This window comes from Thalassospira australica, assembly GCF_000763295.1.
GTDB classification, from domain to species: Bacteria; Pseudomonadota; Alphaproteobacteria; order Rhodospirillales; family Thalassospiraceae; genus Thalassospira; species Thalassospira australica.
Genome location: NZ_JRJE01000009.1, coordinates 173,014 through 288,356 on the forward strand (window position 1 = coordinate 173,014; position 115,343 = coordinate 288,356).

The 115,343-nt window shown below is 53.4% G+C and carries 94 protein-coding genes and 1 other RNA gene (1 of these 95 running past the window's edge); 50 read left to right on the forward strand and 45 right to left on the reverse strand.

Annotation, left to right across the window (positions count from 1 at the left end):
- Positions 1-78: 78 nt before the first annotated feature.
- The 7 genes from JF44_RS0108350 to JF44_RS0108380 form a co-directional block, all read right to left on the reverse strand.
- Positions 79-603 (reverse strand): RNA polymerase sigma factor, encoded by a 525-nt coding sequence (locus JF44_RS0108350; protein WP_033068612.1) that lies wholly within the window; start codon positions 601-603, stop codon positions 79-81.
- A 200-nt stretch (positions 604-803) separates the two neighbouring features.
- A complete protein-coding gene (gene queF / locus JF44_RS0108355) occupies positions 804-1,271 on the reverse strand; it encodes a preQ(1) synthase (protein ID WP_033068502.1) in 468 nt (155 codons plus the stop codon).
- A gap of 11 nt (positions 1,272-1,282) precedes the next feature.
- Positions 1,283-2,425 (reverse strand): tRNA guanosine(34) transglycosylase Tgt, encoded by a 1,143-nt coding sequence (tgt, locus tag JF44_RS0108360; protein ID WP_033068503.1) that lies wholly within the window; start codon positions 2,423-2,425, stop codon positions 1,283-1,285.
- A gap of 6 nt (positions 2,426-2,431) precedes the next feature.
- Positions 2,432-3,487, reverse strand: coding sequence for a tRNA preQ1(34) S-adenosylmethionine ribosyltransferase-isomerase QueA (gene queA / locus JF44_RS0108365; RefSeq protein WP_033068504.1), 1,056 nt, complete (start codon positions 3,485-3,487; stop codon positions 2,432-2,434).
- 91 nt (positions 3,488-3,578) lie between these two features.
- Positions 3,579-4,124, reverse strand: coding sequence for a VUT family protein (locus JF44_RS0108370; RefSeq protein WP_033068613.1), 546 nt, complete (start codon positions 4,122-4,124; stop codon positions 3,579-3,581).
- Between the two features lie 234 nt (positions 4,125-4,358).
- A complete protein-coding gene (locus JF44_RS0108375) occupies positions 4,359-5,837 on the reverse strand; it encodes an inorganic phosphate transporter (protein WP_156111632.1) in 1,479 nt (492 codons plus the stop codon).
- 244 nt (positions 5,838-6,081) lie between these two features.
- Entirely contained in the window at positions 6,082-9,645 is a 3,564-nt protein-coding gene (locus JF44_RS0108380) for an AsmA family protein (RefSeq protein ID WP_033068506.1), read from the reverse strand.
- Between the two features lie 472 nt (positions 9,646-10,117).
- Here JF44_RS0108380 and JF44_RS0108385 point away from each other — a divergent pair, with 472 nt between their 5' ends.
- Both JF44_RS0108385 and JF44_RS0108390 read left to right on the forward strand, forming a co-directional pair.
- Positions 10,118-10,954, forward strand: coding sequence for a DUF2189 domain-containing protein (locus tag JF44_RS0108385; RefSeq protein ID WP_033068507.1), 837 nt, complete (start codon positions 10,118-10,120; stop codon positions 10,952-10,954).
- A 261-nt stretch (positions 10,955-11,215) separates the two neighbouring features.
- Positions 11,216-12,301 carry a lipid A deacylase LpxR family protein gene (locus tag JF44_RS0108390; RefSeq protein ID WP_033068508.1) on the forward strand — a complete coding sequence of 362 codons (1,086 nt, stop codon included), beginning with the start codon at positions 11,216-11,218 and terminating at the stop codon, positions 12,299-12,301.
- Between the two features lie 60 nt (positions 12,302-12,361).
- Here the strand turns inward: JF44_RS0108390 and JF44_RS0108395 are convergent, their stop codons facing one another.
- Together JF44_RS0108395 and JF44_RS0108400 are read right to left on the reverse strand one after the other, a co-directional pair.
- A complete protein-coding gene (locus JF44_RS0108395) occupies positions 12,362-13,765 on the reverse strand; it encodes an FAD-linked oxidase C-terminal domain-containing protein (RefSeq protein WP_033068509.1) in 1,404 nt (467 codons plus the stop codon).
- 226 nt (positions 13,766-13,991) lie between these two features.
- On the reverse strand, positions 13,992-14,699 hold the full coding sequence (locus JF44_RS0108400; protein WP_033068510.1) for a TIGR00266 family protein: 708 nt from the start codon (positions 14,697-14,699) through the stop codon (positions 13,992-13,994).
- A 310-nt stretch (positions 14,700-15,009) separates the two neighbouring features.
- Between JF44_RS0108400 and JF44_RS0108405 the strand changes: the two genes are divergently transcribed.
- The 4 genes from JF44_RS0108405 (at position 15,010) to JF44_RS0108420 (ending at position 17,841) form a co-directional block, all read left to right on the forward strand.
- Positions 15,010-16,011, forward strand: a complete 1,002-nt coding sequence (locus JF44_RS0108405) for a sensor domain-containing diguanylate cyclase (protein ID WP_033068511.1) — start codon at positions 15,010-15,012, stop codon at positions 16,009-16,011.
- A gap of 154 nt (positions 16,012-16,165) precedes the next feature.
- Complete coding sequence (locus JF44_RS0108410; protein ID WP_033068614.1) at positions 16,166-16,642, forward strand: GNAT family N-acetyltransferase; 477 nt, start codon at positions 16,166-16,168, stop codon at positions 16,640-16,642.
- A gap of 224 nt (positions 16,643-16,866) precedes the next feature.
- Positions 16,867-17,124, forward strand: a complete 258-nt coding sequence (locus JF44_RS0108415; protein WP_033068512.1) for a YjhX family toxin — start codon at positions 16,867-16,869, stop codon at positions 17,122-17,124.
- A gap of 120 nt (positions 17,125-17,244) precedes the next feature.
- Positions 17,245-17,841, forward strand: a complete 597-nt coding sequence (locus tag JF44_RS0108420; RefSeq protein WP_033068513.1) for a hypothetical protein — start codon at positions 17,245-17,247, stop codon at positions 17,839-17,841.
- 21 nt (positions 17,842-17,862) lie between these two features.
- Here JF44_RS0108420 and JF44_RS0108425 read toward each other — a convergent pair whose 3' ends face one another.
- The 10 genes from JF44_RS0108425 to JF44_RS0108470 all read right to left on the reverse strand — a co-directional run bounded on the left by JF44_RS0108425 (position 17,863) and on the right by JF44_RS0108470 (position 32,359).
- Complete coding sequence (locus JF44_RS0108425) at positions 17,863-18,063, reverse strand: hypothetical protein (RefSeq protein WP_033068514.1); 201 nt, start codon at positions 18,061-18,063, stop codon at positions 17,863-17,865.
- 62 nt (positions 18,064-18,125) lie between these two features.
- Complete coding sequence (locus JF44_RS0108430; protein ID WP_033068515.1) at positions 18,126-18,479, reverse strand: VOC family protein; 354 nt, start codon at positions 18,477-18,479, stop codon at positions 18,126-18,128.
- 14 nt (positions 18,480-18,493) lie between these two features.
- Positions 18,494-20,170 carry an FMN-binding glutamate synthase family protein gene (locus tag JF44_RS0108435; RefSeq protein WP_033068516.1) on the reverse strand — a complete coding sequence of 559 codons (1,677 nt, stop codon included), beginning with the start codon at positions 20,168-20,170 and terminating at the stop codon, positions 18,494-18,496.
- 327 nt (positions 20,171-20,497) lie between these two features.
- Positions 20,498-24,139, reverse strand: a complete 3,642-nt coding sequence (locus JF44_RS0108440; protein WP_033068517.1) for a hydantoinase B/oxoprolinase family protein — start codon at positions 24,137-24,139, stop codon at positions 20,498-20,500.
- A 69-nt stretch (positions 24,140-24,208) separates the two neighbouring features.
- Positions 24,209-25,510, reverse strand: a complete 1,302-nt coding sequence (locus JF44_RS0108445) for a TRAP transporter large permease (protein ID WP_033068518.1) — start codon at positions 25,508-25,510, stop codon at positions 24,209-24,211.
- Between the two features lie 9 nt (positions 25,511-25,519).
- The gene (locus JF44_RS0108450) at positions 25,520-26,032 is read right to left on the reverse strand and encodes a TRAP transporter small permease (RefSeq protein ID WP_033068519.1); all 513 of its coding nucleotides are present in this window, start codon (positions 26,030-26,032) and stop codon (positions 25,520-25,522) included.
- Positions 26,033-26,173: 141 nt separating this feature from the next.
- Positions 26,174-27,148, reverse strand: a complete 975-nt coding sequence (locus JF44_RS0108455; protein WP_033068520.1) for a TRAP transporter substrate-binding protein — start codon at positions 27,146-27,148, stop codon at positions 26,174-26,176.
- Positions 27,149-27,417: 269 nt separating this feature from the next.
- The gene (locus JF44_RS0108460) at positions 27,418-27,927 is read right to left on the reverse strand and encodes a winged helix DNA-binding protein (RefSeq protein ID WP_033068521.1); all 510 of its coding nucleotides are present in this window, start codon (positions 27,925-27,927) and stop codon (positions 27,418-27,420) included.
- Positions 27,928-28,066: 139 nt separating this feature from the next.
- Positions 28,067-30,028 carry a methyl-accepting chemotaxis protein gene (locus JF44_RS0108465; RefSeq protein ID WP_081944372.1) on the reverse strand — a complete coding sequence of 654 codons (1,962 nt, stop codon included), beginning with the start codon at positions 30,026-30,028 and terminating at the stop codon, positions 28,067-28,069.
- 333 nt (positions 30,029-30,361) lie between these two features.
- Complete coding sequence (locus tag JF44_RS0108470; protein ID WP_081944373.1) at positions 30,362-32,359, reverse strand: methyl-accepting chemotaxis protein; 1,998 nt, start codon at positions 32,357-32,359, stop codon at positions 30,362-30,364.
- Positions 32,360-32,615: 256 nt separating this feature from the next.
- Here JF44_RS0108470 and JF44_RS0108475 point away from each other — a divergent pair, with 256 nt between their 5' ends.
- The 5 genes from JF44_RS0108475 (at position 32,616) to rnpB (ending at position 37,618) form a co-directional block, all read left to right on the forward strand.
- Positions 32,616-33,353, forward strand: a complete 738-nt coding sequence (locus JF44_RS0108475) for a TerB family tellurite resistance protein (protein ID WP_033068524.1) — start codon at positions 32,616-32,618, stop codon at positions 33,351-33,353.
- A gap of 136 nt (positions 33,354-33,489) precedes the next feature.
- Positions 33,490-35,313, forward strand: coding sequence for an ATP-binding cassette domain-containing protein (locus JF44_RS0108480; RefSeq protein WP_033068615.1), 1,824 nt, complete (start codon positions 33,490-33,492; stop codon positions 35,311-35,313).
- Between the two features lie 241 nt (positions 35,314-35,554).
- Positions 35,555-36,406 (forward strand): DMT family transporter, encoded by an 852-nt coding sequence (locus JF44_RS0108485; protein ID WP_272945638.1) that lies wholly within the window; start codon positions 35,555-35,557, stop codon positions 36,404-36,406.
- Positions 36,407-36,423: 17 nt separating this feature from the next.
- Positions 36,424-37,155 carry an N-acetylmuramoyl-L-alanine amidase gene (locus tag JF44_RS0108490; RefSeq protein ID WP_033068526.1) on the forward strand — a complete coding sequence of 244 codons (732 nt, stop codon included), beginning with the start codon at positions 36,424-36,426 and terminating at the stop codon, positions 37,153-37,155.
- 67 nt (positions 37,156-37,222) lie between these two features.
- Positions 37,223-37,618: RNase P RNA component class A (gene rnpB, locus JF44_RS19910), an RNA gene on the forward strand.
- 56 nt (positions 37,619-37,674) lie between these two features.
- On the opposite strand, the gene JF44_RS0108495 is transcribed toward rnpB, so the two are convergent.
- The 4 genes from JF44_RS0108495 to JF44_RS0108510 form a co-directional block, all read right to left on the reverse strand.
- Positions 37,675-38,295 carry a pyridoxamine 5'-phosphate oxidase family protein gene (locus JF44_RS0108495; protein ID WP_033068527.1) on the reverse strand — a complete coding sequence of 207 codons (621 nt, stop codon included), beginning with the start codon at positions 38,293-38,295 and terminating at the stop codon, positions 37,675-37,677.
- A 67-nt stretch (positions 38,296-38,362) separates the two neighbouring features.
- Positions 38,363-38,911: a cysteine hydrolase family protein gene (locus tag JF44_RS0108500; RefSeq protein WP_033068528.1), complete on the reverse strand. Its 549-nt coding sequence runs from the start codon at positions 38,909-38,911 to the stop codon at positions 38,363-38,365.
- Positions 38,912-39,025: 114 nt separating this feature from the next.
- A complete protein-coding gene (gene corA / locus JF44_RS0108505) occupies positions 39,026-40,072 on the reverse strand; it encodes a magnesium/cobalt transporter CorA (RefSeq protein WP_033068529.1) in 1,047 nt (348 codons plus the stop codon).
- Between the two features lie 96 nt (positions 40,073-40,168).
- Positions 40,169-40,939 carry an EF-hand domain-containing protein gene (locus JF44_RS0108510; protein WP_238318402.1) on the reverse strand — a complete coding sequence of 257 codons (771 nt, stop codon included), beginning with the start codon at positions 40,937-40,939 and terminating at the stop codon, positions 40,169-40,171.
- 551 nt (positions 40,940-41,490) lie between these two features.
- On the opposite strand from JF44_RS0108510, the gene JF44_RS0108520 reads away from it, so the two are divergent.
- From JF44_RS0108520 to JF44_RS0108625, 21 genes are all read left to right on the forward strand, one after another.
- Entirely contained in the window at positions 41,491-41,994 is a 504-nt protein-coding gene (locus tag JF44_RS0108520) for a division/cell wall cluster transcriptional repressor MraZ (RefSeq protein WP_033068617.1), read from the forward strand.
- The gene (gene rsmH / locus JF44_RS0108525; protein ID WP_052065607.1) at positions 41,991-42,977 is read left to right on the forward strand and encodes a 16S rRNA (cytosine(1402)-N(4))-methyltransferase RsmH; all 987 of its coding nucleotides are present in this window, start codon (positions 41,991-41,993) and stop codon (positions 42,975-42,977) included. Before JF44_RS0108520 ends, rsmH begins: the two co-directional genes overlap by 4 nt.
- A complete protein-coding gene (gene ftsL / locus JF44_RS0108530; RefSeq protein ID WP_033068531.1) occupies positions 42,974-43,405 on the forward strand; it encodes a cell division protein FtsL in 432 nt (143 codons plus the stop codon). The genes rsmH and ftsL overlap by 4 nt, the downstream gene beginning before the upstream one ends.
- Positions 43,402-45,120, forward strand: a complete 1,719-nt coding sequence (locus JF44_RS0108535; RefSeq protein WP_033068532.1) for a peptidoglycan D,D-transpeptidase FtsI family protein — start codon at positions 43,402-43,404, stop codon at positions 45,118-45,120. Before ftsL ends, JF44_RS0108535 begins: the two co-directional genes overlap by 4 nt.
- Positions 45,107-46,567, forward strand: coding sequence for a UDP-N-acetylmuramoyl-L-alanyl-D-glutamate--2,6-diaminopimelate ligase (locus tag JF44_RS0108540; RefSeq protein ID WP_033068533.1), 1,461 nt, complete (start codon positions 45,107-45,109; stop codon positions 46,565-46,567). The genes JF44_RS0108535 and JF44_RS0108540 overlap by 14 nt, the downstream gene beginning before the upstream one ends.
- 59 nt (positions 46,568-46,626) lie before the next feature.
- A complete protein-coding gene (locus JF44_RS0108545) occupies positions 46,627-48,069 on the forward strand; it encodes a UDP-N-acetylmuramoyl-tripeptide--D-alanyl-D-alanine ligase (protein ID WP_033068534.1) in 1,443 nt (480 codons plus the stop codon).
- Between the two features lie 30 nt (positions 48,070-48,099).
- Entirely contained in the window at positions 48,100-49,188 is a 1,089-nt protein-coding gene (gene mraY, locus JF44_RS0108550) for a phospho-N-acetylmuramoyl-pentapeptide-transferase (RefSeq protein ID WP_033068535.1), read from the forward strand.
- A gap of 10 nt (positions 49,189-49,198) precedes the next feature.
- Positions 49,199-50,611 carry a UDP-N-acetylmuramoyl-L-alanine--D-glutamate ligase gene (gene murD / locus JF44_RS0108555; RefSeq protein WP_033068536.1) on the forward strand — a complete coding sequence of 471 codons (1,413 nt, stop codon included), beginning with the start codon at positions 49,199-49,201 and terminating at the stop codon, positions 50,609-50,611.
- Positions 50,608-51,747, forward strand: a complete 1,140-nt coding sequence (ftsW, locus tag JF44_RS0108560; RefSeq protein WP_033068537.1) for a putative lipid II flippase FtsW — start codon at positions 50,608-50,610, stop codon at positions 51,745-51,747. Before murD ends, ftsW begins: the two co-directional genes overlap by 4 nt.
- Positions 51,748-51,901: 154 nt before the next feature.
- Complete coding sequence (murG, locus tag JF44_RS0108565; protein ID WP_052065635.1) at positions 51,902-53,101, forward strand: undecaprenyldiphospho-muramoylpentapeptide beta-N-acetylglucosaminyltransferase; 1,200 nt, start codon at positions 51,902-51,904, stop codon at positions 53,099-53,101.
- Positions 53,098-54,507 (forward strand): UDP-N-acetylmuramate--L-alanine ligase, encoded by a 1,410-nt coding sequence (murC, locus tag JF44_RS0108570; protein WP_033068538.1) that lies wholly within the window; start codon positions 53,098-53,100, stop codon positions 54,505-54,507. The genes murG and murC overlap by 4 nt, the downstream gene beginning before the upstream one ends.
- Before the next feature lie 7 nt (positions 54,508-54,514).
- Positions 54,515-55,459 (forward strand): UDP-N-acetylmuramate dehydrogenase, encoded by a 945-nt coding sequence (murB, locus tag JF44_RS0108575; RefSeq protein ID WP_033068539.1) that lies wholly within the window; start codon positions 54,515-54,517, stop codon positions 55,457-55,459.
- Positions 55,456-56,370, forward strand: coding sequence for a D-alanine--D-alanine ligase (locus JF44_RS0108580; protein ID WP_033068540.1), 915 nt, complete (start codon positions 55,456-55,458; stop codon positions 56,368-56,370). The genes murB and JF44_RS0108580 overlap by 4 nt, the downstream gene beginning before the upstream one ends.
- Positions 56,358-57,221, forward strand: coding sequence for a cell division protein FtsQ/DivIB (locus JF44_RS0108585; RefSeq protein WP_052065610.1), 864 nt, complete (start codon positions 56,358-56,360; stop codon positions 57,219-57,221). Before JF44_RS0108580 ends, JF44_RS0108585 begins: the two co-directional genes overlap by 13 nt.
- Positions 57,222-57,444: 223 nt before the next feature.
- Positions 57,445-58,695, forward strand: a complete 1,251-nt coding sequence (ftsA, locus tag JF44_RS0108595) for a cell division protein FtsA (RefSeq protein ID WP_033068542.1) — start codon at positions 57,445-57,447, stop codon at positions 58,693-58,695.
- Positions 58,696-58,882: 187 nt separating this feature from the next.
- Positions 58,883-60,538, forward strand: a complete 1,656-nt coding sequence (gene ftsZ / locus JF44_RS0108600; protein WP_033068543.1) for a cell division protein FtsZ — start codon at positions 58,883-58,885, stop codon at positions 60,536-60,538.
- 321 nt (positions 60,539-60,859) lie between these two features.
- On the forward strand, positions 60,860-61,828 hold the full coding sequence (gene lpxC, locus JF44_RS0108605) for a UDP-3-O-acyl-N-acetylglucosamine deacetylase (RefSeq protein WP_033068544.1): 969 nt from the start codon (positions 60,860-60,862) through the stop codon (positions 61,826-61,828).
- Positions 61,829-62,096: 268 nt separating this feature from the next.
- Entirely contained in the window at positions 62,097-62,876 is a 780-nt protein-coding gene (locus JF44_RS0108610) for an outer membrane protein assembly factor BamD (RefSeq protein ID WP_052065612.1), read from the forward strand.
- 256 nt (positions 62,877-63,132) lie between these two features.
- Positions 63,133-64,794 carry a DNA repair protein RecN gene (gene recN, locus JF44_RS0108615; protein ID WP_033068545.1) on the forward strand — a complete coding sequence of 554 codons (1,662 nt, stop codon included), beginning with the start codon at positions 63,133-63,135 and terminating at the stop codon, positions 64,792-64,794.
- Positions 64,795-64,853: 59 nt separating this feature from the next.
- Positions 64,854-66,953 (forward strand): NAD-dependent DNA ligase LigA, encoded by a 2,100-nt coding sequence (gene ligA / locus JF44_RS0108620; RefSeq protein WP_033068546.1) that lies wholly within the window; start codon positions 64,854-64,856, stop codon positions 66,951-66,953.
- 27 nt (positions 66,954-66,980) lie between these two features.
- Positions 66,981-67,373 (forward strand): hypothetical protein, encoded by a 393-nt coding sequence (locus JF44_RS0108625; protein WP_033068547.1) that lies wholly within the window; start codon positions 66,981-66,983, stop codon positions 67,371-67,373.
- Between the two features lie 62 nt (positions 67,374-67,435).
- Here the strand turns inward: JF44_RS0108625 and JF44_RS0108630 are convergent, their stop codons facing one another.
- A complete protein-coding gene (locus JF44_RS0108630) occupies positions 67,436-68,650 on the reverse strand; it encodes an EAL domain-containing protein (RefSeq protein ID WP_033068548.1) in 1,215 nt (404 codons plus the stop codon).
- Between the two features lie 362 nt (positions 68,651-69,012).
- Here JF44_RS0108630 and JF44_RS0108635 point away from each other — a divergent pair, with 362 nt between their 5' ends.
- Positions 69,013-69,582: a thermonuclease family protein gene (locus JF44_RS0108635; protein ID WP_052065614.1), complete on the forward strand. Its 570-nt coding sequence runs from the start codon at positions 69,013-69,015 to the stop codon at positions 69,580-69,582.
- Positions 69,583-69,603: 21 nt separating this feature from the next.
- Here JF44_RS0108635 and JF44_RS0108640 read toward each other — a convergent pair whose 3' ends face one another.
- Positions 69,604-70,593 carry a DMT family transporter gene (locus JF44_RS0108640; RefSeq protein ID WP_052065615.1) on the reverse strand — a complete coding sequence of 330 codons (990 nt, stop codon included), beginning with the start codon at positions 70,591-70,593 and terminating at the stop codon, positions 69,604-69,606.
- 140 nt (positions 70,594-70,733) lie between these two features.
- Between JF44_RS0108640 and JF44_RS0108645 the strand changes: the two genes are divergently transcribed.
- Positions 70,734-71,639: a LysR family transcriptional regulator gene (locus JF44_RS0108645; protein WP_033068549.1), complete on the forward strand. Its 906-nt coding sequence runs from the start codon at positions 70,734-70,736 to the stop codon at positions 71,637-71,639.
- 73 nt (positions 71,640-71,712) lie between these two features.
- Here JF44_RS0108645 and mgrA read toward each other — a convergent pair whose 3' ends face one another.
- Complete coding sequence (gene mgrA / locus JF44_RS0108650) at positions 71,713-72,765, reverse strand: L-glyceraldehyde 3-phosphate reductase (RefSeq protein ID WP_033068550.1); 1,053 nt, start codon at positions 72,763-72,765, stop codon at positions 71,713-71,715.
- A gap of 164 nt (positions 72,766-72,929) precedes the next feature.
- Positions 72,930-74,954, reverse strand: coding sequence for an aminopeptidase P family protein (locus tag JF44_RS0108655; protein WP_081944376.1), 2,025 nt, complete (start codon positions 74,952-74,954; stop codon positions 72,930-72,932).
- 250 nt (positions 74,955-75,204) lie between these two features.
- On the opposite strand from JF44_RS0108655, the gene JF44_RS20310 reads away from it, so the two are divergent.
- The gene (locus JF44_RS20310; RefSeq protein WP_156111633.1) at positions 75,205-75,396 is read left to right on the forward strand and encodes a hypothetical protein; all 192 of its coding nucleotides are present in this window, start codon (positions 75,205-75,207) and stop codon (positions 75,394-75,396) included.
- Positions 75,397-75,603: 207 nt separating this feature from the next.
- Complete coding sequence (locus JF44_RS0108665) at positions 75,604-76,341, forward strand: SDR family oxidoreductase (RefSeq protein WP_033068552.1); 738 nt, start codon at positions 75,604-75,606, stop codon at positions 76,339-76,341.
- Positions 76,342-76,461: 120 nt separating this feature from the next.
- On the opposite strand, the gene JF44_RS0108670 is transcribed toward JF44_RS0108665, so the two are convergent.
- The gene (locus tag JF44_RS0108670; protein ID WP_033068553.1) at positions 76,462-77,343 is read right to left on the reverse strand and encodes a 50S ribosomal protein L11 methyltransferase; all 882 of its coding nucleotides are present in this window, start codon (positions 77,341-77,343) and stop codon (positions 76,462-76,464) included.
- 74 nt (positions 77,344-77,417) lie between these two features.
- On the reverse strand, positions 77,418-79,772 hold the full coding sequence (locus JF44_RS0108675) for an ATP-dependent helicase (protein ID WP_033068554.1): 2,355 nt from the start codon (positions 79,770-79,772) through the stop codon (positions 77,418-77,420).
- 184 nt (positions 79,773-79,956) lie between these two features.
- Here JF44_RS0108675 and JF44_RS0108680 point away from each other — a divergent pair, with 184 nt between their 5' ends.
- Positions 79,957-80,682, forward strand: a complete 726-nt coding sequence (locus JF44_RS0108680) for an EF-hand domain-containing protein (protein WP_033068555.1) — start codon at positions 79,957-79,959, stop codon at positions 80,680-80,682.
- A gap of 2 nt (positions 80,683-80,684) precedes the next feature.
- Here JF44_RS0108680 and wecB read toward each other — a convergent pair whose 3' ends face one another.
- Together wecB and JF44_RS0108690 are read right to left on the reverse strand one after the other, a co-directional pair.
- The gene (gene wecB, locus JF44_RS0108685; protein ID WP_033068556.1) at positions 80,685-81,773 is read right to left on the reverse strand and encodes a non-hydrolyzing UDP-N-acetylglucosamine 2-epimerase; all 1,089 of its coding nucleotides are present in this window, start codon (positions 81,771-81,773) and stop codon (positions 80,685-80,687) included.
- Between the two features lie 115 nt (positions 81,774-81,888).
- Complete coding sequence (locus JF44_RS0108690) at positions 81,889-83,682, reverse strand: chloride channel protein (protein ID WP_033068557.1); 1,794 nt, start codon at positions 83,680-83,682, stop codon at positions 81,889-81,891.
- 291 nt (positions 83,683-83,973) lie between these two features.
- On the opposite strand from JF44_RS0108690, the gene JF44_RS0108695 reads away from it, so the two are divergent.
- Positions 83,974-85,218 carry a multidrug effflux MFS transporter gene (locus JF44_RS0108695; RefSeq protein WP_033068558.1) on the forward strand — a complete coding sequence of 415 codons (1,245 nt, stop codon included), beginning with the start codon at positions 83,974-83,976 and terminating at the stop codon, positions 85,216-85,218.
- Between the two features lie 75 nt (positions 85,219-85,293).
- Here JF44_RS0108695 and metH read toward each other — a convergent pair whose 3' ends face one another.
- The 4 genes from metH to JF44_RS0108715 form a co-directional block, all read right to left on the reverse strand.
- Positions 85,294-87,945 (reverse strand): methionine synthase, encoded by a 2,652-nt coding sequence (gene metH / locus JF44_RS0108700; RefSeq protein WP_033068559.1) that lies wholly within the window; start codon positions 87,943-87,945, stop codon positions 85,294-85,296.
- A gap of 38 nt (positions 87,946-87,983) precedes the next feature.
- A complete protein-coding gene (locus JF44_RS0108705; RefSeq protein ID WP_033068625.1) occupies positions 87,984-89,048 on the reverse strand; it encodes a homocysteine S-methyltransferase family protein in 1,065 nt (354 codons plus the stop codon).
- 54 nt (positions 89,049-89,102) lie between these two features.
- Positions 89,103-89,996 carry a methylenetetrahydrofolate reductase gene (gene metF / locus JF44_RS0108710; RefSeq protein WP_202901492.1) on the reverse strand — a complete coding sequence of 298 codons (894 nt, stop codon included), beginning with the start codon at positions 89,994-89,996 and terminating at the stop codon, positions 89,103-89,105.
- 68 nt (positions 89,997-90,064) lie between these two features.
- On the reverse strand, positions 90,065-91,042 hold the full coding sequence (locus JF44_RS0108715) for an ArsR/SmtB family transcription factor (RefSeq protein WP_033068560.1): 978 nt from the start codon (positions 91,040-91,042) through the stop codon (positions 90,065-90,067).
- A gap of 386 nt (positions 91,043-91,428) precedes the next feature.
- Between JF44_RS0108715 and JF44_RS0108725 the strand changes: the two genes are divergently transcribed.
- Together JF44_RS0108725 and JF44_RS0108730 are read left to right on the forward strand one after the other, a co-directional pair.
- Positions 91,429-92,127 carry an MlaA family lipoprotein gene (locus JF44_RS0108725; protein ID WP_238318403.1) on the forward strand — a complete coding sequence of 233 codons (699 nt, stop codon included), beginning with the start codon at positions 91,429-91,431 and terminating at the stop codon, positions 92,125-92,127.
- A gap of 9 nt (positions 92,128-92,136) precedes the next feature.
- A complete protein-coding gene (locus JF44_RS0108730) occupies positions 92,137-92,775 on the forward strand; it encodes an MlaC/ttg2D family ABC transporter substrate-binding protein (protein WP_033068562.1) in 639 nt (212 codons plus the stop codon).
- A 137-nt stretch (positions 92,776-92,912) separates the two neighbouring features.
- Here the strand turns inward: JF44_RS0108730 and ettA are convergent, their stop codons facing one another.
- Entirely contained in the window at positions 92,913-94,592 is a 1,680-nt protein-coding gene (gene ettA, locus JF44_RS0108735) for an energy-dependent translational throttle protein EttA (RefSeq protein ID WP_033068563.1), read from the reverse strand.
- Positions 94,593-94,985: 393 nt separating this feature from the next.
- Here ettA and modA point away from each other — a divergent pair, with 393 nt between their 5' ends.
- From modA to modC, 3 genes are read left to right on the forward strand one after another with little or no spacing between them, the layout of a single operon-like run.
- Positions 94,986-95,807: a molybdate ABC transporter substrate-binding protein gene (modA, locus tag JF44_RS0108740; RefSeq protein WP_033068564.1), complete on the forward strand. Its 822-nt coding sequence runs from the start codon at positions 94,986-94,988 to the stop codon at positions 95,805-95,807.
- The gene (modB, locus tag JF44_RS0108745; RefSeq protein WP_081944379.1) at positions 95,804-96,496 is read left to right on the forward strand and encodes a molybdate ABC transporter permease subunit; all 693 of its coding nucleotides are present in this window, start codon (positions 95,804-95,806) and stop codon (positions 96,494-96,496) included. The genes modA and modB overlap by 4 nt, the downstream gene beginning before the upstream one ends.
- On the forward strand, positions 96,493-97,623 hold the full coding sequence (modC, locus tag JF44_RS0108750; protein WP_033068565.1) for a molybdenum ABC transporter ATP-binding protein: 1,131 nt from the start codon (positions 96,493-96,495) through the stop codon (positions 97,621-97,623). The genes modB and modC overlap by 4 nt, the downstream gene beginning before the upstream one ends.
- Positions 97,624-97,774: 151 nt before the next feature.
- Here the strand turns inward: modC and JF44_RS0108755 are convergent, their stop codons facing one another.
- From JF44_RS0108755 to JF44_RS0108770, 4 genes are read right to left on the reverse strand one after another with little or no spacing between them, the layout of a single operon-like run.
- The gene (locus JF44_RS0108755) at positions 97,775-98,326 is read right to left on the reverse strand and encodes a sarcosine oxidase subunit gamma (RefSeq protein ID WP_033068566.1); all 552 of its coding nucleotides are present in this window, start codon (positions 98,324-98,326) and stop codon (positions 97,775-97,777) included.
- Positions 98,327-98,341: 15 nt separating this feature from the next.
- Positions 98,342-101,335, reverse strand: coding sequence for a sarcosine oxidase subunit alpha (locus JF44_RS0108760; RefSeq protein WP_033068567.1), 2,994 nt, complete (start codon positions 101,333-101,335; stop codon positions 98,342-98,344).
- A complete protein-coding gene (locus JF44_RS0108765) occupies positions 101,332-101,634 on the reverse strand; it encodes a sarcosine oxidase subunit delta (protein ID WP_033068568.1) in 303 nt (100 codons plus the stop codon). Before JF44_RS0108765 ends, JF44_RS0108760 begins: the two co-directional genes overlap by 4 nt.
- 11 nt (positions 101,635-101,645) lie before the next feature.
- Positions 101,646-102,899, reverse strand: a complete 1,254-nt coding sequence (locus tag JF44_RS0108770; RefSeq protein WP_033068569.1) for a sarcosine oxidase subunit beta family protein — start codon at positions 102,897-102,899, stop codon at positions 101,646-101,648.
- A gap of 97 nt (positions 102,900-102,996) precedes the next feature.
- Between JF44_RS0108770 and JF44_RS0108775 the strand changes: the two genes are divergently transcribed.
- The gene (locus JF44_RS0108775) at positions 102,997-104,016 is read left to right on the forward strand and encodes a GlxA family transcriptional regulator (protein ID WP_052065617.1); all 1,020 of its coding nucleotides are present in this window, start codon (positions 102,997-102,999) and stop codon (positions 104,014-104,016) included.
- Here JF44_RS0108775 and JF44_RS0108780 read toward each other — a convergent pair whose 3' ends face one another.
- The gene (locus tag JF44_RS0108780) at positions 104,017-106,053 is read right to left on the reverse strand and encodes an NADH:flavin oxidoreductase (protein ID WP_033068571.1); all 2,037 of its coding nucleotides are present in this window, start codon (positions 106,051-106,053) and stop codon (positions 104,017-104,019) included.
- Between the two features lie 146 nt (positions 106,054-106,199).
- On the opposite strand from JF44_RS0108780, the gene JF44_RS0108785 reads away from it, so the two are divergent.
- Positions 106,200-106,841 carry a TetR/AcrR family transcriptional regulator gene (locus JF44_RS0108785; RefSeq protein ID WP_033068572.1) on the forward strand — a complete coding sequence of 214 codons (642 nt, stop codon included), beginning with the start codon at positions 106,200-106,202 and terminating at the stop codon, positions 106,839-106,841.
- Between the two features lie 178 nt (positions 106,842-107,019).
- On the forward strand, positions 107,020-108,225 hold the full coding sequence (locus JF44_RS0108790; protein ID WP_033068629.1) for a diaminopropionate ammonia-lyase: 1,206 nt from the start codon (positions 107,020-107,022) through the stop codon (positions 108,223-108,225).
- Here JF44_RS0108790 and JF44_RS0108795 read toward each other — a convergent pair.
- Positions 108,222-108,692, reverse strand: a complete 471-nt coding sequence (locus JF44_RS0108795) for an Lrp/AsnC family transcriptional regulator (RefSeq protein ID WP_033068573.1) — start codon at positions 108,690-108,692, stop codon at positions 108,222-108,224. The genes JF44_RS0108790 and JF44_RS0108795 overlap by 4 nt on opposite strands.
- A gap of 245 nt (positions 108,693-108,937) precedes the next feature.
- On the opposite strand from JF44_RS0108795, the gene JF44_RS0108800 reads away from it, so the two are divergent.
- From JF44_RS0108800 to JF44_RS0108815, 4 genes are all read left to right on the forward strand, one after another.
- A complete protein-coding gene (locus tag JF44_RS0108800) occupies positions 108,938-109,732 on the forward strand; it encodes a maleate cis-trans isomerase family protein (protein ID WP_052065619.1) in 795 nt (264 codons plus the stop codon).
- Positions 109,733-110,893, forward strand: coding sequence for a M20 aminoacylase family protein (locus tag JF44_RS0108805; protein WP_033068574.1), 1,161 nt, complete (start codon positions 109,733-109,735; stop codon positions 110,891-110,893).
- A gap of 27 nt (positions 110,894-110,920) precedes the next feature.
- Positions 110,921-112,114 (forward strand): M24 family metallopeptidase, encoded by a 1,194-nt coding sequence (locus JF44_RS0108810; protein ID WP_033068575.1) that lies wholly within the window; start codon positions 110,921-110,923, stop codon positions 112,112-112,114.
- Between the two features lie 232 nt (positions 112,115-112,346).
- Positions 112,347-113,078 (forward strand): FadR/GntR family transcriptional regulator, encoded by a 732-nt coding sequence (locus JF44_RS0108815; protein WP_052065620.1) that lies wholly within the window; start codon positions 112,347-112,349, stop codon positions 113,076-113,078.
- A gap of 33 nt (positions 113,079-113,111) precedes the next feature.
- Here the strand turns inward: JF44_RS0108815 and JF44_RS0108820 are convergent, their stop codons facing one another.
- The 3 genes from JF44_RS0108820 to JF44_RS0108830 form a co-directional block, all read right to left on the reverse strand.
- Positions 113,112-113,471, reverse strand: coding sequence for a cupin domain-containing protein (locus JF44_RS0108820; RefSeq protein ID WP_033068576.1), 360 nt, complete (start codon positions 113,469-113,471; stop codon positions 113,112-113,114).
- A 189-nt stretch (positions 113,472-113,660) separates the two neighbouring features.
- A complete protein-coding gene (locus JF44_RS0108825) occupies positions 113,661-114,560 on the reverse strand; it encodes a sugar kinase (protein WP_202901494.1) in 900 nt (299 codons plus the stop codon).
- A 75-nt stretch (positions 114,561-114,635) separates the two neighbouring features.
- Positions 114,636-115,343: the 3' portion of an SDR family NAD(P)-dependent oxidoreductase gene (locus tag JF44_RS0108830; RefSeq protein WP_033068633.1), read on the reverse strand. Its footprint extends 54 nt past the window's final position; only the last 708 of its 762 coding nucleotides appear in the window; its start codon lies off the right edge, out of view; its stop codon occupies positions 114,636-114,638.

Here is a 115,343-nt window from a genome sequence, read left to right on the forward strand (position 1 = left end):
CCTGTGTCGTTCCCGATAAACGACGTTCCCTACTTATGAGACGAACCAGTCGGGCAAATAATGCCAGTTTTTTTGACATTATTTTTCGCCCCCCGTCAAAAGCGCGCTACGACAATGCTTTAAGGCGCGGCCGATATACTTGGCAACCATGCTACTCGAAACGCCAAGCTTTTGAGAAATTTCAGCATGAGAAAGCCCATCAACCCGAAACAACAAAAGGGCAGCACGCGGTTTATCAGGCAATTCAGCCAGCGCCCGATCAAGCAACACGATCTGTTCGCGCGACAGATAAATGTTTTCCGGTCCCGGTTTCGGATCACTGATGTCAGCAACACCTTCGTCGGTTTCATGATGGGCGAATTTGCGACGATCACTTCGGATTTGATCAATCGCAAGGTTCCCGGCCACCCGATAAATATATGCCCTTGGATTTTCGATCTGGTCTTCGGTTTCCGGGGTTTTGGCCAGCCGCAAATACGTGTCCTGAACAACATCTGCCGCACGTTCGGAATCACCATTTAGCTTCCGGGTTAAAAACCGCAGAAGCTGTTCATAGTTTTCCTGAAAACTTGCCATAAGAATTGATGCGCCTTGACGCGCCATCGGCATTTCCAACCAAACCAAACACATAGCACCGACAGCCCCGCTACCGATCCCCTTCCATTAACAGGAATGCCTGACAATAACAATGCGAATAATTATCACTTGCCCTGTATGTGAAATGCCCAGTTGCCAAAAGAAAAGGCTGCCTGCGTTACAGACAGCCTTTTAAGAGTTGCATCAACTGCGCCTGGGATCAGGCTCTAACCACGCCCGCGATATGGTGCGACACCCTGTTCGGGGATCCAGACCCCCTCTGGCGCAGTGCCGGTCTGATAAAACACATCAATCGGTATGCCGCCACGCGGATACCAGTACCCACCAATGCGCAGCCATTTCGGATCAAGCGTCTCGACAATGCGTTTGGCAACCTTGATCGTGCAGTCTTCATGGAAAGACCCGTGATTGCGAAACGAGGTCAGGAAAAGCTTCAACGACTTGCTTTCCACCAGCCAGTCACCCGGCACATAGTCAATCACTAGATGGGCAAAATCCGGCTGTCCGGTCATCGGGCAAAGCGATGTAAATTCCGGTGCGACAAACCGCACACAATAATCGGTTCCGGCCTGCGGATTTTCGACACGCTCAAGAACCGCTTCATCCGGAGATGCCGGTTGTGCCGTGTCACTGCCCAGCATGGTCAGATTGTCGTAAATGGTCTGATCGGCCATAATCAGTTTCCTTAATCTTCGATGATCGGCACGGGATCAATATCCCCGCCTTCCTGTCCGGCATGAAAATCACGCGCGAAGGCCTCCATACGGCCTTCGGAAATGGCGCCCCGCATATCGCGCATCAAATCCTGATAATAGGCAAGATTATGCCAGGTCAGTAGCATTGCACCGAGCATTTCACCCGATTTGATCAGGTGATGCAGATAGGCACGCGAATATTTTGTACATGCCGGGCATCCGCACTGATTATCCAGCGGACGATCATCATCACGATGACGACCATTTTTTAAATTCAAGGTCCCATGATGGGTAAAGGCCTGTGCATTACGGCCCGACCGGGTTGGCAAAACGCAATCAAACTGGTCAATCCCACGCATCACAGCACCGACAAGGTCAGAGGGCTTACCAACCCCCATCAGATAGCGCGGCTTGTTGGCAGGCAACATATCAACACAGAAATCAAGTGTTTCAAACATGATCTGCTGGCCTTCGCCAACCGCAAGCCCGCCAACCGAATGTCCGGGAAGATCAAGTTCAGCCAGCTTTTCGGAACTTTCACGGCGCAGGTGTTCAAACGTGCTGCCTTGCTGAATACCATAAAGCGCATAGCCCTCCCGTTCGACAAACGCATCCTTGGAACGCTTTGCCCACCGCATGGACATGCGCATGCTTTCGGCGGCCCGCTGTTCGGTCGCAGGAAACGGCGTGCACTCATCAAACGCCATGGTAATGGTCGACCCCAGCAGATGTTGAATTTCCATCGACCGTTCCGGTGTCAGGTTGAACTTGCGGCCATCAATATGGCTTTTGAAGGTCACGCCATCTTCGGTGATCTTGCGAAGCTTTGCCAGCGACATCACCTGATACCCGCCACTGTCAGTCAGGATCGGTTTGTCCCAGTTCATGAATTTATGCAGACCACCAAGACGGGCGATACGTTCAGCACCCGGACGCAGCATCAGATGATACGTGTTACCCAGCAATATCTGCGCCCCCGTGTCGGCGACGTTTTCAGGCAACATGCCCTTTACCGTCGCAGCGGTCCCCACCGGCATAAAGGTTGGCGTATCAATCACGCCATGGGCTGTGTGAATGCGCCCCAAACGGGCCTTGCCATCTTGGGCAAGCAGTTCATAGCGAAATTCGGTCATGTCAGATTATGTCCGTGCATCAATTTTGTTGGCGCATTCAAGCAGGCTGCAATCGCCATAGGAATAAAAACGATATTCGTTGTCGATCGCGTGACCATAGGCGGCCTTCATCCGTTCAAACCCGGCAAAGGCCGAAACCAGCATAAACAGTGTCGAACGCGGCAAGTGGAAGTTCGTCAGCAACATATCCACTGCGCGAAACTTGTAACCCGGCGTGATGAAGATATCGGTTTCTGCCTCGAACGGTTCAACCACTCCATCTTCACGCGCTGCACTTTCAAGCAAACGCAGCGATGTCGTGCCAACAGCGACCACGCGCCCGCCCTTGTCACGGGTTTCGTTGATCAGATCAGCGATTTCCTTGCTGATAGATCCCCATTCGGCGTGCATTTTGTGGTCTTCGGTGTCATCGACCTTGACTGGCAGGAACGTGCCCGCGCCAACATGTAGCGTGATCGTGCGGCGATTGATCCCGCGTGCATCCAGATTGGCAAGAAGCTCCGGGGTGAAATGCAGTCCTGCTGTCGGGGCCGCGACCGCGCCGTCCTTTTGCGCAAAGATGGTCTGATAATCGGACTTGTCCTGATCATCACCGCCCGCTTCGCGTCGGATATAGGGCGGCAGTGGCATGACGCCGTACTTTTCAAGTGCAGCAATCAGGTCTGCACCGGATTTGTTAAAGCGCAGGGTCACCTCGCCGCCGTCCTTCTTATCAAGAACCTCGGCTTCGAATTCTTCGTTGACCTTGAAGATTTCCCCGATACGCAATTTCTTGGCCGGTTTGGCAAAGGCCACCCATGTGCCAAGGCCTTCCTGTTTATGCAGGGTGACCTCAACCTTGGCCTCACCGCGCTTGCCAAACAGGCGGGCCGGGATCACACGCGTATCATTGGAAATCAGCAAATCACCTGGACGCAGAATATCGGGCAATTCACGCACGATGCGATCATGGAGCTCGTTGGCAACGGACAGATCAAGCATACGCGCCGCGTCACGCGGGTTGGCCGGATGTTCGGCAATGCGTTCACGCGGCAATTCAAAATCGAACAGATCGACTTTCATGGATCGGGTCTATTCCGGGTCAATTAAAAAACAAATGAAGGGGCGTCTTATGCGCCCCTTCGTCATAAATCACAAGTCGGCGCGCGGCATATCAGCTCTGTGCCGGTTCCGCATTCAGACGCGGGGTAATTACCGTCATCAACAGACGGAACGGCGCAAGACAGGTCAGTGCCATGATGACCTTTGCGGCAAAATCACCCATCGCCCACGTATCCCACGGCAAACCGGTACCAACAAAGGCAATGGAGAAGAACAATGCAGTATCAACAGCCGACCCGATCCCCGATGACACAAGTGGCGCTTTCCACCAGGTCGCCTGACGCAGTTTGTCGAAAATCGTGACATCAAGCATCTGGGCAATCAGAAATGCCGAACCCGATGCGATGGCAATACGCGTATCGGCAACGATCAGCGACAAAACAACCGCCAGCGCAAAACCCGCCAGCACCACAACGCGTGCTGCCGCTGCACCACGGGCACGGTTGGTCAAGTCGGTCACAAGAAATGCTACCGGATAGGTAAAGGCCCCATAAGTCAGCCAGTCTGCCAGAACACCCGGAAGCGGATACTCAACCAGAATGTTTGATGCAACGACGGTCGCCGCCATGGCGAGAATGCCGAAAATGATCGCTTTCATCTTCTTGTCCTTCAACAAGGGGAACCCACGCATAACAAATCTCGCGGCCCACCTTGACTGGGCGACGATTCCGACCGGGTTCTGTTCAACTTTGGTTGCCGGGTGTCTAAGCCCAAGCGACATGACGGTCAAGGAAAAACGGCGACCAGGAAAACCCTGATCGCCGCTGCAGATCGCTGCAAGCCGCCCCGGGGAAAATGGGGCGCCGTGCCGCGAAACTATATTCTTTTGCGATTACAGCATGATACCGCGAATGGTGAAGAACAGAAGCGCACCAAGAAATGCACCTGCAGGCACTGTCACCACCCACGCCGTTGCAATCGTTACCGCATAGCGACGGCGCACAAGAAGGCGCTTGCGCAGTTTGCGTTCTGCTTTTTCGGCTTCGTTTGAGTCGATCTGACGCAGCGCTTCGATATGGGCATTCGCCTGATCGTCGGCAGGCTGATCAACCAGCATCGGCGGAGCAGCAACATTGCGACGACGGTGCGACAGGCTTTCGCGCAGGAAACCAACCCCAAACACTGCCCCCACCGCGATGTGGGTCGAACTGACCGGCAGACCAAGGGCCGATGCAATGATCACGGTAATTGCGGCCGACAATGCCACGGTATAGGCACGGATCGGATCAAGTTTGGTGATCTTTGACCCGACGGTCTTGATCAGTTTCGGACCAAACAGGATCAAGCCCGCCGAAATACCCAGCGCACCAATCACCAAGACCCAGATCGGGATCGGCGCAGAGGTTACAATCTGACCGCTATCAATGCCTGAAACAATGGCGGCCAGCGGACCAATCGCATTGGCGACGTCGTTCGAGCCATGCGCAAACGACAAAAGCGCTGCCGAAATCACCAGCGGAACGCGGAACAGAGATGCAATTTCCTTACGACGCCCCGACATGGTGGCAGATGCCTTAATGACCGCCTTGCGCATCGGAACAAGCGTCAGGAAGAAGGCAGCAACACCAATCGCCATCACGACCGAAATGTCGGCTTTCCAAACCTTCTTGACCCCCTTCATCATCAGGTAGACCGAAAAGACAGACACCATCAGGGCCACCAGAACCGGCACCCATTTGCGTGCGGCAGAGATACGGTCTTCCTGATACAGCACCCGGAATTTAATAAATGCAAGGAACGCGGCGGCAATCAATCCACCCAGCACCGGGGAAATCACCCAACTTGCGGCAATAGTGCCCATGGTTGGCCAGTTAACCGCACCAATGCCAACGGCCGCCATACCGGCCCCCATCACTCCACCAACGATGGAGTGGGTCGTTGACACCGGCGCGCCAAACCATGTCGCAAGATTAAGCCACAGGGCCGCTGCCAGAAGCGCTGCCATCATCGCCCAGACAAATGTCTGGGCATCTGGCATGGCCGTTGGGTCAATGATGCCCTTTTTGATGGTTCCGACAACGTCGCCACCGGCGATAATCGCACCCGCAGCTTCACAGATGGCGGCAATTAAAATCGCGCCAGTCATGGTCAACGCCCGTGACCCCACTGCCGGGCCCACGTTGTTTGCAACGTCGTTCGCACCGATATTCAGCGCCATGTAACCACCGATCACTGCAGCAGCGATCAGGAAGCCACTTTGCGGCAAGCCCCCCAAGTGGAAGGCGACGAATGCACTGCAGGCCAGCAGGAACACAAGAGCAAGGCCAAGCTTTGCACTGATCGAGGCGGTTTCACCCAACCCCGCATCCATGCGCTTCTGCCACCTGAGATCTTTATCCAGAGCAGTTTTTTTAACCGACATGATCAACCGTTACCACCAAAGGGAATCGACGCGCGGATCATGTCGAAGCCCGAGCGCTTTGTTAAGGTTTTTTTGCGTTTATGTGACAGTGATTACCCAATGCCCTGATCATAAAGAAAAAACGGCCCCACACAGTGGAGCCGTTTTGTCAGATCAGCCGGTATAAAACCTTAGGATCAAAACCTAATGCACGTTACCGACCAAATTGGTTCAAAAGACCTTTTAGTACGCCTTTGGCCGCATCTTCTGGCGAACCACTCGAAGACCCGTCACTGGATCCGCTTCCGCCAAGTGCCTTGTCGAGGATGTTATCAAGAATCTTGACTGCAACCTTATCCATCCGGCCCGTGATCACTGGATCATTAATCTTGCCTTTGGCAAAGACACTAAAGGGTGGCAGCTCTTCGATCTTTTCGGAAAAATCAAAATCGGCCTGCGTATCCATCACCCAGCGCGGCAGATCAAGGGTTGCGTCTGCATCTGCCGTACCAACACGTGAAACGGCTTCGACACGGGTGGTCTTGGCAATTCCATTGGTCACGTCCATGTCAGCCTCAAGCGACTGAAGCAGATCATTGTTGCCAACCCCTTCAACCACCATCGCCTGCGGTCCTTGGCGCAGCAGCGCCTGAATGTTCAAGCTCGGGTCAACAGACCGGTTGCTTGCGTTGCTAAAGCGAACCTCGCTTAACGCCAGGTTCGCCGTACCGTTCAAAGCCGAAACCAACCGACGGGATGTATTGCCCGCAGCCGTCACATCGAAATCAAGCGTCGCCCCACCAAGGATCGTGTCATTGGCAACCTTGATCGGCGTCAGTTTTTCAATCCGTGCTTCATCAAGACTTCCCTTAAGGGCAAGTTGCGGCACATCGCTGTTGCGTGCGTCAAACGTACCGTTGATGCCAAGATCACCGTCCCCAAGAAGGCCAGTAAGGTTCGAGATCGTCAGAAGACCATCAACCAGTGTCGCCTTGAGATCGGGCGACACAAGGCTGTAGGCATCAAAATCAAGCTGATCAAGTGCAATGGCGATATCGGCATCAATGGATCGCAGGGCCGACACATCAATCACCGTATCATCCCACGGCGTTCCGTCGCGGGCATCAACACGTGCAGCCTGGATCGTTTTTGGCAGATTAAACGCCGCCTTTCTTGGCCCGCTACCATTGTTGGGCATCAGGCTGGCGCGCTCCGATGCCGGTAGGAACGGATCGACGGTTAAATTACCGCCCGAAAACGAAATCGACACCTTGGGCTGTGACTGTGAGCCATCAAAATCAACGGAACCTGCGGTTTCAAACGCTCCAACCACAAGCTTCAAACCATTCACGGCAACATTTTGCGCATTCCCCTGCACATCGCCTGAAACGGCCAAACGGCCAAGATTTCCAGATGGCGTATAGGTCGGAGCAAGAAGTTCCAATGCCCGGTTCAAACTGGATGCCTGCAGGGCAAGTTTGCCATTAAGGCCCGGATTGGCGCCCAGCATTTCAGAAACCACACCATCAAGGGCAAGCTGCAAAACCGGGTTGGAAACATCCAGATCCACGCTCGGCCCGGTAACCGGCCCATTCAGGCCCAAGTTTGCCTGAACACTTTTATAGTTGCCTGCCGGTGCTGGCAGGGTAATGCCCGTCAGCTTCGCCAACGGCTGCAGTGTTTTGGCTGTTACACGCACAGCCAACCCGTCAAATGCCGGGACATCCGCCGCACCGTTAAAGACACCTTTGGCACTGGCGGCAAGACCCGCCGCATCTGCAATCGCAAAGTTGTTCAGTGTGATATTGGCACCATTAATGCTGCCATCAATGGCAATGCCGCGTACGGCCACGCCCGATGAAATGACTTCATCTGCCGCCAGACGGTAGTTTGCAGCCAAACCGTCAAGCGGTGCCAAGGCATCCTTGATCACCTTGACCATATCTTGACCTACCGCCTGCTTGCCGCCATCGCCAGACGATGCATCACCAGTGGAGGAAGATGAAGATGCGTTATCCTCAGCAGACGTCGTCGTAACCGTAACATCCGCACCCGGTGTTGCCGCGATATACTGATCAAGATTGATCTTATCAAGTTTCAGACCAATACCCAGTGCCGGCAGACCAGCGCCACTCAGGTTCGCGACCACGGCACCACGAATGGCAGTGTCATCAAAACGCAGATCAAGGTCGGAAATATTCAATTGTTCCGGCGTTCCCTTAATCCCACCTGTCAGCGAAAACCGGCGCAGACGATCCGCCCGGATGCCATCGATATCCACACCAAGCCAGCGAACGACCGCGCGAATGTTTTCTGACGCAACTTCATAGCTAAGCGCGGCACTAAGCTCAGGTTTATCACCCGAAATACTACCAAAGATCGCAACGTCTGTACCACCTGGCAAGCCTGCCGATACTTCGTTAAGTGTGACCTTGCTGTTGGAAATCGCCGCATTCACCCGCGCATTATGTACCGGCGTCTGGTTATAGATCAGTGTTTCGACTTCAAAATCGATCGATGCTGTCAAATCGGCCGGGATGACTGGTGCATCTGCGGATGCACTTTTCTTGACCGAGCTTTGCGACGGAATTGACTGAGCTTGACTTTGATCTTCGCTCGAAGCGGCAGCGCCATCTTCAGCACCGTTGGCCGAACTTGGTGCGGCTGTTTCGCCCATATCTGCCAGAACCAGAATGCTATCAAGGTCCAGCTGGTTAAAGCGAAGCGCAACATCCGCACTCAGACTGGGTTCCTGATCAATGGCGATGGCACCTGAACCACGTGTCTCGCCAAACCGGATCGAAAGATCGTTCAGGGTAACCGATTTGGCATTCGCTGTAATATGACCGCCCAAATCAAGCGGATTGGCTGCAATATCGGGAATATCAGCATTGTCACCGGCAATGCGCAGAGCTGCTTCACGCAGGTCCTCGAATTCGCCATCAATCTCGCCGTCAAATCCCGGATTGTCGGTAGAAAGATCAACACGCCCCGCAACGGTTAAACCACCGTCAACTTCATCAATGCCGAGTTTCACACTGATCGGGAACGGTGACGTTTGACTGATCTGCCCGACATTAAAGCCAAATGTCATCGGGATCCCGCGATAAAAAACATACCCTTCGCCTTCCATCGGGCCATTCAAGGTTGTCGCCGACACACCCAGGGTCAGGCCTTCGATCCGTTCTTCGGATCCCGGCGTGCGATAGATGATGGTCGCATTTTCGATTTCGAGACGGTCAACCTGAATGGTGTCTGCGATATCGCTGCCACCACTTTCCTGTGTCTCGGTCCCTTCGCCTTCTGGAGCTGTCGCCTCGGACGTTGTGTCTTGCGCCGAACCCGGCGTGCTGATCGTACCGGCATCCGGGCCGGAACGTGCCGCCTGATTAGGATCAAACACCAGATTGTTGCGGCCATCTTCAAAAGTCTCTATGGCAATGACCGGGTCAACCAGATTGACTTCCTTGACCTGAACATTCCCCGTCAGAAGCGGCATCAAGGCCACAGAAACATGGACCTCACCGATTGAGACCATATCTGCGTCCTGCGCACCTGCAACGTTGCCCAAGCGGACATCCGACATGGAAAGCGACGGCGACGGGATCAGCGACATCGACAAGTCCCCCCGAAGCGCCAGTTCCCGTCCGGTGGCGTCACGCACCGCCTGACTGATTTGTGCCTTGTAACCATTCCAGTCAATCAACGACGGAATAATCAGCAGCGCGGCAATAAGAACCACGAAAAGTGCACCGATTGCGGCAAGGATTTTTTTCAACAGTCAGGCTCCGTATTTCACGGGGTCATCCTGCCAAAAGGCAGGGCCCCACAAAGATTTGATTTTATGGTCGAAAGCATAAGGCTCGTGGTGGCTCTCGCAATAGAAAATAGCCAAAGATTGTAGCAAATTTCAGGCGAGGCCCCCTTGCCTTTCTGTGTCGGAATTCTGCGCACGGCTACAAATGATAAACCTAGGGTCAGGACCTAATGTGTGTTGATGCCAGCTGTGGATCAACCATCTCCTTGAATTCCCCATTGTTTTGAAGACCTAAAAACAATGCCGGAAGGCACAGAAAGTAAACCCGGAAAATGCCTCTGCGGCCACCATACCATCAGAATAATTGGTTTAAAATCAATTAGATGATGGAAAACAGTTCCTATAATGATACATTTTGCAGAACAATAAATTCAATCCTGACTTTCATTCCAACCGAATGACATTGTGCGCAATCGCGACAGGGAGGATTAAAATGAACGACACCACAATTGAAACGCCGGACAACACTGTCGAACCCGGTCAGAATGGTATCGTCATACGCACGATTACAACCGACCAATCCGGGGCTTGGCTTCAAGCCGGGTGGCGCGATTTCAAACGCACTCCTGCCATTGGCCTTGCCTATGGGGCGTTTTGCGTGCTGGCAGGCTGGTTGATGGTGCTTAGTATTTTCCGCACCGGACAACCTTATCTGACCTTGCCGCTTGCCGCGGGTTTCATGTTGCTGGCCCCACTGATTGCGGTTGGCCTTTATGAAACCAGCCGCCGTCTTGAGATGGGGGAAAATGTAACCCTGTGGCACAGCCTGAACGGTTTTCGACGCAATCCGGGCCAAATTGGCGCAATTGGTGTTGTTCTGATGCTGTTCTTCCTTGCATGGACGCGCATTGCAATGTTGCTGTTTGCGCTGTTTTACAACGGCACGGTACCATCGCTTGATGTGTTGGTCTGGGAAACATTCTTTTCGCGAGATGCGATTACCTTTCTGATCACCGGCAGCATCATCGGCGGCGGATTGGCGGTGATTGTGTTTGCAATATCGGTGGTATCCATCCCCCTACTTGTTGATCGCGACGTAGATGTAATTACTGCTGTGATCATAAGTGTTTCAGCATTCCGCAAAAACTGGAAGGTCCTGATAGGCTGGGCAGCCGTGATCGCCATCCTGTCAGCCTGCGGCATGGTGCCTGCCTTGTTTGGGCTTGCGATTACCACGCCACTTTTGGGTTATTCCAGTTGGCATGCCTATCGCGAGATCATTGACGTCAGTCAGGCGGATGTCGCAAGACTGCGCCGTCAGGTTCCCTGATCCATCATATAATATGAATTTTTAAAGAACGCTGCCCTTTCCGGGCGGCGTTCTTGTCTTTTCCCGTTATTCTCATCGCCACCGGGAACAAATGGTGAAATCCGGAGTTTTATCTGTGGCGCGGTTCACCTGCACCAACAGTAAAACCGATGTTTTGTCGCCTCCCTACAATGATTTCTGGTAAGCCTGCCACAAATTGTCCAAAATCTGCCGTCAACAGGGATTATCCCTGCAACCATTTGTCGACACGAGAAAACATAAATGCAGAACGCCCGTGCCTTTCGCCATGCTGTTGCAATTTCCACGTCACTGTTTGCCATTATGGCTGGCATGCATGAAGCCCGTGCGCAAACCAACACCGCGAGCGGACCGCAATCCACCAGAACGCCCGATGACAAATGGGGCGTTTCGCTGTCTGTCGAGAACGACCTGTTCACACCAACCAACAGCGACCAACATTATACCAACGGCGTGCGACTTGCCTTTATCTCGCCCGAAGATGACGCCCCGGCAACCTTTCTGAATGTTGCCAGACAGATCCCGTTTTTTGCATCAGAGGGCCGCATTCGCACCAGCTATTCGCTTGGCCAGACAATGTATACGCCCGACGACATCACCATTGCCGAAAACCAGCCCGACGATCGCCCATGGGCCGGTATTTTGGCAGGTACCGCCGGGCTTTTATCCGATACAGGGTTGCAAAATGATGGCGACGGGAACTATTCGCGGATTGATACGCTTGAATTAACCCTTGGCGTTATCGGACCGGCATCACTTGCCGACCAGACCCAGTCTTTTGTTCACAAACAGATCAACAGCCCCCACCCGGAAGGCTGGGACAATCAGATCAAGAATGAACCGATTATTGGGCTGACCTATGAACGAAAATACCGTGGCTGGTTTGAAGCAGACCTTCTGGGTGTGGAATTTGATGCCACCCCGCATGGGGCTGTTACCCTTGGCAACGCCTTCACCAATGCAGAACTTGGTACGATGTTTCGCATGGGCCTTGATCTGCCTGCGGATTACGGCCCGCCGCGCATCCGCCCCAGCCTGCCCGGATCGGATTTCTTTGTCCCCGATACCAAGGGATTCCCGCTAAGCGGCTATGTATTCGCCGGGTTTGCCGGGCGCTACGTGGCACGTGATATCACCCTTGATGGCAATACTTTCGCTGATAGTGCATCCGTCGACAAGGAACCATGGGTTGGCGACCTTCAGATCGGCCTTGCCATGATTATTGGCCAGGCGCGCCTGACCTACACCCATGTCTATCGCACCCCGGAATTTACCGGGCAAAGCGGTGCGGACCAGTTCGGGTCACTGTCGCTTTCTTTCCGGTTCTGACATAAAAACGGGGCCCTCGGGCCCCGTTTTTCAATGCTTCATTCAAATAGTATGATGATATCAAAGACCGGGAATAAGCTTTCCGGGATTCATCAGACCTTTGGGATCAATCGCTGCTTTAAGCGCGCGCATTACTGCGATCGTATCTTCGCCGTGCTCGGCCACCATGAAGTCAAGCTTGCCATAGCCAATGCCATGTTCACCCGTGCAGGTTCCGCCAAGTTTCAGGGCACGTTCAACCATCCGGTCATGAAGACGCTTTGCTTCTGCCATTTGTTCGGGATCATCGGGTTCAAGCAGGATCAATGTATGGAAATTGCCATCCCCGACATGACCGACAATGGTGCAGGTCAGCGGGCTGGCATCGCAATCAGCCCGGGTTTCAGAAATGGCTTCAGCCAGCTTTGAAATCGGTACACATACATCGGTCGGCATCCCGGCCTTGCCCGGTTCAAGCTGAAGCGAGGCGTAATATGCCTTGTGGCGCGCGGCCCAAAGTTTATTGCGGTCTTCCTGACGGGTTGCCCACTGGAATTCCTCGGCGCCAAATTCTTCGGCGACCGATTGCACGAACTCTGCCTGTTCCTTTACCCCGGCTTCGGTGCCGTGGAATTCAAAGAATAGGGTCGGGGCTTCTTTATGATCGGTCTTGGAGTAATTGTTGATTGCCCGTATCTGCAATTCATCAAGAAACTCGATGCGTGCCACCGGGATACCAGCCTGAATTGTCAGGATCACAGTATCGACCGCGGCATCAACCGACGGGAAGACACAGACCGCAGCAGACATCGCTTCGGGGATGCCATAAAGCTTCAACCCGATTTCCGTAATCACGCCAAGTGTGCCTTCAGACCCGACAAACAGGCGGGTCAGATCATAACCTGCCGAAGATTTACGTGCCCGATTGGCGGTTTTGATGATTTTACCGTCCGGAGTCACGACCGTCAGGCTCAGGACATTTTCACGCATGGTACCATAACGCACCGCATTCGTGCCTGATGCACGGGTTGCGGTCATGCCACCGATGGAGGCATTGGCACCGGGATCAATCGGGAAAAACAAACCGGTATCGCGCAGATGCTCATTGAGCTGTTCACGGGTCACACCGGCCTGAACGCGACAATCAAGGTCCTCGTTATTGACTTCAAGGATCTGGTTCATCTGCGATACATCGATGCAGATACCACCGCGCAGAGCAGCAACGTGCCCTTCAAGCGAAGACCCCGTGCCAAAAGGCACGATTGGCACATCATGGGCGGCACACAGCTTGACCACCTCGGCCACTTCCTCGGTCGAGTTTGCAAATACGACCGCATCGGGCGGCGATGCTTCATGCCAGCTTTCATCCTTGCCATGCTGTTCAAGCACGGATGCTGCCGTTGAAAGACGATCGCCAAGCATCTCCCTCAAGGCGTTGATCAAACTTTCCGGGGTTTCGATACGTTCATACTCACGAACTGACATGATTTTACTCTTTCGGCCTGTGTGGTCCTGGTGGCGTTTGTCCGACTGCGATTTGGCTTTGGGGCGCTGGCAACGGACAGAAATTTGGCAGACACCCTACGCCGTGATGCCCACAATTGGTATTACCTTTTGCCCCAATTCGGCAAAAAATTATCATTGCCCGCATTGGCTGAGGATAGCACGCCCTATCTGAAACGGCTCTATCCTCAGCATTCCTGGGGTGTGATCAGCCCTTGTTGCGATCTTGTGGCAGGGCAGCGGCAATGCGATCCGCAAGGCGCGAGAACGGCAAGCTTTGCAGCCAGACGGTGCCCGGCCCTTCCAGGGTCGTGACAAACAATCCTTCGCCGCCAAACAGTGCATTGGTAAATCCGCCGACAAATTTGATCGAATAGTCAATCGATGGCGTCATCGCCACCAACCCGCCGGTATCAACACGTAGTGTCTCGCCGGCTTGCAAATCCTTGCGAATGATCGTGCCCCCCGCATGCATGAAGGCCATGCCATCACCACTAAGGCGCTGCAGGATAAACCCTTCGCCGCCAAACAGACCGGCACCGATTTTTTTGGAAAAGGCGATGTCGATATCAATGCCCGATGCCGCACACAGGAACGCATCCTTCTGACAAATGATTTCGCCGCCATGTTCGGCAAGGTTCAATGGCACAACCTTGCCCGGATAGGGGGCAGCAAAGCCGACATGCGCCTTGCCCGACCCTTCATGCACAAAGGTTGTGATAAAGAAACCCTCGCCGGTCAGCATGCGTTTGAAACCGGAAAACAAGCCGCCCCCGGTTCCGGTTTGCATGGCGATCCCCTCGCCCATATACATCATGGCTCCGGCTTCGGCCCGAACCCCCTCGCCCGGGTCCAGCTCGACTTCAACCAACTGCATTTCTTCGCCGTGAATGGTATAATCGATCACGTCAGCCATATGGGCGTCTCCTGTGTTCAGGTTTGATTTTTATGCTGCCTGAGTTTGAAACCTTCGTCCCCTAACAGCAAGCAAAAGGGCAAAAACGACGTTTCTTATTGTGAAGTGCTTAATCTTCTGACGCCACAATCAGTTAACACGCAGATGGCCATTTGGAGCTTTGTCTTGTCGAAGCACAGAATTTTGGGTGTAAATGATTGTTCCAAATGGTTGTTCTCGGACCACTTGGCACAAATATAATCAAATGGGTCGGGTATAAGCCCGGTAACTGACTTGGTAATTTGATCGGTAAGCAAAGAAGGTGATCGGGATGGTCAAGCTAAAGACATTGGACTGGATCACCCAGGATGAAAGCATGGCTGCCTCGCTTGAAAAGTGGCAGCGTGTTGTTGACATCATGACCAATCTTTTGGGCGCAACAGCAGGATATATCATTGAATATAATGAAAAACATGGTTATCGCGCTGCACTGACCAGTCAAAACCCGGAAAATCCCAATCCCTGTGTCTCAGACAAACCCGAACCACTCGACAGCAATATTTACTGCCGTCGGGTTATCCAATCCAAGCTCGCGCTTTATGAACCTGATGCCGCAGGCAAACCGGAATGGGCCGACAACCCCGAACTGACCGAAGATGGTTACGTTTCCTATTTGGGTATTCCACTTCTTTGGCCAAACGGGACAGTGTTTGGCACACTTTGCGCATTCGATAAAAAACCAACCGGCTATGATCAGTCGCTTCAGGAGTTGATGGGGGTCTTTCGCGACCTGATCGAGGCGGATCTACGCCTGCATGAACAGTACAAAATCATGCACAACCTTTCGATGACCGATCCGCTGACCGGCATGAACAACCGCGCCGGGTTTGAGATGCTGGCCCAGCAAAAAATCCGCATCGCCAAACGTTACAAGCACAATATCGGCATCATCTTTATCGACCTTGATGACATGAAACACTGGAATGATGATTTCGGTCATGCTGCGGGGGATGCGGCACTACGCGCCGTGGGGGAGGCCATCCAGCAAAGCATTCGTGAAGTCGATATTTGCGGGCGTGTTGGCGGGGATGAGTTTGCTGTTCTTGGGTATGTACGCAATCGCGGCGACCTGACCACAATTGTCGCCCGTGTCCGCAACGCCCTGACCCATGCCAAATTAAACGTACCGACATCAAAAACACCGATCCACGAAACCCCGGAAATCAGTTCGGGGGCGTCGGTGTTTTTTGATCCAATAGATAGAAGTCTCGAAGACATGATCGCGGTCGCCGATCTTGAAATGTATCGCGACAAAAAAAAGCGCCGCAAATAGCACCCTGCCGGGCCTTGATAGCCGGGTTTCTTCACCAAAAAATCATGGAAGCATCGAACTTCCGGTGACGGTTATTAACGACCTGGTATCACTTTTCAGACAGTATGCGCCAAGGGTTGGGACCCAGATGAACAACGACCAGAGCAAACAAAAAATGCAGATCCGCAAAGGCACTGCCGACGACATTATCCATATTCGCGCCCTGACAGAGCGCGCGACAAACTCGACCTATCTTTCAAACGAAACCGATGATGTAGTCCGTGACTTTGTCGATGATTTGGTGGAAACCTCTACAAGCACTTTCACCAACGCAATCAAAGCACAGGATCAGTCGGTCTATGTCGCAACGCGTGATGACGAACTGCTTGGCTATGTCATTGCCATTCATGATGCCCCGGAAATCCGCTGGATCGTGGTTGATCCGGCGGCACACGGCACCGGTGCTGGCAAGGCGCTTATGATCGCGGCCCTTGACGCCCTTGCCGATCAGGGTGTGCGCAGCAATGTTCGCCTGACGGTTGCGGCCCATAATGAACGGGCCAAGGCGTTTTATCGCAAGTTCGGCTTCATGGTAACCGGCCCGGTTTCCGACCGCAGTGTCCCGACCGTGGAAATGCAGCGCGCTGCTTGACGAACAACCAGCCAATTGGCATTTTAGCAGCGAACCTTATTCGGAGTTTTTATGTCAGAGTCCCGGCACAGCCGCTGATCGCGGTTTGACAGCCTGACCTTTCCAGACCGCTGATCAGCAGATCGGATCGCATGCCATAGCAAAATATTGGCATGCGTGACCGGTACTGTTGTGCCCGTCCCGATCGGAAACCATTCCTGTTACTGGTTTTCGGACTCTGACCATTGAATATATCGAAAAATGAACAGCGTGTGCTGCATGCACTCGCACAAGGCGGCCTGATCAAAGTGATCAAGGACGACAAAAACCGCATCCTCGAAGCAGATTGCATCACGCGTGACGGCTGGTTCCTGACCGCCTGTACGCTTGATGTCTTCAAGAAACTGCGTAAACGCCGCCTGATCCGATCACGCGGCGGCCAACCATACCGCATCACCCGTGAAGGCCTGCTTTCGGTGTGCGCGGAATTATCCCAACGCTGATTATCAAACGTCTGGCCGAAATTCGGTCAGACGTTTTCGGTCGCCTTGTCCTAGTTGAAACCATTGAGGGATTGATATAACATAAACTCAATCACCAATTGATTGTCGGAGTAAGGGAAAATGGCACGGGTTAGCTATTTCGCAGGCACCGTTCCGGAAAAAATAGATGACTACAACCGTTTCAACGGGTTTCTTGCAGCCCTGCTCTATAACGGAACCGGTGACCAACTGCGTGCTAACAGCATGGCATCGAAGCTTGACCAAAGCACGGATGATGCCCTTCAAATTTTGCTAACCGACATGTCCCCGACCAAGGTTTTTCCCGGCAAGCGCGGCTTGCTGGAAACCCACCGCCATCACTATAACAGCATCCAGGCGAAACCGTTCGCTGCTGACAACCTGTTCGATATATCGCTACCAATGAACATGTATCTGGTCTTCTTTGACGGTTTTCGGAAACACGGATATCCCGACCCCAATCTTCGAACCTACGAGATTAATCCGGGCGATCTCGCTTCGAGCGTGTTCGATCCGGGGCTGAATGACGATGCCCGCAAAATGCTTGTTGACGTATCGGCAGCATGTAAAACGGTATGGCAAGACCCGGCTGACAAAGATCCCAAAAATCTGGAAGTTCATCGCTTGAAAATGATGAACGAATTGGCCCCTCATCTTGACCAGATCCCCTCGCTTACCGAAAATAACAATCCCCGCTGACCGCATGATGAACGGTTTAACTTATGCCGTCTGCTGTTGCCCTGTCCGCCGATAGGGACCGAACGCGATTTCCTTGGGGTCGAAGGTTTGAGCAACAGTTGATTGCCAACGCGAATGCCAGTCATGCAGTTCGGGAATTTCCGTATCAGCCAGCAGGAACCATTCGGACAGATAGGAATAAACTTCGTTGTCTTTCTGACGCACCGTGAAGTGATAGAGCATGACCTTGCGCGCAGAATTGTATCAACACCAGCGACAAAGCCCGGCCAAATGCGTGGCTTTGATTATTTATGCTCCAGAATATTGACCAACTTGCCAAACGGGTCGCGGACATAAAAACGCCGGACACCCCATGGCTCATCTACCGGGCCGTACTCGATTTTCATACCTGCGGACTGCATACGCAGGAGCGTTTCTTCAACATCATCAACTTCGATCGAGATATCCGGCACGGCTGTGCCTGAACCGCCTTCGGTTGCAAAATTGACCTGTGTTGTCATTGGCTGGTCCGGTGATGCAAAAGTCCAGATCCAGCCATGGTCCATTACGGTTTTAAGGCCAAGAATATCTGTATAGAACACCTCGGCTGCTGCGATGTCTTCGACAGCAAAGTTGGCGACGATACGCTTGACAGTCATTGGATACTCTTTCGCTACTGGGCTGCCTTCTCGCCCGCGATCGCCTTGGCCCGCTTATACGGCCCGAACGGGATTTCCTTGGGCGCGAATGTTTCGGGGGATGCGCGTTCCCAGCGCGAATGCCAGTCATGGAGTTCTTCGATCTCCGTATCACCTAAAAGAAAACCTTCGGGCAGATACGGATAGGCTTCGTTGCCATCAAGGAACTCGTTGTCTTTCTGACGCACCATGAAGTGATAAGGCATGAAATTGCGCGGATCGGTCAAACCGGCAGCCCCGGTAATCTCCGCCAGCGCATGCATGGTATTTTTATGGAAGCGTGCGACACGTTCGGATTTATCCCCCGGATCAAGGGCGCGCTGGCGAATTTTATCCTGCGTCGCAATGCCCACCGGGCAGCAGTTGGTATGGCAGCTTTGGGCTTGAATACAACCCAGAGCAAACATGAAACCACGCGCAGCATTGACCCAGTCCGCGCCAAGAGCAAGTGTGCGGGCAATATCAAATGCGGAAACGATTTTACCTGCCGCACCGATTTTGATCTGATCACGCAGCCCCGCCCCGCGTAGCGCGTTGTGAACAAAGGTCAGACCTTCTTGCATCGGCATGCCAACATGGTTGGCAAATTCAACCGGGGCCGCACCGGTTCCGCCTTCCTTGCCATCAACCACGATGAAATCTGGCGTAATGCCGGTTTTCAGCATCGCCTTGATGATCGACATAAATTCGCGTCGGTGGCCGATGCACAGCTTGAAGCCAACCGGCTTACCACCCGAAAGATCACGCAGTTTGCCAATGAATTCCATGAGGCCAATCGGGGTTGAAAAGGCGCTATGGGCGGATGGGGACACGCAATCCTGCCCCATTGGAATACCGCGCGCTTCGGCAATTTCTGCGGTGATTTTGGCCGCAGGCAGCATGCCGCCATGGCCCGGTTTTGCGCCCTGACTGAGTTTTACCTCGATCATTTTGACTTGTGGTTCGGACGCAGTTCTGGCGAATTTTTCCTCGCTAAACGTCCCGTCGTCGTTGCGCGCCCCGAAGTAACCCGATGCGACCTGATAAATCAGATCGCCACCACCTTCACGGTGATAACGTGAGATACTGCCTTCACCGGTATCATGGGCAAAGCCACCCTTTTTCGCCCCCTTGTTAAGCGCCAGAATGGCATTGCCCGAAAGCGCGCCAAAGCTCATGGCCGAGATATTATAAAGGCTGCAGTCATAGGGCTGCTTGCAGTGCGGCCCGCCCACACGCACCCGAAAATTGGTATCGGTGATGTGTTTGGGTGCGACGGAATGGGTGATCCATGAGTAGCCCGATTTATAAACATCTTCGATCGTGCCAAACGGGCGTTTGTCTTCGACACCTTTGGCGCGCTGATAGACAAGGCCGCGCGCCTGACGGCTAAACGGGATTTCGTCCTGATCGCTTTCAAGCAGGTATTGGCGTATTTCCGGACGGAAGCTTTCAAGGATAAAGCGGATATGCGCACTGATAGGATAGTTGCGCAGGATGGAATGGCTTGATTGCCGCAAATCGCGCACCCCCACCAGCAAAAGCGCACCAAAAATGACAGCTGGTATCCAGAACCAGCTGCTAAGCGCCAAGGCACAGGCCACAGACGAGACAGCCAGCAAGGCAACACCGGCAATCACAAAATAGCGCTGGTTCAATATGAAGAATTTCACGGTGCTCTCTTCCTGTCCTGTTCAGGCCAACCTGATCCCTGTCGAAATGCCGCCTGTGCGGGAAGGCCATTGGCATTTCGCATGTTTGCGTGGCGCAACACCACTGATCATCCCTGATTTAACCACGGGCCTCAATGGCAATGTCGTTGATTTTAAATGAATCCCCCAACCATCTGCATGTAGGGACGATCCCGCCAACATCAAGAAAAGCCGCCCAACAGGATATCTATTGGGCGGCGGAAGTTTAACAGGGAGGCATATGACCGGAAACACCATGCAAAAGCAGGCGGTGTTTCCGGCCTTTTGGGTGGTCATGCTTTGGAAAGCTTAAGCCTTGCCGTAGCCGCCGCCACCGGGCGTTTCAATGATGAAGACATCACCGGCATGCATTTCAGTCCCATCGGTGCCCTTAAGCTCGATCACGGTGCCGTCGGTCCGCTCAACCGCATTGCGGCCAAGTTTGCCCGGTTCACCACCAGCGACCGCCTGATTGGGCACGCGACGGTGGTTGGACAGGATCGATGCGGTCATATCTTCAAGGAAACGCACACGGCGTGTGGTGCCATCCCCGCCCTTGAATTTGCCATTACCGCCCGATCCCTTGCGGATTTCAAAGCTTTCAAGCATGACCGGGAAACGCCATTCCAAAACTTCCGGATCGGTCAGACGCGAATTGGTCATATGGGTGTGAACACCACTGGTGCCGTCAAAGCCCGGACCAGCCCCCGAACCACCACAGATGGTTTCATAATACTGATGCGTATCATTGCCCCAGGTGAAGTTGTTCATCGTACCCTGTGCGCCCGACATGACGCCAAGGGCGGCATACAGCGTATCGGTGACGTGCTGAGATGTTTCAACGTTACCGGCCACAACGGCGGCAGGATACCGCGGGTTAAGCATTGATCCTTCGGGCACGATCAGATTAACCGGCTTCAGGCACCCGGCATTCAGCGGAATGTCATCATCAACAAGGGTTCTGAAGACATAAAGGACCGCCGCACGGGTCACCGCCGATGGGGCGTTGAAGTTGTTATCAAGCTGATCGGAAGTTCCGGTGAAATCAACCGTGGCCGAGCGGGTTTCCTTATGGATGGTGACCTTGGCCTTTACGACCGCGCCATTATCCATTTCATAGGAAAACTCACCATCACTCAGGACATCAATCACGCGGCGCACGCTTTCTTCGGCGTTGTCTTGAACATGGCCCATATAGGCATGCACAACATCAAGGCCAAAGTGATCCACCATCTTGCGCAGTTCCTGCACGCCTTTTTCATTGGCGGCAATCTGGGCACGCAAATCCGCGATGTTCTGATACGGGTTACGGGCCGGATATTTCGCCCCTTCAAGAAGGGCGGTCAGGCCTGCTTCATCAAACGTGCCCTGATCAACAAGTTTGAAGTTGTCGATCAGAACGCCTTCTTCTTCAAGAATACGCGAGTTTGGCGCCATAGAACCCGGTGTGATCCCGCCAACATCGGCATGGTGGCCACGCGATGCGACATAGAACAGAACGTCTTTGCCATCATCGCCAAACACCGGGGTGATCAGGGTGATGTCAGGCAAATGCGTACCGCCGTTATACGGGTCATTAAGCATGTAAACATCGCCTGGCTTCATCTTTCCGGCGTTGTTTTTAATCACCGCCTGAACGGACTCGCCCATTGATCCAAGGTGAACGGGCATATGCGGGGCATTCGCGATCAGAAGGCCTTCCTGATCAAACACCGCACATGAGAAGTCCAGACGTTCCTTGATGTTCACCGAATAGGAGGTATTGGCAAGAGTGACCCCCATCTGTTCGGCAATGTTCATGAACAGATTGTTGAACACTTCAAGCATCACCGGGTCGGCCTGTGTGCCAATCGCCTCGGAACGTTTCATTGCTACCACACGGTTCAGCACCAGATGGTCCAGACCGTTGACCTTGGCTTCCCAGCCCGGATCAATCACGGTGGTTCCGACCGGCTCAACAATCACCGCCGGGCCGCGTACGGTCGCACCAGGTTTCATGTCTTCGCGCTTATAGAACGGAGTATCATGTGCTTTGCCGTCAAACACGACTGAACGCGTCGCCAAAGGCTTGAGCATGATTTCCGAACCTTCAAGCACGGTCTCGGAATCCGGAAGGCTTTGTGTTTCACCAATGCCTTCAACTGCAACGGCTTCGACGACCAGCGGCTTTTCGCTCATGACGAAGCCATAGCGCTGTTTGTGCTGTTCTTCGAATTGGGCCTTGATGGCAGCGACATCGCCGAAATCAACGATCAGCGGGGTGTCGGTACCGTCATAGCGCAGGTGCAGTTTTTTAAGCATGGTGATCTTGGCATCTGTGATGCCTTGTTCGTGCAGCTCACCACGGGCTTCTGCAGCCAGAAGATCAAGTTGTTCATCGAGCCCAGCCAGCGCATCTGTCGCCAATTTGGCCTCAACCGCCTGTTCACGCATGGCACGAATATCGGCAAGTCCCATGCCATAGGCCGACAAAACACCGGCAAATGGATGGACAAACACCTTGGTCATGCCAAGGGTATCAGCCACCTGACAAGCATGCTGCCCCCCCGCACCGCCAAAGCATTGCAGGATATAATCAGTCACGTCATAGCCGCGCTGAACCGATATTTGCTTGATCGCATTGGCCATATTTTCAACGGCAATGCGCAGGAAACCTTCGGCAACTTCTTCGGGGGTTTTGTCCTGACCGGTGCCTTCCTTGATCCTGATTGCCATGGCTTCGAACTTTTCGCGCACAGCATCAGCGTCAAGCGGCGCGTCGCCTTCCGGGCCAAACACATTCGGGAAGAAGTCCGGCTGAACCTTGCCCAGCATGACGTTGATATCGGTCACCGCCAGCGGACCACCACGGCGATAGGCTGCCGGACCGGGATTTGCACCGGCACTGTCAGGGCCAACCCGGAAACGTGCACCATCGAAATGCAGGATCGAACCGCCCCCGGCAGCCACGGTATGGATTTTCATCATCGGGGCGCGCATGCGCACACCGGCAACCTGGGTTTCGAAATCGCGCTCATATTCGCCGTCATAGTGTGAAACGTCGGTCGATGTTCCCCCCATATCGAACCCAATGACCTGTTTAAAGCCATCCATCTCTGCGGTGCGAACCATGCCGACAACACCTCCGGCCGGACCAGACAGGATCGCATCCTTGCCCTGGAACTTCGCCGCATCGGTCAAACCACCATTGGACTGCATGAACATCAATTTCACACCGCCCAACTCAGAGGCAACCTGATCAACATACCGACGCAGGATCGGTGACAGATAGGCATCAACCACCGTGGTATCCCCGCGCGATACCAGCTTCATCAAGGGGCTGACCTCATGGCTGACCGATACCTGGGTAAAGCCGACGTCGCGGGCAATTTCAGCAGCAGCATTTTCATGCGCGGTATAGCGATAGCCATGCATGAAAACGATGGCACAGGCACGAATGCCATCATCATAAACCGCCTGAAGATCCTTGCGCAGCGCATCAAGGTTCATCGGGGTTAATTCATCCCCCTGCGAACCAAAACGGCCATCGGCTTCAATCACGCTTTCATAAAGCGTTTCGGGCAGCTTGATGTTGCGATCAAACAGGCGCGGCCGGTTCTGATAGGCCAAACGCAGCGCATCGCGAAAACCCTTGGTGGTCACCAGAACAGTGCGGTCGCCTTTGCGTTCCAGAAGCGCGTTGGTGGCAACGGTCGTGCCCATCTTGACGGCTTCGATTTTCTCGGCCGGGACTTTTTCGCCGTCCGCGACCTCAAGCAGTTCACGGATGCCCTGAATGGCGGCGTCCTTGTAACGTTCCGGGTTTTCCGAAAGCAGCTTGTGGGTGACCAATGTGCCATCAGGCTTGCGCGCGACAATGTCGGTAAAGGTGCCGCCGCGATCAATCCAGAACTGCCATTTTGGCTGTCCGGTGGTCTGCGAAACGGGCGAATTTTGGTCGAGTGGTGCCATGATGCTCGCTCCTTTGGCATCTGTAGTCATCAAATTCGGATAGTTTTGATCAGTTCACAAAATGAACCGTTAGCCATTCATTTGCGTTGGCAGCCATGTCACGATCTCCGGGAAAATGGTGATCAGAAGGGCCGCAAGCAAAAGCAGGAAGAAGAACGGCAAGGCCGCAAATGCAATCTTGAACAGGTTCTTGCCTGTCAGGCCTTGCAGAACGAAAAGGTTGAAACCGACCGGCGGGGTGATCTGCGACATTTCAACCACCAGCACCACATAGATGCCAAACCACAAAAGGTCGATCCCGGCGGCCTGTACCATCGGCAGGATCACAGACGTGGTCAGAACCACCACCGAAATCCCGTCAAGGAAGCAGCCAAGTACAATGAAGAACACCGTCAATGCAGCCAACAGCGCATAAGGCGACAGATCCATCTGCGCAATCCAGGCGGCCAGTTCACGCGGCACGCCGGTAAAGCCCATGGCAACCGTCAGCACGGCCGCACCTGCAAGGATAAAGCAGATCATGCATGACGTCCGGGTTGCCCCCATAATACCGTCAAGCAGGCTTTCACGGCTAAGCGAGCCGCTCAGTCCAGACAGGATCAGCGCGCCAACCACGCCAAAGGCTGCGGCCTCGGTCGGGGTTGCAATTCCGCCATAGATTGACCCGATCACAGCCGCGATCAGCAAAATCACCGGGATCAGACGACCGGATGCCCGGATTTTGTCCGCAAACGGAATGCTGGGTTCTGCAGGCGGCATCTTATCCTTGTTTACCGTTGCCCAGATGCCAACGAAGCTCATGAACATGAGGATCAGCATGGCACCGGGGATCACACCGGCAATGAACAGACGCGCAATGGAAAGCTCTGCCGAAACACCATAAACGATCAGGATAATGGACGGCGGGATCAAAAGACCCAGCGTGCCAGACCCGGCAAGGGTTCCAAGGATCAGGCTGTCTGCGTAGCCCTGTTTGCGAAGTTCGGGGATCGACATGCGCCCGATTGTCGCAGCGGTCGCAGCCGACGACCCCGAAACGGCAGCAAAGATCCCGCAACCCAGAATATTGACATGCAGCAAGCGGCCCGGGATTTTGTTCAGCCACGGGGCAAGCCCAGTGAACATGTCTTCTGAAAGACGGGACCGAAACAGGATTTCACCCATCCAGATAAACAGCGGCAATGGCGCTAGCGACCAGGTCGCAAGACTGGACCAGGCGGTCGTCGCGATGATCGGACCGGTTTGCCCGCTGGTGAAGAATTCAATGGCAAAAACGCCAATCGCAAACAATGCAAGTGCGACCCAAAGACCTGCCCCCAGAAACAGGAACAAAAGGGCCATCAGGATCAAACCGATTTGAAGTACTTCCATGATCGCCCCCTACTCGTTCAGTTCGTTCGCTTCGCCGCGCACAAATGCGGGGTCGCGGCCAGCCAAAAGATCGAAAAGGGCTTCAATCAGGGCGATGGTAAAGACAACAAGTCCGAAGGCCATTGCGGTTTGCGGTATCCAAAGCGGGAAAGCCAAAACGCCTGGCGACGTATCGCCATAGGAAAAGCTTTCCTCGGCCAGCACCGCCATCCACCAGGCGAAGTAGCCTGCAAGATAGATCGCAGCAAGCAGCGTAATCGTTTCAAGGATGCGTCGAGCCGGACCATACAGGTAGGTCAGAACAATCATCACCCGAATGTGGGTCCCTGCCCGCAACGCCGGGCCAAGAGCCAGGAAAGTACCTGCCGCCAGTGAAAAGCCTGCCAATTCGTTTGCATCGTGAACGGCAATCCCGGCGATGCGCCCCAGCGACTGGGCAAGGATCAGCAACGCAATCGTCACCAGAAATACTGCCGCCAATCCGGCACTGAATTTGAATAAGTAATCTAGCAATCTGCGCACAGCAGGTCCCCTTTCCGCCCACGATGATCCCTAAAACGGCCTCTCGCAACCAACGGACTGTAACATTAAAATGTACGGGATGTCCGGGACCGAACAAGGGATGACACTTATCCGGTCCCGGCAAATGGCAAGAACCTGAAACTAGTTCTTGAACGCGTCGACGATGGCCTGGCCTTCGTCACCGGTTTTTTCCAGCCAAGCAGCAACCATCTTGTCACCTGCTTCTGCCAGACCGTCTTTAAGAGCCGCGCTCGGCGCAGCAACGTTCATGCCGTTGTCAGCCAGAATTTTCTTCTTGGCTTCTGCTTCTGCCATGCTCATTTCCCAACCGCGGGTCTCGGCTTTGGCAGCCGCTTCCATGACCGCAGCCTGAACATCAGCAGAAAGTGAATCGAACGAGCTTGCGTTCACAACGATCATGTTTTTCGGAAGCCATGCCTGAACGTCATAGAAGTTCGAAACGAAGTCCCATGCCTTGGAGTTCGCACCGGTTGACGGCGAGGTGATCATCGCTTCAACGATACCGGTTGCAAAGGCCGTCGGGATTTCCGGAACTTCAACCTGGGTCGCGACCATACCGGTCAGCGACGCAAGTTCGGAAGTGGTGGCATTATAGGCGCGGAATTTGACACCTTCGAGGTCTGCGACTGTCTCAACCGCGTTTGCGGTGTAAAGACCCTGTGCCGGCCACGGAACAGCATACAGAACTTTCAGGCCGTCTTCTGCCAAAGCAGCTTCAATACCAGCACGCGAAACTTCCCAGAGTTTCTCGGCGTCTTCATAAGACGTGGCAAGGAACGGGATCGCGTCAACTGTGTAAATCGGGTTTTCATTTGCCAGCAGCGAAATCAGGGTTTCGCCGATCGGAATCAGGCCACGCTGAACCGAACGTTTGATGTCGGCATGTTTGAACAAAGAACCGCCGGAATGAACGGTGATGTTCAATTCGCCACCGGATGCTTCATTCACGTCCTTGGCAAATTCAATGATGTTCTGGGTGTGGAACGTCGCGTCCGGGTAAGGGGTTGCCATATCCCAGGTTTCCTGGGCAGCAGCCAAACCGGCTGACATGGTGATCGCAGCAACTGCGACAGTCGAAAGAGCTTTTTTCAGCATTGTTCAAGTCTCCCTGTATGTGATGCAAGCCGATACACGTTTTCGCATATCGAGACTCCAAAGCAGCCTCCCGACACATTAATCACAATTTACTGACAAATTGTCAATGTATTTTCATAACTCCCATGCAAAAACTGCAACCCGATGACTTGGATGACCTCATCAAAACCCATCTCAATCCCGGTGTCCCCCAAAGAAAACAGGCGACAATCAAAGTGATTGCCGCCTGCATAGATTTTTCGTCGTCGCTATGAGAGAGCTCGCCGCGCTTAGATCGAACTAGCTGCACGCGACGCCTGATCATAGACCCCAGAAATCGCGCGCAGCGTCTTGGCCACGTCCCCGACTTCCTCGCTGTTAACACCCAGACGCTGGAAGGTTTCCACAAGACAGTCTTCGCGTACCTGACGGTATTTTTCACACATGTCACGGCCCGCCTCGGTCGTCCCGTAATGTACTTCCTTGCCGCGTTTGATACCGTCAACCAAACCCAGTTTGCGCAATTTTTTAAGCGAATAATTCACAAGGTGGCTGTCTTCAACGTTCAGAACAAAGCAGACTTCCGACAGGCTTTTTTCACGTTCGCGCGAATTGACATTGTGCAGCACCAGAATATCAAGGACCGATACATCCGGCATGCCTGCAGCGCGCATACAACGCACCATCCACCGATTGAATGCATTCCCCGACAGGATCAGGGCAAATTCAAGCTCCGAGAGTTCCGCAGCACGTTCCGATACAAGATGTGACGATGAGACGATGCGCGTTTTATCAGCCATCCGACGTTCCCTATTACTTGATATTCCTGATCAAAAAGACCTTTTTTAATCACGAACATTGTGAGTTTGTCGGAATTTTATCGCGATAAAGGCGGCAAGGTAAAGCCCTTGCCGCCTTATTATTATCGACAATTTGTCATTAAAGTGAACGCATCCGTTCAAGGAAACCGTCGATCTGACCACGCAAATCGTTGCTTTGACGACCCAGATTATCCGCGGACACGTTGACATCGCCCGCCGCAGAATTGGTTTCTTCTACTGCGGTGGAAACGCCTTGCATGGCGGATGATATTTCTTCGGTTCCTGCTGCCGCCTGTTCAACATTTTGCGAAATTTCGCTGGTCGCAACCGTTTGTTCTTCAACGGCAGCGGCAACGGCAGCGGCACGTTCGCTGATATCGGAAATCATTTTGACGATTTCATCAATCGCATCAACGGCGTGACTGGTGGCTTGCTGGATATCATTGATCTGTGTCGTGATATCCTCGGTCGCCTTGCCAGTCTGATTAGCAAGATTTTTGACCTCGCTTGCAACAACGGCAAACCCCTTGCCTGCATCACCAGCACGGGCGGCCTCAATTGTCGCATTCAGGGCAAGCAGGTTGGTCTGTTCGGCAATATCATTGATCAGACTAATGACTTCACCGATCTTAAGCGCAGAGTCATTCAAACCCTGAATATTTTCGTTGGTACTCCGCGCCCTTTCGGTTGCGGACTGCGCCATCGTTGAGGTTTCGCTAACCTGACCGGATATCTCGTTGATTGATGCCGAAAGCTCGGTTGCGGCAGTGGCAACCAATTGCACGTTTGATGATGCTTCTTCCGCCCCGGAAGAAACAGCCATCGACTGATGGCTCGCGGTTTCGGCACTATTGCGCAACACGTTGGACACCTGATGAAGTTGCTCGACTGCGGTGCCGACATCTGCCATCACCGCAACAACCGCCTCGTCAAATTCCTTGATGTATTTTTCCTGGGTTTCCAGGCGCTTGCGGCGTCGTTCATCCGCCTGCTTTTGTGCTTCTTCAAGCTTGGCACGTTCGATGCCATTTTCACGAAACACCAGAACTGCACGCCCCATCACACCAATTTCATCGGCACGGGAAACTTCATCAACCTCGACATCAAAATCATTCTCTGCCAGCCGGGTCATCTTGCTGGTCAATCCACCAATCGCATTGACAATGGCGCGTGACAGCAGGAACGAAAGCCCCATCAACGCCAAAACGCCAATGACAAACATGATGACAGTCACGGTCAGGCTTGTTGCCGCAATCTTTTCGGCCTGCTGTTTTTTAGCGCTTGATATCTCGCCGATTGAAAGGCTCAAGGCATCAAGAACGGGTTCGGCCTCGGCATAAAAATCAGACAAGAAACCAAGTTCGTCTTCTCGCTGAAGGATCTTGCCTGACAGCGCCTTAAAGTCGATCACATAGGACTTCATCAGGCCCGTTATTCTTGCCTGCTCATCTGCGGGTATATTTGATGCAGCCAATGCCGGACCAAATTCCGCAAGGCGATCATCAATGCGCCCGACATATTTTGGGTCCAAGCGTGCCAGAAAGTCTTTCTCATGCCGCCGCATCATCAACATGATCACCGTCAGATTATCGGCGCTGTATTTCTTGAGGGCTTCCTCGACATTGTGCACGGATCCCCGTAAACGCCCAAGCAACCCTTCCTCTTCGCTAAGACCAATTTCGCGCTGCAGGTCTACGACCGTCGCAAACTTTTCTGTATAACTCGCAAATGTTGTTGCGATTTTCTCAATCTCGGCGTCAAACCCCGAAAGGGATTCGTCACTGCGAAGATTGTTCAGACCGACCATAACGCTGGCGACAACATCGGCGTGCCCGGAAACGTATTTTTCATCTTTGCGAAGCAGGAAATCCTTTTCGCGCCGACGGGCATTCAGGAAATCGCGCGAAATCGCGTCCGCAACCAGCTTGTTCTCAAGTGCTGCATCCGCGACAGCCTGTGCATCACGTCTTTGTTGTTCGGCAACAAACTGCACTGCGCCGACCACAACGAAGATCACCAACGCCACCGCCCCAATCAACGAAATTTGATAAAGAAGTCTCATGCGAGAAAGAAAATTCATCTAGGCCCCCACCCAAGGAGCCTGCATGAAACTCAGGTAGCCTATCTTCCCAAGCAATGCAGGCACGTTAAACCGACAACGCGAAAACACTTTATGTCGCCTTTAGTCAATTTTGGGATGTCACTAGCCGTTTATCAGAGGGAAAATAATTACAGTTTTGTGACAGTCGCAAATTTCACGTCCAGAACAGTTTGGTCACGCAGCAAGGGAATTTACCAACCGCGCGGTTTTGGTTTTCACATGTGATAAGCAGATTTGTATGCAGCGCACAAAAAACAAGGGGGAAGACTATGCTTCCCCCTTGTGACCCTGCTTTCCTGATAAATGAGCCGATCAGGAGACCGAACGCATCTTTTCCAGGAAACTGTCAATACGCTCACTCAGGCTATCACTTTGCCGACCCAGATTATCCGCCGATCCACGGACATCCGTGGCGGCTTCGCTGGTTTCTGCCACGGCACTCGAAACACCCTGCATTGCGCCGGAAATTTCGCTGGTGGCTGACGCTGCCTGTTCAACATTTTGGGAAATTTCACTGGTGGCGACGGTTTGCTGTTCCACCGCTGCGGCAACAGTCGATGCCCGTTCACTGATGTCGGCAATCATTCGGACAATGCCATCAATTGCATCAACGGCAGATTGCGTTGCCTGTTGAATGTCATTGATCTGAGAAGAAATATCCTCTGTCGCCTTTGCTGTCTGATTGGCAAGGTTCTTGACCTCGCTCGCCACAACAGCAAACCCTTTGCCTGCTTCGCCTGCACGCGCAGCCTCGATGGTTGCATTCAAGGCCAGAAGATTGGTTTGCCCGGCGATATCGTTGATCAACCCAATAACCTCACCAATACGAACTGCGGCAGCATTCAGCCCCTGAATATCCTGGTTGGTGTTTTGGGCATTCTCGCTGGCTGCTGCTGCCATTTTCGATGTGTCACTGATCTGACCGGCAATCTCATGGATGGATGCGGAAAGCTCAGTAGCCGCAGTCGCAACAATCTGCACGCTTGAAGATGCCTCTTCACTGCCTGCAGAAACCGTTGTCGATTGTTCATTGGCTGCGGCGGCACTGCCGCGGAGCACCTCGGATACTGAATGAAGCTGCTGTACCGCAGTACCGACTTCGCTCATCATCGCGACGATATCGTCATCGAACTCGCGGATATGCTGTTCCTGTGTTTCGATGCGCTGGCGTTGTTTTTCATCAAGTTCACGCTGTTGGGCTTCAAGTTTTTGCCGTTCCAACCCGTTTTCACGGAAGACAACCACTGATCGGCCCATCTCACCGATTTCATCCTTGCGCTTTGCTTCATCCAGTTTGACATCAAAGTCATTCCCGGCAAGACGGGCCATCTTGGCCGTCAATCCGGTAATGGCACGGACGATGGCGCGCGCCAGAACAATCGACATCAGAATCATGACGATCGCACCAGCAATGAATATCGCAAAGGTTACCTGAACGCCGGTATGAGCAATTTCTTCGGCGCGAAGCTGCATGTTTTCCGAAACAGTTCGGATTTCTGTCCCGAGGGTCTCAAGGATCGGCTCGGCAGCAGCATAATAACCACTTAAACGTTCAAGGGATTCTTCACGCTCAAGCGCTGCTGCGGCCAGTGATTTGAAATCGGCCAGGTAAGAATCCACAAGTTTGCCAAGCTGCTCCTTCTTGTCATCCTTGATGCTGCCCGCGCGCCCAAGCGCAGTGGCAAACTGTTTGGCCGTCGCTTCGACACTATCGACATAGGCGGGATCAAGACGGGCAAGGAAATCTTTTTCGTCGCGGCGCATCTGAAGAACAGCGATCGACAGGTCTTTGGTATCGGTCAACCCCAGCATCGCTTCAAGCTTTGCCACTTCGCCAAGGGCACTTTCCACCTCGGACGCGGCACTGCGCATTTCCCCCAGCAGACCGGAATTTTCATCCAGCCCTACCTTGCGCTGCAATTCGACCACGGTTGCAAATTCGGCAACATAATTATTAACGGCAGTTCGGGTCTGCTCGACCTGTTCCAACAACGGACCAAGTTCTTCGCGCCCGGCAAGCTCTTCGAGACCGGCATGAATTTCCGCGGCCGCAACACTGTGGGCCGTGACAAATTCCTCGTCACGGCGAATGACAAAGTCCTTCTCGTGGCGACGCGCATCAAGAAATGCGCGTGACACTACGTCAACGATGCGGGAATCCGCCCCTGCGGCCTTGGCTGCCAACTGTGCGGATTGGCGTTGTTGATCGGTTACGAACTGTGTCACACCGACAACAGCAAAAATCACCAACGCAACGATGCTCAGCAGCGATATCTGGTAAACCAGCTTCATCCGCGACAAAAAAGACATGTTTCCACCCCGTTATTCTAGTTCTCTGGATTATTTTTATTATTTAGTGATCATAATTCATTCTACCAATAGTGGATATATAAATACCATTGTATATACTAATTGTTAATCCCCCCTACCTTTGGCACTAGTGCTTTCAAATTGGCCATTTATTTCCACGGGATGCGTACTATGTTTGTGCTTTGCACAAAGCATCCAAACGGCTGCTTAAGACAGACTGCCAAATGCATTACAACCAACAGGATGAAGATCACCCATGAGCATCTGGGGCAAAATTATTGGTGGAACCGCTGGTTTTGCCTTGGGCGGACCTTTGGGTGCGATCCTTGGTGCGGCGGCCGGTCACGTTGTTGACAAATTCAAAAACAGCGCACGTGGCCCACAGATTGGCGGACAAGACCCAAGACAGGTTGCCTTTGCGACCGGCGTAATTGTTTTGGCGGCCAAAATGGCAAAGGTCGATGGCCACGTCAGTCGTGATGAAATCAATGCATTCAAACGTGTCTTTCATATCCCACCGGGCGAAGAAAAGAACGTCGGTCGCATATTTGACATGGCCAAATCATCGTCTGACGGGTTTGAAATTTATGCCCAGCAGATCGCAACCATGTTCCGCGGGGAGCGCGCCCTGCTAGAAGGGTTGCTCGAAGCGCTTTATCAAATCGCAATGGCCGATGGCGAATTGCACCCGGCAGAACAGAACTACCTTAAGAAAGTCGCCCATATCTTTGGCTTTGCCGATGTCGACTTTGATCGGGTCCATCATGCCTTTACCGCGTCAAATGGCCCAGATCCCTATGAGCAGCTTGGTCTGACCCGTGAGGCCAGCGATGATGACCTGAAGTCCGCCCATCGCAAATTGTCACGTGAAAACCACCCTGATACCCTGATGGCCAAAGGGATGCCCCCCGAATTCATCGAACAGGCCAATGACAAGATGGCACGCATTAATGCGGCCTGGGATCAAATCTGCAAAGAACGTGGGATCCGTTGATTGGTCAATTGATCGGGCAATCCATACAGCAAGACCCGGTTTAAGATGATTTCCCTTGCAACAGCACCCGATTTGCTGTTTGCAGGGGACCGGTCACTGTGACCGTGTTTTCATCCTCAAGCGTATCGGTTTTTTCATGGCGCCACCGCTGATCAATATAAATGACATTCACCTGACCTTTGGCGGGAATGATCTGTTTTCCGATGTGTCATTTGCCATTGGGGAACGCGATCGACTGTGCCTTGTCGGGCGTAATGGCGGCGGCAAGTCCACATTGCTGAAAATCATCGCTGGTGAGATTGAGGCAGATGGCGGAGAGCGCTTTGTTCAGCCCGGCTGCAAGGTCGCTTATCTTAATCAGGAACCAAAATTCGACGGCTTTGACACGGTCGAGGAATTCGTGCTTTCGGCACTTGACGATCATGAACAGGAATATGCCTATCGTTCCGACATGCTGTTGGCATCGGTCGATATTGATCCGAAATCCGATCCCAAACAGCTTTCAGGTGGTGAAGGTCGCAGGGCGGCAATTGCGCGCGCATTGATCGCGGATCCGCAGGTCCTGCTGCTTGACGAGCCGACCAACCATCTGGATTTGCCAACGATTGAATGGCTTGAAGGCGAAATCAAGAATTTCCGCGGCGCTGTTGTTGTGATTTCGCATGACCGCGCTTTCCTGAATGCCGTTTCCAATGGCATCCTGTGGCTGGACCGCGGCGTTATGCATCAGGGGGCGATCAACTTTGCCAAATTCGAAGAATGGTCCGAGGAAATCTATCGCAAGGAAGCCGAAGAACGCGCCAAGCTTGATAAGCTGATCGCCAAGGAAACCGTTTGGTCGGTTCAAGGGATTTCTGCGCGCCGCAAACGTAATCAGGGGCGTCTGCGTCGCCTGTATGACATGCGTGAACAGCGCTCCAAACAGGTTGACCGCATTGGTAATGTGTCGCTCGCGGCCGATACCGGTGAAACATCCGGCAAGGTTGTGATTGAAGCAACCGACATCGCCAAAGCCTTTGGCGACCGACAGATCATCAGCGACTTTTCCACCCGTATTTTGCGTGGCGACAAAGTCGGGATCATCGGCCCGAACGGGGCCGGTAAAACGACATTGCTTAAGATGCTGACCGGGCAAGTTGAACCCGACAGCGGCACGATCAAGATCGGCACCAACCTGAATGCCAGCTATTTTGATCAAAAGCGTGCCGCTCTTGATGATGACAAGACGCTTTGGGATACGCTGTGTGATGTTGGCGGCGATCAGGTGATGGTGCGCGGCAACCCACGTCACGTGGTCAGCTACCTGCGGGATTTCCTGTTTGATGAAAAACAGGCACGAAGCCCCGTTGGCGCGCTTTCAGGCGGGGAACGCAACCGTTTGCTTTTGGCAAAACAGTTGGCCAAACCAACCAACCTTTTGATCATGGATGAGCCGACCAACGATCTGGATATGGATACGCTGGATCTGCTTCAGGAGATGCTCGACGATTACGAAGGCACGCTTTTGCTGGTCAGCCATGATCGTGATTTCCTTGACCGTGTGGTGACCTCCTCCATCGTTATGGAAGGCGACGGGACGGCGATTGAATACCCCGGTGGTTATTCCGACTATATTGCCCAACGCAAACTCTCGCGCGCAGAGGCCGCAAAGGAAGAAAAAGCCGCCGCCAAGCAGGTCAAGAAAACCGCACAGGCCAGCGCACCAAAATCAAAGCCATCTGGCAAGATGAGTTATAAGGACCAACGCGAATACGACAATTTGCCTGATGCGATGGCCAAGCTTGAAAAAGAAATCGCCACGCTGGAAAAAGCCCTTTCTGACAGCGAACTATTTACCAAGGACCCGGATGGTTTCCAGAAAAAGGTCGACCGACTGGACGCGGCACGGTCCGAACTTGAAGCATCCGAAGAACGCTGGCTTGAACTTGAAATGCTGCGCGAGGAACTTGGACAGGTCTAAGCGCCCGCCCCTATGGTGTTGAAACATGCACCAATGATATCCCTTGCCCAAAGGCCTGTTCTCCAGACACATTAGATCTGAGTTGAGAACAACTCATTTGTGTTTTGACTTGAAACATTGGATCAAGGGCCATGGTTACCACGACAACGTGGCGTAGCTGTGACCATTTGCCGGATGTCGGTCCACGCGATATCGCCCCTTTTGCTGAAAGGTAAAGCAGTTGCCGATCAAAGCCGTTCTTATGGCCTTTTCCGTGGCCGTCATTTGGGGCGTAAACATGCTTACCGTCAAAGGCGCGGTTGGTGAAATTCCGCCCTTTATCCTGACCGCGATCCGTTTTGCGGCTGTGGCGATCCTGTTGATACCGTTTACGAAGATACCACACGGACGCATGGGCAAACTTGCAATCATTTCCGTAACATTTGGCGGGCTGCATTTCGGGGTTCTGTTTTACGCACTGTCGATGATTGATGCCGGTCCGGTTGCAGTGATCATTCTTCTGGGCGTGCCATTTTCATCAATGCTTGCGACCTATTTCTTTAATGACAGGCTTGGCTGGAAGCGGCTGTCGGGCATGGCATTGGCCTTTATCGGTGTCACCATCATGTTCTGGGACCCGACCATGACCGAATTGCAATTACCGCTTTTACTGGTGGTCTTTGCATCCTTTATGTGGGCGGTTGCCAATGTCATGATCAAGAAGCTTGGGGATATCAACACCTTCCAGCTTAATGGCTGGATGGCATTGATGGCAGCCCCGCAACTGTTTGTCATGTCACTGATATTCGAACCCAATGCGTTTCAGGCTGTAATGGATGCAAGCTGGGTGGCTTGGGCCAACCTCAGCTTCACCGTGGTGATGTCATCGATTGTGGCCTATGGCTTCTGGTATCATTTGCTGAAAACTCAGGATGTGAATGCCGTTGTCCCATGGTCGCTGCTTGCCCCGGTGATCAGTGTTATCGGATCGTTTCTTGTATTTGACGAAGCGTTCTCGGTGCTTAAGATCATTGGCAGTATTGTGGTTCTGTGCGGGGTGGCCGTGATCATGGTGCGTAAACCGGTTCAGCGCAAAGCACAGGGAATGGCCTGATCAGGATGGGAGGTGGCATGCGCAAGGTAACAGTGCAAAACGACATCATTTCCCACCCATCACCCAATTTCGGGGACCGACCAGAAGGCTGCCCGATAGATATTCTGGTGCTGCATTACACCGGCATGAAATCAGGCAAGGAGGCACTTGAACGCCTGTCTGATCCGGAAAGCTCCGTCTCAAGCCATTATTTAATCGAAGAAGACGGCTCCATCTTGTTGCTTGTCGATGAGGACAAACGCGCATGGCACGCCGGACGAGGCTGTTGGCAGGGTTGCTCTGACGTCAATTCTCATTCGATCGGGGTAGAGATCGTCAATCCTGGCCATGAATTTGGCTATCGCCCCTTTCCCGACGTTCAAATCCAATCGGTGATCACATTGTGTCAGGATATCCTTTCACGTTTCGACATCCCGCCTGACCGGGTCATCGCCCATTCCGATATGGCGCCCGACCGCAAGGAAGATCCCGGTGAGCTTTTCCCGTGGAAACTGCTCGCCCAAAACGGCATCGGGATTTGGCCGCAAGATGATGAACTTGCACACGCAACACAGACACCCGCCGACCAAAACCCGGACGCCTTTGATCAGCTTCTTGCCAAGATCGGCTATTCCCTTGGCGATGAAAGCAACATTACGCAACGCGCCATTGCCTTTCAGCGCCATTGGCGACCAGCAGACATTTCCGGTGTCGCGGATGCACAGTGCTTTCGCATCGCCCGTGCGTTGGCAAATAAGATCAACCGTTAAGGTCAGGACCACATAACGCTGCCGCTTTTTCTTGACGCATTGGCAGATGTCCCCTACATCCCCACCACCAGATGGCCGGATGGCTGCCCTGATTGCAAGCAATCGGGGAGGAAAGTCCGGGCTCCACGGAAACACGGTGCCAGATAACGTCTGGCGGGGGCGACCCTAGGGAAAGTGCCACAGAGAGAATACCGCCGGATCGCGCAAGCCATCCGGTAAGGGTGAAAGGGTGCGGTAAGAGCGCACCGGTCCTTCAGCAATGCGGGACGCATGGTAAACCCCACCGGGAGCAAAACCTAATAGGAATGGTCGGCCGGATGCTTCGGCATTGTCGGCAGGTGGGTTTTCGCACCACCATTCGGGTTGGTTGCAGGAGGCGTTCGGCGACGGACGTCCCAGATGAATAGTCATCCAGTGCGGTTCGCCGCATGGACAGAACCCGGCTTACAGGCCATCTGGTATATTTCTTTTCTGATCGCCCAAATTGGCAACAGCGGGAATTTCCCCGCGGCAAAAGCCTCAGCCGCGTTCGGCAATTGATTGCGCGAAATGCTGATCAGATTCTTCTTGCGTGCCAATGGGAATGTTTACCCTCGCCTGATCCTTGATCATTTTGCCAAGGGTAGGAAGGCTCTTGCGGTCAATCTGAGTACCCGCGTCCCATAGCTTTGAGCGCATCAGCGATTTTGCACAATGCAAAAAGGCTTCTTCGACCGTAACCTTGATCGCTGTGATAGGGGGCTTTGGCGTGTCGGCAAACAAAACAAGCAATTCCGGATCTGTGCTGATCTCGGCAAGACCATTTAGCCGCAACGTTTCATTCACGCCCGGCACAAAGAACAGCATCCCGACCTTCGGATTTTCGATGATATTGGAAAGCGTATCAACCCGGTTGTTGCCGGGGCGATCGGGCATGACAATGGTGTTGTCATCAAGCACCTTGATGAAGCCGGGGCCGTCTCCACGCGGGCTGACATCGGCATCCCCATTCGCATCTGCCGAAGAAATAACCGCAAAGGGCGCCAAACCGATGAAATGTTTGCAGTGCGGATCAAGCGCGGTCAAGCACTTGGCAACAGCAATCTCGATCGGATCTCCGTAAATGGCACGGAGTTTTTCCTGAGTGTCGATCTTGGTCATGAGGCACACCTTTTGCGGGAATCAGGCGGCGAAATTGCGCCACCTGCCCAGCCAAGTCAATTGCAGATCAAGCTGCAATGATTTCATCAACCGCTTTCACGGTAGCAAATTCTTCATTCAGGCTGGCAAGTGCCACATCATGAACCAATTCGGCGGCAAAAATCCGACCGTCGGGCAACTTTCGATCAAAGGTCGCACAGGCGTCAGCGGCAATCGTCGCATCAAAACCAAGGTTGGCCGCCATACGTGTTGTTGTGTTCACACAATGATCCGTTGTGATGCCACACAACACCAACCTTGAAATCCCCCGGGCACGCAAATCCGCCTCAAGTCTGGTACCGATCAGGGCTGAATTAACGTTCTTGCCATAAACAGGTTCGCCATCAATCGGGCTTAATTCCGGCTTGAATGCATTGCCCGGATGGGCGGGATGCAGGCGTGATTGGGGCTCGGTGGAATCATGTTTGGCATGAAAGACCGGCCACCCCGACGTGCGCCAATGGTCGAGAAGCTTTTTGCCATTGTTTTCAGCATCTGGGTTGTTGCGGTTACCCCAATATTCGAGGTCATCAAATCCTTGCTGCCAATCAATCAGGATCAGGGCGGTCTGGCTCATTTTGGAGCTCCGGAAGCGGTATTAAAATATGTGCGGCGTTGCGGGCGAGTTTACCAACAAACCCCGTGGCGTGCAGGACAATCAGCCCACCAATTGCGCCAAACCCGCGAATATTTAAAGCCACCCTTTGCGTTTGAAATACAGCAACGGCAACACGGCTGAGAGAACCATCAATCCGATGGCCACCGGATAGCCGAACTCCCAACCAAGTTCAGGCATAAATTCGAAGTTCATGCCATAGATACTGGCAATCAGGGTGGGGGGCAGGAAGGCGGCAGCGGCGACCGAGAAAATCTTGATGATGTTATTTTGCTCGAGGCTGATCATGCCAAGTGTCGCATCAAGCAGAAAAGTCACCTTGTTGGCGATGAAATTGGCATGCTCAGTAATCGAGCCAATATCGCGTGACAGCACCTTAAGCCGCGCCTTGGCATCCTTTTTAAGGCGAACCTGAGTGGACAGAAAAAGCCCCAAACGGTGCAGGTTCAACAGACTATCCTTGGCCTTGCCGGACAGATTGCCCGTTCGCCCGATTTGACGCAGGGTTTCACGATGATCACGATCCGCCCCACGATCTTCGGGGTTGGCGAAAACCTGATTGGAGAGGTTTTCAAGATCAACCGCAGTTTGCTCCATCACATCGGCTAGACGGTCGACGATCTGTTCAAGCAGCCCGAAAAGAACGGACTCTGCACTGTTGACAAGTGACGGGCTGCGCTTGACCCGACGGATAAAGGTTTTAAACGGGACCGGGTCCGCATACCGAAGGGTAATCAGGGTTTTCTTGACCAATATAAATGTCACCGCCGTTGTCTGCGGCGCATCGGTTGTCGCACGAGTTAAAACCGACACGGTCATGAAAAGCGCGCCGTCCTCCTCATAAAGACGCGAGGAAAGCTCAATTTCCTGCATTTCCTCACGCGTTGGGACTTCGATGCCAAAACGTTTCTCGATCTCATGGATTTCATCAGACGACGGTGAAAGCAAATCCACCCAGACCGGCAGGCGCTCTGTCTTTGACGTGACCGGTTTTGGATCGGTTACGCCTACGGGAATTTGTTCATCATGAACCCCATCAGCACTATTTGCCGCCGGATCAACTGCCCCCTGTGTATCATCGCCAGCTGTGCGCGCCGGGGCAAAGAATTCGTTGGTGTCCATGAGCTTCTCCGTGTCTTCCGGTCAACCGTTGGTGACGGATGCCAGTTTATTGTTTTGGTGTCATGCGACAAATACGTGTCAATGCGGTATCAGATGCTAAAATGGCAAGACCGTCTGAAAAGAGAACGGATCAATATCGGCCTCGGCTCCGCGTTTGTCATCATATGTCAGACGCACTTGGGTCATGAACTCATCCTTACTGATCATTTTATCGCCATCAGCGTCAAATTCTGGAAACAGAAGTTCAAGACGTCGACTTTCGGTGCGCAACCGTTGGCGGTTGGCCTCAGAAGAACCGGGCAATTGTTCAACCGCGGAAAATTCACGCCCGACCAGCACATGATCACCATTGATATCGCGCCGACGGAACATCCAGCTTGCATAGGCGGCGGCTTCATCCGCACTAATCCGGCCGTCCTGATCAATATCCACCGGGTGATATTGTTCGCGGTAGACCTTGACCTGCTCGGGAATGCCCAGTGGTGCAACACCAGAGCCAGCGTTTTGCTGGGCAAGCGCCTTGGCTATTGCCTCGCTCAGTCCGGGGATATTTGCCGCGCCGTCACCGGAAACGCCAGGCAGCCCTGAATTTGATCCATCCCCGGCAAGGCCATTAAGCCCTGAAAGCCCGCCCATACCAAATTGGGACATCAGTTCGGGGTTGCTTTGCAATTGTTTCATGATCAAGGGCAGCAAGTCGCGCATCTGCGGTGATGATACCTCGGGCGAGGTTGATCCATTTCCGGTCGGATCCAGACCAAGCCCTTGCGCAAACGCCGATCCATTGCCAAACGGGCTTTGGCCGAGAACAGCAAAAGCCCCAAAGAATGTGCAACCTATTAATAGAATGGCAGCTTTTATCCGCAAAAATCGCTTCCTTCGTTTCGCTGACGCTGCCCCGCGCCAGTAAATCGGCAGCCCCAAACGCGGGGTTATTTCATTCCCGATGGTCGATTTTCTGATCATCCAGGATCACACCACCATCTTGCAGGAGTATGCCCGCGCATCAAACCCGATTGGGAGTCAAATCGCAAATTGTCTTCAATCATCCCATCAAAATCCAATTCTGCATCGGGTCCATCAAAACCCAAATTTCGGTTTTCGATGGCCTGTCCATGGGTATCCATGGAACGGGTTTGGGATTTTATGGGCAGAAGGCAGTTAACCTTGTGATTCCTGACGTTTTTGGTGGAAATCAGCCTTTTTGCATATAGAGCTGAAACCGTCGGAAAGCACCAAAACGTCACATTTGAACCCATCAAATCCCATTGACCCCCATCATTTCCCATGGTACCCCATAAAGAGGCACAAATTCCGTGCCATGCGGGGCATATCCATTTCAGACAGCAACAGGTCATGTGACCGCCCATTACGGGTCTTGTTTTGAAATCGGATTTTTTGATCAGGGGAATGGCGACGTGCTGTTCACAGGGACGCACATTCACAAGCTGGACCGGAAGGGACGCGTATCTGTCCCCAAACGGTTCCGTGCGGCCCTTGACCAGGAAGAATTCGCGGGCATCTACCTGTATCAATCTCACAAGGAAAGCGCGCTTGAAGGCTGTAGTCACAGCCATATGGAACGCATTGCCGCATCACTTGACGAACTCGACATGTTCTCTGACGAAGCTGATGATCTGGCGGATACCATCCTTGGCTCCTCGCATATGCTTCCTTACGACGGCGAAGGCCGCATCATTCTGCCCGCAGAATTGATCGAATTTGCCCGTATCGAAGATCAGGTGGCCTTTGTCGGCCGTGGTCGCACCTTCCGCCTGTGGAACCCGGACATCTTCAAGCCCCTGCAAGATGCCAGCCGGACCCGCACGCTCAACCGTGGTGCGACGCTTAAGCTCAAACCGATGGCCGAACTCCCCAAAGGCGCACGTCCCGGCGCCCCCAGCGAGGAGGACGCATCATGAGCGATGATGATCTAAGCTTTGCCACAGAAGACCGTCCGCACAAGCCGGTCCTGCTGCGCGAGGTTCTTGATGCCCTTGCCCCGCGTGACGGCGAAATCATGGTCGACGGCACCTTTGGCGCAGGCGGTTACTCCCGCGCCATTCTTGATTCTGCGAAATGCGAACTTTACGGCATTGATCGCGATCCTACCGCCGTTGCCACCGGTAAAAAGTTTGAAGCCGAATACGATGGCCGCTTCCACATGGTTGAGGGTTGCTTTGGTGATATCGGTCGCCTGATCCCGGCGGCAGGTGCGCAGAGGGTTGACGGCATCGTTCTGGATATCGGCGTGTCATCCATGCAGCTTGATCAGGCCGATCGTGGGTTTTCATTCCGCGAGGACGGTCCGCTTGATATGCGCATGTCGATGTCTGGCCCAACAGCGGCCGACTTCGTCAACACCGCCGAAGAAGTCGATATTGCCAACGTGATTTATCGGTATGGCGAAGAACGCGCGTCACGCAAGGTCGCACGCAAAATCATAGAAACCCGTGACGACGAACCCTTTGCCACGACATCGCAACTGGCCCGTGCCGTGCGGTCTGTGGTGCGTAAATCCAAGGATGGCATTGATCCGGCCACCCGCACATTCCAGGCACTCCGCATCTATGTAAACGACGAGCTTGGCGAACTTGAACGCGCGATGCATGCGGCAGAAACGCTGCTTAATCCCGGCGGCCGCCTAGTAGTTGTAACTTTCCATTCCCTTGAAGACCGTCAGGTCAAAACATTCATGAAGGAACGGTCGGGCGATCCGAACAAAATGTCACGACGTCTACCCGGTGAACCGGAAGTCGCCATTCCAACATTTACCACGATCACGCGCAAGGCCGTCACCGGCCAAAAGGACGAAATCCGCGCCAATCCGCGCGCCCGTTCGGCAAAGCTGCGTGCCGTGGCCCGCAATGACCAGCCCGCGACATCGCAAGGGGGGCAGAAATGACCCGTGCGGTAACCATTATCGGCCTGGTTTTGACCATCCTGATCGGCACTGGCACCTATTGGGTCAGCCACGAGGTTGAACGTCTTGAAAAGCAGTACGCGCAAATTCAGTCAGAAATCCTTGCTGAACAGGAAAGCATTCATGTCCTTCAGGCAGAATGGAGCTATCTGAACAATCCGGAACGGATTGAACGTCTGTCTCAGCAATATCTGAGCCTGGCACAAATTGAAGTGCCTCAGATGGCACGCATTGATGATCTGCCAGAAGACGCTGACCTGCACCAGTATCGCATTGACAAGTTCGGCGAGGCGGTAGCCTTCATGCCGATCCCGCGCGCCCGCCCCGGCGACCTGATGTATGACGAGGCAGCCGATGCGATGATCATTGATGCACCCTCAGTTGCGGCAGAAATCGGGGGCGCACAATGAGCTTTACCCGTTTTTCATACTGGCTGCGGGGCGACCGCCCGGAACTGGGCCCGGATCAACGCGAACGTCTTGCGCTTGAAACCGCACGTAACCGTATTTTCATTACCGGTGCGATGTTCATCATCGGTTTCTGCTGGATCACTTATGGGTTGGTAGATGCATCTGTTCTGCGCCAGGGCAATGAGCCCGCTGTCGCATCGGGCACTGACACCCGCGAACTTAAAACCGAACGCGCCGATATTGTTGATCGCAACGGCATGCTGCTTGCGACCGATCTTCCGACCAATTCGCTTTATGCTGACGCCCGTGTCGTCAAAGACCCGGTTGGGTCGGCCGATCTGCTGCTGACCGCCCTTCCCGGTCTGGATCGCGACACGCTGATCCGCAACCTGAGTTCGCGCAAGGCATTTGTCTGGCTTCGCCGCAACCTGACGCCCGAACAGCAATATGAAGTCAATTCACTTGGCATTCCGGGTTTGAACTTCCAGCGTGAAGAACGCCGCATTTATCCGCATGGTCGTTTGTTCTCGCATGTTCTGGGTTTCACTGACATCGACAATAACGGCATCGCCGGTGCCGAACGCGAATTTGATAACGAACTTCGCATCAACAACGGTCCGCTTGAACTTTCCCTTGATACCCGTGTGCAATATGCACTTGAGGAAGAAGTCGCAACCGCGATGGAAACCTATAGCGCGGTTGGCGCTGCCGGGTTGGTGATGGATGTCTATACCGGTGAAGTCGTCGCCATGACGTCGCTTCCGAACTTTGACCCCCATCGTCCGGGACAGGCCCCGGCAGATGCGCGGTTCAATCGTTCGACCCTTGGCGTCTATGAAATGGGGTCGGTGTTCAAACTGTTTAACACCGCCATCGCACTGGAAACCGGGACATCGACGCTTAATTCCGTATATGACGCAAGCGAGCCGCTGCCGGTTGCCGGGTTTAAAATCCGCGATTATCACGCCGAAAATCGTTGGCTGACCTTGCCGGAAATTCTTGTGCACAGCTCCAACATCGGGTCTGCGCGCATGGCAATGGCCTTTGGCGGAGAGAACCAGCGCAAGTATCTCAAAAAGCTTGGCATGCTCGACAAACCGCAGATCGAGCTTCCTGAAGTTGGCGGGCCGCTGGTGCCCAGCCCTTGGCGCGAAATCAATACCATGACGATTTCGTTCGGTCATGGTTTGGCCGTGACACCACTTCAGGTCGTCAGTGGCATTTCCACCATTGTGAACGGTGGCATTCGCCGACCGGCAACCATCCTCAAACAGGATGGCGCACCGGCAGGCGAACGTGTGTTTTCCCAGAAAACGTCGGAACTGCTGCGTCGCTTGATGCGGCTGGTGGTTACCGAAGGTTCTGGCAAGAAGGCCGAAGTGGCGGGTTACTTCCTGGGCGGGAAGACCGGCACGTCGGAAAAACTTGTGAACGGGCGCTACGTAAAGAACGCCCGCATGTCGACCTTTGTCGCCGCCTTCCCGATGCAGGACCCTAAATATGTGGTTCTGGTGACGCTAGACGAGCCCAAAGGCACCAAAGAAACGTATGGATTTGCCACAGCAGGTTGGGTGTCCGCCCCTGCCGTTGGCAAGGTTGTGACACGTATTGCTCCCCTTTTGGGCATTGAACCGGCGAATGCGAAGGCGCCGGAGATTGAGCAAGCGCTGCAGATCGAACTTCGCAAGGGGGAGCGCAAACTTGCGTCTTTCTGAGCTCATGGCAGGTGATCAGGCGGCATTGAAACATGCCGAAGGACAGGACCCGAACATTACGGGCCTGACAGCAGACTCTCGCACCGTTAAGGATGGCTATATGTTTGCCGCCCTTTCCGGCGCACGAGACGACGGCTCCAAGTATATCGAAGATGCGATCAAACTTGGGGCAGCAGCCATTCTGGCAAAGGACGGCACACCAAAACCGGCTGCCCCTACGGTTCCCCTCATCCCGGTGGAAAATCCGCGCAAACGGTATGCCCAGCTTGCGGCACGCTTTTATGGTCAGCAACCGGCAAACATTGCAGCAATCACCGGAACCAACGGCAAAACATCGACCGCGATCTTTACCGAGCAGCTCTGGACGATCCTTGGCAACTTGTCGGGCTCCATCGGAACGCTTGGCATTCGTGCGGCCGGCGCAAAAATCCCCGGTTCGCTTACAACACCTGATCCTGTCGCCCTGCATCAAAGCCTTGATGAAATGTGTGGCATCGGGGTCACCCATGTTGCGATGGAGGCAAGCTCGCACGGGCTTGATCAGTACCGTCTTGATGGCGTGAAAGTCACGGTTGCAGCGTTTACCAACCTGTCCCGTGATCATCTGGATTATCACGGGACGTTTGAAAATTACTTCGCCGCCAAGGCGCGTCTGTTTTCTGACCTTCTGGTAGCAGATGGCACCGCCGTCCTGAATGCCGACGTCGAACAGTTCGGATTGCTTAAACAGATGTGTGCAAAACGTGGTGTCAATGTTCTGTCCTATGGTCAAAATGCTGATGACATCAAGCTGCTGGATGCTGTTCCTGACAGCACCGGCACCAAGATCACCCTTGCGGCCAACAAGGGTGAATACAGCGTTCACCTGCCCCTGATGGGCAGCTTCCAGGTGATGAATGCGCTTGCCGCCCTTTCCATCGTTGTTGCATCGGGTGCCGATTTTGATCAGGCGGTCCTTGCCCTTGAAAAGCTTGAAGGTGTGCGCGGTCGTTTGGAAATGGTGGGTAAAACCAGTTTTGGCGCACCGGTATTTGTCGATTACGCCCACACCCCGGATGCACTGGAAACCGTCATCAAGGCGGTTCGTCCGCATTGCAAAGGCCGCATCGTTTGTGTATTTGGTGCCGGCGGAGACCGTGACGTTGGGAAACGCCCGTTGATGGGCCAGGTTGCCCATGATTTCGCCGATATTGCTATCATCACCGATGATAATCCGCGCAGCGAAGATCCGGCCATCATTCGCGCCGCGATCAAGGACAAGTGCGAAGGTGCTGTTGAGATCGCTGACCGCGCAGAAGCCATCAAACGTGGCATTGGCATACTTCAACGCAACGATGTCCTTATTGTTGCCGGAAAAGGCCATGAAAGAGGCCAAATCATCGGCGATACGGTTCTTCCGTTTGATGATGCATCTGTTGCCCACAGCATTCTTGTTGGCGGCAATTGACCTTAATTCCCGTTACGGCGCTTTGGCCGTGATGGTCTGACCGAAAAGAAAGCAACGTTATGACGAAGGCTGTTTTATGGACGGCAAAAGATGCCGAAACTGCGACCGGTGGCAAGACCACAGATGACTGGACGGTAACGGGCATCTCAATTGACAGCCGAAAAGTCAGCAAAGGCGATCTGTTCATCGCCCTTAAAGGCCCGAATTTCGACGGCCATAAATTTGCCCAGGCAGCCCTTGATGCCGGGGCAAATGCCGTCATGGTATCGGATGCGACGGGCATCACCGATGCTAACAAGGTTCTGTTGGTGAACGACACGATGGCTGCGCTTGAAGATCTGGGCAAAGCCGGACGCGCACGCAGCGATGCAAAAATCGTCGCCATCACCGGCAGTGTTGGCAAGACTGGCACCAAGGAAGCGTTGAAATACGTGCTGTCCCAGCAGGAAAAAACCCACGCCAGCCCGGCAAGCTTTAACAATCACTGGGGGGTGCCGATTACACTGGCGACCCTGCCTGTTGATGCGAAGTACGCTGTTGTTGAAATCGGCATGAACCATCCGGGTGAAATCAGCCCGTTGGTCAAATTGGTCAAGCCATCTGTCGCCCTGATCACTACTGTTGTCGGCGCACACACAGAATTCTTCAAGGACGAAGCCGAAATCGCCATGGCCAAGGCCGAGATTTTTGACGGCCTTGAAAGTAACGGCACAGTCATCTTGAACCGCGACAACTTGCATTATTTCGCCCTTGCGCGCCGTGCGAAGGAACTCGGGATTGGCGACATCAAGTGCTTTGGTACCGATGCGGTATCAAATTATCGCCTGTTTGAAGCCAACATCGTCACGGATGGCAGCGCAGTGCGCGCCCGTGTTGATGGTCGCGACCTTGAATATTTCATCGGTTGCCCAGGCGAACATTGGGTTTTGAACTCTCTGGCGGTGCTGGGCTGTGTCACAGCACTTGGTGCTGATCCGGAACGTGCATCACAGGATTTGGCCGATGTCACCCCGCCTGCCGGGCGCGGCGAGATTTCCACGGTCAAGCTGCCCTGCGGCGACGGCACCTTTACGCTTATTGATGATTCCTATAATGCCAATCCGACCTCGATGATGGCGGGAATCAAGGTTCTGTCGCAAAGCAAGCCGGGCGAAGGTGGTCGTAAAATTGCCGTTCTTGGTGAAATGCGTGAACTGGGCGAAGACGCCGCAAAAATGCATGGCGATCTGCATCACCCATTAACCTCGCTTGAAATTGATCAGGTTTATTCTGTTGGTCCGTTGATGGCTGAACTGGACAAAACGTTGCCTGCGGAACGCAATGCCGGTCACTTTGACACCCCCGAAGACGCGATTGAGCCAATCAAGGCGGCTTTGCGTGCCGGTGACGTGGTTTTGGTCAAAGGGTCACTTGGCATTTACGTTTCGAAAATTGTATCGGCCTTAAAATCCTGTGGCGTGGTGGACAATTCCACAACCGCAACAGAACAGGGTCAGCGCTGACCCTCAGTCGCAAAAGGAACGACAAGAGCGATGCTCTATAATCTGCTTTATCAATTTGCTGATCAGATGCCGGTACTGAATCTGTTTCGGTACATCACATTTCGTACGGGTGGTGCGATCATCACCTCGCTGGTCCTGGCCTTTGTCATTGGCCCGCATCTGATCAACTGGTTGCGTTCCAAACAAAGCGAAGGTCAACCGATCCGCGAAGATGGCCCGGAAAGCCACCTTTTGACGAAAAAGGGTACGCCAACCATGGGCGGGCTTTTGTTGTTGATCTCAACATCAATTGCCACCCTGCTGTGGGCAGATTTGACCAATCCATACGTCTGGGCGGTTCTTCTGGTCACCATCGGCTATGGCTTCCTTGGGTTCCTTGACGACTTCCTGAAAGTTTCAAAACGCAATACCAAGGGCCTTCCGGGCAAGCTTAAACTTCTTGGCCAGTTTTCCATCGCGGCCCTTGCTGCATGGTGGATTTCATATAACACCGCCGATCCGCTTTCGACGGCACTTGCCTTCCCGTTTTTCAAGAACTTCCTGCTTGATCTGGGCTGGTTCTTTGTGCCGTTTGCCATGTTTGTCATGGTTGGGGCATCCAATTCGGTCAACCTGACCGATGGCCTGGATGGCTTGGCGATTGTGCCGGTAATGATTGCCGCCGCAAGCTTTGCACTGATCACCTATCTGATCGGTAACGTGCAGTTCGCGGAATATCTGCAAGTTCACTATGTCGCGGGTTCGGGTGAGTTAACCATTTTCCTTGGCGCGCTGGTCGGTGCCGGACTTGGGTTCCTTTGGTATAACGCCCCGCCCGCCATGGTATTTATGGGGGACACCGGGTCGCTCGCCCTTGGCGGCGCACTTGGAGCAGTTTCGGTTGTCACCAAACACGAACTGGTTCTGGCAATTATTGGCGGCTTGTTTGTCTTGGAAACCTTGTCGGTCATTATTCAGGTCGGCTCGTTCAAGCTAACAGGGAAACGCGTTTTCCGCATGGCACCGCTTCATCACCATTTTGAGAAAAAGGGCTGGCAGGAACCCACCATCGTGATCCGCTTTTGGATCATTGCGGTGATTCTGGCACTTGTCGGGCTTGCAACCCTGAAACTCCGGTAAGGACACCAACGTGATCGACCTTTCACATCTGCGCGGCAAAACCATTGCGGTTCTGGGTCTGGGAAAATCCGGACTGGCCAGTGTGAAAGCCCTGATCAATGCCGGTGCTGTTGTCTGGGCATGGGATGACAATGCATCTTCACGTGAACAGATCGAACCGCTTGGCCTCGTCCCGATCAATCTGAACGAATGTGACTGGACGGAACCCGACATGCTGGTGATCAGTCCGGGCATTCCATCCACCTTCCCAACCCCACATCCGGCAGCCGAAAAGGCCCGCCGCGCGGGAAAACCGATCATTTGTGACGTTGAACTGCTGTGTATTGCCCAGCCTGATGTCCCGACACTGGCGATTACAGGCACCAACGGCAAATCAACGACCACCGCCCTGACTGCCCACATCATTGCAGAAGCGGGGATTAAAACGCAGGCTGGTGGCAATCTTGGCAATGCGGCCCTTGGATTAGAACCCTCAACGGCGGATGATTGTCTGGTACTGGAACTTTCGTCCTACCAGCTTGAGCTGATGGCACATGCCCAGTTCGATGCCTGTGCGCTATTGAACATTACACCTGACCATCTGGACCGTCATGGCGGACTGGATGGCTATATCGGTGCAAAACGCCAGATTTTTGCGCGCGCCAAAGGTCCGAAATGGGCGATTATTTCCGTCGATGATGAACCGTGCGCCAGAATGGCTGTCGAATTGGCCCGCGAAGGTGGTCGCCATATCATCGAAGTATCGGTCAAAACCCCGGTTGATCATGGTATTTATGTCGATCATGAAGGCTGGCTGATTGATGACACGACAGGGGCCAACACCCGCATTCTTGATCTGAATACGATTACCCATATGCCCGGTCGCCACAACTGGCAAAATGTTGCCTTTGCTTATGGGCTATGTCGTGCACGCGGGGTTGATGCCACAAGGATCATTGATGGTGTGATGTCCTTTCCGGGCCTTGCCCATCGTCAGGAACGTCTTGGTGACATTAACGGCGTTGTCTTTGTCAATGATAGCAAGGCCACCAACGCCGAGGCATCTGCAAAGGCGCTTTCAGCCTATCGGAACATTTATTGGATTGTTGGCGGCAAACCCAAGGAAGGCGGGATTGCAGGATTGGAAGAATTCTATCCCAATATCAAAAAAGCCTATCTGATTGGTGCCGCGACCAATGAGTTTGCGATTGCCCTTGGCGGTGATTTACCATGGGAAAAATGTGAAACCCTTGATGTCGCAACCAAGACCGCCTTTGAAGATGCCAATGCCAATGGCGATCAGAACCCGGTCGTCATGCTGACGCCGGCCTGCGCATCGTTCGATCAATTCAAAAGCTTCGAAGCACGCGGCAACGCCTTTCGCGATCTTTACGCCCAGCTGGCCGATGCCAATGGCGCAAGTGCCGGAAAGGCAAGCACATGAAGTCCCTGTTTGGTCAGAACACAAACATTGCCTTTTCGCGCGCCGATACATCGGTGCTCGGCATCTGGTGGTGGACGGTAGATCGCTGGCTTTTGGCTGCCATCATTCTTTTGATGGGTATCGGTGCGCTTCTTGTCATGTCGGCAAGCCCACCGGTCGCAGAACGCATCAATGTTGATAGCTTCCACTTCGTCACCCGCCAATTTGTCTTCCTTGGCATGGCGACCATCTGCATGTTCACCATTTCACTGCTGCCACTGAAATGGGTCAGGCGATTGGCATCCTTCATGTTTCTGGGCGTGATATTTTTGCTGATCATTACGCCCTTTGTCGGTTCGGAAATTAAGGGTGCAGTACGCTGGATTTACATTGCCGGGATCAACCTGCAGCCGTCGGAATTTCTCAAACCCGCCTTTGCGGTTGTCATTGCCTGGATGTTTGCCGAAGGTCGCTTGAATCCGAACTTTCCCGGCTACATTGTCTCAAGCCTTATTCTGGCCCTTTGCATCTTCTTGCTGATGATCCAGCCGGACTTTGGTCAGACTGTTGTGATCGCCTCGATCTGGTCGGTTCAGATTTTTCTTGCCGGACTGCCGATCATTTTGGTGTTTTGCCTTGGCCTTGGTGCAGTTGGCCTGGCCGTCAGCGCCTATTTGATCCTGCCCCATGTTCAGTCTCGCGTGGACCGCTTCCTTGATCCGGCATCGGGGGACAACTATCAGATTGAAAGATCAATGGAAGCCTTCATGAGCGGCGGTATCATGGGCCGTGGTCCTGGTGAAGGATGGGTCAAAAATTCCATCCCCGATGCCCATTCCGATTTCATCTTTGCCGTGGCCGGTGAAGAGTTCGGGCTTTTATTCTGTGTGCTGGTTGTTGGCGTCTTTACCTTCATTATCATGCGTGGGCTATCGCGCCTGATGGGGGAACGCAATCTCTTCGTTGTGCTGGCAGTTTCCGGCATTCTGGTTCAGTTCGGATTGCAAGCCGTGATCAATATGGCATCTACCCTGCAACTGGTTCCGCCAAAGGGCATGACACTGCCGTTTGTATCCTACGGTGGGTCGGCAACCATCGGCATTGCGATTGGGATGGGCTTTGTTCTTGCCCTTACGCGCAAACGCCCGAACGAATAGCCCGTCACCAGTCATTGAAACTTTCTACATCAAAACGACAAATTCAGGCCTTATTCAGTCCCCGGTTTGAAGGGATATTAACTTTTGTCGGGTTCTGATGGGGGTAACCGTCGGGGTCTGTCCCCGCACCGCCGTCGTTTCACATGTGGACAAGATGACTGACTTCGCACATCCAGATACATCCACCGCCGATATACCGCTTGCGGGTCAGGTGATTGCTGTTACGTCGGGCGGCACCGGCGGGCATATGTTCCCTGCTGTGGCCCTATCCAAATCGCTTGTGCGTCGGGGGGCAAAAGTTCTGTTTTTCACAGATGCCCGTGCTGCGCGCTATACCGAAGGCGTCGAAGGTGTTGAAACCATTGTCCTGCCAGCAGGCGGCATTGCCGGCAAAGGCATCAAGGGGCGTCTGGTTGGTGCAGCCCGTCTTGGTCTTGGCACATTGAAGGCACGCGCCCGAATTAAAAAGGCCAAACCTTCTGCGGTCATTGGATTTGGCGGATACGCCTCAATCCCCGCAACCATGTCGGCCAAATGGCTGGGCATCCCGTTTGCCATTCATGAACAGAATGCGGTTCTTGGACGCGCCAATCGCCTGGTCGCAAACCATGCACAGCGGATCGCCACATCCTTTGCCACAGTTAAAATGATCCCGTCTGGTGACGAAGATAAAGTAATCTGGACAGGCAACCCGGTGCGTGCCGAAATTGCTGCACTTGCAGCTTGCGAATATGACACGCCAACCAATGACGGCCTCATTCGTCTTTTGATCACCGGTGGGTCACAAGGCGCGCGGGTTTTGTCTGAAATCCTGCCCACCGCTTTGGTCAATCTGCCAGAAAACATTCGCACGCGCCTTGTTGTTACCCAACAGGCCCGTGAAGAAGATATTGATGCTGTGCGCAAGACCTATGACGGATCATCTATCGATGTGACACTGGCGTCCTTTATCAACGACATCCCCGAACGTCTGCGCGATTGCCACTTGGTCATTGCCCGTTCTGGCGCATCGACCGTGGCAGAATTGACCGCTGCCGGGCGCCCGGGCCTTTTGGTTCCACTGCCCCATGCCATTGACGATCATCAACGTTTTAATGCCCAGCAGATCGAAGACGGTGGTGGCGCTTGGCTGATACCCCAAGACCGTTTCTCAAGCGAGGCCGTGACAGATCGACTGGCAAAACTTTTGACCAATCCGGCGGCCTTGACGCGTGCGGCAAAGGCCGCCAAAAGCAGCGGACGCGCCAACGCCGCAGAACGGTTGGCCGATATGGTGCTTGATATGCTGGGCCTGAACCCGGCCGGAAGCCCTGATAACAAGAACATGAGCAAAGACCGAGGAGACATGCAATGAACACCCTGCCGCTCAACATCGGCACCATCCACTTTGTCGGTATTGGTGGCATCGGCATGTCCGGTATTGCCGAAATCCTTAATAACCTTGGGTATTCGGTTCAGGGATCTGACATTTCCGATAATGCCAATGTGCAACGTTTGCGCACCCTTGGCATCAAGGTCTTCGTCGGTCATGAAGGCACCAATGTCGAGGACGCCAAGGTGGTTGTGATTTCAACCGCCGTGAAGCCAGACAACCCCGAAGTGGTTGCCGCACGCGCGGCCATGATCCCGGTCGTACGCCGCGCGGAAATGTTGGCCGAACTGATGCGCCTTAAGGCGGCAATTGCAGTTGGCGGCACGCACGGCAAAACCACGACCACATCACTTGTCGCCACCATGCTGGATGCTGCGGGCCTTGATCCGACCGTCATCAATGGCGGGATCATCAATTCTTACGGTACCAATGCGCGTTTGGGCGACGGGGACTGGATGGTGGTAGAAGCAGATGAGTCTGATGGTACATTTGTTAAAGTACCTTCTACCATCTCGGTCGTGACCAACATTGACCCCGAACACCTTGATCACTGGAAAGACTTCGACCAGCTGCGCGAGGCCTTCAAAAACTTTGTTCAGAACATTCCGTTTTATGGCTTTGCCGTGTTGTGCATTGATCATCCGGAAGTTCAGGCCCTGATTGGCAGAGTGACGGATCGCCGTATTTTTACCTTTGGTTTTTCGCCGCAGGCAGACGTCCGCGCAGTCAATGTGCGCACCAACATTAGCGACAGCGTCTTTGATGTCGTGATCCGCGAACGTGTTGACAGCGAAGAACGCGTGATCAAGGATGTTCGATTGCCAATGGTTGGCGATCACAATGTGTCCAACTCGCTTGCTGCAATCACGGTCGCATTGGAACTTGGTATCGCAGATGAGAAAATCGTCTCCGCCTTTGATGGCTTTACCGGCGTTAAACGCCGTTTCACCAAAACCGGCGAAGTTGACGGGGTGACCATCATCGACGATTACGGCCACCACCCGGTCGAAATCAAGGCGGTACTGAAAGCCGCCCGCCAGGCCACACGGAACAACGTGATTGCCGTTGTACAGCCGCATCGTTATTCGCGCCTGCATGACCTGTTTGAAGATTTCTGCACCTGTTTTAACGACGCGGACAGCGTGATTGTTGCCGATGTTTTCGAAGCCGGAGAAAGCCCGATCGACGGGGCATCGCGTGACGCCCTTGTCGAAGGCCTGCGTAATCGCGGACACCGTCATGTCAGCGCCCTTGAAAGCCCCGACAAATTGGCTGAAATCGTCAAGAACGAAGCCGAAGAAGGCGACCTTGTGGTTTGCCTTGGTGCCGGCTCCATCAGCGCATGGGCCAATGCCCTGCCCGCCCAACTCGAAGCCCTGAAGAACTGAGGTCGTCATGAGCACGCCCGGACATCATACCCCGCTGATTGACAAACTGCCCAAAGTGCGTGGAAAGTTGCGCGAAGGTGCGCAGCTTTCCAAAGTCACCTGGTTTCAGGTTGGTGGTCCGGCGGATGTGATGTTCCGCCCGGCTGATGAAGACGATCTGATTGAGTTCCTGAAAGGCAAACCTGCTGATATGCCGGTTACCGTCATTGGCGTCGGGTCAAACCTTTTGGTGCGCGATGGCGGTATTCGTGGTGTTGTCATCCGCCTTGGCCGGCCTTTTACGGAGGTTGAAGTCAAGGACGGTGCCGTTCATGCAGGCGCAGGCGCACTGGACCTGAGTGTTGCGCAAACCGCACAGATGAACGGTATTGCCGGACTTGAATTCCTGTCGGGCATTCCCGGCACGATTGGCGGAGCCCTTCGCATGAATGCCGGGGCCTATGGCACCGAAATCAAGGATGTACTGGTTTCTGCCACCGCTGTGGATGTTAAGGGCAAAGTTCATACCGTCACACCTGACGAAATGGACATGACATATCGCCATTGTGGCCTGCCTGAAGATTGGATTTTCACGTCGGCTGTTTTGCGGGCGTCATCAGGTGATCCTGCAGATATTGCAGAACGCATGGCGGAAATACAGGATGCGCGTGCCGGTTCCCAACCGATCAAATCACGTACAGGCGGATCAACATTTGCCAACCCTGTTCCGGATCGGGCATGGGAAGTCATTGATGCGGCCGGATGTCGTGGGTTGACGATTGGCGGCGCGCAAATGTCAGAACAACACTGCAACTTCATGATCAATACAGGCGACGCCACTGCGCTTGATCTTGAACAATTGGGCGACGAAGTCCGCAAGCGGGTTAAGGAACACAGCGGCGTTGAGCTGCGCTGGGAAATCCGGCGGATTGGCGAACGCCTTGGCCACTCGATCATAGGAAAAGACGCATGAGCAAACATGTCGCGGTTATTCTGGGCGGTTGGTCTGCAGAACGGGAAGTATCCCTTTCATCAGGGCGCGAATGCGCCAAGGCATTGCGTGAAAAGGGTTATCAGGTTACCGAAGTTGATGCCACCCGCGACATCGCCAACCAACTAAGCACCATGGTTCCAAAACCCGATGTGATTTTCAATGCCCTGCATGGTCGCTGGGGCGAGGACGGTGCGGTTCAGGGCCTGCTTGAAATCATGAACATCCCCTACACCCATTCGGGTGTCCGGGCATCTGCCATTGCCATGGACAAGATGTCTGCCAAGGCGATGTTTGCCGAATATGACATTCCCTGTGCCCGCCATGTCTGGGTCACCCGAGACGAAATCGCCACTGGCAAGGCACTGCCGCCGCCCTATGTTCTGAAACCCAATAACGAAGGGTCGTCTGTCGGGGTGGAAATCGTCCTGACGGCTGAGGAAGAACAAAATATGCTGTCGCGCGATTGGGTTCATGGCGACGGCGTCATGCAGGAAGAATTCGTCGCCGGACGTGAAATGACCGTTGCTGTCAAAGACGGCCAAGCAATGGAAGTCATCGAAATCCTGACCGGCAATCATGCCTTTTATGATTTTGAATCGAAATACGTTCAAGGTGGGTCGGAACACGTTATCCCGGCTGATATTCACAGCGATCTGCGCGATCGCCTGCAACGCCATGCCGAAGAGGCCTATAAGGCGCTGGGGTGCCGTGGGGTCGCACGTGCTGATTTCCGCTATGATCCGGAACAGGATCGGCTGGCGATCCTTGAAATCAACACCCAACCGGGCATGACACCAACGTCACTGGTTCCGGACGCTGCCCTTCACGAAGGCATGAGCTTTGGCGATATCGTTGCATGGATGGTGGAGGACGCTTCATGCGAACGCTAGAAGAACAGGCCCGCGAACGGCGCGAAAAGCTCAGTAAAAAACATGGCGTTGGCTCGAACGTCAAAAAAATTGCCCGCGTCATGTGGTGGACAGGTTTCTTCGGCGCAATCACCATCATCCCGGCTGCCCTTTGGTATACCGGAAAAGCCGACAAATGGCTGGCCCTGGCCGAAAAGGAAAGCATTTACCTGTCTGCCCGACTTGGCATGACGGTCAATAACATCGAGGTTTCCGGTCGCGAAAAAACCGACACAAACGCCCTTTTGGCTGCGATCGGGCAAAAACCCGGCACACCAATCATTACCTTTGATGTCGATGCAGCACGTGAACGGATCGAAGAACTGTCCTGGGTTCGCAATGCCACAGTTGAACGCCAATTGCCTGACACCCTGATAGTGTCAATTGTTGAACGTAAACCACTTGCCATCTGGCAGACAACAGACCGCAACCATGTGCTGATTGATGGTGATGGTGAACAGCTGCAAAACTATGAACTGGGCGATTATCTTGATCTGCCGGTGCTGGTCGGGGCCGATGCTCCCAAAAGTGCGGCCGAGATGCTTGGCATTCTGCAAACCATTCCCGATCTCTATGCCCAGGTGACCGGCGCCCAACGCATCGGTCAGCGTCGCTGGAACATTCAGCTTGCAAACGGCATGTTTGTTCGTCTGCCAGAACAGGATATGGACAAGGCATGGCAACGCTTGGCGATGCTAAATCGTGAACATGACATTCTTGAACGCGATGTCCTGATTGTTGATTTGCGACTGCCCGACCGGACCTTTGTACGCCTAACCCCGGGCGCAGCAGAGCTGCGCCGAAACCCGCCAAAGAAGGAAGGCGCGGTTTAAAACATATTGCCTTGATCTGACCACCTCGTCAGCGCAAACAAAATTTCAATATTTTTGGCGAAATCGCGCTTTGTCAGGCGATCTTTCATACAAACAGGTGAAAGATGCGTAACCTGATGGTCTGCCTTAACCAATTTGCAACCGCTTTTGGTGGAAAACGGGCGTAATAAGGTAGGTCTTAGAAACACCACCAGATAACCCATAAAAAATTCAGAGCATTCAAGTGGCACGCGGCAAAACCAGATCAGGATTGATTGCGGCTTTGGACATCGGAACGTCCAAGGTCTGTTGTTTTATTGCGCGACGTGAAAAAGACCAACCGCCGAGAATCATCGGCATTGGCCACAATATGTCCAAGGGACTGCAAAGCGGTTCGATCTCGAACCTTGATGCCGCACAGGAAGTTGTGTTGGCGGCGGTGAATGCAGCTGAAAAAATGGCCGGACAAACAATCGATTCGGTCATCGTCAATCTTTCCGGTGGGCGCCCCGAATCTGAAACCCACACGGTCGAGCTTCCACTTGGCTCTCGCCCGATTGGCAATCTGGAAATCCGCAAACTTAACGATCAGAAAGAAGCATTGCTGCGTCAGGCAGGTGACGAGCTGATCCATACAGTACCGCTTGGTTTTCGTCTTGATGGCGCAAACACCATGAATGACCCGCGTGGCATGTATGGCTCCACCCTTGGCCTTGATTTGCATTTTGTGCGCACCCAAACAGCGCCACTGCGCAACCTTGATACCCTTCTTGCGCGCTGCCATCTTGCGATTGAGGAAACCGTTGTCACACCGTTGGCATCTGGTCTTTCGGCCCTAACGCCCGATCAGCGCGATCTTGGGGCGACCGTGATTGATATGGGCGCAGGCACCACGAGTGTTGCGGTTTTCAACGCCGGTCAGGTTGTTTACACCACCTCGATCCCGGTTGGCGGGGCACATGTTACCCGTGATATTGCCTATGGGCTTAATACGTCTCTTAACCATGCTGAACGCATGAAAACGTTGCATGGCAGCGCCTTGACGTCACCTTCGGATGATCAGGAAATCCTTGCGGTTCCCACCATCGGCGATGAAGACGAAAACAATTTCAATCATGTGCCACGCTCAATGTTGATCAACATCATCAAGCCCAGGCTTGAAGAAACCTTTGAATTGATCCGCGATCAACTTGAAGAACATGGCCTGTCACAAACTGGCGGGCGCAGCATTGTTCTGACCGGTGGCGCAAGTCAGCTTAACGCCATCGCCGATCTGGCAAGCCAGATGTTTGAACGCCCGGCTACTGTGGCCCTGCCGCACGGCGTATCCGGTCTTGCCGAAGCCACGGCGGGCCCGGCCTTCTCGGCCTGTTCGGGCCTGTTGCTGCGCGCTGTTGAACAACAAAACGACCCGCTCAGCGAAGCAATGGCACAAATCCGCAAATCAGGCGGACGCTGGGGGCGTTTGGGCGCCTGGCTCAAGGAAAATTTCTAGCGCCAGAAGTATCTGTACTTTTTTGTGCATTTTCCTGAAAACTTTTGCCCGTATTAAGAAGGCAATAACTCTTTGCCAGCTAAAACGAACTTGGAGGTCTTTGTGCCCGAAGCATTTCAGGCACGCACAAGCAAAGGGAAGGCTTGTGTGACCCTCAGCTCTAAAGCGCGGAGAGGAAGAGCAAACAATGAGTACAATCAATTTTTCCGTTCCTGAAACGGAAGAAAACCTTAAACCAAAGATCACCGTTATCGGTGTCGGTGGTGCTGGCGGCAACGCCGTTAACAACATGATCGCGTCCGAACTCGAAGGATGCGACTTTGTTGTTGCCAACACCGACTCACAAGCCCTGACCCAGACCAAAGCCACGCGCAAGATGCAGCTTGGCCGCAAGATCACCCAAGGGTTGGGCGCGGGCGCACGTCCTGATGCAGGCAGTGCCGCCGCAGAAGAATCCATTGAAGACATTCAGGCACAGCTTGAAGGCAGCCACATGGTATTCATCACCGCCGGTATGGGCGGTGGTACGGGTACCGGTGCAGCCCCGGTCATTGCACGCGCGGCCAAAGAGGCCGGCATCCTGACCGTTGGTGTCGTTACCAAACCGTTCCATTTCGAAGGCACGCGCCGTATGCGCACTGCCGAACAGGGTATCGAACAGCTTCAGCAGTATGTTGACACCCTGATCATCATTCCAAACCAGAACCTGTTCCGGGTTGCGAATGAGAAAACAACCTTCGCAGATGCCTTCCAGATGGCAGACGATGTCCTGCGCAATGGTGTGCGTTCGATTACTGACCTTATGATGGTTCCGGGTCTTGTGAACCTTGACTTTGCCGATATCCGCACTGTTATGAGCGAGATGGGTAAAGCCATGATGGGCACCGGCGAGGCATCCGGCGAGAAACGCGCGCTTGAAGCTGCCGAAGCAGCCATCGCAAATCCGCTGCTTGAAGATGCATCGATGAAGGGCGCACGTGCTGTCCTTATCAACATCACCGGCGGCATGGACATGGCCCTTTATGAAGTCGACGAAGCTGCGAACCGTATTCGCGAAGAAGTTGCTTCAGAGGCCAATATCATCTTCGGCTCAACATTCGACCCGACCATCGAAGGCGCACTGCGTGTTTCCGTCGTGGCAACCGGCATCGACGCCGAAGAAGTCCGTCGTCCGCAGCCGACCACCGTATCTGTTGCACAACCTGTTGCCTCCCAGCAGTCAGAAAAACCGGCAGCCGCCCCGTCCTTTGGGCAGCATGGTGTTGGTAATGCTGCTGCCGCAGCTGAACACACCGGTGCTGGCGACTATGCCGGTGGCGGATCGGTTGATCACATCCCGGCGGAACGTTTTGCCGCGACCGGCAGCGCACAGCAGCCGGAACTCAGCCAACAGGCAGAAGCACAAGAAACCGGTTCAATTGAAATGGGCCAGACGGTTCTGAAACCGAAGCCGGTGCTGCGCGCTGACAAACCGATGGAAAAAACCAACAGCAACGGTGACATGGCGTTCATTCCGCCGCGCGCCGTTACACCGAGCGAGGCCGAACGCCCGCAGCCAAGCAACCCGGACGTGTTCGAAGCCGCAGACGCACAGAATGCAACCTCTCCGCGTTCGGTGCTGAGCAGCCTGTTTGGCAAAAATAAAACCGCCAAGGAACCACATCAGCATGCGGAGCCAAGAGTCTCGCAACCGCAGGCACCTGCCCCGCGCCAGACTGAAATGCCCCTTGGCGAAGACAGCGAAACTGTCATGAAGAAGGAGCCCACTTCCCGGGGCAAGACGCAGAATGCGTCTGACGACCTTCTTGAAATTCCGGCCTTCCTTCGTCGTCAGGCAAACTGACGACGATCTCCGCGCAAAAAAGGGGAAGGCTGATGGCCTTCCCCTTTTTTATCGACACCAGAACATTTGACGCATTCAATTCCCGTTTGTGATATCGCGCACCGTACCAGGCGATTGCAAACGTAACAGTCGGCCACGCAGAACACGCATTTATCATTTAATATCAATATATTACACAGTTTACAAAGCGTAACAAAGAGTGATTTGAGTGATTGTTCTTTCATCGGTAATGTCTGAAACTAACAAAGCAGGAGCCATTGGCTTTAAACATGCTTTGACCTTGATAGATGACAAACTGAATGACCTGATTTGGGGGTTCCTGTGAACAACATTGCCGATCTTAGTGCTGCCATTGGGCGGTCGAACATTTCGGGCGACGATTATGTGTCCCAGCGCACATTGAAAGCGTCCATCGGCTGTGCGGGTGTTGGATTGCATTCCGGTCAGAAAATCCGAATCACATTGCACCCTGCCCCGGCAAATCATGGCATCGTATTTCGCCGCACGGACCTGGATGACCAGCCGTTGTTCCCGGCACGTTACGATGGTGTGATTGATACCCGACTTTGCACCTGCCTGGGTGATGCTTCCAGGGGCATCAAGATTGGCACCATCGAACATCTGATGGCCGCCCTTGCCGGTTCGCGCATTGATAACGTTTTGATCGATATTGATGCCGATGAAGTTCCGGTCATGGATGGCAGTTCTGCACCGTTTAATTTCCTGATCGATTGCGTCGGGATCGAAGAACTTGACGCGCCGCGTCAGGTCATCGAAGTCCTGAAGCCGGTTGAAGTCGAATTTAACGGCTGCACCGCACGCATTGAACCGGCCAACGGCTTTGAGATTGATTTCGAAATCGACTTTGCAAGCAAGGCCATCGCTAATCAACGCATGAGCGTCAAGTTCGATGATGGCGTGTTCGTTGCCAATATCGCACGTGCGCGGACCTTTGGCTTCCTCCATGAAGTTGAAGCCATGCGTTCAGCTGGTCTGGCGCGGGGCGGCTCGTTGGAAAACGCTGTGGTGTTGTCTGGCGATGAAGTCATGAACGAAGAAGGCTTGCGCTACGACGACGAATTTGTCCGCCACAAAATCCTCGATGCGCTGGGCGATCTTTATACCGCCGGCCTGCAACTGCAGGGCAAAGTCACCGCCTATAAATCGGGTCATCACGTCAACAACCTGCTGCTTCGGGCGCTGTTGGCTGACGAAACCGCCTATCAGGTTGTTCCGCTGTCCAAGGCATCGCTTCGCGGCGTTGCCGAGCCGGTTCTTGCCACGGCGTAAGCGAACGTGACACAGGTCAGAGATATCAAAAACGGCGCCCCCTGTGGTCGCCGTTTTTGTCGTTATGGCCAGCTTTCTCCACCCGCATCAAAGCGGCAACTCCTGACTTGGCGATAAAAGTCACAATTGGACGACACAACTACTTGCCCAAGGACGCCCTTCACATGATATAGTCCGGCGGATTTTCCGGTAAGTACGCCACAAATTTCAAGGATAGGTCACAGTGCTAAGTACCGTTCGCGCCAAACAGATCATTGCAACTTGCGGCATGGCCCTTTTGCTTGCCGCCTGCTCAAGCAATGAGGCACCGGAATATGTCGAACGTCCGGTCTCCGAACTGTACAACAATGCGCAGGACCTGTTGGATGCCAAAGAATATCAAAAGGCCGCCCAGGCATTTGACGAAGTCGAACGCCAGCACCCTTATTCTGTATGGGCGACCAAAGCGACCCTGATGTCGGCTTATTCGTATTATCAGGACAATGAATACGATGATGCGATCAATGCACTGGATCGTTTTATTTCGTTGCACCCGGCAAACCCGGATGTGCCATACGCCTATTACCTGAAGGCGCTGTCCTACTACGAACAGATTTCCGATGTGGGCCGCGATCAGCAGATGACCCAGCATGCGATGGACTCGCTTGATGATGTCATTCGCCGTTTCCCCGACAGCAAATATGCCCGTGACGCAAAGCTTAAAAAGGACCTGACGGTCGATCACCTTGCGGGCAAGGAAATGAATGTTGGCCGCTACTATCAGGAACGAAATGAATTTCTGGCAGCAATCAACCGGTTCAAATCGGTAATTGAAAACTATCAGACCACGACCCATGTTCCCGAAGCACTTGCCCGCCTGACCGAATGTTACCTTGCACTTGGTCTTGAAGGTGAAGCCAAGCGGACAGCATCCGTTCTGGGCCATAACTTCCCAGGCAGCGAATATTATAGCGAATCCTATAGCCTTCTTGTTGGCGAAGACGCCCCGGAACGCGAAGAAAAAAGCTGGTGGGACGAAACAACCAGCTCGATCTCCGATCTGTTCTGATCCTTAATCGGTTAATCAGGGATCGCCCCCAGGTTTCCTTGACAATCTGCGCTTTCCCGATATAGAACACAACAGGAACAACCTGTGATTTAACTTTGTGTTGCAGGGCTTTGACAACATACCGCCTTTGACGCCCTATGATTGTCATTTGGCCTTCGCAAAGCTTGCAAGCAGGGGCATGATTGGGCACTCTGCAAATCACAACAAGTTTGGCTGAACCTGTCTGCTGCTCCGTTAACAACATCAGAACCCAGCAATGCTTCGACGCCTCAGCATTCGCAATGTAGTCCTTATCGACAAACTGGATCTGGAATTTCACGACGGGCTTAGTGTGCTCACAGGTGAAACCGGTGCTGGTAAATCGATCCTGCTTGATTCGCTCGGGCTCGCACTTGGTGCGCGCGCCGATAGCGGGCTCGTCCGCCATGACTGCGACAAGTGCAGCGTCACGGCAACGTTTTCCCTTCCGCAAGGCCACCCGGTGTTTGGCCTGTTGTCCGAACAGGACATTGACCTTGATGGCGAAGAATTGGTTGTCCGCCGTGTTGTTACCGCAGATGGCCGGTCTCGCGCCTATGTGAATGACCAATCTGTTTCGGTTGGTCTGCTGCGCGATGTCGGTAATTACTGCGTCGAAATTCAAGGCCAGTTTGATCAGCACGGTCTGCTTGACCCCACCACACATCGCACAACACTGGATGCGCATGGCAATCTTAGTTCAATGGCGATGACTGTTCGTGATCACTGGCGGGCTTGGCGCGAAACCCAGAAAGAACTGACTGCCGCCCGGACCCGGATCGACAAGGCCCGCGAAGAAGAAGAATGGTTGCGCCATGCGGTTGACGAGCTTGAGAAACTTGGCCCCGAAGAAGGCGAAGAAGAACGCCTGTCCGAAGAACGCCAGTTCCTGATGCATGGCGAGAAACTCGTTGCCGCCTTAAACGATGCCGGTTCCGAACTTTCACGTGGCAAAGGGGCTGAAAGTGCACTGCGCAGTGCACAGCGTTGCCTTGAACGTGAACTTGAAAAGGCTGATGGCCGGTTTGAACCGATTATTGAAGCGCTTGACCGTGCGGCAATTGAACTTGAAGAGGCCAATCGCACCATCTCGGCGACATTGGCTGATTTAAACGTCGATACCGGGCATCAGGAAAATGTCGAGGAACGCCTGTTTGCCCTTCGGGCAGCGGCACGTAAATACAATGTCCCGGTTGATGGACTTAATGCCCTGATGAGGGATTTTCGATCCCAGATTGATCAGCTTGAATTTGGTGAAAAAGAACTGTCGCGCCTGACGGCTGCGGTTTCCGAACATCGCAATGCCTATATCGAAGCTGGTCAAAAGCTTCATGCTGCGCGTAAGGAAGCGGCGGCCAAACTTGACGGTGCGATCAATGCCGAATTGCCACCGCTTCGCATGGAAAAGGCCCGGTTCGTTACCGATATTGCCGAACTGGAAGAAACCGATTGGGGAATTGAGGGCATCGACCGAGTGCAATTCACCGTCGCAACCAACCCCGGCAGCCCGCCGGGTGCGCTTAACAAAATTGCATCGGGTGGTGAATTGTCACGGTTCCTTTTGGCGCTTAAGGTCGTTCTGGCCCGCGTATCTGCCGTGCCCAGCCTGGTCTTCGACGAAGTCGACAGTGGCGTTGGCGGGGCAACTGCCGCTGCCATTGGTCAGCGCCTACATCTTCTGGCACAGGAACGCCAAATCCTTGTCATCACGCATAGCCCACAGGTTGCCGCGCGTGGTCGCACGCATTTCCATATCGCCAAGCGCGAGGCAGAAGGCTCCATGGTGACCCGTGTGGATGCGCTGGTTGATGGCGCGCGGCGCGAAGAAATCGCGCGCATGCTGGCTGGTCATTCCATCACGGCCGAAGCCCGTGCGGCGGCTGATAGCCTATTGGAATAACCCAACTGATCCCGATACCAAAATGTCGGTCCAACCTTGAATACGGAACCAAAAACAAAATGACCGCCGAACTCGCGTCAACCCCGTCCGGTCTTCCGGAAATGCCCGAAACCAGCACCGAGGCACGCAAACAGCATGCGGAAATTTCAGACCGTATTCGCAGTTTTAACGAAGCCTATTATGTCAATGACGAACCACTGGTGCCCGATGCGGAATATGACGCGCTGTTCAATCGCCTGATCGAACTTGAAACGCATTATCCAACCCTTAAGAAAAACAGTCCGACACAGGAAGTCGGCGCGGCCCCTGCAGACGGCTTTGCCAAGGTCAAACATGCACGACCCATGCTGTCGCTGGGCAATGCGTTTTCACGCGAAGACATTGTTGATTTTCTCGCCCGTATTCGCCGTTTCCTGAACCTGACGGCCCACAGCCCGGTTGAAGTGGTTGGCGAACCCAAAATCGATGGCCTGTCTTTGTCATTGCGTTATGAAAACCGCAAACTTGTTACCGCTGCCACCCGTGGTGACGGGTCAGAAGGCGAGGACGTCACCGCCAATGTGGCCCATATTGGTGACATTCCCAAAACCCTGCCGGACGATGCACCTGACGTAGTCGAAATCCGCGGCGAAGTTTATATGGCGCGTTCGGCCTTCCAGAAGCTAAATGAAACACAGGCCGAAACTGGCGGTAAAACCTTTGCCAACCCGCGTAACGCCGCAGCCGGGTCGCTGCGCCAGCTTGATCCGACCATCAGTGCTAAACGCCCGCTTCGTTTCTTTGCCTACAGCTTTGGCGAACTTTCTGAAAGTCTGGCGCAAACCCAATGGGATTTTCTGCAAAAGGTCGAAGGTTGGGGCTTCGTCACCAACCCGCTGACGCGTTTACTACATGATGCAGATGACATCATGGCATTTTATGATCAGCTTGGCGCGCAGCGCCCGGACCTTGATTACGATATCGATGGCATTGTCTATAAGGTCAATGATTTCGAACTTCAGCTTCGTCTTGGTTTTGTGAGCCGATCACCGCGCTGGGCAATTGCCCACAAATTCCCGGCCGAAAAGGCGCGAACACGCCTGAACGCCATTGATATTCAGGTTGGCCGCACCGGCGCCCTGACCCCGGTTGCACGGCTTGAACCGGTGACCGTTGGTGGTGTTGTAGTGTCCAATGCGACGCTTCATAACCGTGACGAGATCGAACGGCTGGATGTGCGTGTTGGTGACATGGTCGTCATCCAGCGCGCCGGGGATGTAATCCCGCAAGTCGTCGAAGTCATCAAAGATGAGCGCCCCGAGGGGACCCAAGGCTATCAGTTCCCCGATACCTGCCCAAAATGCGGTAGCCACGCCATGCGCGAAGAAGGCGAAGCCGTTACACGTTGTACCGGCGGCCTGATTTGCCCGGCGCAGGCGGTTGAGCGCCTGAAGCATTTCGTGTCACGCACTGCCTTTGATATCGATGGCTTGGGCGCGAAAAATGTCGAGACATTCTTTGAAATGGGGTGGCTGAAGTCACCCGGTGATATTTTCCGGCTTGAAACCGACCATGGCGATGCGATCCGAAAATTGGAAGGCTGGGGCGAAAAATCCGCCACCAAACTTTTTGACGGGATTAATGAACGCCGGACCATTGGACTCGATAAATTTATCTATGCCCTGGGCATTCGCCAGATTGGGCAGGCAACGGCAAAGCTTCTGGCGCGTCATTATGGCTCAGTTACCGAGTGGCGCAATGCCATGATTGCAGCGAATGAGGCAGACAGTGATGCGCTACGTGAACTGATCAATATCGACCAAATCGGTCCTGGTGTTGCCAAGGACCTTATCGAATTCATGGCGGAAGATCACAACCGCGAGGTCCTTGATGACCTTCAAGACGTTCTGACCATCGCCGATGTTGAAGCCCCAAACGTTACTGACAGTCCGGTTTCGGGCAAGACGGTTGTATTTACCGGCAAACTGGAACTGTTTTCACGCAACGAAGCCAAGGTAAAAGCCGAAAGCCTTGGAGCAAAAGTTGCGGGCTCCGTATCTGCAAAAACCGATTTCCTTGTTGCAGGGCCGGGTGCAGGATCCAAATTAAAGAAAGCAGAAGAATTAGGTGTTACAGTACTGGACGAACAAGGATGGCTTGATCTGATCGCTACTGAATAAGACCGTTATCAAAAGGGAAGTGTGCTGATGGAAGACCTTGGAAATTTCTTTCGCCGTTATGTCGACGCCCATCTAAAGCTGGAAGAAAATGCACTTGATGAGTTCTTTCATTTCCCGTGCTTGATAAACGACCTGTCTGGCGTACATGCAATTGCCAATTCTTCGGATCTGCACACGTACCATCACTCTTTCTTTGACGAACTGAAAAACGCCGATCTTGCCAAGGCAAAATCCATGCTGGTTGAACAACACTCAGCACTGCCTGGTGGGGCACGTGTGATTGTGTCCTTCCGCTTTGGCAATTCTGAAAACAATCTGATTTTTGATTGCGACTACGCCTTTGCCCTTCTGAAACAGGACGAACAGTGGAAAGTCGTTTTCGCACAGCTTGACGAGATCCGCTACAGCGACCTCTATTAACAAGGGCCGTTTCCTTACAGGCGGCTTTGCGCAACCATCCTGTCCACCACCCCAGGAACCGATTATTCTTTGCCGTTATCCTCAACGGCTGGCTCTGTATCTTCCGGCGGGGTGGCTATCGGGCCAAGAACACGTTCGACAATGGCGGGATCGCTCACAAAAGCCGATAATCCATATCCCTGACAATATCGCACACCCGCATTTATTGCCGCTTCAAGATGCTCTACGGTTTCGCAGCGCGAGCAAATAATCTTCGCCCTTACTTCTGGTGAACATTTTGACAACACGTCATAAAGGTCCGCCCCCTCAAGAGGGGAAACATGGACCTTTAGAGATTGGCATACAGCGATTTCTTCTTCGGACAGACTATGCAATTGCGACACTGAAATCCCATCCAGAGCCAGGGCGATACCCTCTTTTTGCAAACTTGCAAGAATTCTGTTTCTGGTCGCACTGTTTTGCTGCCAGGTCACCAAATCCATCTCAAGTGTAAGCTGTTCAAGTCTTTGATATGGAAGCGACTTTACCACTTTTTCGAAGTTGCTGCTTACTACGGCAACCGGGTTCAAATTAACAAATAGCCGTTTTTCCCAAATAGCGTCATCAACGGCAAGATGGGAAAGCACCCGGTTATCAAGCAGTTCGGTGAACCGTGAAAACATCCACGGATTCTGAATAATATTCTTGCCTGTGACCTCGTCCATTGCCGCAATAGACACCCAGATTTCTTCGCCGAAGACACGTGGTTGCTGGTTCTTGGCAAGAGACCATATAAGCTGCCTGCGCAGATGCATCGACATATCTGCTTGCCCGACAATCCGCTCAACTTCAACCAGTTCGGCCAATTGCCTGATATCTTCGGGGGGCTGTTGATAAAATTCCCGAAATACTTCGGCAAGTGCCTGTTTGCCACGCATTAGATACTGCGCGCAGCTTTGCGCAAATTCATTCGCACTGTTATCAAGATCAAAGTAACGGCTGTCAATTTTACCAAATCGATGCGACATCAGGAGGCTATTCAGCTCCGTAACGAACTGATCAACTGCCCGGCGTTCCGTGACAGGAAATATCAAGGAAATTGCGTTGCTTGACAGCAACCTGACCTTGAGGCCCTTGATATTCAGATCTTCGAAATACCGAACGAATGCACAGAAAACGGTTCTGTTATCTGCCGCCGGAACACCGGAGAAATCCAAAATAAGTGCTGCACGGTCCGGCTTCTGCAAATCAGCTTTAGCAATACCATCAAACAGCACTTTTGGAATCTTGTCGTCCATCAATAACCTCATCGGTGCATCTTGCGACAAAGAAAACTTTTGAAAAGCTTAGGCCATTAACATTTAAACGATAGAGGCTTCACCAACGTCGCGTTTGAACGTTAACACATTCCAATGCTGTAAAAAATCTTCCGTTTTCGCCCGGCGGCCCCAGGCGGCCGGTGAACTAAGTGAACCACAATACGCCAAACGTCCATTTTCAGCATTGATCTAGATGCTTGTATATGTCGGAATTCACCGCGTCCGTTTTTAAATGCAATCGATAAGCTGTCCGAATTTGGCCGTGATCCACAAAGACAACTGCTATACTTCTGACGGCATGGAATTATTTTTGGCCAGAAAAATGAAAGAGGCAAATCATAATGCCTATTCGCCGATTTCTGAATTGTCCCGTATCAAGAAGATATAAGCTAATAAGCACACTTTTTTTCCTGGCGATCCTGTCTCCGTTTGCCCAGGCGGACGAGACGTTCAATGATCTGACGGGCCCTGCCCGTGCGATTGATGCCGATACGCTTGAATTTGGCTTCAAACGCATTGACCTTTGGGGCGCTGACGCAATGAATCGCTTCCAGAAATGTCTGGTCAATGGCCAAAGCACGGCTTGTGGTGCCGAAGCATGGCAAATCACCACCAATCTTCTGGTCGCAACACCAATCACCTGTGAAATACGTGGCAAGAACCGTTATCATCGCAACATGGCGGTCTGCCGTAATGCCAATGGTGTTGATATCGGGCAAAGCCTGATCCTGCGTGGCATGGCCGTTGCCCGCCCCGATCAAATGCCAGAATATGAAACGGTGGAGGCCCGCGCCAGACAAGCGCGCACCGGCGTCTGGGCCGGAGAATTCATTGATCCGCTTAAATGGCGTCGCGGCGAACGCCTGCCCGAACACGAAATTGAAATTCGACGCTGGCAACGCGACGAATAACCCCCTCGGTTCGGTATCATCTTATTCGCCAGAACGACCGCCCGATGCAAATGGTCGCGCCAACAGCCGACCAAGCCCGGCCAACGTAAAACTGTTTTTCAGCGACGCTACACCTGCTGTGACCACGACAAACCCGATGAATTGCGGGATTGTCAACACCTCGCCCAAGAACAGCCAAGCCGCAAAGAACGTCAGCGCTGGGCCTGATAGTGAAATCAGCGACGCCTGCGTTGCGCCCATTCTGCGAATGCCTTCATAAAGCAAAAAGAACGGGATCACGGTGCAGAAAATCGAAATTCCGGCCGTCCACATAATGCCCACGGGATTGAGGTTAAGCGGGTTTTGCGTAATCAGCGCATAAACCAACATACACACCCCTGCCATGGTGTTGATCAGGGCGGCAAAATGCATGGACCCGATTACCGAAATCATGCGCTGCCCAAAATACAGATAAATCGCATAGGTCAGCGCCGACCCGAACGCCCAGGCCGCACCGATCCAAAGCGAACCGGAAACCATGCCAAACCCGTCCGGTGCCAGGACAAGCATCAAGCCGACATACGTCACAACAAAACACGCGATTTGACGCAACGGCGGAAAACGACGTTTATGCAGCGCTTCAAAAATCATGACGATGGCCGGAAATGTGAACAGCACAATCCGCGAAACCGTGACATCAATCAGGGAAACCGCGGTGAAATCAAACAGGGCAGCAAGGAAGAATAACCCGCCATATAGACCACCCCATGCCAAATCCACCGGCTTCATTTTGCGTTCACCAGGCCGGTTCTTGCCAAATAACGCCACACCGAGCCAAAAGAACGGCATCGCGATCAAAAAGCGCAATAACAACAACCCATCAACTGTCATGCCAGTGGCATAAACGAATTTGGCCAAAAGCCCCTTCATCGCAAGGGCAACGGTCGCTAGCAGGACAATTGTCAACGCGGAACTTACTGGCTTTGCAACCAGTTCTGTTTTGGCCAGTTCTGTTTTAGATTGTGTCGTCATGGGGCGATTTCCGGTCCTTTTCTGGTCGCTATAGTTACCCGCATAATGCCATTATTCAATTCGAATTAATTGCTATCAGATATCAGCTTTGGCTATACCTTGAAGATATCGTTGAACGGAACCGCCAGGGGGCATCACGCATGGACATCAAACAGCTCAGAAGTTTTGTTCATATTGCCGAACTGGGCAGCCTGTCACGCGCGGCAGAGCGATTGAACCTGTCTCAACCGGCCCTAAGCCGCCAACTCAACCTTTTGGAAGAAACCCTTGATACCAAATTGCTTGAACGCACAGGGCGCGGGGTCAAGCTTACTGCATCCGGGCAAATGCTTGCTGAACGGGCACGCGTTATTTTGACCGACCTTGCCCGGTTAGAGGCAGACCTGTCTGCGCGCAGCAGTAAAGTCACCGGCCACGTTCATGTCGGCGTACCGCCAAGTGCCGGGATCGTCATTACCGGCGCGCTGATCGAAACCCTGCGCGATCGCTTTCCCGATCTGAATGTGTCGGTCGCTGAAGATCTGACCGGTGATGTTCAGGAAGGGTTACTTTCCGGGCGCTTGGATATTGGCATTCTTCACGACGGCATGATTTCACGCAGCCTTCATTCCGAACCGCTTTGGCGTGAAGACCTGTTTCTGATTTCCCATCCTTCGCAAGTTGGCGAACAGGAAACCGAAATCGCATATGAAGATGTTTTGTCTCTGCCCCTGATCATGCCGACCAACAAACACGGCTTGCGCGCCATGATGCAGGAAGCTGCCTTTCGCGCCGGTCGCCCCCTGACCCCGGTGGTCGAAGCCGACGCCCTTCGTGTCCTGGTCGATCTGGTACACCGGAATGTTGGTCATACGGTATTGCCCCGAAGCTCCCTTGTTCAGGAACTCTCGACGGGGCGCCTTCGGGCACGAAAAATCACAAATCCGGAACTGTCACGCAAGGTGATGCTTTCTTGGCAACATGACCGACCGCTCAGTCCCGGGGGAAAGGCGGTTGTCGATACGCTGCGTGATCTTGCCGGCACCGTTCCAATGGCCAATCAATAGCAACCTTAAACAACAACACCCGACCGGATGGATCCGATCGGGTGTTGTTTACGTTTAGATATCTGTTCTTTGATCAGACAGGTGCCTGACTATCCGATGATTGCTGCCAAAGGTTCACACCTGCATCGCCAGCGTATTTGTCGATCTCAGCCAATTCTTCTGCACTGAACTCAAGATTATTAAGTGCATCCAGGCTGTTATCGAGCTGCTGAACATGGCGCGCACCAATCAGTGCCGACGTGACCTCCGGTCGGCGCAGAACCCAGGCAATCGCCATCTGCGCCAATGTCTGCCCACGGCGCTTGGCTATTTCATTAAGCGCGCGGACACGATTAAGGTTCTCTTCTGTCAGCATGCCCGGCTGGAACGACCCTTCCAGCGCCGCACGGGATTCTTCCGGGACACCGTTCAGATACTTGTTGGTCAAAAGCCCCTGCGCCAACGGCGAGAAGGCAATACAGCCCATGCCAAGTTCTGACAGGGTATCAAGCAAACCTTCCTCAACCCAGCGATTGACCATCGAGTAGGACGGTTGATGGATCACGCATGGGGTACCCAAATCCTTGAGGATCGCGTGTGCCTGGCGGGTCATTTCCGGGGAATAGGACGAAATCCCGACATAAAGCGCCTTGCCCGATCGGACGATCTGATCGAGTGCCCCCATGGTTTCCGCAAGCGGGGTGTTCGGGTCCACCCGATGGGAATAGAAGATATCAACGTAATCCAGTCCCATCCGCTGCAAGCTTTGATCCAGGCTGGAAATCAGGTATTTGCGTGATCCCCACTCGCCAAACGGTCCGGGCCACATGCGATAGCCCGCCTTGGTCGAGATCACCAGCTCATCCCGATGACGTTTCAGGTCCTGCGCCAACACCTTGCCAAAGTTTTCTTCAGCCGATCCCGGAGGCGGGCCATAGTTATTGGCAAGGTCAAAGTGAAACACACCCCGGTCAAATGCCCGGCGGATCATGGCACGTTGCGTTTCATAAACGTCGACGCCGCCAAAGTTCTGCCAGAGGCCAAGGGTGATTTTAGGCAGGATCAAACCGCTTTTACCACAGCGATTATAGGTTTCGTCGTCATAGCGGTTGGGGTTTGCCATCCACTGCGTTTCGACTTCAGCCATGTCTTCCTCCTGTTATCATTGGTGGTTTTCCACCTTTATTGAATCGATCCAATGCGCCCTTATTACGGCATTAAACCGCACTTGTCAGTTCACAATGAAGCAAAAAGCCGCTCCAACATTCGAAGCGGCTTTTAAATTTCACATGATGGAAATCACCAGCAAAATTAGATTGTTTTCTTTTTGATCGGCGCTGTAGCCTTTTGCAACCATGCAAGATGGTCATCATCCAGATCATCAGCATACATCGCATAAACCTGCGCATGGTAATCATTGAGCCACTGCAATTCATCGGTGCCCAGAAGTTCCGGATCAATCAATTTGCGTTCAATCGGCGAAAACGTCAGGGTCTCAAACCCAAGCATCTTGCGGTCTGCGCCAATTGGCGCGTCGACCTCTGTCACCGCGATCAGGTTTTCAATCCGAATGCCATATTCGCCTTCTTTATAGAAGCCTGGTTCATTTGACAGAACCATACCCGGCTTAAGCACAATCTTGTTTGGAGCCTTGGAAATACGTTGCGGGCCCTCGTGCACACCAAGATAACTACCAACGCCATGACCTGTACCATGATCAAAATCCAGACCAGCTTCCCAAAGCGGCATACGCGCCAGTGTATCAAGCTGCTGGCCCGTGGTCCCGACTGGGAAAATGGCACGCGCAAGCGCAATATGGCCCTTTAGAACACGGGTAAATCGATCTCGGTGTTCCTGACTTGGTTCGCCGATAACGGTGGTTCGGGTGATATCGGTTGTTCCATCAAGGTACTGCCCGCCGGAATCAATCAAAAAGATTTCACCCGGTGTCAGGTTACGGTTGCTTTCAGGCGTATTTCGGTAATGACACAATGCACCATTCGGACCACTGCCCGGAATGGTTTCAAAGCTTGAATCGCGAAACAGTGGGTCTTCTTTACGCAGTGAAAGCAGTTTGTCTGCGGCAGTACGCTCATCGATACTGCCATCGGCTGCGGCTTCATCAAGCCATTTGAAATAGCGAATGATCTTTTCGCCGTCACGCCTATGGGCTTTACGCGATCCTTCAAGCTCCACCGCGTTCTTGCATGCCTTGGGCAAGGCGACCGGATCACGTCCGACCCGAACAGTTGCACCCGCCTTGGCAAGCTGCATACGCAACCAGTCACCGGCCGTCGCCTCATCAAGGCGGACCGACTGATTTCCCATTGCGCGCAGTGCATCGGCCAACTCACCTGACGCACGCAGGGTCGCTTCACCGGACAACCATTCAATGGTTTCCCCGGCAAGTTTTCGGGCATCCATAAACAATGCGACGGATGCATCGCCATGGACAATCGCGTATCCAAGCGCAAGCGGCGTTTGAGGCACATCCGCCCCGCGAATATTCAACAGCCAAGCGATGCTGTCAGGCGCCGAGAGGATGGTACTGTCACATGAAATGCGCGACAGGATTTCAGCAACCTCGGTACGTTTTTCGAAACTGGATTTGCCTGCGTATTCCATTGGATGCGGCCTGACCGGCCCCAAGGGCAGATGGGGTTGGGCATGCCACAGGGCATCAATCGGATTGGTATCAATGGCAATCAATTCCGCCCCCACAGCGTCGCAAGCCGAACGCAGATGGGTTGCCTGTTGCACCGTATGAAGCCATGGGTCATAGGCAAACTTCTGACCAGCTTTCAGGTTATCGTGTAACCAGCCAACAACCGGCTCCTCGATCAAATGGCGATACTCAAAAATATCGCGGTCCACCTGCTGGCGCACCTGAATGGTGTATCGGCCATCAACAAAGATCGCAGCAGCATCTGCCAGAACCACAGCCGCACCGGCAGACCCGGTAAAACCGGTCAGCCATGCAAGGCGTTCAGCACGGGCAGGCACATTTTCGCCCTGATGTTCATCGGCGCGTGGCACAATAAAGCCATCAACCCCTTTTGAGGCCAGATACTTTCGCAGAGCCTTGACCCGTGTAGCGGCATCAAAGTCATCTTTGGCCATTTTAAACAGGCCTTTGCGTTCATCGCGCAACGCAAAAAGCATAGCCTTTAGGTCATCCCCCAAGGGGCTCCCGACCAGATCAAGCCAGTCTGTACGCACATCTCCGTCCGCTGCGGCCAAAACACCATCAATCAGATCGACAACGGCATTGGTATCCTTGCTGACATTGTCACGCTCAAGCAATGTTGCGAGTTGGGCATCACCGGAAATGGCCATAGACTTCCTCGTTTTGTATGTGGGGCAGATAGCACTATGTAAGGGTTTATGCTGATCGGGCGCAAGCGACAAAGACATTTTGCATATTTTATAAAATTATCGCCCTAATATGTGAAAAGACACCTGTATGCGTCGTGGGTATGAATGCCCTGCAAGCTTCGCAATACACATTAGTGAATGATTAACCTATGACACTCCTGTGACAAAAAGATGGCCCGTCGGGACGTCAATTTGCTGGAGACTAAGAACGGTGATCCGTTTTCCTATTACTGCCTTGAGTGTCATTCAATCGCGTCGTCGTCAGACGGCCTATGACGGCCTCGAGCGCCTGACCTTAGGTCAAAAAGCTGCGCTCGGTCTTGATATAGGTCCTGCCCAACTGGCAGACGATGCGGCCAACCGGGCTGCAACCGGTTCGGACGATACCAAGAACAAGGAATAACAGATCAGTCCCGCCCGATCTGGTCGTATGCCAAATGACGAAGCGCAGGATCACGGTTCATGATCCTTGCGGCATTTTTGTCTTTTCCCTCTGAAACGGCCCTGCTTCTCCACAGCAGGGCCGTTTCTTTTTGACCCTCACCAATCTTCCAAGCAATAGTATGTAGGATCAGGGCCCCAAAATAACAAATCATGGCTTGGAGTGGGTATGGCCAAAACAGTTCTTATTACCGGTGGATCACGCGGCATCGGCCGTGCGACGGCTGTATTATTTGCCAGCAAAGGCTGGAATGTTGCGTTTAGCTATTTTGGCAATCAGAAAAGTGCCGATGAAACCTGCGCCAAGTGTGAACGTGCCGGTTACACTGGAAATGTTCTTGCCCGTAAATGCGATGTCCGCGACGAATTGAGCGTAATCGACCTGTTTACTGCCGCACGCGAACGGTTTGGATCAATCGAGGGCGTGGTAAACAATGCCGGAATTGTTGCCCCGCAAAGCTCGATCGCCGAAATGGATGTCGAACGCATGAAAACCGTGTTTGATACCAACATTCTGGGGGCCTATCTGGTCGCCCGTGAAGCGGCGAGAACCCTTCATTCCGGGACTGCCATCGTGAATGTATCCTCCATGGCAGCAAAGCTTGGCGCACCGGGTGAATATATTGATTATGCCGGATCAAAAGGAGCAATTGATGCCCTTACCATCGGACTAGCCAAAGAACTTGGCCCAATGGGCATTCGCGTCAATGCCATACGCCCGGGTATCATCGAAACAGACATTCACGCCAGCGGCGGTCATCCGGATCGCGCAGCCGAGCTTGGCCCAACCTGCCCGCTTGGCCGTTCCGGTGATCCAGAAGAAGTCGCCCACAGCATCTTCTGGCTGATTTCGCCCGACGCGTCTTATGTCACGGGCAGTATCATGGATGTTTCCGGCGGCCGTTAGCGCGCTTCAAGCCAATCACTCAGGATTTTGGCGCGTCGAAAACAGGCGCCACGCATAAAAAACGGCTGCCCTGCAATTCAATGCACGGCAGCCGTTGGTAAATTTTGACACAGAAGATCTTTAGCCAACCAGCAACGTGGTCCAATCTTCAACCTTGAAGCGCTTGATCAGCGACAAGCCAACTTCGCGGTAGGCCGACAGAACAAACTGTTCTTGATGGGACAACAGCCCCGACAGGATGACCACTCCATCCTCGGACAATGTGTTGGTCAGGTCATGCGCCATGGCACGTAACGGACGCGCGAGAATATTGGCACAGACAATGTCGTAATATCCGCCGTCGCGAATACGGGTATCGTGAAAACCGTTCGAATGAATGGCCGTAATCAGATCACCAACCTTGTTGGTTTTGGCGTTTTCACGAGCGACACGGACAGACGCCGGATCAATATCAGCCATCATCACAGGACTGCGCCAGGTTTTGGCACACGCCATGCCAAGAATGCCTGACCCACAGCCCATATCCAATGCGTTACGGCGCGGGCCTTGCTTTGCAACCCAGTCAATGGCGGCAAGGCAGCCCTTGGTGGTTTGATGTTCCCCGGAGCCAAACGCCAAACCAGCATCAACCTGAAGCCCGGTTTTCGCAACCGGGACACCTTCGCCCCAATGCGAACCATGAACGAAAAAGCGTCCAACCGAGATCGGCTTGAAACTGCGCAGATTTTCTCCAACCCAGTCTTTCGGCTCATATGTCCCAAAGCTGACCACCGGCGTTTCAATGCCGACAGCCGTTGCCATGATCGAGACAGCAGTCTCAACCGCGCCCCTGTCAAACATCTCGCCGGCAAAACCTTCTACCCGCCATGGTGCAGATGGATCACCGTTGCGTTCGAAATGCGACAACGCGTCACAGTAATCAAACAACGCCTCGGCAAAGGCGGCTGCATAGGCGCCATCAACGTCGAACTGGAAGTTGTAGCAAATTACGGGTTCGGTCATGTCGCTTCTCGCTTGTCTGGGCTGCATGTGATCACGGCCCGGTTGAATCGGTAATCCAATAAGTTTGGCCGGGCTTACCCCGGTAGTATGAAGCTGTCGACCACTTTCTTTGTACCGACACCTTCGAAATGGATTTCCAGTTTGTTGCCATCCACCGCCCGCACCGTTCCCGGCCCGAACTTGCGGTGCCGCACCGCGTCACCAACCTTGTATTTCGATGATTTGGAACTTGTGGTGTGACTGGTTTCCCCGTCGGGCTTTACATCGATGACGTTCTTGCGCACCCGGTCCTGCCACCCGCTTGAGGCAAATTTACGCTCGCCCGCACCCGATATTGTATTGCGATTGGATGCGCCGTCATTGGCCCAGCTTGGCATTTTCATCCAGTTATCGGCACCCCAGGCACCCGGCGAATGATTGCCCCCATGTCCGCCAAGGCCGGTGTCACTGATGCGATCAATATGTTCGTCGGGCAATTCATCAACAAATCGCGACGGCAAGGCCGACTGCCACTGGTTGTAAATCCGGCGATTGGCCGCATAGCAAATGGTTGCCCGTTTGCGCGCACGTGTGATCCCGACATAGGCCAGACGACGTTCTTCTTCGAGCCCCTTGACCCCGCTTTCGTCCATGGCACGTTGATGCGGAAAGACACCTTCTTCCCAGCCGGGAAGAAAAACGTAATCGAATTCAAGCCCCTTGGCCGCATGCAGGGTCATGATGGTAACTTTTTCCTCATGATCGTTCTGCGCATTTTCCATAACCAGCGAAACATGCTCAAGGAAGCTGGTCAGGTTTTCAAATTCTCCAATGGCCGAAACAAGTTCCTTAAGGTTTTCAAGGCGTCCCGGCGCGTCGATCTCCTTGGAGGTCCGCCACATGTCGGTATAGCCGCTTTCATCAAGGACGGTTTCAACCACCTCGACATGGCTGCTGTTTGACAACATTTCGCGCCAGCGTTTGAAATCTCCCAAAAGCCCGCCGATGCTCTGACGCATCTTGGGTTTGAGTTCTTCGGTATCAATCAGATCACGCGCCGCCGCCGGAAGCGAGATCGTCTGATCGCGCGAATATTGATGCAGGGTCTGAAGCGTTGCCTTACCAACACCACGCTTGGGTACGTTGACAATACGTTCAAACGCCAGACTGTCATCAGGCTGGGCCACAAGACGGATATAAGCCAGCGCATCACGAATTTCCTGACGTTCATAGAAACGTGGACCGCCAATCACGCGATAGGGAATGCCAAGCGTGATCAACCGTTCTTCAAACTCACGGGTCTGGAAACCGGCGCGCACCAAAATGGCAATCTGCGATGCGCCAACACCTTTGCTTTGCAGGGCTTCGATATCTTCCCCGATCAGGCGGGCCTCGGCTTCGCCGTCCCACACCCCTTTGACGAATACCTTTTCACCAGTATCGATTTCAGTCCAAAGCTGCTTGCCCAGCCGGCCATCGTTAAACGTAATCAACTTGGATGCGGCAGCCAGAATATGCGGGGTGGAGCGGTAGTTTTGCTCCAGTCGAACAACCTTGGCACCCGGAAAATCGGTTTCAAAGCGCAGGATGTTACCGACCTCGGCCCCGCGCCAGCTATAGATCGCCTGATCATCGTCACCGACACAGCAGATGTTGCGATGAACCATCGCCATCGCACGCAACCACAAATACTGGGCTACGTTGGTATCCTGATACTCATCGACAAGAATATAGCGGAAGGTATTCTGATACTGCTTGAGCACTTCGGGATGTTGCTGAAACAGGGTCAGGCAATGCAACAACAAATCCCCGAAATCGCAGGCATTCAGGATTTTCAGGCGTTCCTGATAGATCTTGTAAAGGTGCTTGGCCCCACCGTTGGCAAACTCGACACTTTCATTGACCCGCTCAGGTGTCAGACCCTTGTCCTTCCAGCGCTGAATGATCCCCATCAGCTGCTTGGCAGGCCATTTTTTCGGGTCGATCTGTTCAGCATCCATGATCTGCTTAAGCAAGCGCACCTGATCGTCGCTATCAAGGATGGTGAAGTTTGATTGCAGTCCGATAAGATCGGCATGACGGCGCAACAAACGTGCGGAAAGCGAATGGAATGTGCCCAGCCACCAACCTTCAACCGGACGACCAAGTGCCTGTGCCACACGTTCCTGCATTTCCTTTGCCGCACGGTTGGTAAAGGTCACCGCAAGAATTTGTTGCGGATGCAGGCGTTCTGTTTGCGCTTTGGTTTCCAGCAAATGAGCAAGGCGCGTGGTCAAAACCCTGGTTTTCCCCGTCCCGGCCCCGGCAAGAACCAGTAAAGGACCATCAAGGGTTTCCACAGCATCGCGCTGCTCGGCATTCAGGTTGTCGAGATATGCCGGGCTTGGCGCATCGGCCAGACGCATTTCGGGGCTGGCGGCGAATTCATCAATTTCGAAGGGATCATCCATCATGACGGCATATATATCACGCTGTGCGAAGGGGACCAGTCTTGCATTCCTGTCGGCGCGTCAATTTTTCACATTCTGCCACAAAACAGGACCGGCCTTTTCCCGAAAAGGAAAATTTTTGCGCCAGTTTTTCATCCCCCGAACGTGTGTGAAAATAACAGCGGTATTTGCATAAGGCATCAGAATGAGCAACATCAACGGTACAGGTGGCAACATTACGCAGATCCAGGGCCTCAACAACCAACGAGCCAATGCACCCCAAGACACCGACGGCGCATTCGGGACGGAAGCATTTGGCAGTTATTCTTCGTTCAGCTTGCAAAACACCGGGGCAAACAGTGCCGCCGAAATGTCAGATCTGACTTCGCAAAGCGAAGCCCTGACTGGTCAACTATCAAATTCGATCATGGCTATGCTGCTCGAACTTCAGCAAACCAGCACCGCAACAGATGGCAGCAGCAGCTTCGATGCGCAGCAGCTGTTTTCTGACATGGATACTGACGGTGATGGCACACTGACAAAAACCGAATTCATGGAAGCAGCCCCCGAAGTCGCCAGCGATGAAATGTCTGAAAACCTTTGGAACCTGATGGCGGGGTCAGAAACTGATAGCATGTCCGAAGATGATTACCTTGCAGCAATGAAACCGCCCGGCGGCATGCCACCCAAAGGACAAGACGGTGAAATTGGCGGCATGACGACCACGGCGGGAAGTGCCATGGCCGAAGACGGTACGTTTGATCCGCTTGACACCAACGAAGATGGCACCGTCAGCCTGTCTGAAATCATGGCTGTCGCCCCACAGGATGCATCCCCGTCACAAAGCAGCCTGCCAAGCAGCACCTCAGACGAGATCAACTCGGGAAGTGAAAATTTTAATTCCAAGCTGATGGCGCAAGTCATTGCGTAACTTTAAAGGTTTGCGACAAAATGCTTGAGCGCAGAAATGGTCCGTTCCGTCGTATTGCCGTCCCAACCGGGAATGGATACGGATCGCACATGTCTTGGGAATTGGGCCAATGCCACCGCAACCAAATCCGACGCATTCACCAAACGATTGGTCCCCAGATCGACCGTTACGGGGCGCTCTGTTGATGGACGCAATGTCAGGCAATTGGTGCCCAGAAAGCTTGTTTCCTCTTGCACGCCACCGGAATCGGTAATGACCAGCCCGGCATCTTTCATCAGGCTTGCAAAGTCCAGGTATCCAAGCGCTGGCAACATTCGTATTCCGCCTTTGCGCAGGGCATCAAGATAACCTTGCAGCGTTAGTCGTTTGGCCGTGCGCGGATGGATTGGAAAACAAACCGTGTGATGGGTCGCAAGTTCAATAATCGCATCAACAATCCGGCCAAGCGTCACTTTGTCATCGACATTGTCCTGACGATGCAAGGTCACCAGAACATAGTTTCCCTTGTTTAAACCGTATTTGATCGCTGCTTGTTGTGATGAAACTGCGCTCTGCATCATGACCAGCGTGTCGATCATGATGTTGCCGACCTGTTTGATGTGGTCAGGCGCAATCCCTTCGGCCAGAAGGTTCTGATCAGCGTCATCAGATGGCGTAAGCAAAAGATCGGACATCGCATCAATGGCGATTCGGTTTTGCTCTTCGGGCATATCCGTCTCAAAGCATCTTAGTCCGGCCTCAAGATGCACAAGGGGAATACCCATATCTCTGGCCACCAAGGCAGCCGCCAACGAGGAGTTCACATCCCCGACAACCAAAACCATGTCAGGCCGTTCTGCGTTACACAGCGCTTTGTAAGCCCCAATCATCTTGGGAATCGGATCACCGTGTTCAGACGCCTTCCAGTCCAGAACATGATCGGGATCAGGCAGCCCGAGTTCCCTCCAGATCATGGATGACATCGCGTCATCGCGGTGTTGGGCCGTATGAACAAAAGACGGATTTATTTCGGCATGGGTCGCCAAACCTTGCCAAAGGGGTGCGATCTTCATGAAGTTCGGTCTGGCACCGGCAACAACGTGAAGCTTCATCGACTATCGACCCCCGTCCTGACTAAGGGAAAGATTTATCGTCTATCTATATCCAAAGTGATCAGCACTGTTGCCCTGAACTGTATTTGGTATTGGTATTTAATGAGTTCTGATCCTAGAACAACTTAGGCGGCGCGTCGCCGCGTTCTTCGCTTTGCAGTTCAAGCAATGCATTATTATAGGCCATCATCGCATCCTTTTCGTGGACAAAGCCGATCATATGTCGTTCTTCGGGGCTGTTGAGCACCGGGAGGTGTTCTTCCCCGGTTTGCTCCATCAGTTTGATGGCCTTTTCTATGCTGTCGGATCGATAGACGACAGGCGGCTTGGATCGCGCAACTTCGCCTGCGCTGACTTCATCACCAAGTTTGGGATCAAAGGCCGCATGGCGCAAATCTGTCAATGTGATCGTGCCATGCAGTTTTCCATGCTCGTCAATGACAAACAGCTCGGAATAGGGCGCGTTGATCAGTTTTTCGCGAACGGCTGGCAGCCCTTCGCTCAGGGGAACCGTTTCATATTCGCGCTTCATGATGTCGGCCACCTTGATCCGGCGCAGCAAATTCACTTCCCTGCCCCAACGGGTCGAAAGCCCCCGACATTTCAATTGCCACTGGAAAAACGATCCGCCTTGGAATTGATCCATTACAAGGGATGCCAGAACCGAAGCCACCATCACAGCAATCGTAAGCGTATAGTCCCCGGTCAGTTCAAACATGATCAGAGTTGTCGAAATCGGCGCGCCAAGAATCGCAGCAGCCAACGCCCCCATCCCGACAAGGGTATAGGCGGTATAACCCGATGAAAGGTCGGGGAACACATTGGTTGCAAGAACACCAAATGCCCCACCCAGCATCGCCCCCAGGAAAAGAGCCGGACTGAACATGCCCCCGGCAAAGCCAAGCCCCATACAGATCGAAACGACAAAAGCCTTGGCAAACAACAAACCAACGAGGAATGGCAGGTTATAGGCTTCATAGAGGGCATCGTTCATTGCCCCATAACCGACACCAACAACCTGCGGAAAGCCCAATGCAATGATGCCGACAATCAAACCGGCAACGGCAGGGCGCAACCACAATGGGATTTTGGTTCTGTTCGCGGCCTTTTGCACAACCGGAATGGCGCGCACCACCAAGGTTGCCGCGACACCGGCAAGAATGCCTAACAAAGCAAAGGCCGGGAATTCCCAGAATGATTGAATTTCGTGACCGGGAATTAAAAAGGCAACTTCATCGCCGTAATAAATGCGCGTGATTACCGTGCCAGTAACAGAGGCCAGAACGATCGGCGCAAACGCGGTTAAGGCATAATGCCCAAGTGCCACTTCATGAGCAAAAAGCGCACCGGCCAGCGGCGCATTAAAAGATGCCGCGACCGCCGATGCCACGCCACACCCCAAAAGGGTCCGCGAGGCAGAACGACGCAGATGCAAAATCCGCGCAAGCCACGCACCAAATGATGCCCCCATATGGACAACCGGCCCCTCACGCCCAAGTGACGCGCCACTGCCCAGTGACACAGCACTTGCCAGCGCACTTTTGATACCGCATCGGGTCGACATACGGGCATCATGAAACGATGCCGCGTCAATCACATCGGCAACACCATGCGGGCGTTTTTCTGGCAAGAACCTGTAGATGAAAATACCAACAACCAGACCGCCAACCGTTGGTGCAGCAATGAGTTGCCACACCGGCAATGTACTGAGATGCGTGTGCAGGGCTTCGTCACCCGTGCCATAGAACAACGACTGAACAAGCAACAGGCCATCACGAAACAGGATCGTGCCACCACCGGCCATCGCCCCGACAATCATGGCCAAAATCGACAGAACCAGTTGCTCGCTTTTGACGATGCGCCGCATTCGGTTCAAAAAAATGTTCGATTTCAGAAGCTTTTCAGCCATATGCGCAATACCGGAGTTGGCGGAACAAAACTGGGGTCAGGACACTAGGATCACGTTTTCTTGCGAATAAAGGGTAAAGACAAGGAATTCCTTGTAAAAATTCGTATCTCACTGCCCATTGATTGACCTTTGTGGATATGCAACAACAAGTGACCTGAATTCAGTTCGTGCCCCCTACCCCGAACAGTTTCAGAAAACCATCATTGCCAAAGTCATGTGACATGCAGCATTCTTGCCCATCTCGCATGATATTTGCGCCGCCACCAAGCGTTCTCAACGGAACCCAAAACCATGAATGATTCCCGTCCCGCGGGCATCCAGGCAGCGCGACCGCTACCTGGTCTTGTCGAATTCATTTGCCTGATGGCGATCACCATCGGGCTTGTTGCCCTGTCAATCGATAACCTTCTGCCGGCTTTTGGCCCAATCGCCCAGGATTTTGGCATCGAGGACGGCAACCGCATGCAGATGCTGATCTATGTTTTCATGATCGCGTTTGGTCTGATGCAAATCGTTTACGGGCCACTTGCCGATAGCTTGGGGCGACGACCGACACTGATCGCCGGACTGGGGCTTTATTGTGTTGGCACGATCATGGCGATCTTTGCCGACAGTTATGAACATCTGTTGATTGCGCGTTTTGTACAGGGGCTTGGTGCCGCTGCCCCGCGTGTTCTGACGATGGCCATTACACGTGACTGTTTTGATGGGCGTGAAATGGCGCGTGTCATGTCCTTTGTCATGATGGTTTTCATTATCCTGCCTGTCTTTGCCCCCGCATCGGGCAGCCTTATTCTGGCACTTGCCAACTGGCACATGATTTTCGTCAGCACCCTGATACTCGCAATTGCAATTGTCTGTTGGTATCTGCTGCGCATGCCAGAAACTCTGCACCCTGAGCACAGGCACAAACTGTCGATCCGACGGATCGGACGCGATATCAAAACCACAGTCACCAACCGCCAGACGCTGGGATATTCCACAGCAATGGGCATGATGTTTGGCTGCCTGATGGCCTATATCGGCTCAGCACAACAGGTTTTTGAGACCGAAGTTTATGGTCTTGGTGTTTGGTTCCCGCTGGCATTTGGTATGATTGCCGCGTGCATGAGCTTCTCTTCATTCGTGAATGCCCGCCTTGTGCGCAAGATCGGCATGCGCAAGATTTCCCATGCGGCACTATTCATCATGACCGGAAGCTGCCTGATCAACCTTTTCATTGCCATTGGCTTTGACGGAAAACCGCCCCTGGTGCTGTTCGGCGTTGGACTGACGACAATTCTGTTTTGTTTCTCATTGACAATGCCAAACTTTAATTCACTTGCCATGGAACCGGTTGGCGCGATTGCCGGAACCGCGTCATCGATGATCGGGGTCTATAGCACGCTGATCGGCGTTGTTGCGGGTGGCATGATTGGGCAACAATTCAATGGCACGGTGATTCCGCTTTTAGCAGGCTACTTTGCCCTTGGCCTGATCGGCATCGTGATCGTCGGTATCACCGAGCGCGGCAAGTTCTGTCACGCGACCCAATAAATCCTTCTGGCATATAACAGAAAAAACCCCGCAGAGTGCAGTCTGCGGGGTTTTTCATTGCGACCGTTCAAGCGGTTATTTTGCCTGACGCGGATCGTAATTAAGGTTCGACGCAAGCCAGCGTTCTGCCTCAGTCAGGGTCATGCCCTTACGTTCGGCATAGCTTTCAACTTGATCACGTTCGATTTTGCCAAGGCCGAAATATTTGGCATCCGGATTGGCAAAATAGAAACCACTCACCGAAGAGGAAGGGGTCATCGCACAGCTTTCGGTCAACGATACACCAACATTCTTTTCGGCATTCAAAAGCGTCCACAAAGTACGCTTTTCGGTATGTTCCGGGCAAGCCGGATACCCCGGTGCAGGACGAATACCGCGATAGTTTTCCGCAATCAGGTCCTGATTGCCAAGTGTCTCATCGGCTGCATACCCCCAAAGTTCCTTACGGACCTTCTCATGCATGCGTTCGGCGAATGCTTCGGCAAAGCGGTCACCCAGTGCCTTGACCAGGATCGCGTTATAATCGTCATGCTCCGCTTCAAGCTTGGATGCGATTTCTTCGACCTGCGGGCCTGCAGTCACAACAAAACCACCGATATAGTCCGTCTTGCCGCTGTCTTTAGGCGCGATGTAATCGGCCAATGCCCGGTTCGGACGTTTGTTGTTCTCGCGATACATCTGCTGACGCAGGGTGCGCAACATGATCGGTTCGTTCTGATCCGGTGCCGGTGTTACTTCAATATCGTCACCAATCGAATTGGCTGGCCACAAACCAACAACGGCTTTTGGCTTGAACCATTTTTCAGCAACGATCTTTTTCAGCATTTCCTGCGCATCTTCATAAAGACTGCGCGCCGTTTCACCGACTTTTTCATCTTTCAGGATATCGGGGAAGCGCCCATGAAGTTCCCAAGTTTCAAAGAACGGCTTCCAGTCAAAGCGCGACACCAGTTCCTCAAGATCGAATTCTTCAAAAACGGTAAGCCCCGGCTTGTTGGGCACCGGCGCTTCAAAGCTATCCCAATCGAGCTGCACCTTATTGGCGCGTGCATCAACAATCGAGAAACGTTTTTTCTGCAACTGTTGAGCAGCATGCTTTTCGGCCATCGCGATGTATTCTTCGCGAATTTCCGAGGCGAACCGCTCTCCATTGGTTGCCGACAAAAGATTGCTTGCGACACCAACCGCGCGTGATGCATCAATCACGTACACCACCGATGACTTAAGATAGTTCGGCGCAATCTTGACCGCCGTATGAACCTTGGATGTTGTTGCCCCGCCAATCAGAAGCGGGATATCAAGTCCTTCACGCTCCATCTCGGCTGCCACATAGGTCATCTCTTCAAGCGACGGCGTGATCAGACCCGAAAGACCAATCATATCGACGTTTTCGGCCTTGGCGGTTTCAATGATCTTCTGGGTCGGCACCATCACGCCAAGGTCAATGACCTCGAAGTTGTTACATTGCAAAACAACGCCGACGATGTTCTTGCCGATGTCATGCACATCGCCCTTCACTGTCGCCAACAGGATCCTGCCGTTGGTTTCGTGCTTGCCATCTTTTTCTTCTTCGATGAACGGGATCAGATAGGCGACCGCCTTTTTCATCACACGGGCCGATTTCACCACCTGGGGCAGAAACATCTTACCGGCACCAAACAGGTCACCGACGATGTTCATGCCGTCCATCAACGGCCCTTCGATCACATGCAGCGGTTTATCGGCTTCAAGCCGCGCTGCTTCGGTATCTTCTTCGACATATTCGGCAATACCGTTGATCAGAGCATGTGCAAGGCGTTCCTTGACCGGTTTCTTGCGCCACTCAAGATCAACTTTTTTCTCAGGCCCACCAGTACCTTTGTATTTTTCGGCAATTTCCAGCAGACGGTCTGTCGCATCCGAACGGCGATTCAAAATCACATCTTCTACGCGTTCGCGCAGTTCTTCGGGAATTTCTGCGTAAACAACCAACTGGCCGGCATTGACAATGCCCATGTCCAGCCCCGCCTGAATGGCATGATACAGGAATACCGAATGCATGGCCTCACGCACCGGGTTGTTCCCGCGGAACGAGAAGGACACGTTCGAAACACCGCCGGAAATCTTGGCATAGGGCAGATGCTTTTTGATCAGCTTGCAGGCTTCGATAAAATCGACAGCATAATTGTCATGTTCTTCGATGCCGGTCGCGACCGCAAAGATGTTGGGGTCGAAAATAATGTCTTCAGGCGGGAAGCCGACCTTTTCGACAAGAACTTCATAGCTTCGTTTGCAGATTTCAAATTTGCGATCAACCGTATCGGCCTGGCCTTTTTCATCAAAGGCCATCACAACCACTGCCGCACCATAGCGACGCAGCATTTTGGCCTGTGCGATGAAGGGCTCTTCGCCCTCTTTCAGGCTGATCGAGTTCACAATGCCCTTGCCCTGCAGGCATTTGAGCCCTGCTTCGATCACGTTCCATTTGGAACTGTCGACCATGATCGGCACGCGTGCGATGTCTGGCTCAGCCGCGATCAGGTTGATGAACTTGACCATCGCCGTTTCAGCATCGAGCATCGCATCATCCATATTGATGTCGATGATCTGAGCGCCGTTTTCGACCTGTTGGCGGGCGACTTCAAGGGCCGCATCGTAATCTTCTTCAACGATCAACTTCTTGAACTTGATGGAGCCCGCAACGTTGGTACGTTCGCCGATATTGATAAATCTGGAAATGTCGGTCATGGGTCTTTTCGATCTCTTTTCAGCAATCAATATCGGGTTTAAGCGGCGTCAAACGGCTCTAGGCCGGAAAGGCGCATTCTGGGCTCAAACGATGGCACAGCCCGCGGCTTGGCGTCTGCAACGGCGTTGCTAATCGCCTTGATGTGCGGCGGGGTTGTTCCGCAGCAGCCACCAAGAAGATTGATCATGCCACTATCTGCCCACTCCTTGACCAGTTCAGCCATTTCAGCATCTGTTTGATCATATTCGCCAAATTCATTCGGCAGCCCTGCGTTGGGATAAACCGAAACACGGCATTCGGCAATCCGCGACAGTTCCTGAACATAGGGGCGCAGTTGTGCTGCCCCCAACGCACAATTCAAACCGATCGAGAACGGCTTGGTGTGGCGTACGGAGTTATAGAAGGCTTCTGTCGTCTGGCCCGAGAGAGTCCGGCCAGAAGCATCCGTGATCGTGCCCGAAATCATCACCGGCACATCTTCGCCACGTTCTTCAACCACTTCATCAATGGCAAACAGTGCGGCCTTGGCGTTCAAAGTATCAAAGATCGTTTCGACCAGAAGTGTATCAGCCCCGCCATCAAGAAGCCCTTTTGCGGCTTCCTTGTAAGCTTCTTTAAGTTGGTCAAACGTAATCGCACGGAAGCCGGGATTGTTCACGTCCGGCGAGATCGAGGCCGTTCTGTTGGTCGGCCCGATAGCACCGTTCACAAAGCGCACATCACCGGGATGGGCTGCTTCCCATTCATCACAGGCCGCGCGCGCAATCTTGGCACTTTCGAAATTGATCTCGTAAGCCAAGTCTTCCATGCCGTAATCGGCCTGTGCAATTGTGGTCGCGCTAAAGGTGTTGGTCCCATTCAGGTCTGCACCGGCTGCGATGTACTGCAGATGGATATCTTTAATGATATCGGGCTGTGTCAGCGACAAAAGATCGTTATTGCCCTTAACATCCTGCTTCCAGTCAGCAAACCGCGCCCCGCGATAATCTTCCTCGCTTAAGGTATGCTTCTGGATCATGGTGCCCATTGCGCCATCAAGGATCAGAATTTTTTCTTCGGCCCGTTTGCGCAGCAGGGCAATGCGTTCCTTGCGGTCATTCATCATTTTCATCCAGTCTTTATCTTCATGCGTCAAAGCGACAAAACGTTCGGGAACTCAGGCCGCAGCCTGCACTTCACCGCGAAGGCCCAGCGCATGACAAATGGCATAGGTCAGCTCTGCACGATTAAGCGTATAGAAGTGGAAGTCGGTAACACCTTCGCTGATCAGACCTTCTACCTGCGAAATCGCTTCGTGGAACGCAACCATGCGGCGCGTGTCGGGATCTTCATCAAGCCCTTCAAAACGCCAATGCAAACGTTGGGGTACAGAAGCACCACACATATCGGCAAATTTCAAGAGCGACGCAAAGTTCGTCACCGGCAGAATGCCCGGTACAATCGGTGCTTCAATCCCCGCAGCCACACACTTGTCGCGGAACCTAAGATAGGTTTCGTTATCAAAGAAGAACTGCGTGATTGCCCGGTTTGCCCCAGCATCGATCTTACGTTTAAGATAATCGATCTCAAAATCAGCACTCGGTGCATCGGGATGGATTTCCGGATAGGCTGATACCGAAATATCGAAATCAGCAATTTCTTTTAGCCCAGCCACCATATCAACCGCATAGGGATACCCGCCCGGCGTTGGTACATATTTTTCACCGGCATCGGGCAAATCACCGCGCAGCGCGACAATGGAACGAATGCCTTCGTTCCAATAGCTGCGTGCAATCTGATCAATCTCTTCTTTGGTGTGTCCTACACAGGTCAGATGTGCTGCTGCCGGAATACCGGTTTCACGCTGAATGCGGGTGACACTGCCATGTGTGCGGTCACGGGTCGTGCCCCCGGCTCCATATGTCACCGAAACGAATGACGGGTTCAACGGCGCAAGCCGGTGGATCGAACGCCACATGGTTTCTTCCATCTTCTCCGTTTTTGGCGGAAAGAATTCGAACGAAACCCGCAGGTTGTTGCGCACTGCCTTAATTTCTTGAACCGTCATCATATCAGTATCTCAATCCTGTCTTCATGATCCCGAGAATCGGGACCTTTTAACTCGGGTTAGCCTGCGGTTTACTCCGCAGCTTTATTGGAATTCGTTTGTGTTTTGTCTATTGCCTGATCCGATGCGGCATTTGCTTTCCAAATCCGTACCGTTAGCGGTTTGCCCGGCAAACTTACGACGTCATCCGATATCAGGCCGCTCGCGCCGAACCAGGTGCTTATAGATGCGTCATCAAAGCCCAACCGTCGATGTGCATGCTCTTCACGCAGTTCCTCGTGATCATGCTGGGCGAAATCGACGACAACCAGTTTACCACCGGGTGCCAGAACACGTGCAGCTTCGGCCAGTGCCACGTCTGGTTTTTCGGCAAAGTGCAGGACTTGATGCAGGGTCACAACGTCGAACATGCCCCCCGGATAAGGCAATTGATACATATCGGCCTGCCGCACCAGACAATTCGACAAATCCGCACGTTGCAAGCGCGCACGGGCAACCGCCAGCATCTCGCGCGACATATCAACGCCAACGCCTTCTTCCGCGTCACGTCCGAGCAGTTCAAGAATCCGCCCCGTCCCCGTGCCAACGTCCAAAATGCGGCCGCCAGCCAAATCACCGACAGTTTCCAGCAATGCCTTTTCGACTTCGGCTTCATCAATGTGCAGGGAGCGAATCTGATCCCAGTCCCGTGCATTCGCGCGGAAATATTCGGTCGCGATTTTCTCTCGCTCTGCCTTGACCTGGTCCAGTCGCGCGCGATCAAGCGTCAATGTCTCATCGTCTTTTGGCAAAAGGTCCAGCACCGGCTGAACCAGATCAGCCCCCGGACCTGAATGCGGGGTGCGATAGAAGACCCAGGTTCCTTCACGGAATCGCACCAGCAGGCCTGCCTCGCACAATAACTTCAGATGGCGAGAAACGCGTGGCTGGCTTTGGCCGATGATCTGGGTGATTTCACTGACGGTCAACTCACATTCAGCACAAATGGTCAGCAAACGAAGCCGTGTCGCTTCTGCTGCTGCACGCAACCTTGCAAGAACCTGTTCCATCTCGATACCCTCCACGCAGACAAAAAAGATATAAAGATATGTTTATGTTTGTTCAAGATCTATTTTCAGACGCATGTGTTGCCAAAATACCACACCCTTGAACCACTTGATCGCGATCAACTTTTTGTATGCTGGTGTTTAAATTCCCCCTATGCTAACCAGATGGATATCTGAGGCGTATGCGTTACGTGATTGCACTCCCATATAGGAAGTTGATCAGTAACGTTTTTTGGTTTTCCGCACCAAAGACGTTTCGGGTCGGGGAAGTCTGTGTTTCGAACATCGGTTGGCCAAAAATAATGAAGTTTCGAGCTTTACTCTCGCTCTGTGCCGCAGGTTCGCTGTCTTTATTGACCGCGTGCGCATCAACAGAACCAGCACAAGACATGAGCGACTACGACCCGATTGAACCAGTTAACCGCGTCGTCCATGGCGTGAATGGTGCAGTCGATTTCATGGTCCTGTACCCCGCTGCGATGTGGTATCGCGATATCGCACCCGAACCGGTTAAAACGTCGGTCAAAAGTTTTGTGCGCAACATTAATGAACCGTTGAACTCGCTTAATGCGTTGCTGCAGGGTGACCCGGAACAGGCTGCTGCCTCGTTCCAGCGCTTCATCATGAACTCGACGATCGGCCTTCTTGGCTTCAACGACGTCGCAACCGATTTTGGTATCCCCTATCGCCGCGAAGATTTCGGCCAGACTTTGGCCCATTACGGCTTTAGTGGCGGACCTTACATCGTATTGCCGCTGATTGGCCCGTCCAACCTGCGCGACACCATCGGTCTTGGTGTTGACTATGCCGCCAACCCATTGACCTGGGGCGCAGAAAACAGCGATACAGCCGAAGCGCTTTATCTTGGCTCGATTGGTCTGAGCGCGCTGCATTATCGTTACGCGACGATCAATCAGCTTAACGAGCTTCAGAAATCCTCTATCGATTATTATGCCGCACTGCGCAGCCTTTATCGTCAGCAGCGTAATACGCAGATCCGAAATGGTGCCCCTGCATCGATCTCGGCTGTTGAAGACGAAAGTGCGTCATTTGACTTCGACGATGCCGTCGAAGCTGCAAGCGAATAAGAGCCTGTCATGACAAACAGCAAGATCACCCTACCAGCTGCTGCAATGATCGCCATTGCAGCAACGTGGTCTGCACCGTCATTCGCAACGCCTGTGTCATCCGACATTGTGACCGAAGTGGCCGTTGAAACCAGTGCTGCGAATGTCATTCAAAGCATGGCCGACGAGGCTATTACCGAACTGACTGACCAATCCCTTGCAGAAGACGTCCGCCGGAAGAAGTTTGTCGCTCTGATGGATCGTTACTTTGCAATGGATGTGGTGTCGCGCTTTGTGCTGGGGCGTTACTGGCGCTCCATCTCCAAAGATGAAATCGACGAATTCGCGGTTCTGTTACAGAACTATCTGGCACTGAATTACGCCAATCAGTTCAAGGAATTCAACGGCGAGCAATTCGTTGTCGGGAATGAAACACAAAAGAACAAAGATACCTTTGTGAATTCCCAGTTCGTTCGCCCCGATGGCCCACCGGTCAATATTGTATGGCGCATGCGCGTTTTTGACGACAGCTACAAAGTGATCGACGTATCCATCGAAGGCTTGAGCATGGGGATCACCCAGCGCGATGAATTCACATCCGTCATTCAGCAAAACAATGACGATGTCAGCGCACTGACATCAGCGTTGAAAGCCAAGACCGGCCTTTAAGGCGTTATTTTTGCACCATCAAATAGAACAAAGCCACCGCCCATATGACGGTGGCTTTTTTGTATCCGTATCCAGAATATGCGCACAAAAAAGACCGCCCGAAGGCGGCCTTTCGTATCACACAAGCACAGCCCTGATTAACGAGTCAGCGGCTTGTATTTAATGCGGTGCGGGCGACTTGCTTCTTCACCATAGCGGCGTTTGTAATCCGCCTCATACTCCTGATAGTTGCCTTCGAACCACTCAACATGCGAGTTGCCCTCATAGGCCAGGATGTGGGTTGCAATACGGTCAAGGAAGAAGCGATCGTGCGAGATAACCACAGCACAGCCGGCAAACTCCAAAAGACCTTCTTCAAGCGCACGAAGCGTATCAACATCAAGATCGTTGGTCGGCTCATCGAGCAGCAGAACGTTCGAGCCGGACTTCAGCATTTTGGCAAGATGAACACGGTTGCGTTCACCACCTGACAGTTGACCGACTTTTTTCTGCTGATCTGCACCCTTGAAAGCAAACTGCGACACATAGGCCCGCGAGCTCATCGGGCGTTTGCCCAACAGGATTTCATCCAAACCGTCGGAAACTTCCTGCCAAACCGTTTTGTTCGGATCAAGCGAGTCACGCGACTGATCGACATAGCCCATCTTGACGGTTTCGCCAATCTTGAGCTCGCCGGAATCCGGGGTATCGGCCCCGGTTAGCATTTTGAACAGGGTGGTTTTACCCGCACCGTTCGGGCCAATCACACCAACGATGCCACCCGGTGGCAAACGGAAGTGCAGATCATCAAACAGAAGCTTGTCACCAAACGCCTTGGTCAGGCCCTCTGCGGTGATGACTTCATTGCCAAGACGCTCGGCAATCGGAATAACGATCTTGGTTGAATCCGGCACAGCCTTGGCTGCTTCGGCAACAAGATCATCATAGGCACGAACACGGGCCTTGGATTTCGCCTGACGGCCTTTCGGATTCTGCCTGATCCAGTCCAACTCGGTCGCAAGCTGTTTCTGGCGGCTGCCTTCCTGACGGGCTTCCTGTTCCAGACGCTTTTGCTTCTGTTCCAGCCAGGACGAATAGTTGCCTTCAAACGGGATGCCCTGACCACGGTCAAGTTCCAGAATCCAGCCGGTAACATTATCAAGGAAGTAACGATCGTGGGTGACCAGAATAACGGTACCCTGATAATCTTCCAGGTGGCGTTCCAGCCAGGCAACCGATTCCGCATCAAGGTGGTTGGTCGGTTCATCAAGTAGCAGGATATCAGGTTTGGCCAGCAGCAAACGGCACAGTGCAACGCGGCGGCGCTCACCACCTGACAGTTTGGTGACGTCGGAATCTTTCGGCGGGCAACGCAGTGCATCCATGGCAATTTCAAGCGTGCGCTCAAGATCCCAGCCATTTGCCGCATCGATGCGTTCCTGAAGTTCACCCTGCTCCGCAAGGAGATCATTCATTTCGTCATCGGTCATCGGCTCGGCGAATTTGCCGCTGATTTCGTTGAAGCGTGCAAGATCATCAACGATTGAACCACACCCTTCCATAACGTTGCCAAGAACGTCTTTGTCCGGGTTAAGCTGCGGTTCCTGTTCCAGGTAACCGACATTGACGCCATCAGCAGGCCACGCTTCACCAGCGTAATCCTTTTCGATGCCTGCCATGATTTTCAGCAGCGTCGATTTACCTGCACCGTTGTTTCCCAGAACACCGATCTTTACACCTGGCAGGAAGGACAGCGTAATGCCCTTGAACAGTTCACGACCGCCCGGAAGGATCTTGGTCAGGTCCTTCATGACGTAAATATACTGATAGGATGCCATTAAATTCCCCATCCAAAATTCGTTAGGTCCGCCCCCTTGGGCCGGAACACGTTGGCACGCTCTTAAAGTGCGCCTGAAATACTGTGCCCGTTTGTAACCGACCAACTGTCTCTTAACAACTTCAAACCGCAAGTCACTTTGTGTTAGCGCCCCACCAACCAATTCCAACCCCCAAAAGGCACCGACGCAGGACAAACGAAGCGGTGAAAACGAAGCTCCAACCGCAATGAACGAACGGTTTGACATGAAGGCGGACGATCCGCTTTGCCACAACCAGCCTCCCGCGGGTCTGTTATCTTATGAGACGACCAATGCACATCTCTTTGATTGGCAGTGATTTTCGCTATAGTGGGTTGAAGGTTCCCGTCTTTATAAGTTGCCCATGAGACATCAATGCTCAACCATTTGCGCAGCCCACTTAATGCATTCATTTGTCTTTTGACCGTCCTTGTTATGCTCGGGGGAGCTCCATCACCGGCCAAGGCCGATGACATCACTGTCTTTGCCGCGGCAAGTATGACCAATGCCATTCAAACAGCTGCAAAGGTTTATGAAGAAAAGACTGGTGATCGCGTGCGTCTCTCTCTTGCCAGCTCTTCTACCCTTGCCAGACAGATCGCCGCAGGCGCGCCAGCCGATATCTTTATTTCTGCCAACGAAAAATGGATGATCTGGCTTGAAGATCAGGGGCTGATTGCCACCACAAGCCGCTATCACCTGCTGGCAAACCGTCTGGTTCTGATTGCCCCTAAAAACAGCCCGCTTTCCCGGGTTCACATAGATCAGACAACAGATCTGATGAATATGGCGGGCCCCAATGAATACATTGCGGTTGGTGATCCGGACCATGTACCTGCCGGAATTTATGCCAAACAGGCTCTCATCACACTTGGACAGTGGGATGGAGTTAAACAGCAGCTTGCACGCACGGACAATGTCCGCGCGGCTCTGGCCCTTGTCGAACGTGGTGAAGCACCAGTTGGCATCGTCTATCGCACGGACGCTGACATCTCCGATCAAGTCAAAATCATCGCCTCGTTTCCCGAAAACAGCCATCCTGCGATTACTTATCCCATTGCCTTGACATCGGATCACGCAAAACCCGGCGCATTAAAATTGCTATTGTGGCTTTTGGGGGATGACGCGGGCAGGATTTTTGCCGACTATGGCTTTGAACCCATTGCAACAACCAAGGCAACTGTGTCCCGACAATGATCAATTTGACCCCGGCAGAAATCGAGGCACTCCTCCTGAGCTTGCGCATTTCCGGCGTGGCAGTTGCCTGTGCCCTGCCCTTTGCGGCTATCATCGCAACCGCCCTTGCACTGGGGCGTTTCCCCGGGCGCTTCATTCTTGATGCAATCGTGCATTTGCCGTTGATTCTGCCACCAGTTGTCATGGGGTATCTGCTGCTGATCGGTTTTGGCACACGTGCCCCGCTTGGCGCCTGGCTTTACGAAACCTTTGATCTGCGCTTTGTTTTCAGTTGGACCGGGGCAGCAATCGCATCGGCGATTGTCAGCTTCCCGTTTCAGGTCCGCGCCATCCGGCTAAGCCTTGAAAACGTCAACCCCGGATTATATCAGGCTGCCGAAACACTTGGCGCCGGGCCGATTGACCGGTTCTTTTCGCTGACGTTGCCTCTGGCTTTGCCAGGCATTATTGCCGGTGCCATCACAGCATTTGCCGCAAGTCTTGGGGAATTCGGGGCTATTATCACTTTCGTTTCAAACATCCCCGGCGAAACCCGCACACTCCCCCTTGCGATCTATACCGCCATACAGACACCGGGAGGCGAATTGGCGGCGGCACGGCTTACGGCACTGTCCATCGGGTTGGCATTTGCCGGATTGCTTTTGTCTGAAGTGGCCCTGCGCCGCATCCGCAAGAGGGCTGCGTCATGAGCTTGGGCATTCATATCAAACACAAGATCAACAAGTTCACGCTTGATGCCGAATTTCATATTGTTGAACCCGGCATTACTGCGCTGTTTGGTCCATCAGGAAGCGGTAAAACAACACTGGTCAATATGATTGCCGGCCTGCTGCATCCCAATAGCGGCCATATTCAACTTAACGACCATGTGGTGTTTGATCATTCCCGAAACATCAATCTTCCAACCCGACAGCGCCGGGTTGGCTATCTATTTCAGGATACCCGTCTGTTCCCGCACAAATCGGTGCGCGACAATCTGTTTTATGGGGCCCGGCGCAATCATCACAAACTGCCCCACGATGAACAAGACGCGATCCTTGAGATGCTCGACATCGCCAAACTGATGGATCGCCGTCCCAACAATCTTTCTGGTGGGGAAAAACAGCGTGTTGCATTGGGCCGGGCATTGCTGTCCAACCCGGATATCCTTTTACTGGATGAACCACTTTCAGGCCTTGATCATGCGCGCAAGCAGGAAATCCTGCCCTATCTGGAATGGCTTCGCGATCACCGCAAACTGCCTATACTGTATGTCACCCACGCCATCGACGAAGTCGCACGCCTTGCCGATAACGTGGTGGTCATTGATCAGGGCAGAACCCTTGCAGCAGGATCGATTTTTGAAATGCTGGGCCGATCTGACCTGCCCCCGCTTGCAGGACGATTTGACGCCGGGACAGTTCTGCCAGCCCGCATAGTCAGCCGCGACCCCAAGGCGGAGGTCAGCTTTCTTGACTGCGGCGAACAACGAATTGTCGTGCCCTACCTCGGCCGACCGGCAAGCAACAAGGTCAGACTCCATGTGCGTGCACGCGATGTCATGATTGCCCGCACGCCCCCGCGCGACATCAGTGCAAACAACATCATTCCCGTCACGATTCTGAAAATTCAGGATGACCCGGGCGATACACTCGACGTCACCCTTTGCTTTGGGCATGACGCCGATGCCCTATCACAGGCTGAAACCCATGCGCGACCAACCCTACATGCCCGCCTCACCAAATGGTCTGCCACGCGTCTTGGCCTGCTCCCAAACCTTACAGTCTATGCCGTGATCAAATCGGTTACGGTCAATGGACAACTGCGTGACCGATAGCTGACAACGAATGCGTTGTGGAACTGCCTGTTATTGGTTCTTGCCGCAATCAATCTTACCAACCACCAACAAAACGTGCCATTAGAACGAATAAAGGCCGACACTTTGTATCGGCCTTTATTATGTCATCCAGCATGGCAGGTCTGCTTGACTACTCTGCGGCTAATTCCTTGCAACCTCTGCACAGCAGATCAATGACATGCAGGGCAAACGACCGCCAGATATCCATGCGGAAGCTTTGTTCTTCGTCGCGCCAAAGCACCACGGTGACACCATCAACCACCGTGCGGCACCCACCGCCGACCGGGATGCTGTCGATATCGCGCGGGCAGCCTATGGTGAGCAACTCTGCTGCACGGTCGCCTTCGATCCGGACCGTGATTTCACGGGCGGAAACTTCGGTCAGGCTGTGTGTTGCCGACGCATAGATATCGGCACAGGCCGAAACCAGTGTATCGGTATTGTCTGACTTGGCGATGACCATCCATTCATCGGGGCCAAGGCAGATGGCCTCGGTCGTGCCGTTGCTGGCACGTTCCCCGACCGTGATCGGCAGTTCAACGCCAATCGCCATGGAAACCGCCGGAATATTGGCCGCGCGCAGCCGCAACGAGAAACGCGCAACCGGTGCCATCAGGGTCAATTTGACCGGGCCGGACGCAACGATCGGACCTGGCGTAAATGCGTGTGTAAGTACCGTCATTTGTCTGTTCCCCGCCTAGAGTTTCAACCGTGCGCCTTCGGGATCGTAAAATACGGTCCCGGTGACTTCTGCCTTGATCACGCGATCAGCCATCGGAATGTAAATGGTTTCACCCATGCGATTGAAACCGTCTTCAAGCAGCGCCATGGCAATCGGGCGACCTGCGGCATCGCTGTGATAGCTTGATGTCACATGGCCGACCATTTTCATCGGTTTGGGCTGGTTCGGATCAAGAACAATCTGAGCGCCCTCCTCAAGCTTGGTCTTGCCATCTTCGGTCAGAAGGCCGATCAGTTGCTTGCGGCCTTCGGCAACCAGGTCCGGGCGTGCCAGACCGCGCTTGCCGACAAAGTCGGGTTTCTTTTTACCAATCGCCCAAGACAGCCCGGCATCAAGTGGCGTCACCGTGCCATCGGTGTCCTGACCGACAATGATATAGCCCTTCTCCGCACGAAGAACGTGCATGGTTTCGGTACCATAGGTGCAGATATCGTACTTCTGACCTTCTTCCCACAACATTTCCCAAAGGGCACGCCCGGCATGGGCCGGTACGTTAACCTCAAACCCGACTTCGCCGGTAAAACTGATGCGGAACAGACGTGCCGGGAAACCACCGACGCGGCATTCGGCAACTGACATGTGCGGGAAGGCTTCATCGGACATGTCCTGACCTTCAACGAACGGTTCAAGCACCTTGCGCGCATTCGGGCCGTTCAGTGCAATGGTTGCCCACTGCTCGGTTGTCGAGGTCAGCCAGACATCAAGATCCGGCCATTCAGTCTGAAAGTAGTCTTCCATCATGTTCAGAACACGCGCGGCACCGCCGGTCGTGGTGGTGACGTGGAAACGATCATCAGCCAGACGGCCAATGACACCGTCATCACGGATGAAACCATCATCCCCCAGAAGCAGGCCATAACGTGCCCGGCCCGGTGCCAGTTTGGTCCAGGGGTTGGTGTACATGCGGTTCATGAATTCAACCGCATCAGGGCCGACCACCTCGATCTTGCCAAGGGTCGATGCATCAAAGATGCCGACACTTGCGCGCGTTGCACGGCATTCACGATCAACAGCGGCATGCATGTCTTCGCCGTCTTTCGGGAAGTACCATGCACGGCGCCACAGGCTGACCGGCTCGTACACGGCACCGTTTTCTTCGGCCCAGCTATCAATCGGGGTTTTACGCGTCACTTCAAAGTGACTGCCCTTGTGATAGCCACAAAACGCCCCGAAGGTGGTCGGGGTATAGGGCGGGCGGAAGGTCGTCAGACCGACTTTCGGCTGCGGCACACCCAGTGCGTCAGAGGCAATATTCAGGCCGTTGATGTTTGACATCTTGCCCTGATCGGTTGCCATGCCGTTGGTGGTGTAGCGTTTGACATGTTCGATTGAACGCATGCCTTCACGCACCGCAAGGCGCAGGTCCTTGGCGGTTACGTCGTTCTGGTAATCGACAAAGGCACGGGCCTTGCCTGCATCCAGATCGGTTGGCAGTTCCTTATGGCTGACACCCGTTCCCGGGCGATCATTGGCAACTGCATAAGACGCAGGCGCAATGTCCTTACCAAGGCTTTTGACGGCTGCTGCACCCATTGCCGCCCCATCATTCAAGACGGCTTCAATGCCCCACAGGCCACGGCCTGCACCGGCGATTTCGCATTCCTCTGCCTTGTGATCAGGCAGGAAGGTCTGACGTTCCTCGTCCCAGGCAAGCGTTCCCTTGGTATGGGAGAAAAGATGCAGTGACGGCGTCCAACCGCCAGACATCAGAAGGCAGTCACAGCCGATAACTTCGGGCGCACCAACCGACGATCCGGTGACCGGGTTGACGCGAACCGATTTGACGCGCAGGCGGCCTTCGGTGCCGGTAACGGTGTGACCAGCCATGATGCGAATACCGCGTTTGGTCGCTTCAGCAACCAGATCGGCATTCGGTTCGGCGCGGGTATCAACAATCGCGGCAATGGTGGTGCCAGCATCAGCCAGATCAAAGGCAGCATACCATGCACTGTCGTGACTGGTGAGGATGACAGCCTTGTCACCAACCCGCACGCCATACCGGTTCAGGTATGTCTGGGCGGAACCGGCCAGCATCACGCCCGGGCGATCATTGCCATCAAAGACCAGTGGCTTTTCAAGTGCACCTTGCGCCAGAACAACCTGCTTGGCACGGACACGCCACATACGTTCGCGCGGGGTTTCCCCATCCGGGCTGGCAAGGTGGTCGGTCAGCTTTTCACAAAGACCAACCATGTTCTGGTGGTAGTAGCCAATTGCGGTCGTGCGGGTCATCAGCTTGACGCCAAGCTCTTTGAGTTCGGCGACAGTTTTGCCAACCCAGTCCCATGCCGACATGTCTTCGATCTGAGCCGACGGCTCGGACAGAAGCGATCCACCGGCTTCGGCGTTTTCATCAACAAGGGTCACACGCGAACCGGCACGCGCAGCCGAAAGGGCGGCGGCAAGACCGGCAGGACCGGCACCAATGATCAACACATCAGTATGCAAATAGCGCGACGCGTAGTGATCCGGATCCGGTTCGGTCGGTGATACGCCAAGACCGGCGGCGGCACGAATAAACGGCTCATAGACCTTGTCCCAGAAGGATTTCGGCCACATGAAGGTCTTGTAATAGAACCCGGCGGAAAACAGCATGTAGGCCTTGTCATTGATCGCGCCAATGTCAAAGGACAGGCTGGGATAGCGGTTCTGGCTGTTGACCTGCAGGCCGTCCCAGATTTCCTGGACGGTTGCGCGGGTGTTCGGCTCGAACCGGCCGGGGCCACGGCGGGTACCGACCAGTGCGTTCGGCTCTTCGGAACCGGCGGTTACGGCACCGCGCGGGCGGTGATATTTGAACGAACGACCCATCAGGTGGATGCCATTGGCCAACAGGGCTGATGCGACGGTATCGCCTTTGAAACCTTTGATTTTCTTGCCATCAAAGGTGAACTGGATCGGCTGGGTGTGATCGACGCGACCACGCCCGGAAACGCGGAAGCTGCTCATTTCGATTTCTCCAACAGGTCGGACAGTTCAGGACGGGGATCGTCGGTTTTATAGGTGATCAAAAACCGGTCACTGACGGTGTCACGCACAGCATTGAAATATCGACCGCAGCCATGGAAATGACGCCAACGTTCATAATGCGGGCCTTTGACATTGGTGCGGATAAACAGGAAATCGCGCCATTCTTCGTCGCTTACCGACGACGGATCCGCCGGACGTGCGATATGGGCTTCACCGGCATAGGTAAATTCCGCCTCCGGCAGGGTCTGATTGCAATAGGGGCAATGGATCAGAAGCATGTCCGGTCTCCTTAGTGCGCAACAGCGGCAGCAGCGGCTTCGTCAATCAGACGGCCGGTGGTGAAACGTTCAAGCGTGAAGGGCGCGTTGATCGGATGGGGGTCATCCTTTGCAACCGTCCATGCCAGTGTGTGGGCGGCCCCCGGCGTTGCCTTGAACCCGCCGGTTCCCCAGCCACAGTTGACATAAAGACCTGGCACCGGCGTCTTGCCCAAAATGGCCGAACGGTCCGGGGTCACATCGACGATCCCGCCCCATTTACGCAGCATACGCATGCGGTTGAAGATCGGGAAAATCTCGCAGATCGCAGCAACCGTATGCTCGATCAACGGCAAACCACCGCGCTGGGAATAACTGGTGTACTGATCGGTGCCTGACCCAATCACAAGCTCGCCCTTGTCAGACTGGCTGATATAGGCGTGCACGCTGTTGGACATTACGACACATGGGAAGATCGGTTTGACCGGCTCGGACACCAGTGCCTGTAGCGGATAGCTTTCAAGTGGCATGCGTACACCCGCACTATCCATCACAACCGACGTATGACCGGCCGCCGAAACCGCGACCTTTTTCGCGCCGATAAAGCCCTTGGCTGTTTCAACACCAGTCACACGGCCATCAGGTCCGCGACGAATGGCGGTTACCGGGCAGTTCTGAATGATGTCAACACCACGGGCAGCAGCCCCGCGGGCATATCCCCATGCAACCGCATCGTGGCGTGCGGTTCCTGCGCGACGCTGAAGTGCCGCCCCAACGACCGGATAGCGCGCCGTGGGTGAAATATCGAGCGGTGGGCAATATTCCTTGGCTTCCTCTGCCGACAACCAAACGTTATCAACGCCGTTCAGACGGTTGGCATGTACGTGGCGCTGGAAGCTTTGAACATCATGAACGTTGTGCGCAAGCATCAGAACACCGCGCTGCGAATACATGACGTTGTAGTTCAGTTCCTGGCTCAGCCCATCCCACAGATCAAGCGCGTGGTCATAAAGCTTGGCACTTTCATCATAGAGATAGTTCGACCGGATGATCGTCGTGTTACGACCGGTATTGCCACCACCAAGCCATCCCTTGTCGATCACTGCGACATTGGTGATACCGTGTTCCTTGGCAAGGTAATAGGCCGCCCCCAAACCATGACCACCCGCGCCGACGATGATGACGTCATACTCGGCTTTCGGCTCACTGTCGGGCCATTGCGGCTCCCAGTTTTTTTGGCCGCTCAGGGCGTTCTTGATAAGCGATAGCGCAGAAAAATGGGTCATGACTGTACGATCCCCCGATTTACCATTGCCGGAACTCTATCAATGTTCGTGCTCTGCAGACTGGATAATTGCGACAAATTCATTGTATATTTTCGCCATGAACTCTTTTTCAAACCCTGGTTCTGACCATGGCAAACCCCTTGCAAAAAAGCGCCTTCGCGTCGCCTTCCTGCTGGCAGACAATTTTACGTTGTCTGCATTTGCCAGTTTTGTCGATGTCTTGCGCCTTTCTGCTGATGAAGCAGACCGTTCGCGGCCCATTCATTGTGACTGGACGGTGCTGTCTGACACCATGAACCCGGTGCGGTCCAGTTGCGGGGTCAAGGTCCAGCCCGACACGCGCCTGCGCAATGCCGGTGACTACGACTATATCGTGGTGGTCGGGGGCCTTATTCAAGAACATGGCGGTCTTTCATCTGACTGCATCGCCTATCTCAAGGCAGCGGCCGACAATGGCAAGAACCTGATCGGGCTGTGTACCGGGGTTTTCGCGCTTTATGAAGCGGGCCTGCTTGAAGGATACCGTTGCTGTGTCAGTTGGTTTCACCATGACGAATTCGTCGAACGGTTCGAAGCCGCCCAACCGGTGTCCGATCAGATATTCGTTGTTGATCGCGATCGTTTGACCTGTTCAGGCGGACACGGCGCAGCCCATCTGGCCGCCTGGGTCGTCGAAAAGCACATCGGACGGACCGCTGCGACCAAAAGTCTTAGCATCATGATCATCAACGAAGCCATGACGGGCGAAAACCCGCAACCGGGCTTTCAGACCGATATGGTCGCACGTGAACCGCTGGTCAAAAAGGCGTTGCTGCGCATGCGCCAAAATATCGAAACGCCCGAAACTGTCGCCAAAACGGCAGAAAAACTTGGCGTAACACGCCGCAAGCTTGAGCGCGCGTTTCATGCCGACCTTGGCATTTCACCCTCTCGCGCGGCACTTCGCATCCGGCTTGATGCCGCGAAACGACTCCTGGCGGAAACAGGGAAAACCACCACGCAGATCGCCCTTGGCACCGGATTTTGCGATGCATCGCATTTCATCCATGCCTTTAAGTCCGAAAATGGCATGAGCCCGACGCAATATCGCAACACGCCTCCAGTCTCCCTGCCCTGATCAGACGTCTTTTAGTAGACGCAATGCATCATAGATTGCCGCATGTGTGTTGCGCGCAGATACGGCATCCCCGATCCGGAAAAGCTGATAGGCCCCGTCCGGGTTGCGTACAACTGATTGCGGTTGCCCGGCCAGAATCTGGTCATGGGACATTTCCCCATGGTTCGATGAGCCCGGTTTAAGATCGAAGTAAATGTCATCAAGCGGAATGGTGCCGTGGTTGATAACGATCTGGTCAACAACCCGCTGCTTGGCAACACCGCCATAGTCGCTGCCGATATGTGCGACGAGTTGATTGCCCTTTTTTTCCACCGCCTCAAGGCGATAGGTCACTGTAAAGGTGGTATCAAGTTTCTGCATAGACCGCATATAAGGCACAAGGTTCATCGCCATGACTTCTGGTGCAAAGGCCCGGTCCGGGGTCATGATTTCGACCTTGGCACCTGATTTGGCAATCAGTTCGGCGGCCTGCAAACCGGCATGATCACCGGCATCATCATAGACCAGAACATTCGCCCCCGGCTTGGTGTCACCCGAAATGATATCCCAGCTTGAAACAACCAGATCATTGCCCTGTGAAAGCACCTCGGTATGGGGCATGCCACCGGTGGCGATAATCACCACATCCGGGTTTTCCGCCGTGATCGTATCGGCCTCCGCCCAGGTGTTCAAATGGAAGCTCACACCAAGCCGGGTACATTCCGCCATGCGCCACTCAATGATACTGATCATTTCGCGGCGGCGTTCATTCTGCGCGGTCAGGCGGATTTGCCCGCCCGGATGGGGGGCTGCTTCAAACACAACAACTTCGTGGCCGCGTTCGCCAGCAACACGGGCGGCCTCCATCCCTGCCGGACCGGATCCGACAATCACGACCTTTTTGCGGGTTTCGGCCGCCTTGATGATCTGGGGCATCGAAAGTTCGCGCCCGGTTGCAGCGTTATGGATACAATAGGCCGAACCACCCTGATAGATGCGATCCAGGCAATAGTTGGCCCCGACACAGGGGCGGATTTCGTCTTCGCGTTTTTCGATAATCTTGCGCACGATATGCGGATCTGTGATGTGCGCACGGGTCATGCCGACCATATCGACCTTGCCCGACGCAATGGCATGGCGGGCGGTCGCAACATCGGGGATTTTGGCGGCATGGAAAGTCGGGAATTCGGTAGCGGCGCGAATATCACCGGCAAAATCCAGATGCGGCGAATTGGTCATCCCCTGAATCGGGATCACATCGGTCAGACCAGCATCGGTATCGATATGCCCGCGAATGACATTGAGGAAATCGACCATGCCACTGTCTTTAAGGCGCTTGGAAATCGCCAGACCGTCTTCCTTGGTCAAACCGCCATCAAGGTCTTCGTCCCCGGTATAGCGCACACCGACAATAAAGTCGGGCCCAACCCGTTTGCGAATTTCGCTCAGAACATCAAAGGTAAAGCGCAGGCGATTATCGATGCTGCCGCCATAGGGGCCATCGAGTTCGTTGGTCAGTGGCGACCAGAACTGATCCATCAGATGCCCATAAGCCTGGAGTTCAATGCCATCCATGCCACCTGCCTTCATGCGTTCGGCGGCATCGGCATAATCCTTGATGATGCGTTCGATGTCCCAGTCTTCCATCTTTTTCGGAAAGGCCCGGTGCGCGGCTTCGCGCTTGTGCGAGGGCGACACCACCGGCAACCAGTTTGCCTTGTCCCAACGTGTACGACGGCCAAGATGGGTCAGCTGGATCATGACGGCTGCCCCCTGTTCATGCACCGCATCGGTCAGGTCCTTCATCCACGGAACGACTTCATCCTTCCAGACCAGAAGGTTGTTAAAGACCGGTGGGCTGTCCTTGGATACTGCAGCCGACCCTGCCGTCATGGTCATGGCAACCCCACCCTTGGCACGTTCCACGTGATACGCACGGTAACGGTTCTTGGGCATGCCGTCCTCGGGATAGGCAGGTTCATGGGATGTCATCATGATGCGGTTACGCAAGCTCAGATGTTTAAGCTGATAAGGCTGCAAAAGCGGGTCGTTGGACATGTCGGGGCTCCGGTTTTGATCTCTCTGCGCTGACGATATTCAGAAATGTACAGTTATGTCAATTTTAAGTTCATTGATGTATATTTTAGATACATTTATGTACACTTCGCTTGCCGCCCATCAGGCAGTTTGCTAAGGACAGGGCCATGGAAGAACAGACAAAAAATAGCGACGGACAAAACAGCGGCTGGCGTGGCTCGGCAGATATCTGGTTGAAAGCGGCCTATGACGCCTTGCTTGAAACCGGAGTCGATGGCGTAAAAATTCAGCCTCTTGCCAAACGGCTTAACCTGTCACGCACCAGCTTTTACTGGTTTTTCAAGGACCGCAAGGAACTGCTTGATGCGCTGATTACGCTATGGCGGGACAAAAACACCGGTAACCTGATCGCACGGACAGAGGCCTATGCCGAAACCATCAGCGAGGCGATGCTTAACATCATCGACCTGTGGCTTGATCCCGACCTGTTTGATGCCCGGTTTGAATTCGCTGTGCGCAGTTGGTCTGTTCAATCGCCCGATCTGATGCAAAAAATTGAAACTGCGGACCATCAACGTCTGGATGCCCTGACGAGCCTGTTTGTCCGCTTTGGGCAGGATGACGCCATGGCAGATGTCCGCGCACGGGCCATTTATCTGGTTCAGATCGGCTATATCTCGATGCAATCCAACGAAGACCTTGCGGTACGCATGGCCCGTATTCCCGGATATGTCGAAACCTTCTGCGGGCAACCGCCAACTCAAAGCGAGCTTAACCGGTTCTATGCGCGGCACAATTTCGCACCGTAACGCACCAGTCCACGATCGGAGACAGGTTGTGGATATGCATCATATTTGGTTCAAATCTGATGCTGGGCTGCGGATTTAGTCGCAATTCAAAGGAATATCCGCGCCCAAGCCGCCTAGAATGTCACGAACCCGACCACAGATGATGGTCTAGAAAACGACATTTAGGGCAGTGATGACGATGATTCAGTTCAAGGGCGCCTTGACCCATTTCGCAAACCCGTTGTCCCATCGCGACAACGCGTATTCCAACGACCAAAAATCTGTCATCAGCGTTGCAAAATCGCGTGAAGCCATCAAAAGCATCACATCCTGGCCATCCTATGCCCCAACGAACTTGCATCACCTAGACGACCTGGCCAAAGACTGCGGCTTTGGCGAAATCTGGTACAAGGATGAAGCCACACGCTTTGGACTTAAAAGCTTCAAGGCCTTGGGTGGTGCCTATGCTGTTGCCCGGCAGCTCCAGGATATCATCGAAGCAAAAACCGGTGCCGAGCCGACCATCACAGACATTCTGAACGGCACATACAAAGATGCCATTTCAGAAATCGTCGTGACCTGTGCCACCGATGGCAACCACGGCCGCTCCGTTGCCTGGGGGGCTCAGATGTTTGGCTGTCGCTGCGTGATATATATCCACCGCGATGTCTCCGAAGGCCGCAAACAGGCGATGGAGGCCTTTGGCGCCGAAGTCATTCGCATTGCCGGGAATTATGACGAATCTGTTCGGCTTGCTGACAGCGAAGCCAAGGCCAAAGGCCGGATCATTGTTTCCGACACCAGCTACGAAGGCTACATGGACGTCCCCAAGGACGTCGCGCTTGGCTATACCGTTATGCTGAGTGAAACGGTTGACCAACTTGGCGGCGACATCCCAACACATGTGTTTATTCAGGGCGGCGTAGGTGGGTTGGCGTCAGCTGTTACGGGATATTTCTGGGACCTTTGGGGTGAAAAACGCCCACGCATCGTCGTTGTTGAACCTGAACAGGCCAATTGCCTGCAAAAAAGTGCCCAGGCCGGGCACCCAGTCACTGTCGAAGGCGATCTTGATACATTAATGGCTGGTCTTGCGTGCGGTGAAGTTTCGCTGCTGGGCTGGCAGATTCTGTCCAACGGGGCGGATGATTTTGTCACCATGAGCGAAAACATGGTCGCCCCGGTCATGCAGCTTTTGGCACGGGGTTATAAATCCGATGCCAAGATCGAAGCTGGCGAATCTGCGGTTGCAGGTTTGGGGGCAGCCATTCTGGCGTCACAAGACAGGGAAATGACGGCAAAACTCGGCCTGAATGACCAAAGCAGAATACTCGTCATCGGTACTGAAGGGGCCACCGATCCGGAAATGTATGAACGCCTTGTCGGACAGATCTGGCAGAATTAGTCAACAATCACCGGAACGGAAAGACCGACCTTAACATCATCCATGACAATGCTGGTCTGGAACCCTTTGACGTTGTTGTTTTCAAAGAACACCTCGCGGGTGAAATCTTCGTATTCGTCCATGTCATGTGCGGTGACCACAAGCACGAAATCTGCACTACCTGTCACGTAATAGCATTGTTGAACCGCTGGATGATTTTTGGCCGTCTTCTTGAATTCATCAAGCAGATGGAGCTGTTCACGTTCCATGGTGACCTGAACGATTGCCATGACGTTGCGATCCACGGCTTTGGGATTCACCACCGCAATTTCTGATGAGATAACGTTGTTCTCGCGCATCTTCTTGATGCGCCGCTGCACAGCGGCAGGCGACAGGCAGACCTGTTCGGCGATCTGATCAGATGTGGCACGGTTTGATTTTTGAATGATCTCCAGGATCTTCGCATCAAAGCCATCAATTTTGCTCATGGGGCATTGCTCATCAAAGACACCTGAAAAACTCTGGCGACAAACACCGTCTAACCGCCTCAGTTTGCGGGCTTTGTGCGCAAAGTAAACAATTTTTCCCAATCATAATCTGGCAAAATTTGCAGTTTTTCAGCGTGCGCTGCTCAGGATTGTCTGAAATCCCGCACGGCCATGCTGTAACCTTCACAAACATACTGCAGCAGCTTTGGGGTGCATATATCCCCGTTTGAGGTTTACCCGCGGCAATGACACGTTTTGCAAATATCGATCTTCTCAAGCCTCTGGACGATCTGGCACCGGGCGGTCGGATCGGGCTGATCGCGCTTGCTACGGATTTCAACATCGAGTGTGACCTTAAAAGCCTTTATCCCGATGATGTTGCATTCTTCACAAGCCGGGTGCGCAACCATAACCCACTGACCATTGAAAACCTGCGCCGCATGGCACCAGACATCAGCGAAGCAGCGGATCGCATTTTGCCCGGAACCGATCTTGATGCGATTATTTTTGCCTGCACATCAGGGGCCGTGGCAATTGGCACGGATGAAATTACCCGCTTGATCCAGGACGTTCGTCCAGGTGCGCCGGTCATCAATCCGGCAACCGCAGCCGTCACGGCGTTCAAGGCGCTTGGTGCCAAAAAAATCTCGGTCCTTACGGCTTATACCGAGGTGGTAAACCGCGATGTCGCCAAGCTGTTTGACGATTATGGATTTGACGTCATCAATATTGCCGGGTTCGGGTTTGAAGACGATACTGCCGCAACATTCATCACGCCAGATGACATCGAACGGGCTGCTATTGAGACCTTCGACCAACGATCTGATCTGTTGTTTATTTCCTGCACGGCCCTTCGTGCATCTTCACGGATCGAGGTACTTGAAACCAAAGTAAACGTGCCGGTTCTTTGTTCCAATCAGGTGCTTGCATGGCAAAGCCTGCACGTGATGAACTACCCATTGCCCGTACAGGGTTTTGGTTCATTGATGCGCGACCACCTTGGGTCTTCATCCTTGCCTGAATTGAAAGTCATCCCCTGAATGTTTCTTGATCCGAAGCTGCCCCAGAAAATGATCGAATGGCGTCATCACATGCACCGCCATCCTGAATGCGGTTTTGATCTGCCACTAACCGCTGACTTCATTGCCAAAAAACTTGAAAGCTTCGGGATTGAAACCGTTCGCGGCATTGGCAAGACGGGGATTGTCGGCATTTTGCGCAATGGCACAGGCAACCATTCTGTTGGTTTGCGCGCCGATATGGACGCGCTGTTTATCACTGAGCAGAACAGGTTTGCGTATCGCTCCGCACACGATGGAAAGATGCATGCCTGTGGTCATGACGGCCACTCTGCAATGTTACTAGGTGCTGCGGCCCATCTTGCAGAGCACCGGGACTTTAACGGCACCGTTCATTTCATCTTCCAACCCGACGAAGAACACGGACAAGGCGCACAGGCCATGATTGATGATGGCTTGTTTGACCGATTTTCCATCGACGAAGTTTATGGCCTGCACAATATGCCCGGCCTTGCCGAAGGCACCTTTACTGTGCGGCCGGGGTCACTGATGGCCAGCGAAAGCAGTTTTGAAATCCGCATCACCGGGGTAGGTGGTCATGCTGCCATGCCCCACAAGGGGATAGACCCGATTGTCGTCGGGTCTCAGATCATTCTTGGCCTGCAGACCATTGTGTCACGGAACCTAAGTGCTATCGAAGAAAGTGCTGTGGTTTCGGCGACCGAGTTCATCACCAATGGCACTGTCAACGTCATTCCGTCCGAGGTGGTAATCAAGGGCGATTGTCGCTGTTTTACCGAAGAAGCCCTGACAAAAATTCGCGATGCCATGGAACGGATTGTCGCTGGAACCTGTCAGGCGGCGGGCGCCCAATATGGTTTTGATTTTCGCAATACGTTCCATCCGACCATTAACAGCCCGGACCAAACCACCAAGGCCATCGCTGCTGCAAACGCGATCTTTGGGACGGACAATGTGATTTCGGATTGCCATCCGCTCACCATATCAGAAGATTTTTCCAGCATGTTGCGCGTCAAACCCGGATGCTATGGCCTTATCGGCAATGGGACCGGATCGGCTGGCGGCTGTGCGCTCCATAACCCGAACTACGACTTCAATGACCGCGTCCTCGCCCACGGCGCACAATATTGGGTCCAATTGGTGCGCGATATTCTGCTCTAACAGCGCCTGTCAGGAGAACCGGGAACTATGCAGATAACAGCTCCAACGGCCCCTCCGCGCGGATTTACCAAAGCAGAGTTCAAGGAACGCACCACACGTATTCAGCAATTGATGGCCGGGCAAAATATCGGTGCGCTTTTTGTCACGACCGAGCCGGAATTTCGTTACTTCAGCGGATTTAAATCACAGTTCTGGGAAAGCCCGACGCGTCCCTGGTTTCTGGTCATTCCGGCGACAGGAAAACCGATTGCCGTTGTGCCTGAAATCGGTGTTGCAGGCTTTGCCGGTACATGGATTGACGACGTACGCAGCTGGCCCGCGCCGCGCCCGGAAGATGACGGTATGACACTGCTGGCTGATACGTTAAAAACGGCCGCAGGCACCGCAAAAACGCTTGGCGCGATGATGGGCCCGGAAACGCATTTGCGTATGCCCATCAGCAACTTTGAACGTTTGTGCGACAACCTGGGCCAATACAGCATGGTCGATGTCAGCCTCATCATGCGCGAAGTTCGGGCAGTTAAATCAGAAGCCGAAATCGCTAAAATACGCTTCGCCTGCTACATCACTGCCGCCGGGTTTGAGTTCCTGCGCACCAACCTTACCCACGGCATGAGCGAACGCGACGCCTGCAAGGCCATGCAGATCGAGATGCTCAAACTTGGCGCAGACAATACCCCCTATCTGATCGCCGCATCTGGTCCGGGGGGCTATGACAACATCATCATGGGCCCAACCGACCGCCAACTCGAAGATGGTGATGTGCTGATCATTGATGCAGGGGCAAACTTTGACGGTTATTTCAGCGATTTTGACCGCAATTTTGCCTTCGGTGCGGTCTCCCCGGAAACACAAGCCGCCTATGACGCCGTTTATGCCGCAACATCCGCCGGACTAAAGACAGCCGCGCCAGGACAAACCACCGGCGATATCTGGCGGGCGATGTCGGCAGAACTGGAAAAGGCCGGCGCATTTGGCAATAGCGTCGGACGCATGGGCCACGGCCTTGGCATGCAACTCACCGAATGGCCGTCACTTAAGGAAAATGGCGATGTCGAACTTGAACCCGGCATGATCATGACCCTGGAACCGGGCATGAGCTTTGCCCCTGGTAAGATGATCGTTCAGGAAGAAAACATCGTCATCACCAAAAACGGTTGTGAACTTTTGCACGCACGAACATGGCCGTCACTGCCGGTCCTGCCACGAACAGCTTTCTGATGTCAGGTGGCTTTCACGTTCTTGGCTTTTTGACAGTCAGAAAAGTTGGTGTGAATGACGTCAAAAATGTCGTTTTTCCAGAATGTTGAGAATTTCCGATTTCGATGAAATCGGTTGTGACCCGCATTTTCTTATTCAAGCATTTAAGCCATAATTATACCTGTCAGACGCGGGCTTGGCGCGCTACAATTGGCGCCAACCTTTTTCAACAAACCAGAAGGGTGACCTTCCTGTGAAGCCGTTACAATCTAAGCCAAATATTCAAAGCGGCACGCTTTCTAACATTGTTTACGAGCGCATTCTGGCAATGATTGCCAATCACGAACTTCCCGTTGGCGCCAAACTGCCGACCGAACATGTTTTAAGCGAAAGAATGGAAGTATCCCGCCCTGTCTTGCGTCAGGCTTTGAAGCAATTGCGCGAAGATGGTGTTGTTGTATCCCGACGTGGTTCGGGATCATATGTCACTCGCAAGCCGGAAAGTGCTGCAATGCAGTTTGCACCTTCCGGCTCTATTGCTGACATCCAGAAATCATTTGAATTCCGTGCAGGCATTGAAAGTGAAGCCGCTTTTCTCGCTGCGGAGCGACGAAGCGAAAAAGACCTCAAGCACATTCAGGCGATCCTCGAGAAGCTGGATCTCTGCATTAATAACGGTGAACTCGGCACCGACCTTGACGAAGAATTACATGAGGCCATCTGCAAGGCATCAGGAAACGACTATTTCGTCAGAGCCCGGCAATCGATCAAGAACAATATTCTTACGGGCATGAACCTCACGCGCAACCTGTCGCTGACCAAACCCCGAACCAGACTTGAAATCGTTCAGGCAGAACATTACGCAATTCTGGACGCATTAAAACGGCGCGACAAAGAAGCGGCACGGACAACCATGCGTGTGCACCTTGAAAATGCCCGGATCCGCGTTTTTGAAACGTCCCCGATCAGCACATCAAGCAGCTAACGACGGTTTTCCCGCGCGTTCAAAACGTGCGCTTCAGTCTTCCTGGCTGGTCTTGTTCCAGCCATGCGCTTCCATAAAATCTTCGCGACGTGGCGTAAAGGCATCAAACAGAACACCTTCTTCAAGACAAATACAGCCATGATAGGCGTTCGAAGGTATTAGCATGGCATCCCCCGGCGACAAATCGCGGGTCTCATCGCCGACAGTAAACCGGAACTTTCCAGATTGGACATAAGTGGTCTGTGTATGAGGATGATTGTGCCACAGCCCCTCGCCACCTTTTTCAAAACGAAATTCCACCATCATCAACTCTTCGTTTTCACAAAGAATGCGGCGTCGCGCACCGGGGCCTGATGTCATCCATTCGGAGGGATTATCGGAATTTACAATCATATTCTATCCTGTCGTCGAGATTATGAAGAACAGTTACCGGCGCAACTCGGATTGCCGGAAAAAAGAGGCCCGACAAGCCTGCCGGGCCAAGTTTAGGGTCTCGGGAGACCCATTTGTCATCTCCAGGTACTGGCTGACAAATTTCTAGAATGCAAAATGCTCGGCACTGGCAGTCGACCGAAAAACAACCTATTCGACCAAAGCACCCAGCTGGGTAATGACTTTCCCTGCAAGGGCAGCACCATCTTCAACCGAATTGGCAAGATTGCCTGTGCTCAGATAAGTCGTCAGAAAACCGGCATTAAAAGCATCACCAGCCGCGGTCGTGTCGATCGGGTTTTCAATGCGTTCGGGCTTGAATGAAAAGTCATCAGCTGTCTTGTCACGTGCGACTATTTCGCCACCTGCATTCTTAACCACAACCACCGTACTCGAACCGTAGCGTTTCAGCGTTTCATGGGGCGATCTGTCGCCAAAATGAGCCTGCTCATCGTCAAAAGAGGGCAGCACGATATCGGCATGATTTCCTGCCTGGTTAATCACCTTGCGCATCACATCTGCACTTTCCCACAAATGAGGGCGCAAGTTGGGGTCAAACACAATGATGCTGCCATCCTTGCGCGCTTGAGCTATTTCCGACAGGAACGCATCACGTAAAGATGGTTCAAGGATAGCAAGTGTGATTCCGGAGAAAAACACAGCACCCTGTCCCTGCAGGGCATCACGCATGGCCGCTCGGTCATTCATTAAATGACGCGCAGCAGACGCAGAACGCCAATAGGAAAAACTGCGCTCCCCCTGATCAAGGCGCACGATATATAAACCCGGAGATGCCCCTTTGATCTTGATAATGTGTTTCTGGTCAACACCGGATCGCGCAAAAAACTTGAGCATTTCCGAAGACCAGTGATCATCACCAACCGCTGTGAAATAGCCCACGATCCAGTCGCTAGAGAGCGCACGACGCGCATACCAGGCCGTATTAAAAGTGTCGCCAGCAAAACCTGATTTAAACTCACCATTTTCAATTGGTGACATTTCAATCATGCATTCCCCGATATGCAGAATGGATTTGTTGGTGATGTTCACAATGTGCTCCTGACATGCCGCAACCAAAGGAAGCCACCGTCGGCCTTAAGACCAACGGTGACCTAAGCTTCCCTATCAGGGCATCAATTGACCGCCATTGACTTCAATGGCTTGGCCGGTGATGTAACCAGCGTGTTCATCCGATGCGAGGAACAGATATGCTCCAACGCAGTCTTCCGGAGTACCCAAACGTTTCATCGGAATGCTTGCGGCAATGCTTTCAAGAACTTCCGGTTTGGTGTGCTTCTCGTGGAACAGCGTATAGATCGTGCCAGGAGACACCGAATTGACGCGGATACCGTCTGCAGCATATTCCTTGGCATAGGTTTTGATCAGATTCTGGGCTGCCGCTTTTGACGCCGCATACAGGCTTGCACCTGCGCCACCGCCAACTTTCGATGCAACAGAACCGGTAATGATCACATTTCCCTTGGACTGCTTCAGATGCGGCAACGCTGCTGAACAGGTGGAAACAACGGATCGCACATTAAGATCCATCACACTGTCATAGAACTCGTCTGACATGTCTTCAAGACCGACACGTCCGACCAGACCGCCTGCGTTACAAACCAGAACATCAATGCGGCCAAATTTGGCAACGACATCTGCAACCATCTTTTTGACGGCTGCGGTATCGCGCAAATCCGCCGGGAACAGTTCAGCCTCGCCGGATTTTGCGGTGATTTCAGCAAGAACTTCCTTGGCCTCTGCGTGGCTGGAACCGTAGTTGATTGCAACTTTGGCGCCGCTCGCAGCAAAGCCCTTGGCGACTGCAGCACCGAT

Coding starts and splice junctions, on each gene's coding strand:
- JF44_RS0108350 (WP_033068612.1), bottom strand. CDS start 603: ATGGCGCGTCAAGGCGCATCAATTCTTATGGCAAGTTTTCAGGAAAAC.
- queF (WP_033068502.1), bottom strand. CDS start 1,271: ATGGCCGATCAGACCATTTACGACAATCTGACCATGCTGGGCAGTGAC.
- tgt (WP_033068503.1), bottom strand. CDS start 2,425: ATGACCGAATTTCGCTATGAACTGCTTGCCCAAGATGGCAAGGCCCGT.
- queA (WP_033068504.1), bottom strand. CDS start 3,487: ATGAAAGTCGATCTGTTCGATTTTGAATTGCCGCGTGAACGCATTGCC.
- JF44_RS0108370 (WP_033068613.1), bottom strand. CDS start 4,124: ATGAAAGCGATCATTTTCGGCATTCTCGCCATGGCGGCGACCGTCGTT.
- JF44_RS0108375 (WP_156111632.1), bottom strand. CDS start 5,837: ATGGATGCGGGGTTGGGTGAAACCGCCTCGATCAGTGCAAAGCTTGGC.
- JF44_RS0108385 (WP_033068507.1), top strand. CDS start 10,118: ATGAACGACACCACAATTGAAACGCCGGACAACACTGTCGAACCCGGT.
- JF44_RS0108390 (WP_033068508.1), top strand. CDS start 11,216: ATGCAGAACGCCCGTGCCTTTCGCCATGCTGTTGCAATTTCCACGTCA.
- JF44_RS0108395 (WP_033068509.1), bottom strand. CDS start 13,765: ATGTCAGTTCGTGAGTATGAACGTATCGAAACCCCGGAAAGTTTGATC.
- JF44_RS0108400 (WP_033068510.1), bottom strand. CDS start 14,699: ATGGCTGACGTGATCGATTATACCATTCACGGCGAAGAAATGCAGTTG.
- JF44_RS0108405 (WP_033068511.1), top strand. CDS start 15,010: ATGGTCAAGCTAAAGACATTGGACTGGATCACCCAGGATGAAAGCATG.
- JF44_RS0108410 (WP_033068614.1), top strand. CDS start 16,166: ATGCAGATCCGCAAAGGCACTGCCGACGACATTATCCATATTCGCGCC.
- JF44_RS0108420 (WP_033068513.1), top strand. CDS start 17,245: ATGGCACGGGTTAGCTATTTCGCAGGCACCGTTCCGGAAAAAATAGAT.
- JF44_RS0108425 (WP_033068514.1), bottom strand. CDS start 18,063: ATGCTCTATCACTTCACGGTGCGTCAGAAAGACAACGAAGTTTATTCC.
- JF44_RS0108430 (WP_033068515.1), bottom strand. CDS start 18,479: ATGACTGTCAAGCGTATCGTCGCCAACTTTGCTGTCGAAGACATCGCA.
- JF44_RS0108440 (WP_033068517.1), bottom strand. CDS start 24,139: ATGGCACCACTCGACCAAAATTCGCCCGTTTCGCAGACCACCGGACAG.
- JF44_RS0108445 (WP_033068518.1), bottom strand. CDS start 25,510: ATGGAAGTACTTCAAATCGGTTTGATCCTGATGGCCCTTTTGTTCCTG.
- JF44_RS0108455 (WP_033068520.1), bottom strand. CDS start 27,148: ATGCTGAAAAAAGCTCTTTCGACTGTCGCAGTTGCTGCGATCACCATG.
- JF44_RS0108460 (WP_033068521.1), bottom strand. CDS start 27,927: ATGGCTGATAAAACGCGCATCGTCTCATCGTCACATCTTGTATCGGAA.
- JF44_RS0108465 (WP_081944372.1), bottom strand. CDS start 30,028: ATGAATTTTCTTTCTCGCATGAGACTTCTTTATCAAATTTCGTTGATT.
- JF44_RS0108470 (WP_081944373.1), bottom strand. CDS start 32,359: ATGTCTTTTTTGTCGCGGATGAAGCTGGTTTACCAGATATCGCTGCTG.
- JF44_RS0108475 (WP_033068524.1), top strand. CDS start 32,616: ATGAGCATCTGGGGCAAAATTATTGGTGGAACCGCTGGTTTTGCCTTG.
- JF44_RS0108480 (WP_033068615.1), top strand. CDS start 33,490: ATGGCGCCACCGCTGATCAATATAAATGACATTCACCTGACCTTTGGC.
- JF44_RS0108485 (WP_272945638.1), top strand. CDS start 35,555: ATGGCCTTTTCCGTGGCCGTCATTTGGGGCGTAAACATGCTTACCGTC.
- JF44_RS0108490 (WP_033068526.1), top strand. CDS start 36,424: ATGCGCAAGGTAACAGTGCAAAACGACATCATTTCCCACCCATCACCC.
- JF44_RS0108495 (WP_033068527.1), bottom strand. CDS start 38,295: ATGACCAAGATCGACACTCAGGAAAAACTCCGTGCCATTTACGGAGAT.
- JF44_RS0108500 (WP_033068528.1), bottom strand. CDS start 38,911: ATGAGCCAGACCGCCCTGATCCTGATTGATTGGCAGCAAGGATTTGAT.
- corA (WP_033068529.1), bottom strand. CDS start 40,072: ATGGACACCAACGAATTCTTTGCCCCGGCGCGCACAGCTGGCGATGAT.
- rsmH (WP_052065607.1), top strand. CDS start 41,991: ATGAGCGATGATGATCTAAGCTTTGCCACAGAAGACCGTCCGCACAAG.
- ftsL (WP_033068531.1), top strand. CDS start 42,974: ATGACCCGTGCGGTAACCATTATCGGCCTGGTTTTGACCATCCTGATC.
- JF44_RS0108535 (WP_033068532.1), top strand. CDS start 43,402: ATGAGCTTTACCCGTTTTTCATACTGGCTGCGGGGCGACCGCCCGGAA.
- JF44_RS0108545 (WP_033068534.1), top strand. CDS start 46,627: ATGACGAAGGCTGTTTTATGGACGGCAAAAGATGCCGAAACTGCGACC.
- mraY (WP_033068535.1), top strand. CDS start 48,100: ATGCTCTATAATCTGCTTTATCAATTTGCTGATCAGATGCCGGTACTG.
- ftsW (WP_033068537.1), top strand. CDS start 50,608: ATGAAGTCCCTGTTTGGTCAGAACACAAACATTGCCTTTTCGCGCGCC.
- murG (WP_052065635.1), top strand. CDS start 51,902: ATGACTGACTTCGCACATCCAGATACATCCACCGCCGATATACCGCTT.
- murC (WP_033068538.1), top strand. CDS start 53,098: ATGAACACCCTGCCGCTCAACATCGGCACCATCCACTTTGTCGGTATT.
- murB (WP_033068539.1), top strand. CDS start 54,515: ATGAGCACGCCCGGACATCATACCCCGCTGATTGACAAACTGCCCAAA.
- JF44_RS0108580 (WP_033068540.1), top strand. CDS start 55,456: ATGAGCAAACATGTCGCGGTTATTCTGGGCGGTTGGTCTGCAGAACGG.
- JF44_RS0108585 (WP_052065610.1), top strand. CDS start 56,358: ATGCGAACGCTAGAAGAACAGGCCCGCGAACGGCGCGAAAAGCTCAGT.
- ftsZ (WP_033068543.1), top strand. CDS start 58,883: ATGAGTACAATCAATTTTTCCGTTCCTGAAACGGAAGAAAACCTTAAA.
- JF44_RS0108610 (WP_052065612.1), top strand. CDS start 62,097: ATGGCCCTTTTGCTTGCCGCCTGCTCAAGCAATGAGGCACCGGAATAT.
- recN (WP_033068545.1), top strand. CDS start 63,133: ATGCTTCGACGCCTCAGCATTCGCAATGTAGTCCTTATCGACAAACTG.
- ligA (WP_033068546.1), top strand. CDS start 64,854: ATGACCGCCGAACTCGCGTCAACCCCGTCCGGTCTTCCGGAAATGCCC.
- JF44_RS0108625 (WP_033068547.1), top strand. CDS start 66,981: ATGGAAGACCTTGGAAATTTCTTTCGCCGTTATGTCGACGCCCATCTA.
- JF44_RS0108630 (WP_033068548.1), bottom strand. CDS start 68,650: ATGGACGACAAGATTCCAAAAGTGCTGTTTGATGGTATTGCTAAAGCT.
- JF44_RS0108635 (WP_052065614.1), top strand. CDS start 69,013: ATGCCTATTCGCCGATTTCTGAATTGTCCCGTATCAAGAAGATATAAG.
- JF44_RS0108640 (WP_052065615.1), bottom strand. CDS start 70,593: ATGACGACACAATCTAAAACAGAACTGGCCAAAACAGAACTGGTTGCA.
- JF44_RS0108645 (WP_033068549.1), top strand. CDS start 70,734: ATGGACATCAAACAGCTCAGAAGTTTTGTTCATATTGCCGAACTGGGC.
- mgrA (WP_033068550.1), bottom strand. CDS start 72,765: ATGGCTGAAGTCGAAACGCAGTGGATGGCAAACCCCAACCGCTATGAC.
- JF44_RS0108655 (WP_081944376.1), bottom strand. CDS start 74,954: ATGGCCATTTCCGGTGATGCCCAACTCGCAACATTGCTTGAGCGTGAC.
- JF44_RS0108665 (WP_033068552.1), top strand. CDS start 75,604: ATGGCCAAAACAGTTCTTATTACCGGTGGATCACGCGGCATCGGCCGT.
- JF44_RS0108670 (WP_033068553.1), bottom strand. CDS start 77,343: ATGACCGAACCCGTAATTTGCTACAACTTCCAGTTCGACGTTGATGGC.
- JF44_RS0108675 (WP_033068554.1), bottom strand. CDS start 79,772: ATGGATGATCCCTTCGAAATTGATGAATTCGCCGCCAGCCCCGAAATG.
- JF44_RS0108680 (WP_033068555.1), top strand. CDS start 79,957: ATGAGCAACATCAACGGTACAGGTGGCAACATTACGCAGATCCAGGGC.
- wecB (WP_033068556.1), bottom strand. CDS start 81,773: ATGAAGCTTCACGTTGTTGCCGGTGCCAGACCGAACTTCATGAAGATC.
- JF44_RS0108690 (WP_033068557.1), bottom strand. CDS start 83,682: ATGGCTGAAAAGCTTCTGAAATCGAACATTTTTTTGAACCGAATGCGG.
- JF44_RS0108695 (WP_033068558.1), top strand. CDS start 83,974: ATGAATGATTCCCGTCCCGCGGGCATCCAGGCAGCGCGACCGCTACCT.
- metH (WP_033068559.1), bottom strand. CDS start 87,945: ATGACCGACATTTCCAGATTTATCAATATCGGCGAACGTACCAACGTT.
- JF44_RS0108705 (WP_033068625.1), bottom strand. CDS start 89,048: ATGAATGACCGCAAGGAACGCATTGCCCTGCTGCGCAAACGGGCCGAA.
- metF (WP_202901492.1), bottom strand. CDS start 89,996: ATGATGACGGTTCAAGAAATTAAGGCAGTGCGCAACAACCTGCGGGTT.
- JF44_RS0108715 (WP_033068560.1), bottom strand. CDS start 91,042: ATGGAACAGGTTCTTGCAAGGTTGCGTGCAGCAGCAGAAGCGACACGG.
- JF44_RS0108725 (WP_238318403.1), top strand. CDS start 91,429: ATGAGCGACTACGACCCGATTGAACCAGTTAACCGCGTCGTCCATGGC.
- JF44_RS0108730 (WP_033068562.1), top strand. CDS start 92,137: ATGACAAACAGCAAGATCACCCTACCAGCTGCTGCAATGATCGCCATT.
- ettA (WP_033068563.1), bottom strand. CDS start 94,592: ATGGCATCCTATCAGTATATTTACGTCATGAAGGACCTGACCAAGATC.
- modA (WP_033068564.1), top strand. CDS start 94,986: ATGCTCAACCATTTGCGCAGCCCACTTAATGCATTCATTTGTCTTTTG.
- modB (WP_081944379.1), top strand. CDS start 95,804: ATGATCAATTTGACCCCGGCAGAAATCGAGGCACTCCTCCTGAGCTTG.
- modC (WP_033068565.1), top strand. CDS start 96,493: ATGAGCTTGGGCATTCATATCAAACACAAGATCAACAAGTTCACGCTT.
- JF44_RS0108755 (WP_033068566.1), bottom strand. CDS start 98,326: ATGACGGTACTTACACACGCATTTACGCCAGGTCCGATCGTTGCGTCC.
- JF44_RS0108760 (WP_033068567.1), bottom strand. CDS start 101,335: ATGAGCAGCTTCCGCGTTTCCGGGCGTGGTCGCGTCGATCACACCCAG.
- JF44_RS0108765 (WP_033068568.1), bottom strand. CDS start 101,634: ATGCTTCTGATCCATTGCCCCTATTGCAATCAGACCCTGCCGGAGGCG.
- JF44_RS0108770 (WP_033068569.1), bottom strand. CDS start 102,899: ATGACCCATTTTTCTGCGCTATCGCTTATCAAGAACGCCCTGAGCGGC.
- JF44_RS0108775 (WP_052065617.1), top strand. CDS start 102,997: ATGAACTCTTTTTCAAACCCTGGTTCTGACCATGGCAAACCCCTTGCA.
- JF44_RS0108780 (WP_033068571.1), bottom strand. CDS start 106,053: ATGTCCAACGACCCGCTTTTGCAGCCTTATCAGCTTAAACATCTGAGC.
- JF44_RS0108785 (WP_033068572.1), top strand. CDS start 106,200: ATGGAAGAACAGACAAAAAATAGCGACGGACAAAACAGCGGCTGGCGT.
- JF44_RS0108790 (WP_033068629.1), top strand. CDS start 107,020: ATGATTCAGTTCAAGGGCGCCTTGACCCATTTCGCAAACCCGTTGTCC.
- JF44_RS0108795 (WP_033068573.1), bottom strand. CDS start 108,692: ATGAGCAAAATTGATGGCTTTGATGCGAAGATCCTGGAGATCATTCAA.
- JF44_RS0108800 (WP_052065619.1), top strand. CDS start 108,938: ATGACACGTTTTGCAAATATCGATCTTCTCAAGCCTCTGGACGATCTG.
- JF44_RS0108805 (WP_033068574.1), top strand. CDS start 109,733: ATGTTTCTTGATCCGAAGCTGCCCCAGAAAATGATCGAATGGCGTCAT.
- JF44_RS0108810 (WP_033068575.1), top strand. CDS start 110,921: ATGCAGATAACAGCTCCAACGGCCCCTCCGCGCGGATTTACCAAAGCA.
- JF44_RS0108820 (WP_033068576.1), bottom strand. CDS start 113,471: ATGATTGTAAATTCCGATAATCCCTCCGAATGGATGACATCAGGCCCC.